Annotated in this window: 113 protein-coding genes and 2 tRNA genes (2 of these 115 only partly in view); 46 read left to right on the forward strand and 69 right to left on the reverse strand. The window is 65.1% G+C overall.

Annotated features, from left to right (window positions below; translation table 11 throughout):
* Positions 1 to 329, reverse strand: partial view of a hypothetical protein gene (locus tag B9Z03_RS18670; RefSeq protein WP_244561779.1) — the 5' portion only. 280 nt of this gene lie to the left of the window's left edge; 329 of the gene's 609 nt are visible here — the first part of the coding sequence; it begins with the start codon at positions 327 to 329; the stop codon falls past the left edge of the window.
* 83 nt (positions 330 to 412) lie between these two features.
* Here B9Z03_RS18670 and trmFO point away from each other — a divergent pair, with 83 nt between their 5' ends.
* The 3 genes from trmFO to B9Z03_RS18685 are packed head-to-tail and all read left to right on the forward strand — an operon-like array spanning position 413 to position 3,229.
* Positions 413 to 1,834, forward strand: coding sequence for a methylenetetrahydrofolate--tRNA-(uracil(54)-C(5))-methyltransferase (FADH(2)-oxidizing) TrmFO (trmFO, locus tag B9Z03_RS18675; RefSeq protein ID WP_085465585.1), 1,422 nt, complete (start codon positions 413 to 415; stop codon positions 1,832 to 1,834).
* A gap of 6 nt (positions 1,835 to 1,840) precedes the next feature.
* A complete protein-coding gene (locus tag B9Z03_RS18680) occupies positions 1,841 to 2,365 on the forward strand; it encodes a hypothetical protein (protein ID WP_139832326.1) in 525 nt (174 codons plus the stop codon).
* Between the two features lie 33 nt (positions 2,366 to 2,398).
* Positions 2,399 to 3,229: a crotonase/enoyl-CoA hydratase family protein gene (locus B9Z03_RS18685; RefSeq protein ID WP_085465587.1), complete on the forward strand. Its 831-nt coding sequence runs from the start codon at positions 2,399 to 2,401 to the stop codon at positions 3,227 to 3,229.
* Between the two features lie 4 nt (positions 3,230 to 3,233).
* Here the strand turns inward: B9Z03_RS18685 and B9Z03_RS18690 are convergent, their stop codons facing one another.
* From B9Z03_RS18690 to yajC, 6 genes are all read right to left on the reverse strand, one after another.
* Positions 3,234 to 4,193, reverse strand: coding sequence for a sterol desaturase family protein (locus tag B9Z03_RS18690; protein WP_176247556.1), 960 nt, complete (start codon positions 4,191 to 4,193; stop codon positions 3,234 to 3,236).
* Positions 4,193 to 4,621 (reverse strand): hypothetical protein, encoded by a 429-nt coding sequence (locus B9Z03_RS29885; RefSeq protein ID WP_176247557.1) that lies wholly within the window; start codon positions 4,619 to 4,621, stop codon positions 4,193 to 4,195. Before B9Z03_RS29885 ends, B9Z03_RS18690 begins: the two co-directional genes overlap by 1 nt.
* 76 nt (positions 4,622 to 4,697) lie before the next feature.
* The gene (locus B9Z03_RS18700) at positions 4,698 to 5,531 is read right to left on the reverse strand and encodes a phytoene/squalene synthase family protein (protein WP_085465589.1); all 834 of its coding nucleotides are present in this window, start codon (positions 5,529 to 5,531) and stop codon (positions 4,698 to 4,700) included.
* Entirely contained in the window at positions 5,532 to 5,936 is a 405-nt protein-coding gene (locus B9Z03_RS18705; RefSeq protein WP_085465590.1) for an Mth938-like domain-containing protein, read from the reverse strand. It lies immediately after the preceding gene.
* Between the two features lie 3 nt (positions 5,937 to 5,939).
* Positions 5,940 to 8,501, reverse strand: coding sequence for a protein translocase subunit SecDF (gene secDF, locus B9Z03_RS18710; RefSeq protein ID WP_085465591.1), 2,562 nt, complete (start codon positions 8,499 to 8,501; stop codon positions 5,940 to 5,942).
* 37 nt (positions 8,502 to 8,538) lie between these two features.
* A complete protein-coding gene (gene yajC / locus B9Z03_RS18715; RefSeq protein WP_085465592.1) occupies positions 8,539 to 8,883 on the reverse strand; it encodes a preprotein translocase subunit YajC in 345 nt (114 codons plus the stop codon).
* A gap of 187 nt (positions 8,884 to 9,070) precedes the next feature.
* Here yajC and B9Z03_RS18720 point away from each other — a divergent pair, with 187 nt between their 5' ends.
* A complete protein-coding gene (locus B9Z03_RS18720; RefSeq protein ID WP_139832327.1) occupies positions 9,071 to 9,937 on the forward strand; it encodes an ATP-binding protein in 867 nt (288 codons plus the stop codon).
* 118 nt (positions 9,938 to 10,055) lie between these two features.
* Here the strand turns inward: B9Z03_RS18720 and B9Z03_RS18725 are convergent, their stop codons facing one another.
* The 14 genes from B9Z03_RS18725 to B9Z03_RS18790 all read right to left on the reverse strand — a co-directional run bounded on the left by B9Z03_RS18725 (position 10,056) and on the right by B9Z03_RS18790 (position 26,854).
* Positions 10,056 to 11,552 carry a peptidoglycan DD-metalloendopeptidase family protein gene (locus tag B9Z03_RS18725; RefSeq protein WP_348529040.1) on the reverse strand — a complete coding sequence of 499 codons (1,497 nt, stop codon included), beginning with the start codon at positions 11,550 to 11,552 and terminating at the stop codon, positions 10,056 to 10,058.
* Between the two features lie 110 nt (positions 11,553 to 11,662).
* Positions 11,663 to 12,319, reverse strand: coding sequence for a protein-L-isoaspartate(D-aspartate) O-methyltransferase (locus tag B9Z03_RS18730; protein ID WP_085465595.1), 657 nt, complete (start codon positions 12,317 to 12,319; stop codon positions 11,663 to 11,665).
* Positions 12,316 to 13,074, reverse strand: a complete 759-nt coding sequence (surE, locus tag B9Z03_RS18735; RefSeq protein ID WP_085465596.1) for a 5'/3'-nucleotidase SurE — start codon at positions 13,072 to 13,074, stop codon at positions 12,316 to 12,318. Before surE ends, B9Z03_RS18730 begins: the two co-directional genes overlap by 4 nt.
* A 2-nt stretch (positions 13,075 to 13,076) precedes the next feature.
* Positions 13,077 to 14,399, reverse strand: a complete 1,323-nt coding sequence (serS, locus tag B9Z03_RS18740) for a serine--tRNA ligase (protein ID WP_085465597.1) — start codon at positions 14,397 to 14,399, stop codon at positions 13,077 to 13,079.
* Positions 14,400 to 14,537: 138 nt separating this feature from the next.
* On the reverse strand, positions 14,538 to 15,392 hold the full coding sequence (gene tatC, locus B9Z03_RS18745; RefSeq protein ID WP_085465598.1) for a twin-arginine translocase subunit TatC: 855 nt from the start codon (positions 15,390 to 15,392) through the stop codon (positions 14,538 to 14,540).
* A complete protein-coding gene (tatB, locus tag B9Z03_RS18750) occupies positions 15,389 to 15,928 on the reverse strand; it encodes a Sec-independent protein translocase protein TatB (RefSeq protein WP_085465599.1) in 540 nt (179 codons plus the stop codon). The genes tatC and tatB overlap by 4 nt, the downstream gene beginning before the upstream one ends.
* A gap of 48 nt (positions 15,929 to 15,976) precedes the next feature.
* Positions 15,977 to 16,195, reverse strand: coding sequence for a twin-arginine translocase TatA/TatE family subunit (locus B9Z03_RS18755; protein ID WP_085465600.1), 219 nt, complete (start codon positions 16,193 to 16,195; stop codon positions 15,977 to 15,979).
* Between the two features lie 35 nt (positions 16,196 to 16,230).
* The gene (locus B9Z03_RS18760) at positions 16,231 to 17,334 is read right to left on the reverse strand and encodes an ABC transporter ATP-binding protein (protein WP_085465601.1); all 1,104 of its coding nucleotides are present in this window, start codon (positions 17,332 to 17,334) and stop codon (positions 16,231 to 16,233) included.
* Between the two features lie 46 nt (positions 17,335 to 17,380).
* A complete protein-coding gene (scpB, locus tag B9Z03_RS18765) occupies positions 17,381 to 18,121 on the reverse strand; it encodes an SMC-Scp complex subunit ScpB (RefSeq protein WP_085465602.1) in 741 nt (246 codons plus the stop codon).
* Positions 18,114 to 18,917 carry a segregation and condensation protein A gene (locus tag B9Z03_RS18770; RefSeq protein WP_085465603.1) on the reverse strand — a complete coding sequence of 268 codons (804 nt, stop codon included), beginning with the start codon at positions 18,915 to 18,917 and terminating at the stop codon, positions 18,114 to 18,116. The genes scpB and B9Z03_RS18770 overlap by 8 nt, the downstream gene beginning before the upstream one ends.
* A 54-nt stretch (positions 18,918 to 18,971) precedes the next feature.
* On the reverse strand, positions 18,972 to 19,991 hold the full coding sequence (nagZ, locus tag B9Z03_RS18775) for a beta-N-acetylhexosaminidase (protein WP_085465604.1): 1,020 nt from the start codon (positions 19,989 to 19,991) through the stop codon (positions 18,972 to 18,974).
* Positions 19,992 to 20,154: 163 nt separating this feature from the next.
* The gene (locus B9Z03_RS18780; RefSeq protein ID WP_085465605.1) at positions 20,155 to 23,712 is read right to left on the reverse strand and encodes an SPOR domain-containing protein; all 3,558 of its coding nucleotides are present in this window, start codon (positions 23,710 to 23,712) and stop codon (positions 20,155 to 20,157) included.
* A 100-nt stretch (positions 23,713 to 23,812) separates the two neighbouring features.
* The gene (argS, locus tag B9Z03_RS18785; protein WP_085465606.1) at positions 23,813 to 25,570 is read right to left on the reverse strand and encodes an arginine--tRNA ligase; all 1,758 of its coding nucleotides are present in this window, start codon (positions 25,568 to 25,570) and stop codon (positions 23,813 to 23,815) included.
* Positions 25,571 to 25,630: 60 nt separating this feature from the next.
* Entirely contained in the window at positions 25,631 to 26,854 is a 1,224-nt protein-coding gene (locus tag B9Z03_RS18790; protein WP_085465607.1) for a deoxyguanosinetriphosphate triphosphohydrolase, read from the reverse strand.
* Positions 26,855 to 26,928: 74 nt separating this feature from the next.
* On the opposite strand from B9Z03_RS18790, the gene erpA reads away from it, so the two are divergent.
* Entirely contained in the window at positions 26,929 to 27,279 is a 351-nt protein-coding gene (gene erpA, locus B9Z03_RS18795; protein WP_085467746.1) for an iron-sulfur cluster insertion protein ErpA, read from the forward strand.
* A 6-nt stretch (positions 27,280 to 27,285) separates the two neighbouring features.
* Complete coding sequence (gene xth, locus B9Z03_RS18800) at positions 27,286 to 28,098, forward strand: exodeoxyribonuclease III (protein ID WP_085465608.1); 813 nt, start codon at positions 27,286 to 27,288, stop codon at positions 28,096 to 28,098.
* Positions 28,099 to 28,108: 10 nt separating this feature from the next.
* Here the strand turns inward: xth and B9Z03_RS18805 are convergent, their stop codons facing one another.
* From B9Z03_RS18805 to B9Z03_RS18850, 10 genes are all read right to left on the reverse strand, one after another.
* Positions 28,109 to 28,900 (reverse strand): tetratricopeptide repeat protein, encoded by a 792-nt coding sequence (locus tag B9Z03_RS18805; protein WP_085465609.1) that lies wholly within the window; start codon positions 28,898 to 28,900, stop codon positions 28,109 to 28,111.
* A 395-nt stretch (positions 28,901 to 29,295) separates the two neighbouring features.
* Positions 29,296 to 31,131 (reverse strand): dihydroxy-acid dehydratase, encoded by a 1,836-nt coding sequence (ilvD, locus tag B9Z03_RS18810; protein WP_085465610.1) that lies wholly within the window; start codon positions 31,129 to 31,131, stop codon positions 29,296 to 29,298.
* A 117-nt stretch (positions 31,132 to 31,248) separates the two neighbouring features.
* The gene (locus B9Z03_RS18815) at positions 31,249 to 31,554 is read right to left on the reverse strand and encodes a hypothetical protein (RefSeq protein WP_085465611.1); all 306 of its coding nucleotides are present in this window, start codon (positions 31,552 to 31,554) and stop codon (positions 31,249 to 31,251) included.
* Positions 31,555 to 31,601: 47 nt separating this feature from the next.
* Positions 31,602 to 34,376 (reverse strand): valine--tRNA ligase, encoded by a 2,775-nt coding sequence (locus B9Z03_RS18820; RefSeq protein ID WP_085465612.1) that lies wholly within the window; start codon positions 34,374 to 34,376, stop codon positions 31,602 to 31,604.
* Between the two features lie 138 nt (positions 34,377 to 34,514).
* Positions 34,515 to 34,898 carry a hypothetical protein gene (locus B9Z03_RS18825; protein ID WP_085465613.1) on the reverse strand — a complete coding sequence of 128 codons (384 nt, stop codon included), beginning with the start codon at positions 34,896 to 34,898 and terminating at the stop codon, positions 34,515 to 34,517.
* A gap of 38 nt (positions 34,899 to 34,936) precedes the next feature.
* Positions 34,937 to 35,560, reverse strand: coding sequence for a PopZ family protein (locus tag B9Z03_RS18830; protein ID WP_139832328.1), 624 nt, complete (start codon positions 35,558 to 35,560; stop codon positions 34,937 to 34,939).
* Between the two features lie 191 nt (positions 35,561 to 35,751).
* The gene (locus B9Z03_RS18835; protein ID WP_085467747.1) at positions 35,752 to 37,062 is read right to left on the reverse strand and encodes a TolC family outer membrane protein; all 1,311 of its coding nucleotides are present in this window, start codon (positions 37,060 to 37,062) and stop codon (positions 35,752 to 35,754) included.
* Positions 37,063 to 37,284: 222 nt separating this feature from the next.
* Entirely contained in the window at positions 37,285 to 37,941 is a 657-nt protein-coding gene (locus B9Z03_RS18840; RefSeq protein WP_085465615.1) for a protein-L-isoaspartate O-methyltransferase family protein, read from the reverse strand.
* Between the two features lie 81 nt (positions 37,942 to 38,022).
* Positions 38,023 to 38,096, reverse strand: a tRNA-Cys gene (locus tag B9Z03_RS18845).
* Positions 38,097 to 38,197: 101 nt separating this feature from the next.
* Positions 38,198 to 38,476, reverse strand: a complete 279-nt coding sequence (locus tag B9Z03_RS18850; RefSeq protein WP_176247558.1) for a hypothetical protein — start codon at positions 38,474 to 38,476, stop codon at positions 38,198 to 38,200.
* 171 nt (positions 38,477 to 38,647) lie between these two features.
* On the opposite strand from B9Z03_RS18850, the gene B9Z03_RS18855 reads away from it, so the two are divergent.
* Positions 38,648 to 38,722, forward strand: a tRNA-Asn gene (locus B9Z03_RS18855).
* 152 nt (positions 38,723 to 38,874) lie between these two features.
* A complete protein-coding gene (locus tag B9Z03_RS18860; RefSeq protein WP_085465616.1) occupies positions 38,875 to 39,717 on the forward strand; it encodes a YiiX/YebB-like N1pC/P60 family cysteine hydrolase in 843 nt (280 codons plus the stop codon).
* Between the two features lie 7 nt (positions 39,718 to 39,724).
* Here B9Z03_RS18860 and B9Z03_RS18865 read toward each other — a convergent pair whose 3' ends face one another.
* From B9Z03_RS18865 to B9Z03_RS18890, 6 genes are read right to left on the reverse strand one after another with little or no spacing between them, the layout of a single operon-like run.
* Positions 39,725 to 41,335 (reverse strand): NTP transferase domain-containing protein, encoded by a 1,611-nt coding sequence (locus B9Z03_RS18865; RefSeq protein ID WP_085465617.1) that lies wholly within the window; start codon positions 41,333 to 41,335, stop codon positions 39,725 to 39,727.
* Positions 41,332 to 42,033 (reverse strand): XdhC family protein, encoded by a 702-nt coding sequence (locus B9Z03_RS18870; protein WP_085465618.1) that lies wholly within the window; start codon positions 42,031 to 42,033, stop codon positions 41,332 to 41,334. Before B9Z03_RS18870 ends, B9Z03_RS18865 begins: the two co-directional genes overlap by 4 nt.
* A 3-nt stretch (positions 42,034 to 42,036) precedes the next feature.
* Positions 42,037 to 42,375: an XdhC family protein gene (locus B9Z03_RS18875; protein ID WP_085465619.1), complete on the reverse strand. Its 339-nt coding sequence runs from the start codon at positions 42,373 to 42,375 to the stop codon at positions 42,037 to 42,039.
* 23 nt (positions 42,376 to 42,398) lie between these two features.
* Positions 42,399 to 43,655 (reverse strand): vWA domain-containing protein, encoded by a 1,257-nt coding sequence (locus B9Z03_RS18880; RefSeq protein WP_085465620.1) that lies wholly within the window; start codon positions 43,653 to 43,655, stop codon positions 42,399 to 42,401.
* A gap of 11 nt (positions 43,656 to 43,666) precedes the next feature.
* Positions 43,667 to 44,599 (reverse strand): AAA family ATPase, encoded by a 933-nt coding sequence (locus B9Z03_RS18885; protein WP_085465621.1) that lies wholly within the window; start codon positions 44,597 to 44,599, stop codon positions 43,667 to 43,669.
* 38 nt (positions 44,600 to 44,637) lie between these two features.
* Positions 44,638 to 45,132: a flavin reductase gene (locus tag B9Z03_RS18890; protein WP_085465622.1), complete on the reverse strand. Its 495-nt coding sequence runs from the start codon at positions 45,130 to 45,132 to the stop codon at positions 44,638 to 44,640.
* 156 nt (positions 45,133 to 45,288) lie between these two features.
* Between B9Z03_RS18890 and B9Z03_RS18895 the strand changes: the two genes are divergently transcribed.
* The 5 genes from B9Z03_RS18895 to purB all read left to right on the forward strand — a co-directional run bounded on the left by B9Z03_RS18895 (position 45,289) and on the right by purB (position 50,082).
* Positions 45,289 to 46,356 carry an ABC transporter substrate-binding protein gene (locus B9Z03_RS18895; protein WP_085467749.1) on the forward strand — a complete coding sequence of 356 codons (1,068 nt, stop codon included), beginning with the start codon at positions 45,289 to 45,291 and terminating at the stop codon, positions 46,354 to 46,356.
* Complete coding sequence (locus B9Z03_RS18900) at positions 46,353 to 47,366, forward strand: P1 family peptidase (RefSeq protein WP_085465623.1); 1,014 nt, start codon at positions 46,353 to 46,355, stop codon at positions 47,364 to 47,366. Before B9Z03_RS18895 ends, B9Z03_RS18900 begins: the two co-directional genes overlap by 4 nt.
* 85 nt (positions 47,367 to 47,451) lie before the next feature.
* A complete protein-coding gene (locus tag B9Z03_RS18905; protein ID WP_244561780.1) occupies positions 47,452 to 48,168 on the forward strand; it encodes a DUF2259 domain-containing protein in 717 nt (238 codons plus the stop codon).
* Between the two features lie 2 nt (positions 48,169 to 48,170).
* Positions 48,171 to 48,713, forward strand: a complete 543-nt coding sequence (locus B9Z03_RS18910; protein ID WP_085465625.1) for a hypothetical protein — start codon at positions 48,171 to 48,173, stop codon at positions 48,711 to 48,713.
* Positions 48,714 to 48,774: 61 nt separating this feature from the next.
* Positions 48,775 to 50,082: an adenylosuccinate lyase gene (gene purB, locus B9Z03_RS18915; RefSeq protein WP_085465626.1), complete on the forward strand. Its 1,308-nt coding sequence runs from the start codon at positions 48,775 to 48,777 to the stop codon at positions 50,080 to 50,082.
* Between the two features lie 83 nt (positions 50,083 to 50,165).
* Here the strand turns inward: purB and B9Z03_RS18920 are convergent, their stop codons facing one another.
* The gene (locus B9Z03_RS18920) at positions 50,166 to 50,969 is read right to left on the reverse strand and encodes a VOC family protein (protein WP_085467750.1); all 804 of its coding nucleotides are present in this window, start codon (positions 50,967 to 50,969) and stop codon (positions 50,166 to 50,168) included.
* Positions 50,970 to 51,190: 221 nt separating this feature from the next.
* On the opposite strand from B9Z03_RS18920, the gene B9Z03_RS18925 reads away from it, so the two are divergent.
* Positions 51,191 to 51,751, forward strand: coding sequence for an RBBP9/YdeN family alpha/beta hydrolase (locus B9Z03_RS18925; protein ID WP_085467751.1), 561 nt, complete (start codon positions 51,191 to 51,193; stop codon positions 51,749 to 51,751).
* On the opposite strand, the gene B9Z03_RS18930 is transcribed toward B9Z03_RS18925, so the two are convergent.
* Positions 51,748 to 52,518, reverse strand: a complete 771-nt coding sequence (locus tag B9Z03_RS18930) for an HpcH/HpaI aldolase family protein (protein ID WP_085465627.1) — start codon at positions 52,516 to 52,518, stop codon at positions 51,748 to 51,750. The genes B9Z03_RS18925 and B9Z03_RS18930 overlap by 4 nt on opposite strands.
* Positions 52,519 to 52,630: 112 nt before the next feature.
* A complete protein-coding gene (locus B9Z03_RS18935) occupies positions 52,631 to 52,951 on the reverse strand; it encodes a DUF1476 domain-containing protein (protein ID WP_085465628.1) in 321 nt (106 codons plus the stop codon).
* A 267-nt stretch (positions 52,952 to 53,218) separates the two neighbouring features.
* On the opposite strand from B9Z03_RS18935, the gene purC reads away from it, so the two are divergent.
* The 7 genes from purC (at position 53,219) to B9Z03_RS18970 (ending at position 58,268) form a co-directional block, all read left to right on the forward strand.
* A complete protein-coding gene (gene purC / locus B9Z03_RS18940; RefSeq protein WP_085467752.1) occupies positions 53,219 to 54,013 on the forward strand; it encodes a phosphoribosylaminoimidazolesuccinocarboxamide synthase in 795 nt (264 codons plus the stop codon).
* 44 nt (positions 54,014 to 54,057) lie between these two features.
* On the forward strand, positions 54,058 to 54,300 hold the full coding sequence (gene purS, locus B9Z03_RS18945; protein ID WP_085465629.1) for a phosphoribosylformylglycinamidine synthase subunit PurS: 243 nt from the start codon (positions 54,058 to 54,060) through the stop codon (positions 54,298 to 54,300).
* Between the two features lie 17 nt (positions 54,301 to 54,317).
* Positions 54,318 to 54,578, forward strand: a complete 261-nt coding sequence (locus tag B9Z03_RS18950) for a hypothetical protein (protein ID WP_085465630.1) — start codon at positions 54,318 to 54,320, stop codon at positions 54,576 to 54,578.
* A complete protein-coding gene (gene purQ, locus B9Z03_RS18955) occupies positions 54,578 to 55,246 on the forward strand; it encodes a phosphoribosylformylglycinamidine synthase subunit PurQ (protein WP_085467753.1) in 669 nt (222 codons plus the stop codon). Before B9Z03_RS18950 ends, purQ begins: the two co-directional genes overlap by 1 nt.
* On the forward strand, positions 55,243 to 55,665 hold the full coding sequence (locus B9Z03_RS18960) for a hypothetical protein (RefSeq protein WP_244561781.1): 423 nt from the start codon (positions 55,243 to 55,245) through the stop codon (positions 55,663 to 55,665). The genes purQ and B9Z03_RS18960 overlap by 4 nt, the downstream gene beginning before the upstream one ends.
* A gap of 27 nt (positions 55,666 to 55,692) precedes the next feature.
* Positions 55,693 to 57,915, forward strand: coding sequence for a phosphoribosylformylglycinamidine synthase subunit PurL (purL, locus tag B9Z03_RS18965; RefSeq protein WP_085465631.1), 2,223 nt, complete (start codon positions 55,693 to 55,695; stop codon positions 57,913 to 57,915).
* Between the two features lie 119 nt (positions 57,916 to 58,034).
* Positions 58,035 to 58,268 (forward strand): BolA/IbaG family iron-sulfur metabolism protein, encoded by a 234-nt coding sequence (locus B9Z03_RS18970; protein WP_085465632.1) that lies wholly within the window; start codon positions 58,035 to 58,037, stop codon positions 58,266 to 58,268.
* Positions 58,269 to 58,438: 170 nt separating this feature from the next.
* Here B9Z03_RS18970 and B9Z03_RS18975 read toward each other — a convergent pair whose 3' ends face one another.
* The 4 genes from B9Z03_RS18975 to B9Z03_RS18990 form a co-directional block, all read right to left on the reverse strand.
* Positions 58,439 to 59,068: a sugar transferase gene (locus tag B9Z03_RS18975; RefSeq protein WP_085465633.1), complete on the reverse strand. Its 630-nt coding sequence runs from the start codon at positions 59,066 to 59,068 to the stop codon at positions 58,439 to 58,441.
* Positions 59,059 to 59,370: a PadR family transcriptional regulator gene (locus tag B9Z03_RS30665; protein ID WP_085465634.1), complete on the reverse strand. Its 312-nt coding sequence runs from the start codon at positions 59,368 to 59,370 to the stop codon at positions 59,059 to 59,061. Before B9Z03_RS30665 ends, B9Z03_RS18975 begins: the two co-directional genes overlap by 10 nt.
* A 97-nt stretch (positions 59,371 to 59,467) precedes the next feature.
* Entirely contained in the window at positions 59,468 to 61,399 is a 1,932-nt protein-coding gene (locus B9Z03_RS18985; protein ID WP_085465635.1) for a hypothetical protein, read from the reverse strand.
* Positions 61,396 to 62,913 carry an NAD(P)H-hydrate dehydratase gene (locus B9Z03_RS18990; RefSeq protein WP_348529042.1) on the reverse strand — a complete coding sequence of 506 codons (1,518 nt, stop codon included), beginning with the start codon at positions 62,911 to 62,913 and terminating at the stop codon, positions 61,396 to 61,398. Before B9Z03_RS18990 ends, B9Z03_RS18985 begins: the two co-directional genes overlap by 4 nt.
* A gap of 382 nt (positions 62,914 to 63,295) precedes the next feature.
* On the opposite strand from B9Z03_RS18990, the gene B9Z03_RS18995 reads away from it, so the two are divergent.
* The 3 genes from B9Z03_RS18995 (at position 63,296) to B9Z03_RS19005 (ending at position 67,079) form a co-directional block, all read left to right on the forward strand.
* Entirely contained in the window at positions 63,296 to 63,634 is a 339-nt protein-coding gene (locus tag B9Z03_RS18995; protein ID WP_085465636.1) for a P-II family nitrogen regulator, read from the forward strand.
* 56 nt (positions 63,635 to 63,690) lie between these two features.
* On the forward strand, positions 63,691 to 65,100 hold the full coding sequence (glnA, locus tag B9Z03_RS19000; protein WP_085465637.1) for a type I glutamate--ammonia ligase: 1,410 nt from the start codon (positions 63,691 to 63,693) through the stop codon (positions 65,098 to 65,100).
* A gap of 236 nt (positions 65,101 to 65,336) precedes the next feature.
* Positions 65,337 to 67,079 (forward strand): hypothetical protein, encoded by a 1,743-nt coding sequence (locus B9Z03_RS19005; protein WP_085465638.1) that lies wholly within the window; start codon positions 65,337 to 65,339, stop codon positions 67,077 to 67,079.
* Positions 67,080 to 67,142: 63 nt separating this feature from the next.
* Here the strand turns inward: B9Z03_RS19005 and B9Z03_RS19010 are convergent, their stop codons facing one another.
* Complete coding sequence (locus B9Z03_RS19010) at positions 67,143 to 67,769, reverse strand: hypothetical protein (RefSeq protein ID WP_085465639.1); 627 nt, start codon at positions 67,767 to 67,769, stop codon at positions 67,143 to 67,145.
* A gap of 255 nt (positions 67,770 to 68,024) precedes the next feature.
* On the opposite strand from B9Z03_RS19010, the gene B9Z03_RS19015 reads away from it, so the two are divergent.
* From B9Z03_RS19015 to B9Z03_RS19030, 4 genes are all read left to right on the forward strand, one after another.
* Positions 68,025 to 68,279, forward strand: coding sequence for a DUF4212 domain-containing protein (locus tag B9Z03_RS19015; protein ID WP_085465640.1), 255 nt, complete (start codon positions 68,025 to 68,027; stop codon positions 68,277 to 68,279).
* Between the two features lie 12 nt (positions 68,280 to 68,291).
* Entirely contained in the window at positions 68,292 to 70,271 is a 1,980-nt protein-coding gene (locus B9Z03_RS19020; protein ID WP_085465641.1) for a sodium:solute symporter family protein, read from the forward strand.
* Between the two features lie 97 nt (positions 70,272 to 70,368).
* Positions 70,369 to 70,677 carry a YggT family protein gene (locus B9Z03_RS19025; protein ID WP_085465642.1) on the forward strand — a complete coding sequence of 103 codons (309 nt, stop codon included), beginning with the start codon at positions 70,369 to 70,371 and terminating at the stop codon, positions 70,675 to 70,677.
* Between the two features lies 1 nt (position 70,678).
* Entirely contained in the window at positions 70,679 to 71,005 is a 327-nt protein-coding gene (locus B9Z03_RS19030; protein WP_085465643.1) for a hypothetical protein, read from the forward strand.
* Here B9Z03_RS19030 and B9Z03_RS19035 read toward each other — a convergent pair.
* The 4 genes from B9Z03_RS19035 to crcB are packed head-to-tail and all read right to left on the reverse strand — an operon-like array spanning position 70,997 to position 74,109.
* Positions 70,997 to 71,785 (reverse strand): ATP12 family chaperone protein, encoded by a 789-nt coding sequence (locus B9Z03_RS19035; protein ID WP_085465644.1) that lies wholly within the window; start codon positions 71,783 to 71,785, stop codon positions 70,997 to 70,999. The genes B9Z03_RS19030 and B9Z03_RS19035 overlap by 9 nt on opposite strands.
* Positions 71,786 to 71,799: 14 nt before the next feature.
* Positions 71,800 to 72,720, reverse strand: coding sequence for a DMT family transporter (locus B9Z03_RS19040; RefSeq protein WP_085465645.1), 921 nt, complete (start codon positions 72,718 to 72,720; stop codon positions 71,800 to 71,802).
* Positions 72,717 to 73,697 carry an RluA family pseudouridine synthase gene (locus B9Z03_RS19045; RefSeq protein ID WP_085465646.1) on the reverse strand — a complete coding sequence of 327 codons (981 nt, stop codon included), beginning with the start codon at positions 73,695 to 73,697 and terminating at the stop codon, positions 72,717 to 72,719. Before B9Z03_RS19045 ends, B9Z03_RS19040 begins: the two co-directional genes overlap by 4 nt.
* Before the next feature lie 34 nt (positions 73,698 to 73,731).
* Complete coding sequence (gene crcB / locus B9Z03_RS19050) at positions 73,732 to 74,109, reverse strand: fluoride efflux transporter CrcB (protein ID WP_085465647.1); 378 nt, start codon at positions 74,107 to 74,109, stop codon at positions 73,732 to 73,734.
* Between the two features lie 198 nt (positions 74,110 to 74,307).
* Here crcB and B9Z03_RS19055 point away from each other — a divergent pair, with 198 nt between their 5' ends.
* On the forward strand, positions 74,308 to 75,408 hold the full coding sequence (locus B9Z03_RS19055) for a hypothetical protein (RefSeq protein WP_139832329.1): 1,101 nt from the start codon (positions 74,308 to 74,310) through the stop codon (positions 75,406 to 75,408).
* A 3-nt stretch (positions 75,409 to 75,411) separates the two neighbouring features.
* On the opposite strand, the gene B9Z03_RS19060 is transcribed toward B9Z03_RS19055, so the two are convergent.
* From B9Z03_RS19060 to B9Z03_RS19070, 3 genes are all read right to left on the reverse strand, one after another.
* Complete coding sequence (locus B9Z03_RS19060) at positions 75,412 to 76,722, reverse strand: replication-associated recombination protein A (protein ID WP_085465649.1); 1,311 nt, start codon at positions 76,720 to 76,722, stop codon at positions 75,412 to 75,414.
* The gene (locus B9Z03_RS19065) at positions 76,723 to 78,213 is read right to left on the reverse strand and encodes a DegQ family serine endoprotease (RefSeq protein ID WP_085467756.1); all 1,491 of its coding nucleotides are present in this window, start codon (positions 78,211 to 78,213) and stop codon (positions 76,723 to 76,725) included. It abuts the gene before it with no gap.
* Between the two features lie 92 nt (positions 78,214 to 78,305).
* A complete protein-coding gene (locus tag B9Z03_RS19070) occupies positions 78,306 to 79,358 on the reverse strand; it encodes an aldo/keto reductase (RefSeq protein WP_085465650.1) in 1,053 nt (350 codons plus the stop codon).
* Between the two features lie 150 nt (positions 79,359 to 79,508).
* Here B9Z03_RS19070 and B9Z03_RS19075 point away from each other — a divergent pair, with 150 nt between their 5' ends.
* A complete protein-coding gene (locus B9Z03_RS19075) occupies positions 79,509 to 80,696 on the forward strand; it encodes an aromatic ring-hydroxylating oxygenase subunit alpha (RefSeq protein ID WP_085467757.1) in 1,188 nt (395 codons plus the stop codon).
* A gap of 47 nt (positions 80,697 to 80,743) precedes the next feature.
* Complete coding sequence (locus B9Z03_RS19080) at positions 80,744 to 82,054, forward strand: hemolysin family protein (protein WP_085465651.1); 1,311 nt, start codon at positions 80,744 to 80,746, stop codon at positions 82,052 to 82,054.
* Between the two features lie 46 nt (positions 82,055 to 82,100).
* Here B9Z03_RS19080 and B9Z03_RS19085 read toward each other — a convergent pair whose 3' ends face one another.
* Positions 82,101 to 82,889, reverse strand: coding sequence for a molybdopterin-binding protein (locus B9Z03_RS19085; protein ID WP_085465652.1), 789 nt, complete (start codon positions 82,887 to 82,889; stop codon positions 82,101 to 82,103).
* Between the two features lie 2 nt (positions 82,890 to 82,891).
* Positions 82,892 to 83,767 (reverse strand): cytochrome b/b6 domain-containing protein, encoded by an 876-nt coding sequence (locus B9Z03_RS19090; protein WP_085465653.1) that lies wholly within the window; start codon positions 83,765 to 83,767, stop codon positions 82,892 to 82,894.
* A 138-nt stretch (positions 83,768 to 83,905) separates the two neighbouring features.
* Between B9Z03_RS19090 and B9Z03_RS19095 the strand changes: the two genes are divergently transcribed.
* From B9Z03_RS19095 to B9Z03_RS19105, 3 genes are read left to right on the forward strand one after another with little or no spacing between them, the layout of a single operon-like run.
* Complete coding sequence (locus B9Z03_RS19095; protein WP_085465654.1) at positions 83,906 to 84,232, forward strand: YARHG domain-containing protein; 327 nt, start codon at positions 83,906 to 83,908, stop codon at positions 84,230 to 84,232.
* 45 nt (positions 84,233 to 84,277) lie between these two features.
* On the forward strand, positions 84,278 to 85,252 hold the full coding sequence (locus tag B9Z03_RS19100; RefSeq protein ID WP_085465655.1) for an acetyltransferase domain-containing protein: 975 nt from the start codon (positions 84,278 to 84,280) through the stop codon (positions 85,250 to 85,252).
* Positions 85,249 to 85,725 (forward strand): methyltransferase family protein, encoded by a 477-nt coding sequence (locus B9Z03_RS19105; RefSeq protein WP_085465656.1) that lies wholly within the window; start codon positions 85,249 to 85,251, stop codon positions 85,723 to 85,725. Before B9Z03_RS19100 ends, B9Z03_RS19105 begins: the two co-directional genes overlap by 4 nt.
* Positions 85,726 to 85,773: 48 nt before the next feature.
* Here the strand turns inward: B9Z03_RS19105 and B9Z03_RS19110 are convergent, their stop codons facing one another.
* Both B9Z03_RS19110 and cysE read right to left on the reverse strand, forming a co-directional pair.
* The gene (locus B9Z03_RS19110; protein WP_085465657.1) at positions 85,774 to 85,983 is read right to left on the reverse strand and encodes a DUF3126 family protein; all 210 of its coding nucleotides are present in this window, start codon (positions 85,981 to 85,983) and stop codon (positions 85,774 to 85,776) included.
* A gap of 117 nt (positions 85,984 to 86,100) precedes the next feature.
* Positions 86,101 to 86,943: a serine O-acetyltransferase gene (cysE, locus tag B9Z03_RS19115; RefSeq protein ID WP_085465658.1), complete on the reverse strand. Its 843-nt coding sequence runs from the start codon at positions 86,941 to 86,943 to the stop codon at positions 86,101 to 86,103.
* 97 nt (positions 86,944 to 87,040) lie between these two features.
* Between cysE and B9Z03_RS19120 the strand changes: the two genes are divergently transcribed.
* Positions 87,041 to 87,841, forward strand: a complete 801-nt coding sequence (locus B9Z03_RS19120) for an enoyl-CoA hydratase-related protein (RefSeq protein WP_085465659.1) — start codon at positions 87,041 to 87,043, stop codon at positions 87,839 to 87,841.
* On the opposite strand, the gene B9Z03_RS19125 is transcribed toward B9Z03_RS19120, so the two are convergent.
* From B9Z03_RS19125 to B9Z03_RS19135, 3 genes are read right to left on the reverse strand one after another with little or no spacing between them, the layout of a single operon-like run.
* Complete coding sequence (locus B9Z03_RS19125) at positions 87,842 to 88,609, reverse strand: alpha/beta fold hydrolase (protein ID WP_085465660.1); 768 nt, start codon at positions 88,607 to 88,609, stop codon at positions 87,842 to 87,844.
* A 21-nt stretch (positions 88,610 to 88,630) separates the two neighbouring features.
* Entirely contained in the window at positions 88,631 to 89,131 is a 501-nt protein-coding gene (locus B9Z03_RS19130; protein WP_085467758.1) for a DUF192 domain-containing protein, read from the reverse strand.
* Positions 89,132 to 89,144: 13 nt separating this feature from the next.
* Complete coding sequence (locus B9Z03_RS19135) at positions 89,145 to 89,732, reverse strand: cold-shock protein (RefSeq protein WP_085465661.1); 588 nt, start codon at positions 89,730 to 89,732, stop codon at positions 89,145 to 89,147.
* A 215-nt stretch (positions 89,733 to 89,947) separates the two neighbouring features.
* Between B9Z03_RS19135 and B9Z03_RS19140 the strand changes: the two genes are divergently transcribed.
* The gene (locus B9Z03_RS19140) at positions 89,948 to 90,388 is read left to right on the forward strand and encodes a VOC family protein (RefSeq protein ID WP_085465662.1); all 441 of its coding nucleotides are present in this window, start codon (positions 89,948 to 89,950) and stop codon (positions 90,386 to 90,388) included.
* A gap of 140 nt (positions 90,389 to 90,528) precedes the next feature.
* The gene (locus B9Z03_RS19145) at positions 90,529 to 92,061 is read left to right on the forward strand and encodes an acyl-CoA carboxylase subunit beta (protein ID WP_085465663.1); all 1,533 of its coding nucleotides are present in this window, start codon (positions 90,529 to 90,531) and stop codon (positions 92,059 to 92,061) included.
* A gap of 3 nt (positions 92,062 to 92,064) precedes the next feature.
* On the opposite strand, the gene B9Z03_RS19150 is transcribed toward B9Z03_RS19145, so the two are convergent.
* Together B9Z03_RS19150 and B9Z03_RS19155 are read right to left on the reverse strand one after the other, a co-directional pair.
* The gene (locus B9Z03_RS19150) at positions 92,065 to 93,066 is read right to left on the reverse strand and encodes an SGNH/GDSL hydrolase family protein (protein WP_085465664.1); all 1,002 of its coding nucleotides are present in this window, start codon (positions 93,064 to 93,066) and stop codon (positions 92,065 to 92,067) included.
* Between the two features lie 88 nt (positions 93,067 to 93,154).
* A complete protein-coding gene (locus B9Z03_RS19155) occupies positions 93,155 to 93,793 on the reverse strand; it encodes a CDGSH iron-sulfur domain-containing protein (protein ID WP_085465665.1) in 639 nt (212 codons plus the stop codon).
* A 172-nt stretch (positions 93,794 to 93,965) separates the two neighbouring features.
* On the opposite strand from B9Z03_RS19155, the gene B9Z03_RS19160 reads away from it, so the two are divergent.
* A complete protein-coding gene (locus tag B9Z03_RS19160) occupies positions 93,966 to 94,469 on the forward strand; it encodes a Gmad2 immunoglobulin-like domain-containing protein (RefSeq protein ID WP_244561784.1) in 504 nt (167 codons plus the stop codon).
* 3 nt (positions 94,470 to 94,472) lie between these two features.
* Here B9Z03_RS19160 and B9Z03_RS19165 read toward each other — a convergent pair whose 3' ends face one another.
* On the reverse strand, positions 94,473 to 94,925 hold the full coding sequence (locus tag B9Z03_RS19165) for a hypothetical protein (RefSeq protein WP_139832330.1): 453 nt from the start codon (positions 94,923 to 94,925) through the stop codon (positions 94,473 to 94,475).
* 217 nt (positions 94,926 to 95,142) lie between these two features.
* Between B9Z03_RS19165 and B9Z03_RS29480 the strand changes: the two genes are divergently transcribed.
* On the forward strand, positions 95,143 to 95,307 hold the full coding sequence (locus B9Z03_RS29480) for a DUF1127 domain-containing protein (protein WP_139832331.1): 165 nt from the start codon (positions 95,143 to 95,145) through the stop codon (positions 95,305 to 95,307).
* A 23-nt stretch (positions 95,308 to 95,330) separates the two neighbouring features.
* On the opposite strand, the gene B9Z03_RS19170 is transcribed toward B9Z03_RS29480, so the two are convergent.
* On the reverse strand, positions 95,331 to 95,837 hold the full coding sequence (locus tag B9Z03_RS19170; protein ID WP_085465667.1) for a DUF1993 domain-containing protein: 507 nt from the start codon (positions 95,835 to 95,837) through the stop codon (positions 95,331 to 95,333).
* A gap of 135 nt (positions 95,838 to 95,972) precedes the next feature.
* On the opposite strand from B9Z03_RS19170, the gene B9Z03_RS19175 reads away from it, so the two are divergent.
* Positions 95,973 to 96,995: a DUF1176 domain-containing protein gene (locus tag B9Z03_RS19175; RefSeq protein WP_085465668.1), complete on the forward strand. Its 1,023-nt coding sequence runs from the start codon at positions 95,973 to 95,975 to the stop codon at positions 96,993 to 96,995.
* Here the strand turns inward: B9Z03_RS19175 and B9Z03_RS19180 are convergent, their stop codons facing one another.
* Together B9Z03_RS19180 and B9Z03_RS19185 are read right to left on the reverse strand one after the other, a co-directional pair.
* Positions 96,996 to 97,415: a DUF1330 domain-containing protein gene (locus B9Z03_RS19180; protein ID WP_085465669.1), complete on the reverse strand. Its 420-nt coding sequence runs from the start codon at positions 97,413 to 97,415 to the stop codon at positions 96,996 to 96,998.
* Between the two features lie 8 nt (positions 97,416 to 97,423).
* A complete protein-coding gene (locus B9Z03_RS19185) occupies positions 97,424 to 98,293 on the reverse strand; it encodes an alpha/beta hydrolase family protein (protein ID WP_085465670.1) in 870 nt (289 codons plus the stop codon).
* A 147-nt stretch (positions 98,294 to 98,440) separates the two neighbouring features.
* On the opposite strand from B9Z03_RS19185, the gene B9Z03_RS19190 reads away from it, so the two are divergent.
* The 3 genes from B9Z03_RS19190 (at position 98,441) to B9Z03_RS19200 (ending at position 100,763) form a co-directional block, all read left to right on the forward strand.
* Positions 98,441 to 98,695, forward strand: a complete 255-nt coding sequence (locus B9Z03_RS19190; RefSeq protein ID WP_085465671.1) for a GlsB/YeaQ/YmgE family stress response membrane protein — start codon at positions 98,441 to 98,443, stop codon at positions 98,693 to 98,695.
* A gap of 163 nt (positions 98,696 to 98,858) precedes the next feature.
* A complete protein-coding gene (locus B9Z03_RS19195; protein ID WP_085467760.1) occupies positions 98,859 to 100,124 on the forward strand; it encodes an SAM-dependent methyltransferase in 1,266 nt (421 codons plus the stop codon).
* Positions 100,125 to 100,310: 186 nt separating this feature from the next.
* On the forward strand, positions 100,311 to 100,763 hold the full coding sequence (locus B9Z03_RS19200; protein WP_085465672.1) for a hypothetical protein: 453 nt from the start codon (positions 100,311 to 100,313) through the stop codon (positions 100,761 to 100,763).
* A gap of 189 nt (positions 100,764 to 100,952) precedes the next feature.
* Here B9Z03_RS19200 and B9Z03_RS19205 read toward each other — a convergent pair whose 3' ends face one another.
* Complete coding sequence (locus B9Z03_RS19205) at positions 100,953 to 102,932, reverse strand: bifunctional 2',3'-cyclic-nucleotide 2'-phosphodiesterase/3'-nucleotidase (protein WP_085465673.1); 1,980 nt, start codon at positions 102,930 to 102,932, stop codon at positions 100,953 to 100,955.
* 336 nt (positions 102,933 to 103,268) lie between these two features.
* On the opposite strand from B9Z03_RS19205, the gene amt reads away from it, so the two are divergent.
* The gene (gene amt, locus B9Z03_RS19210; protein WP_085465674.1) at positions 103,269 to 106,448 is read left to right on the forward strand and encodes an ammonium transporter; all 3,180 of its coding nucleotides are present in this window, start codon (positions 103,269 to 103,271) and stop codon (positions 106,446 to 106,448) included.
* Positions 106,449 to 106,460: 12 nt separating this feature from the next.
* Here the strand turns inward: amt and B9Z03_RS19215 are convergent, their stop codons facing one another.
* Entirely contained in the window at positions 106,461 to 106,934 is a 474-nt protein-coding gene (locus B9Z03_RS19215; protein ID WP_085465675.1) for an Lrp/AsnC family transcriptional regulator, read from the reverse strand.
* A gap of 161 nt (positions 106,935 to 107,095) precedes the next feature.
* On the opposite strand from B9Z03_RS19215, the gene ald reads away from it, so the two are divergent.
* Entirely contained in the window at positions 107,096 to 108,211 is a 1,116-nt protein-coding gene (gene ald, locus B9Z03_RS19220) for an alanine dehydrogenase (protein ID WP_085465676.1), read from the forward strand.
* 251 nt (positions 108,212 to 108,462) lie between these two features.
* On the forward strand, positions 108,463 to 109,218 hold the full coding sequence (locus tag B9Z03_RS19225) for a spherulation-specific family 4 protein (protein WP_176247560.1): 756 nt from the start codon (positions 108,463 to 108,465) through the stop codon (positions 109,216 to 109,218).
* A gap of 198 nt (positions 109,219 to 109,416) precedes the next feature.
* Here the strand turns inward: B9Z03_RS19225 and B9Z03_RS19230 are convergent, their stop codons facing one another.
* Together B9Z03_RS19230 and B9Z03_RS19235 are read right to left on the reverse strand one after the other, a co-directional pair.
* On the reverse strand, positions 109,417 to 109,995 hold the full coding sequence (locus tag B9Z03_RS19230; protein WP_085465678.1) for an OmpA family protein: 579 nt from the start codon (positions 109,993 to 109,995) through the stop codon (positions 109,417 to 109,419).
* A gap of 90 nt (positions 109,996 to 110,085) precedes the next feature.
* Positions 110,086 to 110,375: the 3' portion of a GNAT family N-acetyltransferase gene (locus B9Z03_RS19235; RefSeq protein ID WP_085465679.1), read on the reverse strand. It continues 277 nt past the right edge of the window; only the last 290 of its 567 coding nucleotides appear in the window; its start codon lies beyond the right edge, outside the window; it ends in the stop codon at positions 110,086 to 110,088.

A 110,375-nucleotide genomic window follows, 5' to 3' on the forward strand; every position in this document is an offset into this window, starting at 1 on the left:
GACTGGGCGATGGTGGACTTGGCCGTGTCGCGCACGCCAATCGCCTGGCCCGCGCGGGTCTCGAAATAGGCGACCGCCGAGCCGATTGCCTGGCGCTCCGCGTTCGCAGAGCCTTTCCCGCTGGCCATGATCGACGCGAAGCGGCTCGCGTCCGCCGAGGTCAGGGCGAGCGTCGTGCGGTTGCGGCAATCGAAGCCGTGGCAGACGGAAAGCTTCGAGACCGTGGTCTCCTTCTTCACCGCCGAATAGTTCGACGAGGTCGAGACACATCCCGCCGCCAGTGGCATTGTGAGAGCGAAGACGGCAAACAAACTGAATCTGTGCTGCATGGCGCGCAGACTATTCGGCCCTCTCGACACACGCAATCCGCGAGACGTTGTGTTTTGCGCCCTCCGCGACTATTCCACTCTCCATGAGCGACAGATCCATTCATGTCATAGGCGGCGGCCTCGCCGGCTCGGAAGCTGCGTGGCAGATCGCCAGCGCCGGCGTGCCGGTGATCCTGCACGAGATGCGCGGCGTGCGCGGCACCGAGGCGCATAAGACCGACGGACTCGCCGAGCTCGTCTGCTCCAATTCCTTCCGCTCCGACGACGCCGAGACCAACGCCGTCGGCCTGCTGCATGCCGAGATGCGGCTTGCCGGCTCGCTGATCATGGCCTGCGGCGACGCGCATCAGGTGCCGGCCGGCGGGGCGCTCGCCGTCGACCGTGACGGCTTCTCCGACGCGGTAACCGCGAAGCTCGCCGCGCACCCGCTGGTGACGATCGTGCGTGAAGAGATCGTCGGCCTGCCGCCGGTCGAATGGGACCAGGCGATCATCGCCACCGGCCCCCTCACCGCGCCCTCGCTTGCCGAAGCGATCCGCGCCGAGACCGGGGCAGATGCGCTCGCCTTCTTCGACGCCATCGCGCCGATCGTCCATTTCGATACGATCGACATGACGAAGGCCTGGTTCCAGTCGCGCTACGACAAGGTCGGTCCTGGCGGCACCGGCAAGGATTATGTCAACTGCCCGATGGACAAGGCTGAATACGAGGCCTTCGTTCAGGCGCTCCGCGACGGGCTCAAGACCGAATTCAAGGAGTGGGAAGGCACGCCCTATTTCGACGGCTGTTTGCCGATCGAAGTAATGGCCGAGCGCGGCGTCGAGACGCTCAGGCACGGGCCGATGAAGCCGATGGGGCTCACCAACGCGCACAATCCGACAGTCAAGGCCTATGCCGTCGTCCAGCTTCGCCAGGACAATGCGTTGGGCACCCTCTACAACATGGTCGGATTCCAGACGAAGCTGAAGCATGGCGAACAGACGCGCATCTTCCGCATGATCCCCGGCCTGGAAAACGCAGAATTCGCGCGGCTCGGCGGGTTGCACCGCAACACCTACATCAACTCGCCGACGCTTCTTGCGCATGACCTGCAGCTCAAAGGACGTCCCGGCCTGCGCTTCGCCGGCCAGATCACCGGCTGCGAAGGCTATGTCGAGAGCGCCTCGATCGGCCTGCTCGCCGGCCGCTTTGCCGCAGCCGAGCGACTCGGCCGCGCCCCGTCGCTGCCTCCCGCAACGACCGCCTTTGGCGCCCTGCTCGGCCATATCACCGGCGGGCATCTGGTGTCCGACGACGAGCCGGGAAAGCGCTCCTTCCAGCCCATGAACATCAACTTTGGCCTTTTCCCGCCGCTCGCCGCCGGGACGAAGCTCAAGCCTGACGATTTCGAAGGCCGCTTCCGCGGCAAGGACAAGACGATCGCGAAGAAGAAAGCGATCACGGCCCGAGCGCTGGCGGACTGCCGGACGTGGTTAGAAATGACCCCCGGCGCGAAGGCGGCATGAACAGCGATGGCGGGGGATGTTCCACAGCTTCTGCCGCCCGGCCTGCCAGAATCCGAAACGCCGTTTTGGGGTGACTATGACGTATGCTGGAGCGTCTACATTCGATGTTCCAACAGGCGAAAATTGCGCGAGGTCCACATACTGGCGCTGGACAGAGCTATCAAGGAACCGCATGGGCCACGAAAGTGGACCTATGAGCGTGAGGAGCCTATCGAGCCGGCGGAGCGCAATCCGAACGAGCACCGGATCGTTGCTCTCGAGAAGATCAGCGGCCCCTATCGGGATAGCCTCCTATCGGACCTGATGCGGCGACTCTATAATCTGGCGCCCAATTGGAACATCACGGCGCGCCTCGATGAGGACGATCCCCGCGGGATCTATGTGATGGCCCGCCATGTAAAGCAGGATCCGGGCAACAAAACTCCTGCGGTCGTCGACGTTCTTGTGGAACTTGAGCCCGATTGGTCCTCCATCGATCCGTCAGTTGGCCGCTATCTTGGCAGCGGTCAACCAATCAGGATCGCGAAGTAAACCGCAACAAGCTGATCCTCCAAGGAGCTCTCTATGCCGAATCTGACCAGCACCTTCTTCCGCGTCGAGCGCGACGGGCCGGTCGCAATCCTCTCCATGAACCGACCGGACAAGGCCAACGGTATGACGCCGGACTTCTGGACTGACCTGCCGCGGCTGATGACTGAGCTCGACCGCGACGAGACAGTCCGCGTCGCGATCCTGCGTGGCGAAGGCAAACATTTCAGCGGAGGCATGGACCTCGCCGCGTTCGCGGAGATCGCCGCGCTGCTCCAGAAAGAGCCCGGGCGTGCTGCCTATGCGCTGCGCGACATGATCCTGCGGCTGCAGGGCGCCTTCACCGCCATCGAGCGCGCCCGCTTCCCGGTCATCGCCGAGATCCACGGCGCCTGCATCGGCGGCGGCATCGACATGATCACAGCCTGCGACCTGCGCATCGCGTCGGAGGAGGCATACTTCTCGATCGAAGAGATCCATATCGGCATGGCAGCCGATGTCGGCACGCTGCAGCGCTTGCCAAAGCTGATTTCACCGTCGATCGCCGCCGAGCTTGCCTATACCGGCCGGCGCTTCCTGGCCGACGAGGCGAAGGCGATCGGGCTGCTGTCCAGCGTCCTTCCCGACCGCGAGGCGCTCCAGTCGGCCTCCCGCGAGATCGCGCGCGACATCGCCGAAAAATCACCGCTCGCGATCGCCGGCATCAAGCGCAACCTCGCTTACGCCCGCGACCATTCGGTTGCCGACGGGCTCGACTATATCGCGACCTGGAACGCCGGCATGCTGCGGCCGGCCGACCTGATGTCGGCGGTGCAGGCGAAGATGGCGAAGACAAAGGCGACGTTCGCGGACCTGTTGAAGGCCTAGGTCATCACTCCGCCGGCTTGAGCCCCTGCTCCGCCGCGCCGGGCAGCCCCGGTTTGCCGGCTTCCGAAGGGTTTCTCCGCACATAGTCGGCCTTCAGGCTTTCCGAGGTCTCGCGCGAGCCGTCGTGGCTCCAGCCGGGCGGCATGAACACGTAGCCGAGCCGCTGTCGCAGCGTCAGTCCCGGCGCGAAGGCGTCCTTGAACAGGCCGACATATTCGTGGAACGCGACCTTCACAGGATTGAAGGTCCCGATGTTCTTGACGATGCCGTAGCGCGGCCGGTCCTCCTCCAGTTCCTCGACGAAAGTGCCGAACATCCGGTCCCAGATGATCAGCGTGCCGGCGTAGTTCGCGTCCAGGTAACGCGGATTCGTCGCGTGATGGACGCGGTGATGCGACGGCGTGTTAAACACCGCCTCGAACCAGCGCGGTAGCTTGCCGATCGTCTCGGTATGGATCCAGAACTGCCAGACGAGATTGAAGCCGAACACGAAGGCGATGACCGCCGGATGGAAGCCGAGCAGCACCAGCGGCGCCTGCAGCACGAACATGCCGGTGAACAGGCCCGTCCAGCTCTGACGGAGCGCCGTCGAGAGATTGTAGTGCTGGCTCGAATGGTGGTTGACGTGCTCGGCCCAGACCCAGCGCACCCGGTGCGCGATGCGATGGTACCAGTAGTAGCGCAGGTCATCGAGCAGAAAGGCCACGACAAAAACCCACGCCGACAGGCCGAGGTCGAAGAGGCGGTATTGCCACAGCCAGGCGAGCGCGCTGAACGAAACGAAACCGAGCAGCAATCCGGCGACAACGTTCCCGGTGCCCATCAGGAGGCTCGTCAGCGCGTCGCGGGTCTCGAATTCGCCCTTGGCGCGGCCGGTGCGCACGAGCCAGAGTTCGAGCAGGATCGCGACGACGAAGAAGGGAATCGCGATCTCGGTCACGTTGGGAAAGGAATATTGTTCCATCAGGCGGCCCTCCTGTCGACGGTGCGGCGTGTCAGCGCTGCAGCGACCCGGTCCGCAACCTCGGCGCTCTCGAATTCGAACACCGCACCCGGAAAGGTGAAGTCGGAAAAGCGCACCAGAAGCGAGGCTTCGCCGCTCCGCCGCAGCGACGCCACGTCTTCCGGCGCGACCAGACGAGTCAGGAACTTTGCGCCCATCGCGTGGACCAGCCCGATGCGGCCGTCCGCGGTTTCGAGGAATGCAGAGCATCGATCCGTGGTCAGATGGACGGCGCGGACCTCGACATTCGGATAGTCGAGCGCGAACCGCGCACGCGCGGCGTCTGCGCTCACGAGCGAGGCCTTTCTGCTGCCGCCGGTCAGATGGATCAGCGTCACGATCAGGCCGACGCCGACCACCACCAAGGCGGCGAGGACGGGCAAACTCATCAAGCTCCTCCGGCGCGGCGGGTCTCGTTCCGCGTCTTCAACGAAGCATAGCAGCCTTGACGTTTACGTCAAAGTATCACCAGCCGCGTGAGGCGCGGCGGAACAGCAGCCAGTGACGGCGCAGCGCCGAAATATCGGGCGACGGCTCCTGGTAGCCGGAGGACGGATCGATCCTGCCGAGACGCGCGGGCAAAGTCGCCATCGGTAGGAAGGCGGGACGCAGCGAGGTCGGCAAGGCTGAGACCCCGGCTTCGAACGCGCGCAAGTGCTCGCTGGCGAGCGAAACCATCGCGCTCGCGGCCGCCGTCATGGCGGCGGCGTTTTCTCCGGCGACGAAAGCGTCGCGATCGAGCCCCGCGGCGGCGAGAATATCGAGCGGCACGAAGCACTGCCCTCGGGAGCGGTGATACGGCATCAGCCGGATCAGCCGTACAATGCCGGCCGCACATCCCGCGTGACCCGACGCCTCGCCCGCATTCGCCGCCGCTGCGGGATCGAGCACCAGCGCGGCGAGCTGGAAAATCGCCGACACGGTCTCCCCGCAATAGCCTTCGAGATCCGTCCGGCTGGGCATCGGGTCGTCGTAGAGGTCGAACACGCGCGCTTCGAGATAGTCGAGGAAGGTCTGCCTGGGCAGCCGATGGTCGGCAATTGCCTTGAGAAGGGCGATTGCGATCGGATGTCCGCCCCCCGGTTCGTCCGCGGAGATCACGTCGCGCCACCATTGCAACCTGATCTCGCCGGGCATCGGATCCGAGATCAGGTCCCGCACCCTCGCGACTTCCGCATCGAACGCATAGAGTGCGAGCAGTGCGTCACGCCTGTCCTCCGGCGCGTAAAGCACGCTGAGATACCGGTCCTGGTCGGCCTTGCGCACCAGGTCGGCAAGATATGGATCGAGAGATGGCATTCACTCGACCGCAATCAGCGCGGCGGCAACCGCGCGCCCATCTGCGAGCAGCACGTTGAATGTGCGCAGCGCCGCACCCGTCGACATCGGGTCGGAAGAGATGCCGGCGGCCCGTAGGGCTTCCCTCACCGGCTTGGGGATAGGCCGCAGGTCGCGTCCCATACCTACGAGCAGAATCTCGATGTCATCGCTTTCCGCGAACACCTTCGCCAGGTCGTCGATGTCGATCGCCGCGGGATCCTTCGGCTCCCAGCCATAGATGCCGGACGGCAGGCACAGGATCGAGCCGCGATGCGACATGTCCGCGAAGCGGAATCCGCCATTGCCGTAGGCATCGATCGGCGCGCGCCCGGGAAAGTGCGCCTGGCGGATCACGATACCCGGGCCTGTGGGGGCCTGAGCCATGGCTCAGGCCTTGGCCGGGGTCGCCTTGGCGCCTTCCTTCGGCGCGCCCGGCTCGTCGCGGTCGAACATGCCCGGGCGGAGCTTGAACAGGATAAGCAGCGGGCTGGCGATGAAGATCGACGAATATGTGCCGAAGGCGATGCCGAAGATCATGGCCAGCGTGAACGATCGGATGACCTCGCCCCCGAATAGGTAGAGTGCCAGGAGTGCGATCAGCGTGGTCAAGCTGGTCAGAAACGTGCGCGACAGCGTCTGGTTCATCGACAGGTCGAGCAGTTGGTCGAGCGGCATCTTCTTGTAGCGTCTCAGATTTTCCCGGACGCGATCATAGACGACCACTGTGTCGTTGACCGAATAGCCGACAACGGTGAGTACGGCCGCGATGCTCGACAAATTGAACTCGAGACCTAATAGGACGTAGAGCCCGATCACCATGATGACATCGTGCAGCGTCGAGATTACCGCTCCAACGCCGAACTGCCATTCGAAGCGGAACCAGATATAGACGAGCATCGCGATCAGGGCGAGGACAACGGCAATCGTGCCCGCCCGCGCCAGTTCAGACGACACGGTGGGCCCGACCGACTCTACGCGCCTAAACTCATAATCGTTCGCCAGCTCCCCCTGAACTTTGGCGACGACACTCTGCTCGGCATTGTCACCCAGATTCTGGCCGCCGACGCGAACCAGATAATCGCCAATCGCTCCGATCTGCTGCACCTGCACATCGCCGAGGTTTAGATCGGACAAGCGAGATCTAATGTCGCCGGCGTCGCCGGACCCGCTTTTGGCACGGACTTCAATACTGGTGCCACCTTGGAAGTCGATGCCGTAATTCATCGACTTTGTCATGAACAGCGTGACGGATGCGATCGACAGGAAGATCGACAATGCGAACGTGTAGCGCCGCCATGACATGAACGGAATCTTGGTATTGTCAGGAACGATGTTGACGAACCCGCGCGGCAGTTCGGTCGGCCGCTGACGGCGCAGCCAGAACGCAATCATCCAGCGCGTCAGGGTGAAGGCCGTAAACACGGTCGTGGCAATGCCTATGGCAAGCGTCACCGCGAAGCCGCGCACCGGGCCAGAGCCCATGTAGAACAGGATCATGGCCGCGATCAGCGTGGTCAGGTTGGCGTCAACGATCGTCGCGAGCGCGCGCGCGAACCCCGCGTCCAGAGACTGCACGATCGATCGCCCCGCGCGCCGCTCTTCCTTGACGCGTTCATAGATGAGAACGTTGGAATCGACCGCCATGCCCATGGTCAGAACGATACCGGCGATGCCGGGAAGCGTTAGCGTCGCGCCCAGTAGGGATAATGCGGCGACAATCAGGGCAATGTTCGCCGCCAGTGCAATATTGGCGATGAGGCCGAGCGAACCGTAGGCCAATATCATGAAGCCGAGCACCAGCACGGCCCCGATGATCGACGCGACCTTACCCGCCGAGATCGAGTCTGCACCGAGGCTAGGGCCCACCGTGCGCTCCTCGATGATCGTCAGCGTCGCCGGAAGCGCGCCGGCCCTAAGCAGGACGGCAAGGTCGTTCGCGCCTTCCACGGTGAAATTGCCGGAGATCTGGCCGGTGCCGCCGAGGATCGGCTCACGGATCTGCGGCGCGGAGATGACTTGGTTGTCGAGGATGATCGCAAACAGCTTGCCGACATTCTGCTGCGTCGCCTGGCCGAACAGCGTGGCGCCGCGATTGTCGAATCGGAACGAGACGACCGGCTCGCTGGTGCGCTGGTCGAACGTAGCCTGCGCATCGACGAGATTCTCGCCGGAGACGATCACGCGGGTCTCGATGAGATAGGCCTCGGGCGGATCGTCGGTCGAATACATGACGACCGATCCTGCCGGCGGGCGGCCCTCGATAGCATCCTGCACCGGCATGGTCGAATCGACCATCTGGAACGTCAGCTTCGCGGTCTGGCCGAGGATGTCCTTCAGCCTGTCGGGATCCTGCAGGCCGGGCACCTGCACGAGGATACGGTCGTCACCCTGGCGCTGGATGAGAGGTTCCGTCGTGCCGAGCTCGTTGACGCGCCGGCCGACGACCTCGATCGACTGCGACAGCGCGGAGTTCATCCGGTAGTTGATGCCCGCTTCCGTGAGGGTATAGCGCAACAGGCCGGGCTCCGGCTCGTCGAAGTCGAGTTCGCTGATCGAGCCGCCGGTGAAGAGGCCGGACGCGACCGGCGCCGTCATGTTGGTGAGCGCGTCCTTGGCCTTCTGGACATCGGCCGCGTCGCGGATCCTCACCTGCACCGAATTGGCGGTGCCCGACAGGCCGGTGTAGCCGATCCGCGCGTCACGCAGCGAGGCACGGATGTCGTTGCGGGCGGTTTCAAGCCGCTCTTCGATCAGATCCTTGCGATCAAGCTGCAGGAGGATGTGCGAACCGCCCTGCAGGTCGAGGCCGAGCGTCATCTGCCGCTTCGGCATCCAGTCGGGCAGCGCATCGAGGAACGACTTTGAAAACAGGTTCGGGGCGGCAATCACCACGCCGACGGCCACCGTCAACCAGATGAGGATGGTCTTCCAGCGCGTGAAATGAAGCATTTCCGTTCCTCTCGACCGGCCTTCTGCGGGCCGTATCTCAGCCCTTGGCGTTCTGGTTGGCGACCGGCTCGCCCTTGGCCCGCACTTCCGCGATCGTCGCGCGCACGGCCGTGACCTTCACATTGTTGCCGAGGTCGATCTCGACCTCGCCGCGCTCGTCGATCACCTTGGCTACCTTGCCGACCAGTCCGCCTCCGGTGACGACCTGATCGCCACGACGGATGTTCTTCAGCATCTCCTCACGCTTCTTCAACTGCGCACGCTGCGGACGGATAATCAGGAAATACATGATCACGAAGATCAGCACGAACGGCAGGATGCTGATCAGCATCTCGGATCCGCCGGCGACGCCGGTCTGCGCGTATGCAGGGGTGACGAACATCAAGAACTCCCGAAAAGACAAAGGGCCGGTCCGTGCGGGCCAGCCGAGGTGGGCGGAATATAGTCGGTCAAGGCGTCAATGCAACCGCGCGCGGCCGCCGCAGGCGCGCTTTTCCCGCCCGAATCCGCGTGTTATGCCGCCTGCCCGGCCCGGGATCGTGCCGGCGGATGCAGACATGGGAAGAGAAATGACGCAGGAATCGATCGAAGCCAAGCTGGACAAGCTCATCCAGGCTGTTGCGCGCCTTGCGCCGCCGACGCCTCCGCAGCCCGAATTCGCCGCGGCCGAGGGTTTCGTATGGGATGCTGAGCGCGGCTATCCGGCGCCGGTGCCGCGGGTGAGCCGCGTCGACATCGGTCTGATCAAGGGCGTGGACCGGGTGCGCGATATCCTCGTCGACAACACGATGCGCTTCGCCTCCGGACTGCCCGCCAACAACGTGCTTCTCTGGGGCGCTCGGGGCATGGGCAAGTCCTCGCTGGTGAAGGCCGCGCACGCGCTCGCCAACCGCGAAGGCCCCTCGGCAGGCAGGCTGAAGCTGATCGAGATCCACCGCGAGGACATCTCGACGCTGCCGCGGCTGCTCAACCTCCTCAAGACCGAGCCTTACCGCTTCATCCTGTTCTGCGACGACCTGTCCTTCGACAGCGACGACACGTCCTACAAGTCGCTGAAGGCCGCGCTCGACGGCGGCGTCGAGGGGCGGCCGGAAAACGTCATCTTCTACGCAACGTCCAACCGGCGCCACCTCCTGCCGCGCGACATGATCGAGAACGAGCGCTCGACCGCGATCAACCCGCACGAGGCGGTCGAGGAGAAGGTTTCCCTGTCCGACCGCTTCGGCCTGTGGCTCGGCTTCCACAAATGCAGCCAGGACGAGTATCTCGCGATGATCGACGGATACGTCGCGCATTACGGGCTCAAGGTCACACCAGAGACGCTGCGCCACGAGGCGCTCGAGTGGGCGACGACGCGCGGCAGCCGGTCGGGACGCGTCGCCTGGCAGTTCATCCAGGATCTCGCCGGCAGGCTCGGCCAGCGCATCTCCGAATGAAAATCCGCCCTGCCTTTGGCGCCGCCCCGAACGTGTCGGAGCGAGATCAAAGGCAGGGCGGGACCGGAGTTGGCGCGGCGGGCTGGAGGTCCGGACGTCGCGCTAAGGCTCTTCCTGGCTATTCGAGATATTGCTGCGGGTCGACGGGATTAGAATTCTCGCGAACCTCGAAGTGCAGCTTCGGCGTATCGGTGCTGCCGGTCATGCCCGAGGTGGCGATCTCCTGGCCGCGCTTGACCGTATCGCCGCGGCTGACTTTGATCTCGCCGGTATGGCCGTAGACGGTCACCTTGCCGTCGGCATGGCGCACCAGCACGGTCTTGCCAAAATCCTTCAGCCCCTCGCCGGCAAAGATCACGACGCCGTTCTCGGCCGCCTTGACCGGCGTGCCTTCCGGCACCGCGATATCGATGCCGTCGTTGAACGAGGCGCCGTTCGAGTTGCCGTAGGTGCCGACGACGCGGCCGCGCACCGGCCAGCGCATCTTGCCGATGCCGGTCGAATCGGGTGCCGCCTCTTTGCTCGCGGCCTCGGCGTCCTTGATCACCTTGTTGTCGGCCTTGGGCGGCGTGTAGGTGGCGAGTTTCGCCGCTTCCGGCTTCGCCTCCTTCTTGGCGGGGCCGGCGGTTCCGGTGATCACTGGGTCGACCTTCGGCGCTTGTGCGACCTGCTGGCCGGCCGCGGGAATAACCAGCTTCTGGCCGATCTTGAGATTGGCCGTCTCGCCGAGATTGTTGGCCTTGCGGATGTCGGCCGCCTTTGCGCCGGTCTTTTTGGCAATTCCATAGAGCGAATCGCCGGCGACGACCGTGTAGCCGCCGCCAGTCTGTGCGGTGGGTTTCGGCGCGGCGGGAGCCGCACTGTTGTCTGCCGTCTTCGTCTCGGCTTCCGCTTCCTTAACCTTGGGCTGCTGCGGCAGGACGGCCAGGTTGTCCGGCCGCTTGCCTGGGCGCGGCACATCAGCCGGCGCATCGGTCTTCACGCCGCGCGACGACTTGGCTTCGGCCACCTCCCGCGTGTTGTCCGGTGCGGAGACGGGAGCCTTGCTGGAATAGACATAGGTCGGGATCACCACCTTCTGGCCGACGGTCACCGTGTCGGCGCTGGCGATCCCGTTGGCCTTCATGATCTCCTTGACCGGCACGCCAAACCGCTTCGACAGGTTATAAAGGGTCTCGCCCTCCTTGAGCGTGACCTGCGTGCCGCCGGCGCGCGACCAGCCCTGATGCACCTCCTCGACCTGCGCAACAGGCGTCCTGGCGACCGAACCGGTCGGTGTGGTGTCCACCCTCGGAGCTTCGGCGACGACCGTCGGAGCGGGCGTGGATACGGGCGCGGAGGCGACCGGAGGAAGAGAGGAGCGCGTCACGGGCTGCGGCGCGACCGCCGTTCGGGCTGCCGATTCTGCATAGGTTCCGTTCGCGGGAGCAGGCCTGGCGGCGACATCGCCGGGGAAAGGCTGGCTGTCCTTCCTGACGATCGAGCGCTGGTTGGCGGTTGAGCCGGTGAGGATGTCGTCGGTGAACCGGCTGACACCGGAGCTGCACCCGGCGGCCACACCGCCGACCAGGACAAGCGCTGCGCCACGCGCCAGAATGCGCTGACTCTTCTGCAACGACCCGAACCGCATGACTACACCCGCACACCAGTTACCGAACTGGCATGATTAAAGCGCGTTAATCTTACTTGTCGGTTAAGTCTTGGCGGGGCTTGAAGAAAATTCGACTAAATTGCGGCCGCGACCCCTGAGGCCAGCGGCTGCAGGCGCGTCGTCGCAATGTCTTCGCGATCGAAGCGGCTGCCTACCTTGGTCAGCCGCGCCATATGCTGCAGGCCCTCCGGCGGACCGATCGGCGCGATCAGCACGCCGCCGCTTGCCAACTGGTCCACGAAGGTACGCGGAAGTCCTTCGAACGCCGCCCAGACCACGATGCGGTCGAACGGCCCCTCGGATTGCACCCCGTTGACCCCGTCCATGTGGCGTACCGAGACATTGGTGATGCCGAGCGCCTCGAGTCTCTGCCGGGCGTTCGTCGCCAGCGTCCTGTAGCGCTCGACAGTGAGCACGCGCGCCGCAAGCCGCCCTATCACGGCCGCGCTAAAGCCGGAGCCGGTGCCGATCTCCAGCACGCGGTGGGACGGCTCGAGGGCGAGCGATGCAAGAATCTTGGCCTGGAAGTCGGCCCCTTCGATTGCCTCGCCGCATTCGATGGGCAGCATCCGGTCGGACCAGGCGTGCGCCTGCCACTGGCCCGGAATGAAGCCGCGTCGGGGCGTGGCCTCCATCGCGGCGATCAGCGCCTTGTCTTCCAGCCCCCGGCCGCGCATGCGCAGAAGAAACGCCGCGAAGGACTCGCGGTCCGCCTGTGTCTCGCTGCTCATCCGAGCACCGCCGCCAGCGCATCCCGCGTCTCATGCGCGGTAAGGTCGAGCTTCATCGGCGTCACGGAGATCTTCCGCGCATCCAGCGCGTGGATGTCGGTGCCCTTCACCGGGTTGTTCATCTGCTTGCCGAAGCGCAGCCAGTAATAGGGCAGGCCGCGCCCGTCCTGGCGTTCGTCGACCCACAGTCCGTGGACGTATTTCCCCTGCGACGTCACTTCGACGCCCTCGACCTCCTCAGCCTCGCAGTTGGGGAAATTGACATTCAGGAACACCCCCTTGGGCAGATCCGCCGCGATCAGCTTGTGAAGCAGGTCGGGTGCCAGCGATTCCGCCGTGCCCCAAGGCACGATGCGGCCGTCGTCGTGGAACTGGTAGCTCTGGCTGAGCGCGATCGAGCGGATGCCGATCAGGGTCCCCTCCATGGCGCCGGCGACAGTGCCCGAATACGTCACGTCGTCGGCGATGTTGGAGCCGGAATTCACGCCGGAGAGAACGAGGTCCGGCGGCTCGGGCATCAGGTTGCGCACGCCCATGATGACACAGTCCGTCGGCGTGCCACGCAGCGCATAGTGCTTGTCGGCGACCTTGCGCACGCGCAACGGCTCGGACAGCGACAATGAGTGCGCGAAGCCCGACTGGTCGTTCTCCGGCGCGACCACCCAAACGTCGTCGGAGAGCTGCCGGGCGATACGCTCGAGCACCATCAGCCCTTCGGCATGGATGCCGTCGTCATTCGTGAGCAGGATGCGCATGGTCAGGCTCGCCCGATCTTTTCCATACCGCCCATATAGGGCCGCAGAACTTCAGGAATCGTCACCGAGCCGTCCTCGTTCTGGTAATTCTCGATGATCGCGATCAGCGCACGGCCGACGGCGACGCCCGATCCGTTGAGCGTATGGACGAAGCGCGTCTGCTTCTCGCCCTCCGGCCGGTAGCGCGCCTCCATGCGGCGAGCCTGGAAATCACCGCAGACCGAGCAGGACGAGATCTCTCGATAGGCATTCTGCCCCGGCAGCCAGACCTCGATGTCGTAGGTCTTGCGCGAACCAAACCCCATGTCGCCGGTGCACAGAAGCATGGTGCGGAACGGCAGGCCGAGGCGCTTCAACACCTCCTCGGCGCAGCCTGTCATCCGCTCGTGCTCGGCGTCCGCGGTCTCGGCATCGGTGATCGACACCAGCTCGACCTTGTCGAACTGGTGCTGGCGCAGCATGCCGCGCGTGTCGCGCCCTGCCGATCCAGCCTCCGAGCGGAAGCAAGGCGTCAGCGCCGTCATGCGGCGCGGCAGCGTCTTGGCGTCGAGAATTTCCTCGCGGACAAGGTTGGTGAGGGGGACCTCGGCGGTGGGGATCAGCCCCACCCGCCCGGACGTGTGCGGCGCGAAGAACAGATCCTCCTCGAACTTCGGCAACTGGCCCGTGCCGAAAAACGCCTCGTCTCGCACCAGGAGCGGCGGCTGAATCTCCTCATAGCCGTGCTCGTTTGTATGCACGTCGAGCATGAACTGGCCGAGTGCGCGTTCCAGCCGCGCAAGCTTGCCCTTAAGCACTGTGAAGCGGCTGCCGGAGAGCTTTGCCGCGCGCTCGAAGTCCATCATGCCGAGCGCCTCGCCGATCTCGAAATGCTCCTTCGGCTTGTTGCCCATGCGCGGCTGGCGCTCGGTGATCAGCTCCGTGCCCCATTCGCGCACCTTGACGTTGTCGTGCTCGTCCTTGCCGATCGGCACGTCGTCCATGGGGATGTTGGGAATCACGGCCAGTGCGTCGTTCAGAGCCTTATCCAGCTCGCGCTCGCGCGCCTCGCCGTTCTGGATGAATTCCTTGATACCCTTGACCTCGGCCTGCAGTTCCTCGGCGCGGGCGGAATCCCCTGCCCGCATCGCATTGCCGATTTCCTTCGAGGCGGCGTTGCGCCGCTCCTGCTTGACCTGGAGCTCGCCGAGATGGGCGCGCCGGTCCTCGTCCTTCTGGATCAGGTCGGACACCGTCGATTCCGCGGACGCCTGCGACTGGCCGCGCTTCATCAGCGCCTTGGCCAGGATGTCGGGGTTTTCGCGGATCCATCTGATGTCGAGCATGATTTGTTCCGTTGACGCAATTTCGGTGAGATCGCCCCCCACCCGAACGGTCAGGGGGTTAAACCGTGCAACGGACCGACGCAATACGGATGCGCATCGTGTCGAGGCTCGAAACGAGAATTGTACGCGCGTCGATGCCTATTCGGCGGGCTTGGCCTCGGCCTGAGCCTTCGTCGCCTCGGCAGCCTCACCAGCTTCCCGTGCCAGCCTTTGCTTCTCGCGATCACGCTCGACCCAGCGGGCCAGAATGATCGAAAGCTCGTAGAGCAGGATCGTCGGCACGGCGAGGCCGATCTGGCTGACCGGATCCGGCGGCGTCAGCACCGCGGCGACGATGAAGGCAATGACGATCGCCCATTTGCGCTTGTCCGCCAGCCCGGCGGCCGAGAGCAGCCCGACGCGGGCCATGAGCGTCGTCACCACCGGCAGCTGGAACACCAGGCCGAAGGAGAAGATCAGCGTCATGATCAGCCCGAGATATTCGGACACCTTCGGCAGCAACGAGATCTCGACTTGGCCGTCGCCACCGGTCTGCTGCATGGCGAGGAAGAACCACATCACCATCGGGGTGAAGAAGAAGTAGACCAGCGCGCCGCCGATCAGGAACAGCACGAACGAAGCAATGAGGAAAGGCGCAAAGGCCTGGCGCTCGTTCTTGTAGAGACCGGGCGCGACGAATTTGTAAATCTGCGCTGCGATCAACGGGAAAGCGATCAGCAGGCCGCCGAACATGGCGATCTTGATCTGCGTGAAGAAGAATTCCTGAGGCGCGGTGTAGATCAGCTCGACCTTGCTCGAATCGAGCCCCGCCCACTGTGTTGCCCACTGGAACGGGATGACCAGCAGGTTGAAGATCTGCTTGGCGAAGAAAAAGCAGCCCAGGAATGCGATGAAAAAGCCGCCGATCGACCAGATGAGGCGGGTGCGCAGTTCGATGAGATGCTCGATCAGCGGTGCTGACGATTTCTCGATTTCGTCGTCTTCGGTGCTCACGCCTTGGTTCCGGCTTTCTTGCGGGTTGCCTTGGGCTTCGCCGCAGCTGCAACGGCAGGCTGGGCGGCGACCGGTGCGGCAGGCGGCGCGTCGGCGGTGGTAGACGCGACCGGAGGAGCCGACGGCTCTGCGACGGCGGCCGGCGCGGCTGTTTCACCAGGCATCGCCGCGGTCCCCGCCTTCAGCGGCTCGGCAGGCTGTGCGTCCGGCGAAGTCGTGGGCTTGGGCGCCGGCTTCAGCGCAGCCTGCAGCCCAGCGCGAACGTCGGCGGCCGCCTTTTCCATCGGGTTGAGGACCTTCTTGATGTCGCTCGCCGGGTTGAGGCCCTTGAGCTGGTCGATCGACGACTTCACGTCGTCGAGTTCGGCCTCCTTCAGCGCCTCATCAAACTGCTTGCGGAAATCGTTCGCCATCGATCGCATCTTGGCCGTCGTGCGGCCGAAGCTGCGCAACATGCGCGGCAAGTCCTTTGGCCCGACGACCACGATCATCACGATCGCGATCACGAGCATTTCCGTCCAGCCGACATCCAGCATGGCGATTACTCCGGCCAGTCAGATCGAACGACGCCCAGCGGGCGCCGCTCAGGTCTTGCTGACGTTCTCCTTGGCCGGCGTCACGGTCTCGTCGGAACGGTGGTCGACTGTTTTCGGAGCATCGGCATCGTCCTCGGACATGCCCTTCTTGAAGCTCTTGATGCCCTTGGCCATGTCGCCCATGAGCTCCGGGATCTTGCCCCGGCCGAACAGGAGAAGCACGACGACCAGCACGATGAGCCAGTGCCAAATCGAGAAGGAACCCATGACTATCCTCTTTCGAACAAGTTCGTTGGCATGATCTAAGCGTTTTTGCCGGCTCTTTCAAACACAAGCACGTCGCTTTCACGAATCGTGAGCGTTATGTCGCGCCGGCCGGCCGGTACCTGGCCGCATTTCATACGAGCGCGTACAGGCTGATCGGCGCCCGCGACCCGGATTTCGAACAGTTCGGCGTCGCCCAGGAAGCGCCGCGAGATGATCCGGCCGGGCATTCCGGAGCCGTTCTCGCCCGCCGAAATGCCGCCGAGCCGCACCGCGACCTGTGCCGCCGCGCCATCGGCCAAGCCGGCGGTCGCGAAACTCCCGACCGGCGTCGCCACGCGCCCGTCGGCGACCTCGCATTCGAAGACATTGATTTCCGAAAAGAATCCGGCGGCAAAAAGGCTGTTCGGGCGATTGTAGAGTTCTTCCGCCGTCCCGGTCTGCACCAGCTTGCCGTCGCGCAGCAACGCGATGCGGTCGCCCATGCGCATCGCTTCCTCCGCGTCATGCGTCACCACGATCGCCGTCGCACGGCTTTCCCGCAGGATGGCGAGCGTCTCGGCGCGGACGGAGTCCTTCAAACGCGAATCGAGGCCCGAGAACGGCTCGTCCATCAGGAGCACCGTCGGTCGCGGAGCAAGCGCGCGAGCAAGTGCCACACGCTGCTGCTCGCCGCCGGACAGGAGATGCGGATAGGCCTGCGCATATTGCTGCAGGCCGACGCGCGACAGCGCGATCTCGGCCTCCCGGTCCGCCTCGGCGCGCGACATCGCCGTGAGGCCGAAGCGGACGTTCTCCAGGATCGTGAGATGCGGAAACAGCGCGAAATCCTGGAAGACGAGGCCGATCGACCGCTTCTCCGGCGGCAGGAACACCGACGGCCCGGCGATCTCGCGCTCGTTCATCAGCACCCGCCCGGACGTCTGCGGCTCTATGCCGGCAGCGATCCTGAGCAGTGTCGTCTTGCCGGAACCGGACGGGCCAAGCAGGCAGAGCACCTCGCCAGGCTCCGCGGTCAGCGACACGTCGGACAGTGTCTCGCCATTGCCGGCGAAGGAATGCGAGATGTTCTCGAAGGACAGCCGCGCCGCGAATGTCACCCCGGCCGGCACCCGGGCTGCGGACTGCGCAGCGTTTGTCATCTATCCTAGCACCTCGACCGGTCGGGCCGCGAAACGGCCGGTCCGGTCAATCATCCCCGCCCTTGGGTGTCAACAGGCCGAGTTCCTCCAGGTCGATGTCGGTCAGTTCGTCCTCGTCGTCGGCGAGCAGGCCGGGATCGGCCATCGGCGTCGGGACCTGGAAGTTCGACGGCATCCGCGCCGAAAGCAGCCCCGCCCCCTTCAGCTCGTCCATGCCCGGCAGGTCGCGGATCTCGGCGAGGCCGAAATGATCGAGGAATGCATCGGTCGTGCCGTAGGTCACCGGGCGGCCGGGCGTGCGCCGGCGGCCGCGCATCCGCACCCAGCCCGTCTCCATCAACAGGTCGAGCGTGCCCTTGGAAGTCTCGACGCCGCGGATCTCCTCGATCTCGGCCCGCGTCACCGGCTGGTGGTAGGCCACGATCGACAGCACCTCCAGCGCGGCGCGCGACAGCTTCTTCTGCTGCACCGCGTCGCGGTTCATCAGGAAGGCGAGGTCGCCGGCCGTGCGGAAGGCCCAGCCGTCGCCGATGCGCATCAGGTTGACGCCGCGCTTCTCGTAGATGCGCTGCAACTCGGACATCACATAGGGCACGTTGCTGCCCTGCGGCAGGCGCGCGGCGAGCGCCTTCTCCGACACGGGCTCCGCCGAGGCGAACACGATCGCCTCCGCCATCCGCACCGTCTCGGCCAGATGCAGCCGCGTGGCGGGATTGTCGAACACGTCGTGCGTGTCCGGTTCTTCGTCGTCCATGACGGACATGACCGCGTTCCCACCTTCAGTCATAGGCAACCTCCGCCAGCCTGTCGGCCTTCGGACCACCGCGCAGGTAGATCGGCGCGAACGCGCCTTCCTGGCGGACTTCGAGCTTACCCTCGCGCACCAGTTCGAGGCTTGCCGCGAAGGAACTCGCGATCGCCGTCGCACGCTCCTGCGGCGCCGCGATGTATTCGATCAGGAACTGGTCGAGCGCCGTCCAGTCCTTCATCCGACCGACAAGACGGATCAGGATGTCGCGTGCCTCTTTGAGCGACCAGACGGCCCGCTTGGCGATCCTGACATTTGTGATCGCCTGGCGCTGGCGCTGCGCCGCATAGGCGGTGAGCAGGTCGTAGAGCGAGGCGGAATAGGTGCTCGTCGTCTCCACCACCACCGTCTCCGGCATGCCGCGTGCGAAGATGTCCCGGCCGAGCCGGTTCCGGTTCACCAGCCGCGCGGCCATGTCGCGCATCGCTTCCAGGCGCTTCAGGCGGAATTGCAGGATCGCGGCCATCTCCTCGCCGCTCTCCTCTTCGTCACCCGCCTGCTTCGGGATCAGCAGCTTCGACTTGAGGAAGGCGAGCCAGGCCGCCATGACGAGATAGTCGGCCGCGACCTCGAGCTTCAACTTCCGCACACGGTCGATGAAGACAAGATACTGCTCGACCAGCGCCAGGATCGATATGCGCGCGAGATCGACCTTCTGGGTTCTGGCAAGATGCAGGAGCAGATCGAGCGGGCCTTCGAAGCCGGACACATCGACGACAAGAGCCTCGTCCGGGTCCGGACGCGGATCGTCGTTGTCCGCCCAAAGGCGGTCCATCGGCGTGGGCTTAGCCCTGTTGTCGCTCCGCTCGTTCACGCGAAGACCCGTTCCTCATGCGACGGCCTCGAAATAGGCCGCGAATTCGTCGCGCACGGCGCTTTCGTCCGCCCCGTCCGTCCTGCCGAGCGGCGCCATTGCACGCTTCGCCCGCTCCAGCGCCCTGCCCTGCAACGCCGGAACGGCCGAGGCGACCGGCGCCATCTCGTCCATCAAGCCGTTGCAGTGAAGAACCACATCGCATCCGGCCGCAAGGCTCGCGGCTGCACGGGCGGCGAAATCCCCAGAAAGCGCCTTCATCGACAGGTCGTCGCTCATCAGCAGCCCATCGAAGCCGATCTCGCCGCGGATATAGTCCGAGATGACCTTGGGCGAGGTCGTCGCCGGCCGCTCGGGATCGATGGCCGAATAGATGACATGCGCCGTCATCGCCATGCCGAAGCCGGCATTGGCCTTGAACGGCGCGAAATCGTGCCGGCGGAGTTCCTCCAGCGGCGTGTCCACCACCGGCAGCGCATGGTGGGAATCCGAGAACGCCCGGCCATGCCCCGGAATGTGCTTGATCACCGGCAGTACGCCGCCAGCAAGCAGACCTTCCGCCGCCGCCCTGCCCATCGCAGCCACAGTATCTGGGTCCTTCCCGTAGGCGCGGTTGCCGATCACGTCGTGCGCGCCCTCCACCGGCACGTCGAGGACCGGCAGGCAATCCGCGGTGATGCCGAGCGCCGACAGGTCGAAGGCGTGCAGGCGCGACAACAGCCATGCCGCCCGCAGGCCGGCCTGTGAGTCATGCCGGTAGAGCGCGCCGAGCGGGGAGCCCGCCGGATAGTTCGGTGCGAGCGGCGGCCGCAGCCGCTGCACGCGCCCGCCCTCCTGGTCGATGAAGACAAGGGCATCGTTGCGGCCGCTGCAGTCGCGCAACGCGCCGACGAGGTCGCGGATCTGGCCGGGCTCCGAGACGTTGCGCGCGAACAGGATGAATGCCCAGGGCCGCTCGTCACGGAAGAACGCCGCCTCGTCGGGAGTAAGCGACAGGCCGGAACAGCCCAAGATCATGGCTTTTGATTCGGTCATGTGGCGAGTCTAGAGCAAAGCGGCGCACGCTGCACATGGCACTCGCGTCCGCGAAAGGCCGCCGGCAGGTTCGAGTCTTCTCGACCGCACCATCTGGCACCGTCGGTCCATACGAAGACGGGCGCCACGAGGGCGCCCGTCGAAACCCATGACTGCCCGCAGGTCACTGCGTGACGAAGCAGCTTCCGCCCGCCGTCTTGAGCTTGGCGCAGAGAATGTTGGCGTCGTTCTTGGACGCTGCCGGCACGCGCACACGCCACATCGTCCCCTTACCCGACACTTCGGCCTGGATGATGTTTACCCCCTTGCCGCCCAGCACTCCGCCATAGCGGCGTGCGAGGTCCTCGTAAGAGGCTTGGGCGCCCTCGCGGGTCGGCTGCGACGCGATCTGCACCGTCCAGAGGCCGGCCACGGGCGCGGTCGCCGCGGGTGCGCTCGCTTCCTGGGCTGCCGGGGCAGCGGGCTGCGGAGCCGGCTCGGCACGAACCGGTGCGGGCGTGACGGCCGCCTGGCGGACGGGCTCCTCGGCTGCCGGCTGGGCCGTCCGGCTCGGACGCGGCAACGGCACGATCACGTCGGACGCCGCCGGTGTCTGGAGGCCGGCTGCACTGTCGTCGGCAGCGGCGTCCGGAGGCAGGATCGACACGTCGTCCCGCGCGCCCGGCACGGCCGACGGCACCTGAGCGCCTGGCTGCGCCGCAGCCATCGTCGCAGGATCGGCATTGGTCGGCACGGTCGCCATCGCCGTACCGGTCGTCTCGCCGGACGCCACCGCCGGCGGATCCTCGCGCGGCACCAGCGTTCCGTCCGGACGCACGATCATGGTGCGGACCTTCTTCGGCGCAATCGCCGCAACTTCCTGCGACGGTTCGGAGCCCTGCGCCGTTTCCTCCGGCGTCACGCGCTCCTCGGACTTCACGGTAGGCGTCTCGACGCCGGGCAGAGCGGCCGTCGGCTGTTCGGCGGCTGCCGGCGGGTTGGCAGCACTATTCGCCGCGGGCGCCGCGGGACGGGCGGCAGGAGGCGGTGCCATTGGCTCTTCCGCACCCGACACGAGCTTGTCCTGCGACGTGGCGGCAGCCGGCTGGCCGCGCACCTGCTCGTAGACCTTGCCGTCCTGGTTCGGGACGATCGCCCCACCCGGATTCTCCGGCTTGACCTTGATCGGTGACGGATCGGCCTTGACGAGCGCCGGCGCGCCATCTCCACCCGAGCCGCCGGTGAAGGCATAGGCGCCGATGCCGCCGATCACCGCGACGCCAGCAAGCATGGCGGCGATCAGCAGGCCACGGCTCCGCTTCGGCTGTTCCTTCTCGATCTCCTCGCCGTAGAAATCGCCGGCAAAGGCATCGTCGTCCTCGCCATAGGGCGGCTCGCCGCCCTGGTCGAGCTGGAAGCCGGCAAGCTGGTCGTCATAGTCCGTCACCGGCGCGTATTGCGTCGACTGCGCCGCATGCTGGCTGGGATAGGTCGCACGAGCCGGCTCGGCGGCACGCTCGACATAGTAACCGGCACCGGGATCTGGCTGCGCGACAGACCTCGCGGCAGGCGGAGTGGCCTTCGGCTCGGGAACCCGGGACAGCTGCTGGAACGCCGTCGCGAAATCAGCATCGAGATCGTCGAACCCGGCCGGCGTGACGTTGGGCTCGTCGAAGGCGAGATCGGGAATGTCCAGCTCGTCGGCAAGTGCCACGGCCTGGTCGGAGATCTCGACCGTTTCGATGTCGGGCGCAAAGTTGGCGTCGTCGAGCAGGTCGGCGAGATCGGGAAACTCGTCCTCGATCTGCGGCTGCGGAGCAGGCTTCGCTGCGGCCGGAGCCGGCGCGAAGGCCGACGCAGCCACCGAGCCGGCGGCAGAAGCCGCCAGACCGGCACGCGGCGCAAACGGCATATCGCTCTTCGGTGCGGCATATGGAGAGGCGGGACGCGGTGCTTCAGCACGCGGCGGTTCCATCGGAACAGGTGCGGGCCTCGCCACAGGTACTGCGGCGACCTCGCGCTGCGGCGCAGCCTGCGTCCGCCACGACGAGAAGTCCGGCCGCGCCGCGGCTGCCGGCTCGGCGGCGATCGGGGCGGCGGACGGCGCCGGCGCGACCGGGCGCAGGTTCTCCCTGCCCGTCGCATTCGGATTGGCGACCGGATTGCTGCGGCTGAGGCTGCGGACGATGGGCGGCTGAGCCGCGAGCGCGGCGAGTGCCGCAAACGGATCCGCGTCGTCCAGCTCCGGCGCTACCGGCGCCGGTGCGGCGCGTTCCGCGACCGGCTCGGGGCGGCCCGCTTCGGCCGACTTCATTTCGGCATAGCGCTGGCGCCAGTCGAAGACCGGTGCCGCCGGACGCTCCTCTTCCACTGCACGCCGCTCTTCCGTGAAGGCGAGCGGACGCAGCGTCGCGGGCTTTGCTGCCGTCGACGGTCCGGCGTTTTCACGCGTCATCGGCTGGGGCTCGACATGGGGTGCCAGTTCAGCCTCGAGATCAATGACCGGATCATCCTCCACCTCGGCGGCTGCTTCAAGCTGCTCGGCCGGATCGAACGCCATTTCGGCGGCGTCGAGTTGCTGCTCTTCGTCGGCCTCTGCCACCACTTCAGCTGCCGCCTCGCCCCCGGCGAGTGTCCGCTCGAGTTCGGCGGCGAGATCGTCATGATCAAGATCGGCCTGGTCGAAGGTAAAATCGTCAAACGCCGGCATCTCCGCCGTCACGTCTTCCTGCGCGACCGCGACGACTTCCTCTGCGACGGTCTCCTCGACCGTGACCAGATCGGCGGGCTCCTCATATGCGGGCTCCTGATAGTGCGCCGTCGCGTCATGAGCCACAGGATCGGCGGAAGCGACCGCCTCGACGACGGAAACCTCGGGCTCGGTCACCTCCTCGGAGATCGCGGACACCGTGTCCGGCTGCGGCAGCACATGCGCATTGCCGGTGCGGCCGAGAAGCTGGCGCAGTTCGTCCTCGATCGACAGGGATTTGGTAGGCGCGGGAACGACCGCTGCCGGCTCCGCCACCGCCTGGGGCTCGGCGGCGCGCAGTTCCACGTCCTCTGCTACGGCAGCCTGCGCCTCGGGAACGACGGCGTCTTCCTCAACGAACGCCGCGATATCCTCGATCAGATCGTCTGCCGCGAAATCGTCTTCCACCGCCAGACGCTCGTCCGCGACGTATTCCTGTTCGACCAAGTGGTCGACATCGGCGATATGATCCTCAACGGCCATGCCTTCAAGGGTCTGCCCGACGGTGTCGTCCACCTCGACATCAACGGCATCCTGCTCAATGTGAGCCGAGACCTCTTGGTCCATCCCGGCAGCAAGGTCGAAATCCTCGAACGCCGCGTCCAGATCGGCAAGATCGTTTCCGAGCGCGGCTTCCATCGCCTGGAGGTCGACATCCGTCTCAACGGTCGCAGCGACCGGCTCGGGCGCCTGCTCCTCCGCTGTCTCGGCCAGCATGTCCGCGAACGCGTCGTCGAAATCGGCCTGTAGAGTCTCGAACTCGGCAACACCTTCCTCGGGCTGCGGAGCGCGCGCCTCGACGTCGGCGGCCGGCTCCTCGCCGAAGAGCTCGCCCATCAATTCCTGTTCGAGATCGATCTCGAAATCCGCCTCGGACGAATTGGCCGCAGCCTCTTCCTTCGCCAGACCCATGATGCGGCTGAGTTCAGCCAGCGGGTCGGTCTCCGGGAACTCGGAGGGATGCGCTGCCTTCAAGACGGTCTTGCTTGCCATCGTTTTTTCCCACACTCAAAACCCGTCCCGACGTGGCGCCAGGAACAAGTGGCCGTACCAGCGCAATGTGGGCAAAAGGTGACAGGTTTTCCGGGGGAAACTAGCGCATTTCCCGGGGCGCTTCGGCTCCGATCAACGCCAGTCCGGACGATAGAACGCCGGAAACAGCCTGCACCAGCCCAAGTCTGGCATAGGTCAATTCTGGGTCGTTAACCTTAACAAACCGTAAGCCGGGGTTGTCATTGCCGCGGTTCCACTGCGCATGGAACGCGGTCGCCACTTCGTAGAGGTAGAAAGCCAGGCGGTGCGGCTCCTTGGCGAGTGCGGCGCCCTCGATTAGGCGCGGATATTCGGCGAGCTTCTTGACCAGCGCTATCTCGCTCTCATCCACGAGCAGATGCGCCCTCGCTGCCAGGTCGCCGACGGCCGGCAGCGCAACTCCAAGCTGCTCCTCGGCCTGCCGCATCGCTGAGTGGCACCGCGCCGAGGCGTACTGGACGTAGAACACCGGATTGTCCTTCGACTGCTCCGTCACCTTGGCGAAGTCGAAGTCGAGCGGCGCGTCGTTCTTGCGGTAGACCATCATGAAGCGGATCGGGTCGCGCCCGACCTCGTCGACCACGTCGCGCAGCGTGACGAAGTCGCCGGAGCGCTTCGACATGCGCACCGGCTCGCCGTCGCGGAACAGCTTCACGAGCTGGCAGAGCAGGACGGTGAGTTCGATCTCGTCCCCGCCGACGGCGCGCGCCAGCGCCTGCATACGCTTCACATAGCCGCCGTGATCGGCGCCCAGAATGAAGATCATCTCTTTGAAGCCGCGTGCATATTTGTCGTAGAGATAGGCGACGTCGGCCGCGAAGTAGGTGTAGGAGCCGTCCGACTTCACCAGCGGCCGGTCGATGTCGTCGCCGATCTCGGTCGAGCGGAACAGAGTCTGCTCGCGGTCCTCCCAGTCCTCGGGCAGCTGTCCTTTTGGCGGCGGCAGCTTGCCCTTGTAGACATGGCCCTTCATCGTCAACTCGTTCAGCGCCGTGCGGATCTTGCGGCCGCCATCGGCGTGAAGCGTGCGCTCCGAGAAGAACACTTCGTGATGGACGTTGAGCGCGGCGAGGTCTTCCCGGATCATCACCATCATGGCGTCGATCGTACGGTCCTTGACGATCGCCAGCGCCTCGTCTTCCGGCATCTGGTTGAGGCCCCGGCCGAACTCCTTAGCCAGTGCCTCGCCGACCGGCACGAGATAGTCGCCCGGATAGAGGCCCGGCGGAATTTCGCCAATCTCCTCGCCCAGCGCCTGCCGGTAGCGCAGCATCACCGAGCGGCCGAGTACGTCGATCTGCACGCCAGCGTCGTTGATGTAATATTCCTTCGTCACATCGTAGCCCGCGAAGGCGAGCAGATTGGCGAGCACGTCGCCCACCACCGCGCCGCGGCAATGGCCGACATGCATCGGGCCGGTCGGATTGGCCGAGACGTATTCGACATTGGTCTTGCGCCCGGCGCCGAGCTGCGAGCGGCCATAGTCGGGGCCAGCCGCCAGCATCGCCTTCAGCGTCCCATGCCAGAAGCCATCCGAAAGCCTCAGGTTGATGAAGCCCGGCCCGGCAACCTCGACCGAGGCGATGTCGGCATCGCCCCGCAACGCGCCTGCGATCTTCTCCGCCAGCGCGCGCGGATTCTCGCCGACGCTCTTGGCAAGCACCATCGCCGCGTTCGTGGCGAGGTCGCCGTGCGAAGGATCTCGCGGCGGCTCGACCGTGACGCGGCTGGTGTCCAGCGCCCCACCGTCCCTGGGCGTGAGCGCGAGCGCGTCCACCACCGTCCTGATCCGCGCGTTGAAGTCGGCGAAAATGTTCATCGCATCGTCCGTATCGAAGAATTCCGGAGCCTGCGCCGCCGGCGCAAGCCGCGGCTGCGCCTATCCCAAATCGGGAGTATGGTCAAACAGGCGCCGGTGCTCCTTGAGCGCATAGGTGTCGGTCATGCCGGCCAGGAAATCCGCCACATGCCGCGCCTTGACCGTTTCGGTGGCATTGGCGAGCACGCCGCGCCAGCCTTCCGGCATCTCGCCGGGATCGGCCAAGTATCGCGCGAAGAGCTCGCGCAGCACCCGGTCCGCCTCCGCGCGCACCGCCATCACGGTCGGATTGCGGTAGAGATTGCGATAGAGGAACGCCTTCAGCTCCGCCTCCTGCGCGGTCATGTCCGGCGAGAACACCACCATGGCCCTCCCTGCCCTGCGGACGTCGTCGGCACTGCCGGGCTTCGTCTCGGCGAGCCTTGCCTGCGCCATCACGATCACATCCTCCACCATGCGCGTGATCTGGCGCCGCACGAGTTCGTGTCCCGTCCGCACCGGGTCGAGCGCCGGATAGAGACGGTGGACCTCGGCGAGAATTCCGGCCGGCAAGCTCACCTCTTCGAGCGCGTCGAGCTTCAGGAGGCCCGACCTCAGCCCGTCGTCAATGTCATGCGCATTGTAGGCGATGTCGTCGGCGATCGCCGCGCACTGCGCCTCAAGCCCCGCATGTTCCCCAAGATGAAGGTCGTAGAGTGTGTTGAAGTCGCGGATCGAGCGCGGCACAGGCCCCTTCAGACCTTTGCCCGCCGCGTCGACCAGCGGCCCGTTGTGTTTGACGAGCCCTTCCAGCGTCTCCCAGGTCAAGTTGAGGCCGTCGAATTCGGCATAGCGGCGCTCCAGCTTGGTCACGACCCGCAGCGCCTGCGCATTGTGGTCGAAGCCGCCGAACTGGGCCATGCACTCGTTCAGCGTGTCCTCCCCCGTATGTCCGAACGGCGTGTGGCCGAAATCGTGGACCAGCGCCACCGCTTCGGCGAGGTCCTCGTCGGCCCGCAGCGCACGGGCGAGCGCACGGGCGATCTGCGCCACCTCGATCGAGTGCGTCAGGCGGGTGCGATAGTGGTCTCCCTCATGCGCGATGAACACCTGCGTCTTGTGCTTGAGCCGCCGGAAGGCGGTCGAGTGGATGATCCTGTCGCGGTCGCGCTGGAAAGGCGAACGCGTCGGGCTTTCCATCTCATCATAGAAGCGCCCCCGCGACCGCGCCGGGTCGCTGGCATAGGCGGCCCTCGGGCGATAGCCGAAGCCGATGCCCTCGAAGGCGCTGTTCTCCCCGGACATGGCAAACCGCCGCTGGTTGACTTGGATAGTCGCGCTTCATACCTATTGCTGAGAGACGAATGCAAGGTGACGCCATGGGCACGGACGCCAAGACTGCCATGAAGGGCATCGACGTGACGGACGCAGCGGCGTCCCGCGTCGCCAAGATCGTCGCGAAGGAGCCGGGCAAGTCGGCACTGCGCGTTTCCGTCGAGGGCGGCGGCTGCTCGGGCTTCTCTTACAAGTTCGACCTGGTCGACAGCCGCAACGACGACGACCTCGCCATCGAGAAGAACGGCGCGACGATCCTGATCGACGAGCTGTCGCTCATCTACATGGGCGGTTCGGTAATCGACTTCGTCGACGACCTGATGGGCCAGTCTTTCCAGATCAGGAACCCGAACGCGGTCGCCTCCTGCGGCTGCGGCACCAGCTTCTCGATCTGAACCGCGATGAAGATCGCCACCTGGAACATCAATGGTGTCAAGGCGCGCATCGAGAATCTCGTCGCCTGGCTCAAGGAGAGCCAGCCCGACATCGTCTGCCTCCAGGAGATCAAGACGGTCGATGAAGGGTTCCCCCGCGCCGACGTCGAGGCGCTCGGCTACAATATCGAGACGCATGGCCAGAAGGGCTTCAACGGCGTCGCGATCCTGTCGAAGCTACCGTTCGACGAAGTGATCCGCGGCCTTCCCGGTGACGACGAAGACGACCAGGCGCGCTTCATCGAGGGCGTGTTCTCTGTCGTGGACGCCAAGGGTCGCAAGACGGCGCTGCGCGTCGTCTCGCTCTACCTGCCGAACGGTAATCCGATCTCGGAAGACCGCAAGTTCGGCTACAAGCTGCGCTGGATGGCCCGGCTCGAACGCTGGGCGGCCGAACGCCTTCGCCTGGAGGAACCGCTGGTGCTCGCTGGCGACTACAACGTCATCCCCGAGAAGGAAGACGCCAGGCGCTGGCAGGACTGGGTGAACGACGCCCTGTTCCAGCCCGAATCGCGGCAGGCCTTCCGCCGGCTGTTGTCGCTGGGCTTTACGGAATCGATCCGCTCCGTGACCGATTCGCCCGAGGTCTACACGTTCTGGGACTATCAGGCCGGCGCCTGGCAAAAGAACAACGGCATCCGCATCGACCATCTGCTCCTGTCGCCTGAAGCGTCGAACACGCTGCGTGGTGCGGTCGTCGAGAAACACGTGCGGTCCTGGGAAAAGCCCTCGGACCACGTGCCGGTCGCCATAGATCTGGAAATCACCGTCCCCGTCTGAGAGGCCGGGCCTATTTGGCGCCGCCGAGCATGTCCTGCGCGAGCGCGATCGCCGTGCGGCGGTCGGCCTCGGTCGCCAGCGCAAAGGCCTCTTCCTGCATGCCGCCGATCCACTGGCGGTCGCGCGGATCGGCGCGCTCCATGGCCGCCGTCAACATCGCCAGGCCGCGCACCACCTTGCCCCGCTGGTAGAGGAGGTTGCCGAGGGTGGCCTGCGCGCCGGCATGGCCCTTCTCCGCCGCAAGCTGCAGCCAACGGCCGGCCTGCTTGACGGATGCCTTCACGCCCTCGCCGTTGAGGAACATGCGGCCGAGCTCGAACTGTGCCGTCGGGTTGCGGTAGTTGGTGGCGGCGTCGCGATAGTATTCCTGCGCAAGCACAGGATCGGCCTTGACCGGGCTTCCCGGAATGCCCTTGCGCACATAGCCGCCGATTGCCACCAGCGCGTCGGAGACGTAGGCCGCCTCGACACTGCCGTGCTCGACGCCCTGGTTCACGATCTGGGAATAGAACTTGAAGGCCTCGTAGTCGTTCTGCGTGACGCCGTCGCCGTCGGCATACATACGCGCGAGCTTCCACTGTGCACCGAGCTGGCCCTTCTCGGCCGCATAGCGATAGGCTTCCATCGCCTCGCCCTTGTGGCCACTGCGATATTTGTCGAAGCCGTCGCGCAGCGCCTCCCAGGGGTTAGACAACGGTGCGCCACCCGTCGAAGCCGGGTCCAGCGCCAAGGCCGAGCCCATGCCTGCCAGCAGCAGGCCGGCCGCGACAGCGCCGACTCGTATGGATCCCTGTATCCGCATCTCAGTCAAAATCACTCACGCTCTACGCATCGCCCGGACGCTGCCCTGCGCCCACGCCGCATCCACGGACACAGTCATGAAAACGGAAAGGCTTCCTTCGCCAATGCGGAGGAGACTGTTTCCAGCCTTCATGCCAATGCTGTTGGTCACGGCGTCCCTTTTGGTTGCGGCCGCTTGGCTGCGGCGCTGCCTTGTCCTGCGGCCCGGTGGGCTGCGCTCGAAGTCGCCTTCGGGGTGCTCCGGGTTTATGGCGGGAAGTAGGCAATTCGTCCCCTCCGCTCTATAGCGCAAGGGATGTTGAAAGAGTGTTGCCGAATCGTCACAAAGCCCGGCGACGCAGAAACGCAAACGGCCCCCGGAGGGGCCGCGGCGCTGCGGAAAGGCTGAAAATCCGCTTATTCGGGCAGGATGCGCACCGCGCCCCGGTCGGCGCTGGCGGCAAAGGCCGCATAGGCCTTCAGCGCCGTGGTGACATTGCGCTTGCGCGCTGCCGCCGGCTTCCAGCCGAGCTTCTCCTGCTCGGCGCGGCGGCGGGCGAGCTCTTCCTCGCCGACCTTGAGATTGACCGCACGGTTGGGGATGTCGATCTCGATGATGTCGCCCGCACGCACCAACCCGATCGCCCCGCCGCTCGCCGCTTCCGGCGAGACGTGGCCGATCGAGAGCCCCGACGTGCCGCCGGAGAAACGTCCGTCGGTCAGCAGCGCACAGGCCTTTCCGAGGCCCTTCGACTTCAGGTAGCTGGTCGGATAGAGCATCTCCTGCATGCCCGGGCCGCCGCGCGGACCCTCGTAGCGGATGACGACGACGTCGCCGGCCTTGACCTCATTGGCGAGAATGCCTTTCACCGCCGCGTCCTGGCTCTCGTAGACCACGGCCGGGCCGGTGAACTTGAGGATGGATTCATCCACCCCCGCCGTCTTCACCACGCAGCCGTCGAGCGCGATGTTGCCCTTGAGCACCGCCAGACCGCCATCCTTGGAGAACGGCGTCTCGGCGGAGCGGATGACGCCCTTCTCGCGGTCGAGGTCGAGCTCGTCCCAGCGCCGATCCTGGCTGAACGCCGTCTGCGTCGGCACACCGCCGGGGGCGGCCATGAAGAATTCGCGGACGGAAGCGCTGTTCGTGCGTGAGATATCCCAGCGGTCGATCGCATCGCCCATGGTCGTGGTATGAACGGTCGGTCGGTCGCGGTGCAAAAGGCCGGCGCGGTCCAGCTGGCCGAGGATGGCGAAGATACCGCCTGCCCTATGCACGTCCTCCATGTGGACGTCGTTCTTGGCCGGCGCGACCTTGCACAACACCGGCACGCGGCGCGACAGCGCGTCGATGTCATCCATGGTGAAATCGACCTCGCCTTCGTAAGCCGCGGCAAGGATGTGCAGCACGGTGTTTGTGGAGCCGCCCATGGCGATGTCGAGCGCCATGGCGTTCTCGAAAGCTTCCTTCGTGACGATCGAGCGCGGCAGCACGCTGTCGTCGTCCTGCTCATAGTAGCGCTGGCACAGATCGACAACCAGATGGCCGGCTTCGACGAACAGACGCTTGCGATCGGCATGCGTTGCGAGTGTCGAGCCGTTGCCCGGCAGCGACAGGCCGAGCGCCTCGGTCAGGCAGTTCATCGAGTTTGCGGTGAACATGCCCGAGCACGAGCCGCAGGTCGGACAGGCCGAGCGCTCGATCGTCTTCACGTCCTCGTCGGACACCTTGTCATCGGCTGCGGCCACCATCGCGTCGACCAGGTCGAGCGCGACCTTCTTGCCCTGCAGCACGACCTTGCCTGCCTCCATCGGGCCGCCCGAGACGAAGACGGCCGGGATGTTGAGTCGCATCGCCGCCATCAGCATGCCGGGCGTGATCTTGTCGCAGTTGGAGATGCACACCATCGCGTCGGCGCAGTGCGCATTGACCATGTATTCGACGCTGTCGGCGATGAGCTCGCGCGACGGCAGCGAATAGAGCATGCCGTCATGACCCATGGCGATGCCGTCATCGACTGCGATCGTGTTGAATTCCTTGGCAACGCCACCCGCCGCCTCGATCTCGCGCGCCACGAGTTGGCCGAGATCCTTGAGGTGGACGTGGCCGGGCACGAACTGCGTGAACGAGTTCACCACCGCGATAATCGGCTTGCCGAAGTCGGAGTCCTTCATGCCGGTGGCGCGCCAGAGGCCGCGCGCGCCGGCCATGTTGCGGCCGTGGGTAGTGGTGCGGGAACGATAAGCGGGCATTTCCGATCCTGATTGTTCGTTGCCTCTTTGGCTCGCTACTCCTTTAGGCTCAATCGCGACGCGTTTCCAGAGCGGGAAGGTCTCTCATTCAGAGCCAGCCGGGCAGTCTGCCGGACGTTAATTTTCGACCACATAGCCATATTTGTCGTGATAGACGAAGAATTCGACCACGTCGGAAAAACGCTGGCGGTCGGTAGATATCGTGACGTGATCATCGCCACTTAGGTACAAAGTCACTTTTTCATCAGAATTTACAACACGCTCGATGGTCTGATCATTGGCGCAGGTCTGCATAAAAATGACCTCGGTGTAGACCGTAAATACACTCTCGTCCGATAGGATAACAAAAATACTACCACGCGAGTCGGAAACTTCGACTTTCTTAATCGACTTGCCAATCAGCCTCTCCGCGAAGCTTTTCATTCTGACCAATTCTCGGTTGCGTCTAAAGACGAAATTGATGCTCTTGATCAGCTCACCCGCGCCAGCGCCGTCTTCAGCCGTCCAAGCTGTTCATTGAACTCGGCAAGCTTTTCGCGCTCCGCCTCCACCACCTCGTCCGCCGCCTTGGCGACGAACTGAGGGTTGTCGAGCTTCTTTTCGACGCGGGAGATCTCCCCCTCCACCTTGGTGACCTCCTTGGCCAGCCGCGCGGCTTCCGCTTTGACGTCGATCAGGTCGCCGAGCGGCAGCGCGAAGGTCGCCTCCCCGAGCACCATCTGCGCCGAGGCCTTCGGCGCGGCTGTCGATTGACCGACGTTGTCGACGCGTGCGAGACGCGCGATCGCCGCCGCATGGCGCTCCAGCCGCGCTTCGGTTTCCTTGCCCGCTCCGATCACGCAGAGCGGCGCCACCGCAGACGGCGGCACGTTCATCTCGGCGCGCACGGAGCGGATGCCGGAGACGAGGTCCACCAGCCAGTTGATCTCGGCGGCCGCGTCGGCGTCCTCGAAATCCGGCTTCGGCCACGCCGCATGACAGAGCAGCGTGTTGCGCGTCTGCCCCTCGCTCGCCGTGTGGGCCCACAGCTCCTCCGTCATGAACGGCATCATCGGGTGCAGCAGCTTGTAGATCTCGTCCAGCACGAAGGCCGCGACCGCCTGGGATTCGGTCTTGGCCGACACGTCCTCGCCGTTGAAGACCGGTTTCAGCAGTTCGAGATACCAGTCGCAGAACGTGTTCCAGACGAAGCGGTAGGCCGCACCCGCCGCGTCGTTGAAACGGAAGGTCTCGATCGCTGTGGTGATTTCGCGCGCGGCGCGCGTGAGTTCGGTCAGGATCCAGCGGTTGACGGTCAGCTTCGCATCGGCAAGCCAGAATTCGTCGTTGCGCGCCACCCCGTTCATCTCGGCGAAGCGCGTCGCGTTCCACAGCTTGGTGCCGAAGTTGCGGTAGCCGGCGATGCGCGCCGGATCGAGCTTCACGTCGCGCCCCTGCGCGGCCATGATCGTCAGCGTAAAGCGCAGCGCGTCGGCGCCGTATTCGTCGATCAGTTCCAGCGGATCGATGACGTTGCCCTTCGACTTCGACATCTTGGCGCCGTTCTTGTCGCGCACCAGCGCGTGGACGTAGACCGTGTGGAACGGCTCCTCGTCCATGAAGTGCAGGCCCATCATCATCATCCGGGCGACCCAGAAGAAGATGATGTCGAAGCCGGTCACCAGCACATCGGTCTGGTAATAGGTCTTCAGCTCCTGCGTCTGGTTCGGCCAGCCGAGCGTCGAGAACGGCCACAGCGCCGACGAGAACCAGGTGTCGAGCACGTCCTCGTCACGGGTCAGGATCGCGCCCGGCTCGAAATTGTCGAGCTTTTCCTGCACGAATGCCTTCCACGGACCTTCGAGCGCCAGATAATATTCGACGGCGTCATCCAGCGCCTCCTTTTCCGTCTTGGCGACGAAGACATGCCCGTCTGGCCCGTACCAGGCCGGGATCTGGTGGCCCCACCACAGCTGGCGCGAGATGCACCAGGGCTGGATATTCTCCATCCACTCGAAATAGGTCTTTTCCCAGTTCTTCGGCACGAATTTCGTCCTGCCCTCGCGAACGGACGCGATCGCCGGCTTCGCGAGTTCGGCAGCGTTGACGTACCACTGGTCGGTGAGAAACGGCTCGATCGGCACGCCGCCGCGGTCGCCATGCGGCACCATGTGCTTGTGCGGTTCGATCTTCGCCAGGAAGCCGCCTTCCTCCATGATCTTCACGATCAGCTTGCGCGCCTCGAACCGGTCTAGGCCATGCAGTTGGTCCCACACGCCCTGGCGCAGCGCCGTCACTTCAACGCCTTCGAGGAAATCCTCGTTATCGTTGATATTTATCGCGCCCTCGACCGTCAGGACGTTGATGGCGGGCAGATCGTGCCGCTTGCCGACCTCGAAGTCGTTGAAGTCGTGCGCTGGCGTGATCTTCACCGCGCCGGTGCCCTTCTCCGGATCGGAATACTCGTCCGCCACCACCGGAATCCTTCGCCCGACGATCGGCAACACGACGTTCTTGCCGACGAGATCGCGATATCGCTCGTCGTCCGGATGCACCGCGACCGCAGTGTCTCCCAGCATCGTCTCGGGCCGCGTCGTCGCGACGGTGATGTAGGTCGAGGCATCCTCCGGATCGTAGACCTTGCCCTCGACCGGATAGCGGAAATGCCAGAGATGGCCGTTGATCTCGACCTGCTCGACCTCGAGGTCGGAGATGGCGGTCAGCAGCTTCGGGTCCCAATTGACCAGCCGCTTGTCCTTGTAGATCAGCCCCTGCCGGTAGAGCGTGACGAACACTTCGAGCACGGCCTCGGACAGGCCCTCGTCCATGGTGAAGCGTTCGCGCGACCAGTCGCAGGACGCACCGAGCCGCTTGAGCTGGTTGACGATGATGCCACCGGACTCGGCCTTCCATTCCCAGACCTTGTCGATGAACTCGTCGCGCGTCAGCGAGCGGCGGTGGATCTGCTTCTCCATCAGCCTGCGCTCGACGACCATTTGGGTGGCGATGCCGGCGTGATCGGTGCCCGGCTGCCACAGCACGTTCTTGCCGCGCATGCGCTCGAACCGGACGAGGATGTCCTGCAGCGTATTGTTGAGCGCATGGCCCATGTGCAGCGAGCCCGTCACATTGGGCGGCGGGATCACGATCGCGAAGGGCTCGGCCCCCTCCTCCGCTCCAGCGCCGGCGCGGAACGCGCCTTCGTCTTCCCAGGTCTTCGCGATCCGGGGCTCGATCGCCTTTGAATCATATGTCTTGTCGAGCATTGGGACGGACCGTGCGGCTGGGGGAGGATGGTGTCGCTGTAAACCGAAAGCCCGGATGGGAGTCAACTGCCACGCGCCGCGACGCTTTCCCGCTCTCTGCCCGAAAATCCTACGGACGGATAGCGTGGACCGTAGCGCCTACCACCCGGGATAGTAGACGCTGTCGCTGCGGCTTGCGAGCACCTTGCCCTGCGTGTCGCGCGCCATGATCCGGATCTCGACGAAACTGCCCTTGCCGCCAGCGTCGCAGCCGATGAAATGGCGCACCGCTCCCGGAGCGAGCCGGTTGCCCGCGTAGGGCAGGACTTTCACAGTCGGAATCTCGGAGATTCCGCCCAGCGTGCGGATACGAAGCTTGAGCGAGCTTGTGCCCTTTGGCACGTTCGACAGAAGGATCGTCGGACTGCGATTGTCGTCGCAGCTCCGCCCTGGCTCGGCCGGTATCTCCATGCGCATCGCCGCAGCAGGCAGCGCACCGGCAGCAAGCACGGATATCAGGAGAACGACGCGCAACGACTTCATGCGCCAAATTTAGGCCCGGTCGGGCCGCGCGGCAAGGCTCAGCGCGCCGCGCCCCGTGCCACGCGCTCGATCTCCTCGCGCACGAGGCGCTCAACCAGCGTCGGCAGGTTGTTGTCCAGCCATTCCTGCAGCATTGGACGGATCATCTCTTCCGCGATCTCGTCGAAGGAACGGCGTCGGCTCGCCGCGAAGGCGTCCGACAGTTCCCCGAAGGCGGCGGCGACCTGACGGCCGGCCACGTCCGAAATGATCGACGTCCGCGCCGCTTCCGACGCAGCCCCCTGCGTAACGGGTGCCGGCTCCACGCCGGCGGGCGTCGCAAGGCGCTGCTTCCAGTCTGGCTGCGTCGCTGGACTGGAGACCGGTTCGACATGCGCGGTCTGCAGCGGACGCTCGGTCCGGGTCGCAGCGGGAACGGGACGATCGACGGCGGCAGGTGCAGGCTGCGCCGGGACGGCCGGGCGCGGTGCCTGCGCCGCCGGCTCTACGATCTCGGCCGGGCGGCCCGCGCCACGGAATTCCTCCCGGAACGCGTCGATGTCACCGCGCTCCGCGCCGGGAGACGAGGTGTTGGCAGCCGGCGGAATGATGTTGTCCTCGGCGGAACGTCCGGAATCGCTGTCTTCGATGATGCGCCGGATCGAAGCGAGGATCTCTTCCATTGAAGGCTCGCGTTGCGCGCCTCCCAACTGCTGGACCACTGCCTCCGCTGCCTGTGACGGCATATCCCTTTACCCCGCAACTGAGGATTCGCTTTTCGAATCAGGTCTTCAGGGTAACTCACACGGCGCGAACGGTGAATCCCCGCCGCGGCTTATTCGGATTTGCGCACAGGATTAGTGGTCCGGCCCGGTCAGCGCCCGTCAGGCGTGCGCGTCCCGATCCACTTGTCCTTGACCGCGTTGTAATGCTCCTGCGGCTTGTATTCAGCGACGTTGAGGCCGAGCTGGCGGACGCTGAGGCGCCCGATCGCCGACATGATCGCATAGCTCGCCACGACCAGATTTCGCTCCGAACTGATCTGGTTGATCTGCGCGGTGATCACATCGGCCTGTGCATTCAGCACGTCGAGCGTCGTTCGCTGGCCGACATTGCGCTCCTCGATCACGCCGTTCAGCGCAAGCTGAGCCGCCGAGACGAGGTCGCGGTTGGCCACGACGCTCTCTTTCGCGGCCTGGTACTGCGTCCAGGCGGACGCCACGGCCTGGCGGACCTGATCGTGGGCGACATCAACCTCGATACGCGCCTGGCCGAGCGACTCCTTGCGCTGCCGGACCGTCGCGGACGTGCGACCGCCCGAATAGATCGGCACCGTCAGCGTCGCACCGATATTGGCGCGATCGCTCCACCGATCGCTGCCGCCGACGCCTGGAAGCGACTCCGAATAGTTTTGCGACACACCTGCGGACGCAGTGATCTGGGGCAGCAGCGCCCCCTCGGCAGCCTTCACTGAATAGTCGGAAGCGTCGACCAGGTGCTTGTTGGCGACGATCGCCGGATGTTCCGCCGCCGCGACCACGAACGCCTTGTCGATCCCGCTGGGCAGGCCCTTGGCCGGTCCCGCGCCGCTCAGCTTACCGGGCGCCTCACCGATAATTTGCCGATAGAGCGCCTCGCTGGCTGCCGCTGTCGCGCGCGCCGCGGCGAGCTGGGCGACAGCCGCCGAGCGGCTCGCATCCGCCTGGGCCACGTCGGTGCGTGTGCCCTCGCCCACTTCGAAGCGCGACCGCGCCGCGCGCACCTGCTCGACCAGGAACTGCAGGTTCCGCTCGGTGAGCACCGCGATCTGCCGATCGCGGATCACGTCCATATAGGCGCTGGCCGCATTGAACAGGATGTTCTGTTCCGTGTTGCGCAGCCCCTCGTTGGAAGCGCGGACCTGCGCTTCCGCTGCGCGCACATTGTTGCGCGTCTGGAAGCCGTCGAACAGCGACTGCGAAATCGCTACGCCGAAGGAACCGGTGGTCAGCCTCACGCCAGCCTGCGAGGCATAGTTGATGCTGCCCGAACCGGTGATTTGCGGTCGGTATCCGGACTTGGCGATCGCTACGCCTTCGTCGGTGACCCGCACACCCGCCCGCGCCGAATTCAGTTCGGAGTTGAATTGATAAGCCTTTGAAAGCGCGCCGAAAATTGTTTCGGCGAAAGCGGGAGATGCTCCCATCAACAGCGTTGATGAGATGCCCAAAACGAACAGTTTGCGCACGACGGACACGACTGACCTCGATTCCTGGCCAGTCGGACGACCGGCTTCAGTTCAACCACGCGTGGCGGCCTCGGAAGGTCAGCGCACACCCCGTTGCGCAAACGCTCCCGCCTTGTCGATCGGCGGATTCGTCGCTCGCGCTTGGCCAACATGGTTGCATGCGCGATTCAAATCAAGCGGTCAGAATTCGAAAACCGGGGCATTGTTGAAACCGGGCAACGCTTTAACCGCCGCGTTGAACGCCCGGCGCGCGGATACCGACGATCCGTGCTTCACATAAATGTGCACGACGCCCGAATTGCCGAGGCCTTCGACCGCCACCAGGCGCCCGCCATCCTTCAGCTGGTCGAACAGGGCTTGGGGAATCTGCTCCACCGCGCCCTCGATCACGATAACGTCATAGGGAGCCTGCGCAGGATAGCCGGCCGTCAGCGGTCCCTCGACCACCGCCACAGTGTCGTAGCCAAGCGCCGACAGAACCGACTGCGCCTTCTCGGCGAGCGCGGGATCCTGCTCGAGCGCCACGACCGAACCGGCGATCTTGGACAGCACGGCCGAGGAGTAGCCGGTGCCCGCCCCTACATCGAGGACGAAGTCGCCGGGCTGGATCTCGGCGAGCTGTGCGATGCGCGCGAAGGGCGATGGCTCCATCAGATAGCGCCCAGGCGCGATCTCCAGGTCTTCATCGATATAAGCGAGGCTTTTCTTTGCGGCCGGAACGAATTCCTCGCGCGGAACCGACAGCAGCGCGTCGAGCAGAGGCAGCGACGTGACGTCGGTGGTCCGCACCTGTCCGTCGACCATCTTGGTCCGCAATCCGGAGAAATCTGCCATCATTTTCGGCCGCCCAGTCCCGCGCAAATGGTCAGGCCGCCGGGCTCGCTATGCTCAGGCTGGCCCATGATGTTGCGCACCCACTGGAGGCCTCGCCCGGAATCGAACCGGGGTGCAAGGATTTGCAGTCCTCTGCGTAACCACTCCGCCACGAGGCCTCGCGGGTGCGAACGGCGCTCTGTTAACAGAGGGAATCCTGGCCCACAAGCCGTCCGCATGCGCTTGCGTTTCTTTTCCCTTGCCAGGCGCCCGCGACCTTTCAGCCCTTCTTCTGCAGCTTGCGCCGCAGCCACACCCCGGAGCGCCGGTTGAAGCGCCGTATCGACGGCGAATCGTGCGCCAGCACGAAAAGCCCGAGCGGAATCATCCAGAATCCCAGCACCGGCAGGAAGCCCACCGTGCCGCCGAGCACCAGGCCTCCACCGAGCAGCAGCCGCGGAAGGCGCGACCTCGGCAGCGCGATCTCGCGCCCGAAAAGCCTGATCTTCGGCGCCGGACGCTCCTCGTTCGGCCGGCTGTCCGTCTCGCCCTCGGTCATCGATCGGTCTCGGATAGATGCATGCGCGGTCCGTTCCATGCCCCGCATATCGGCGCACCGCGCCCGGATTGCGACCGGCCTGCGGCAAATCGCCGAAAAAATCGCCGCTGCCCTGTTGGCAAATCTGAATCGGGTTTGCTATAGGCACCGCACTTTGATGAGCACCAGTGTTCCCCGGTAGCTCAGCGGTAGAGCAACCGGCTGTTAACCGGTTGGTCGCTGGTTCGAATCCGGCCCGGGGAGCCAATCTTTCAGATCTCGCCATATCCAGTCACTTCGCGCGCAGCTCGCGCGCCGATTTCCCTCCGACCGACTTCTTGTCATCTGTCCGTTGACGCGGATCAAGGCGCCTGCCCGTCCAGTGCATATCAGGACCATGACGGGCGGGGTTTGGATCTATGAAACGGAACGGCATCGCGGCAGGCAAGCCGGCGCTTGGGCTGAGGGTATTCGCGCTGTTCTTACTCGTTGGGCTGGGGGCCTGCACGACCACGGCCCGGCACAAGAATGAGGTCGGCGCCTATCCGCCGTGGCTGATCAGCATCGCGGAGCCGGCGGCTCCGGCGATCGGCATGGCGATCTCCGCGGTGCAGTGGCGGCATGGCCGCCTCAACTCGGGCAGCAGCGCGCTTGACTATTTGCGTGCGCGCATGCGGCCGCTCGACGTGTTCCTCTTCAGCAACAAACATCGCCTCTCCGGGCACACCGGGGCAGGACTCTTCGGCCATTCGGCCGTCTACTTGGGCTCGGAGCGTGACTTGAAAGCCCTGGGTCTCTGGAATCATCCGGCGATCGTTCCTCACCATCAGGCGATCCGCGAAGGCCGGTCGGTGATCGAATCGGCACAGGCCCACAGCACAGCACTGGCGCCGGTTGCCCATCTCGCAGACACCGACCGAGTGGTGCTGTTGCGGCCACAACTCGCCAGGGAGCGGAAGGAAGCCGCCATCGCCAGGCTTTTCGCGCTCGTTGGCACACGATTCGACCATCACTACCGGCTCGACGAGAGTGGGCGCCTGTTCTGCACCGAACTGATCGAGTTGGGGATTCCCGAACTGAGACTGCCGCGCCGCGAGACCTATGGCCGCGAGGTGATCCTTCCCGACGACGTGGCCCTGCGGGCCATTTCCGGCGGTGGGAACCTCCGCTTCGTCGCCTATCTGCGCGCCGACCGCGAAGGTTGGGAAAGTGCCGGGCCCGCTGACCTCGGCGAAGACATCAAGCACAGCGCGGCGAAATGATCCGCGGTCAGTCCTGCAGCGCTCCGCCCGCCGCCATCAACGCCTCTGGCGTGTCCACGTCGAGGCTCGCCGAACGGCCGAGTTCCACGTCCAGCACCTCCGCCACGCCCGCCTCGATGACGTGACGCGCACCGGTATCGCCCTCGATGCGCGCGACCTCCGCGAATACGGCGCGCGGCAGGATCACGGGATTGCCGCGCTTGCCCTCATGCGTCGCGCGCACGATCGCGCGGCCGCCGGAGCGGCGGAAGGCGTCGATCAGTCGGTCAAGGTCGCCCGCCTCGATCTCGGGCATGTCGGCGAGCAGGATCAGCGCGCCGGCGGCTTCGTCAGGCAGCGCGCCGATGCCCGCCTTGAGCGAACTCGCCAGGCCAGTGGCAAAATCCGGATTCGCCGCGAAGGAGACACCGAGCCCGTCAAGCGCGGCGCGCACGCGTTCGGCCTGGTGTCCGGTCACGACGGTGACGCCGGCGACCTCGCTCGCCAGCGCGCCCTCGGCAACGCGTCGCACCAGCGGCTCGCCGTGAAAAAGGGCGAGCAGCTTGTTCGGCCCGCCCATGCGGCTCGACCGCCCCGCCGCGAGCACGACCGCATGCACGGCCGTTCGCGCCGCCGGCACCGGGCGCTCGCGCGGTTCGGGCCGGGTGGCGATTTCCATCAGCAGCCCCCCCACCCCCATGCCGGCGATCTCGTCCGCCGTCACGTCGAGGCCGGCCATCAGTCGGTCGAGCACCCAGTCGAAGCCGTTTTCCTTCGGGCTGCGCGCACAGCCGGGCGCGCCAAGCACCGGCCTGCCGCCGAGGCGTCCGAGCACCAGCAGATTGCCCGGATCGACCGGCATGCCGGCGGCCAGAACCTCGCCGCCCGCCGCGCGGATCGCCGCGGGAATCACGTCGTTTGGATCGCACATCGCCGACGCGCCGAAGATCAGCAGCATGTCGGCCCGTGCGGCCATGGCTTCTATCGCCGGCGCGAGAGCGTCTTCGCGATGCGCCACGCGTTCCTCGCCGACGATGCTGCTGCCCGACCGCCTGAGCCGCCCGGCGGTGATGCGCCCTGTCTTGTCCATGACGCTGGCCTTCAGCGAGGGCAGCACCGTCTGGATCAGGCCGACGCGGCGCGCGGCGAAGGGATGGACGTCGAAGGCGGATCCGCCTTGGGCCAGCCGCTCCACCGTCGCGAGCACCTTCTCCGAAACGGCGAAGGGGATGATCTTCACCGTTGCGACCATCTGGCCCGCTGCGACCGCGGCGTGATCGGGCACCGTCGCGATCGTCACCGCCGGATCGACGCGGTTGATCGCGTCGATCAACGTCTTGTCGGCCGTGAACACACCGGCCGCCTGCGCGTGCAGGTTCACCCGTCCGGTGGCGGGAGCCCTCGCGACGATACCCGAAAAGGTCAGCGCGGCTGAAACGCGGCGCGCTGCCTCGTCCTCCGCCACGTCGTCGGCATCGAGTACGGCGGCGATTACTTCGCTCATGCCCGCCGCGCGCAACGCCGCGACGTCTGCGCCCGTAAGGCGATGGCTCTTGCGCAGCCTGACGTCGCCGACGCTGGTCGAATGCGCCAGGATGGCGCCTTCCGCCTCGCCGAGCGCGATCGGCCCGAACCTCACGCGGCACCTCTTCCCGCTAGGCCGCGCGAGCGGAACGCGCCGATGATCTGCGCCAGCACCGCGACCGCGATCTCGGCCGGGCTCGCCGCACCGATGTCGAGGCCGATCGGTGCGGCGATGCGGGCGATCTGCGCCTGGCTCGCGCCGAGTGCGGCAAGCCGCTCGACCCGCTTCGCATGCGTCTTGCGGCTGCCGAGCGCCCCGACATAGAAGCAGCCCGCGTCGAGCGCGGCCTTCAGCGCGAAATCGTCGATCTTGGGATCGTGCGTCACCGCCGCGAGCGCGCAATAGGCGTCGAGCGGCCTTTCCTGCAGCACCGTCTCCGGCCAGTCGGCGAAGAGCGAGACACCCTCGAACCGCTCGGGCGTCGCAAACGCCGTGCGTGGATCGATCACCTCCAGGTCATAACCGGCGAGGCGCGCCATCGGCGCCAGCGCCTGGCTTATATGCACGGCGCCGATGACGACGATGCGCGGCGGCGGCAGGTGTGCGTTCAGGAACCAGCTCCTGCCGTCGGCCTCGACGGTCCCGGAAACGCCGGACCGGAAGGTCTTGGCAACCGCCGCCGAGAGGTCGCCCACCACCTCGTCCCCCTCATGGATCACACGAGCGGAGCCATCGGCGAGATCGGTGAGCAGGATCGCAGCGCGCCGCGCCGTGCGAGCCTCGTTCAACTCGCGGAGGGTCTTGAGGTCCATCGCTCAGGCCAGCCGCTCGACATAAACCTTGATCCGGCCGCCGCAGGAGAGCCCGACCCGCCAGGCGGTCTCGTCCGCAACGCCGAATTCGAGCATTCTTGGGCTCCCCGAACCAATCACGTCCACCGCCTCGGCCACAACCGCGCCCTCGACGCAGCCGCCCGAGACCGAGCCGTGGAAATTTCCATCGGCGTCGATGACGAGGTGGCTGCCGACCGGGCGCGGGGCCGAGCCCCAGGTCTCCACGACGGTGGCGAGCGCCACGTCGCGGCCCGCTGCCTTCCAGCTTTCCGCTATCGCCAGAGGATCGAGGCTGGCTTCAGGGGTCGATGCGATCTCCATGGCGTGCTCCTCCCGTTGTTCGTTCACGCCGCCTGCCTGTTGGCGGCGGCGAGCCATCGTTTCGGATCGGCCTCGCGCGGCCGGCTGTCCGACAGCGAGGCGCACAGGTCGGACAATGCATTCAGCGTATGGACGGCGCGGAACTCGTCGACATGCGGCAGCATGGCCCTCACGCCCCTTGCGCGGGCCTCGAATCCGTCAAAACGCAGCAGCGGATTCAGCCAGATCAGCCGGCGGCAACTCTTGTGCAGCCGGTCCATCTCGATTTCCAGCGTCTCGACATCGTCGCGCTCGAGCCCGTCGGTGATGAGCATCACCACCGCGCCCTGCGACAGCACGCGCCGCGACCACAGCCGGTTGAACTCCGCGAGCGTCTCGCCGATGCGCGTTCCGCCCGACCAGTCGCGCACGCTCGCGGCGGCATCCGCCAATGCCTGGTCCGGGTCGCGGTTGCGCAATTGCCTGGTCAGGTTCGTCAGCCGCGTGCCGAATGCAAACGTGTGGACGCGTCGCCGCTTCTCCAGCAGCGCATGAAGAAAATGCAGGAATATCCTGGAATATTGACTCATCGAGCCGGAAATGTCCGCCAGCACCACCAGCGGCGGGTGGATCTCGCGCGCTTCGCGGAACTTCGGCAGGATCAGATCACCGCCGGTGCGCAGCGCCGACCGCATGGTGGCGCGCGGATCGACCCGGCTACCGCGTGGATCGGGCCGGAAACGCCGCGTCTTCACCAGATCGAAGGGCAGCCTGAGATTGGCGATGGCGCGCTTGGCCGCCTCCAGTTCCTGCGCGTTCATCTGGGCGAAGTCCTTGGCGCGCAGGATCTCATTGCCCGACACGGTCAGCCGCGCATCGATCTCCACTTCCGGCACCTCTTCCGGCTGCTGCCGCTTGCGATGTCCCTCGAACATCGCGTCGCCGACCCTCGTCTCGGCCGCGCGCGGCTTCTCCTTCTCGCGCGTATCGGGCGCCACCGGCGAGAACATGGCGAGCATCTTCTCGATCAGCTCGCGCGACTTCCAGAACAGCCGGAACGCCTCGTCGAAGACCGGGTGGTCCTCATGGCGGGTGACGAGCACGGCGTGCAGCGTCCAGTAGAAGTCGTCGCGGGTGCCGATGCCGGTGGTGATCACCGCGTCGATCGCGTCGACCACCGACGCAGGTCCGACGCGCATGCCGGCCTTGCGCAGCGCCCGGGCGAAATAGACGATGTTGTCGGCGATGCGGCCGTCCGCCACCGCTTCCTTCGGCGTTTTCGACGAGGAGAAGGTGCCCATCGCCACGACGGCTACTCCGCCGCCGCCGAAAGCTCCGCCTTGACCTCCTTGAGGATGCGGCGGCCTTCGCCCTGCTCGATGCGTGCGATGTCGTCCTGGTATTTGAGCAGCACGCCGATCGTGTCCGACACCGTTTCGGGATCGAGCGCGACCTTGTCGAGTTCGTTGAGCGCGCCGGCCCAGTCGATCGTCTCGGCCACACCGGGCGCCTTGAACAGGTCGATCTCGCGCAGCTTCTGGATGAAGCGGACGACCTCCTCGGAGAGCCTCCGGTTCGCCTGCGGCACCTTGCGGCGCACGATTTCCAGCTCGCGCTCGGCATTCGGATAGTCGACCCAGTGATACAGGCAGCGGCGTTTCAGCGCGTCGTGGATCTCGCGGGTGCGGTTGGTGGTGATGATGACGATCGGCGGCTCCTCCGCCCTGATCGTGCCGAGTTCGGGCACCGTCACCTGGAAGTCCGACAGGATTTCGAGCAGAAAGGCCTCGAAGGCCTCGTCGGTACGATCGAGCTCGTCGATCAGGAAAACAGGGGCCGCCCCCTTGGTGCCGCTCAGCGCGTCGAGCACCGGCCGGCGGATGAGATATTTGTCCGAGAAGACGTTGCGCTCGATCAGATCCCGGTCGGTCTGACCGGCCGCCTCGTCCATGCGGATCTCGATCATCTGCGCGGCATAGTTCCACTCGTAGACCGCCGAGGAGACGTCCAGGCCCTCGTAGCACTGCAACCGGATCAGCCGGCGGCCGAGCGAGGCGGCGAGCACTTTCGCGATCTCGGTCTTGCCGACGCCCGCCTCGCCCTCAAGGAACAGCGGCCGCTTCATGCGCAGGCTGAGGAACAGCACGGTTGCCAGCGCACGGTCGGCGACGTAGTCGGCCGTGCGCAGCATCTCCAGCGTCTCGTCGATGGACTGGGGAACGCCCCGGGGAGTGAGGTCTGCCATGGTGCGTTTTCCGTCCGGCCGGCCCGGCGCGATATTCCCTAGAGGACGCGGTAGGCGCGATTGAAATAGGTCAGCGGGTCGAGGCTATCGCCGATGCGCACCCCTGTCACCTTGCCATAAAGCACACGATGGGTCGCCATATCGGTCGTCTCGATGATCTCGCAGTCGAGGCTCATCATCGAATCGACAAGCACCGGCGCGCCGGTCGACAGCCTGGTCCACTCGCCTTTAGCGAATCGCTCGTCCTGCGTGAGCCCGGTGAGACCGGAAAACGCATTCGCCAGGTCCTGGTGCTGGCCCCCCAGCGTGTTGAGCGCGAAGACGCCATTATCCCAGAACACGGCGTTCGACACGTTTTCGCGATTGATGCAGGCGAGGATCGTCGGCGGATGATCGGAAACCGAGCAGGTCGCGATGATCGTGGTGCCGCGCCGTCCCGCCGGACCGTCAGTGGTCAGCACATGCACGGCGCCAGCAAAGCGCGCCATGGCATCGCGATAGGTCTGCGGATCGATGTCGCTTTTCTTCAGCACGGCGGGATATCCAGTTTCGCCATGAATATAAGCTCGGGCGTGCGTCCCACAAGCGGCCGGCACAGCGCCTACCATGTTGCCTAGTCCAGGCTGTGCCGCTACGAGATTGCGCGTCACGTGCCGGGCGATGCCGCCGCGGCCATAATCCCGGGATCGATGCGCCCTGCCCTGATCATCGCCGCCAGCCTAGCCGCAACGCTTATCCAGGCGTCTGCGGCCGAGGTCGTGATCGGTGTGGCGGCGCCTTTGTCCGGCCCGTCCGCCATGCTCGGCGAACAGGTCCGGCAGGGGGCCGAAGCCGCGGCGCAGGCCGTGGGCGCGAAAATCGAGATCGCCGACGACGCCTGCACCTCCGAAGGCGGCAAGGCGGCGGCGCAGGCGTTCGTGGCCGCGAAGGCGGTCATCGTCACCGGCTTCCTCTGCACCGAGGCGATCGAGGCTGCGCTGCCGATCCTCAAGCAGGCCGGCATCGCCGTCGTCGCCACTGGCGTGCGCACCAATTCGCTGACTGATCGCAGGGCAAAGACCGGCTGGCCCGTGGTGCGGTTCGCTCCGCGCGCCGACGACGAGGTCGAGGCGGCCGCCTCCATCCTGGGCCGCGCCTGGCGCGGCGAGCTCTTCGCCATTGTCGACGACGGCACCATCTATTCGCGCGAACTTGCCGAGGGCCTGCGCCTCTCGTTCGAGCAGTCCGGCCTCAAGGCGGCCTTCATCGACACGCTGCGTCCGCAGCTCGACAATCAGATCGGCCTCGCCGGACGGCTGCGGAAATCGGGCGCCACGCATGTCTTCGTCGCCGGCGACCGGCCGGACGTCGCCATCCTCGGCCGCGACGCGGCCCAGATCGGCTATCAGGTCACCATCGCCGGCGGCGAGGTGCTGCGCGCAGCGTCGGAGGGCGTCGACCTCGCTCCTGGCACGCTGATGATCGGCCTGCCGGAGTGGTCGGAGATCGCCGATCCCGCCGTGGTCGCGCGCCTGCGCGACGGCAAGGTCGAGCCCGACGGCTATGTCCTGCCCGCCTATGCCAGCGTCGAGATCGCCGCACAGGCGACGAAAGCCGCTGCGGCGAGCGGCTCCGACATCCTTTCGGCGCTCGGGGGTCAGGAGTTCTCGACGGTCCTCGGTCCCGTCGGCTTCAACGATCAGGGCGATCGGACCGACAATCCCTACCGCCTCTACAGGTATGAGGGCGGCGCATTCATCGAAGTGGACCAGCAATGACCTTCCGCACCGGACCGGCCAATCTCCTCACCGACGTCGCGGGCTTGCGCGTCGGCAATGCCTCCGATGCGAAGCTCAAATCCGGCGTGACGGCGATCATCTGCGACGAGCCGGCCGTTGCCTCGGTACAGGTTCTGGGCGGTGCGCCCGGTACCCGCGAGACCGATCTGCTGGAGCCGCACAATTCGGTCGAGGCGATCAATGCGCTGGTCCTGTCCGGCGGCTCGGCCTTCGGCCTCGACGCGGCGTCCGGCGTGCAGGCGGCCCTCCGCGAGCAGGGCATCGGCTTCCAGGTGCGCGACAACCGCATCCCCATCGTTCCCGCCGCGATCCTGTTCGACCTGCAGAATGGCGGCGACAAGCGCTGGGGCCGCTATCCGCCCTATCGCGAGCTCGGCTACGAAGCCGCCATGTCGGCGGCGACCAGCTTCGACCTGGGCACGGCCGGCGCCGGTGCAGGCGCCCTGTCGGCCGGTCTGAAGGGCGGGTTGGGCTCGGCCTCCACGGTACTGCCGAACGGTGTGACCGTCGCAGCCCTCGTCGGCGCGAATCCGACCGGTTCCGTGACGGTCGGCGAGAAGAAGCACTTCTGGGCCGCGCCCTTCGAGATCGGCGACGAGTTCGGCGGGCTCGGCTATCCCCATCCGCTGCCGGTGGACGCGTCCGACATGCGGATCAAGTTCCGCGAGATGGCCAAGGCCGGGGCCAACACCACCATCGCCGTCATCGCGACCGACGCGGTTCTCTCCAAGGCGGCCGCCAAGCGGCTGGCGATCGCCGCGCATGACGGCTTCGCACGCGCCATCTGGCCAGTGCACACGCCGGTCGACGGCGACCTGATCTTCTCGCTGGCGACCGGCCGCAGCAAGGTGCCGCTCGACCATGACGGGGCGATCGACCTTTACGCCGCCGCCGGCGCGACGATGGCCCGCGCGATCGCCCGCGCCGTCTACCTTGCGACGCCCGCCGAGAACGACCTTCTGCCGACCTGGCGGAACAAGTTCGCGTGAGGGGCGGCTTTCGTTGACGCTGGCGCAAGCCGCGCTGCGCTAGCATCGGCTACGTGAAAAATCGTCGAGGAGGAGTCCGATGCAGATGAACCGCCCTGTCCTTCTAGCCACCTCTCTGCTTTCCTCGGCATCGGCCTTCGCAGGCGACACCGCGACGCCGCAGGTGCTCGGCTTCTCCCCGGACGGCAAGGTGTTCGCCTTCGAGGAATACGGCATTCAGGACGGTTCCGGCTTCCCCTATGCCAACCGCTTCTACATCGACACCGCGACCGACAGCTTCGTTTCCGGCAGTCCGATCCGTGTCCGGATCGACGACGAGGCGGCCGGCGTTTCCATGGCGCGCGCGCAGGCCAGGGAAAAGGGCGAGGCGATCGTGCCCGAACCGACGCTTGTCGCAAATCCCGGCGTCACTGCCGGCTGGAACGCGGTCACCGAGTTCTCCGCCGATCCGTTCCGCATGGCTGTCTATCCGCGCCCGATCTTCCCGCCGATCGATTCGCCGGTGGAGTTCCGGCTGGAGGAGATCCCGATGGCCGCGTCGGGAAGTTGCGAAGGGTTGGTTGACGTGGCGGGCTTCCGCCTCGTCACGATCGATCCGACGCCCGGCGGACAGACGACGCTCGTCCACGAGGACGCCTCTCTCCCCGCCAGCCGCAATTGCCCGCAAGGCTACCGCATCGGCGGTATCCAGACCTTCCATCCGCAAGGCGGCGATCCCGTCTTCGCGGTGATCATTGCCGTGCGCTCGGTCGGCTTTGAAGGCCCCGACCATCGCTGGATCGCCGTGACGGGCCGGCTCTAAGCATGAATTCCACACGCCAGGCAGGCATCGCGGCCGACCAGACGGGCCTGCTCGGCCGGACCGGTCGGGCACTGGCCGGTGCGATGCCCGCTTGGCGCACGATCCTCGCTGGAAGTGCAATCTGGGCCGTCGCGATGGGCCTGACGGCGGCCGCGAAGCTTGCCTGGATGCGCTGGTATGAGCCCGAGCGCATCGCCCTCCTCGCCTCTTTCTTCGCTGCGGGCGGCCTCGTCGCCTTCCTGCCCGGCATCTATCTCGGACGTCTCCTCTCGCGCGGCCGTCGCGACGCCGGCTTCGCCGCGACCTTCCTCGCCCTCGGCATCGGCACGATCGCGTTCACCGCCTTCCTCTTCGGCCTGCAATACCGGCAATATTACGCCGCCTGGCATGATGAGCCCCTGTCGGTGGTATGGGTCTTCCAGTTCATCTTCACGGTCGGCGCGGCCGTCTACCAGTTCCTCGTGCTCGGCACGCGCGTCTATTTTCCGCTCGGCTTCCTCTTTCTGGTAGCTGCTTGCCTCTGGAACGTGCGCCGTATGCGTTGAGCATCGGGCCCGCCTCTGTTAGGAGGCGGCGGTTCCGAGACAGCCAAGGCAAGGCCCGCCGATGATCCCCCGCTATTCGCGACCGGAAATGGTCGCCATCTGGTCGCCCGAGACCCGTTTCCGCATCTGGTTCGAGATCGAGGCACATGCCTGCGACGCTCTTGCCGAGATCGGCGTCATTCCGAAGGAAGCTGCCAGGAATATCTGGGAAAAGGGCGGCGCAGCGACCTTCGACGTCGCCCGCATCGACGAAATCGAGCGCGTCACCAAGCATGACGTGATCGCCTTTCTCACCCATCTCGCCGAGTTCATCGGCCCGGATTCGCGTTTCGTCCACCAGGGCATGACCTCGTCCGACGTGCTCGACACCTGCCTCGCCGTGCAGCTGAAGCGCGCGGCCGACATCCTGATCGCCGATGTCGACGCGCTGCTTGCCGCGCTGAAGACCCGCGCCTTCGAGCACAGGGACACGGTCACCATTGGCCGTTCGCACGGCATCCACGCCGAGCCAACCACCTTCGGAGTCAAGCTGGCACAGGCCTATGCGGAGTTCTCGCGCTGCCGCGAACGCCTCTTCGCCGCGCGCGAAGAAATAGCCACCTGCGCCATATCGGGCGCCGTCGGCACCTTCGCCAACATCGACCCACGCGTCGAGGAACATGTCGCCGAAAAGCTCGGCCTGAAGCCGGAGCCGGTCTCGACCCAGGTCATTCCGCGCGACAGGCATGCGATGTTCTTCGCCACGCTCGGCGTCGTCGCATCCTCGGTCGAGCGACTTGCCACAGAGATCCGCCACCTTCAGCGCACCGAGGTTCTGGAAGCGGAGGAGTATTTCTCGCCCGGCCAGAAGGGGTCGTCGGCGATGCCGCACAAGCGTAACCCGGTGCTGACTGAAAATCTCACCGGTCTCGCCCGCCTCGTGCGCGGCATGGTCACGCCGGCGCTGGAGAATGTCGCGCTCTGGCACGAGCGCGATATCTCCCATTCCTCGGTCGAGCGCATGATCGGTCCGGACGCGACAATCACGCTCGATTTCGCGCTGGCCCGGCTCACCGGCGTCATCGAGAAGCTGGTCGTCTATCCCGCCAACATGCTGAAGAACCTCAACAAGTTCTCCGGCTTGGTACATTCGCAGCGCGTTCTGCTCGCCCTCACCCAGGCCGGAGTCTCCCGCGAGGACGCCTATCGTCTCGTCCAGCGCAACGCGATGAAGGTCTGGGAGGAAGGTAAGGACTTCCTTACCGAACTGCTCGCCGACGAAGAGGTGATGGCCGCGTTGTCCGAGGAGGAGCTGCGCGAGAAGTTCGACCTCGGCTACCACACCAAGCACGTCGACACGATCTTCAGCCGGGTGTTCGGCTCCGCCTGAAGAACCCGCTTCAGAATCTCATTCACAGCAAAAGCCCCGCGGCGTCCCTGCCGCGGAGCTTCTCATATGTCCTGCATGTGCGTTCAGGCCGCGCGAACGTGGATCTCGGTGCCCCACGGATCGACGAGGTTGCGCTCCGAGACGGGTCCCCTGCTCAGCAGTTCGACCCACTGCAGTCCGGTGCGATCCTTGTCGCGCGCCCCGGCGCCCCGGCTCTGCCAGGAATTCGCGCCGATATGGTGATGGTAGCCGCCCGTGGACAGGAACACCGCCTGCCCGCCATAGTTCAGCACCGTGTCGAAGCCGACATCCTTGTTCCAGAAGCCTTCCGCAGCGCGCGCGTCGCCCACGCGCAGGTGTACATGGCCGATGATGCTGTTGCCGGGCGCTCCGTCCCAGGCCGGCGCGCCTGTCGCGGAGGCGAGAATCCCTTCAGCGTCCAGCGGATCGGTGGCCATGCGAACGGATCGACCTTCCCAGTTCCAGCCCTCGGCCGGACGGTCGGCATAAATCTCGATGCCGTTGCCCTCCGGATCGGTAAGGTAGAGCGCTTCCGAAACCAGATGGTCGGCCGCGCCGTCGATCCGGAAGCGGTTCTCGATCGCATGGCGAATCCACCTGCCAAGATCCTGGCGCGACGGCAGCAGGAAGGCCGTGTGGTAGAGGCCAGCCGACCGCGGATCGTCGGGACGCACCGCGCTCGATTGCTCGATCTCCATCAACGGGCGGTCGCCGGCTCCAAGCGTGATGTGTCCGCCGCTGTTGGCAAGCTCCCTCAGGCCGACGACCTGCTGGTAGTACTGCGACATCGCGGCCGCATCGCGCGCAACGATGCCGATGCGGCCGATATGGGTCGGCGCGTCGGCGGCGAAGGGAAGGTCTGACATTGTGGTCTCCGATCGGGCGGCAATCGTTCCGCCCGCTAGCGCGGCTCCGGCGCCGAGCACGGTTCTGCGGTTGATGGTCACGGCGCGATCCTCCGGCAAGATGCGATATTCTGCTGAAGATCGTATGGCTGATTGTTCACCGCAAGCGTGCAAATCCCGAACACGCTGTTCAACCGCGCGACCTCATTGCGCCGACAGCCCCCCTCGCCTACATGCGCCGCATGAAAGCCAAAGACGCAGACATCATCATCGTTCCCGGCCTGGGCGGCTCGGGGCCCATGCATTGGCAGACCCGCTGGCAAAAGCGCCTGTCGACGGCGAAGCGCGTGCACCAGAAGGACTGGGACGCGCCTGCGCGGGAGGCCTGGGCCAGCAACGTCGCCGACGTGGTCAATGCCGCCGAACGGCCTGTCGTACTGATCGCGCATTCGCTCGGTATTGCCAGCGTAATCAACGCCCTTGACCTTATGACCAAGCGGCCGCACGGCGCCTTCCTCGTCGCCCCTCCGGATCTCGATGATCCGGAGATCGGCTCGCCGCAGCTCCTCGGCTTCGGACCCTATCCGCGCACGCGCCTTCCGTTCCCGTCGATGCTGATCGGCAGCCGGAACGACCCGTACTGCAAGCCGGAGATCGCGGAAGAGCTGGCAAACGCCTGGGGCTCGCTCTTTCTCGACGCCGGCGAAGCCGGGCACCTGAACACCGAGGCCGGCTATGGCCCCTGGCCCGAGGGCTCGATGGCCTTCGCGCAGTTCCTGTCGAATCTGCCCGACCAGGTCTAGCTGATCGCCGCCCGCGCGGCGGCGATCAGGTTCTCCGCGCCAACACGCATGTAGGTCTGCTCGTTGCCCATGGCGATCATCTGGTAGCCCATCGAGGCATAGCGGCCGCAGATCTTCGGATCTGTCGCGAAGATCGCGGCGAACTTGCCGGCCTTTCGCGCCCGCGTGCCGATGTCGGCGATCGCGCCCATCATGTCTTCCAGATTGGGATTGAGCGCGGCCCCGCTTGTCCATGCGATCGAGAAATCGGACGGACCAACGAAGATGCCGTCTATGCCCGCAACGTCGAGGATCTCGTCGAGCAGCCCGTAGGCGGCACGCGTCTCGATCATCGCAAACGAGATCGTGCGTGAGTTCTGCGTCGCCAGCCATTCGGCGTGGTCCTTCACGCTTGAACGCGGAAAGCCGAAGGTCGGCCCCCAGGAGCGCTCGCCGACCGGCGGATACTTCATCGCTGCGGCAAAGCGGCGGGCATCCTCGACCGAGTTGATCATCGGCGCGATCACCGCCTCCGCGCCGAGATCGAGCGCCCGGCTCGCCATGTCGAAGCGGCCGACGGGGATGCGGATGACGGGATGCTTGCCAGGACCAGTGATCGCCGGCACGCAGCGGGCGACGCTGTCTTCGTGATGCGCGCCGTGCTGCATGTCGAGCGTGACGACCTCGAAGCCGAGCCGCGAGACGCTTTCGACAGTGAGCGTGTCCGGAATGCCAGACCAGGCGGTAAACGAGACGGTTCCGGAATTGAGGCGGTCGGCGAGGGTCATCACGGCTCCATGCGGCTTCGCGGCGCAATCTGCCGTGACTCTCTCGCCTGCGCAAAAGAAAACCGCCCGGCGAGCCGGGCGGTCGGTTGGTCCAGTGGAGATCGCCGGGAGATCAGGCGCCGGCGATCTGCTTCGCGGCGGTCTCGAGCAGTTCCGCCATCGCGTGGCGGATCTGGTGGTCGGACACGGCCACGCCGGCCTTGTCGAAGTCGCCCCGAAGCTTGCGGAACACGTCCTCGTCGCCGGCTTCCTCGAAGTCGGCCACCACGACCTCCTTGGCGTAGGCCTCCGCGTCCGCGCCCGACTTGCCGAGCTTCTCGGCCGCCCACGCGCCTAGAAGCTTGTTACGACGCGCGGTCGCCTTGAACTTAAGCTCCTCGTCATGGGCGAACTTCTTCTCGAAGCCCTCTTCCCGGTCCTTCATGCTGGTCATCGAAATGCTCCCCGAACTAGGCGTCCAACTAGGCTTATGTCGTCGCCTCCATATGGGGCATCGGCCTTCAATTCAACAGGTATCGGCGTCGCGGCGCCATCCCGGCGCCCCGCCCGCGCCTCAAAGCCGTTGAAGGTGAGGATTGTAGATTGAGGAAAGCAGTCGAGTAGGATAGAGCACGCCGTGAAAACCACGGGTGCGGCGCGCCCCGCCGCCGATTCGGACCTGCCGCATCACATCGGCCGTCCAGAACAGAGACAAGCGCACATGAATCGTCGCCGACGCATCTACGAAGGCAAGGCCAAGATCCTCTATGAAGGGCCTGAGCCGGGCACGCTCATCCAGTTCTTCAAGGACGACGCCACCGCCTTCAACAAGAAGAAGCACGAGGTGGTCGACGGCAAGGGTGTGCTCAACAACCGCATCTCCGAGCACATCTTCACCCATCTGAACCGGATGGGCATCCCAACCCACTTCATTCGCCGCCTCAACATGCGCGAGCAGCTGATCAAGGAAGTCGAGATCATTCCGCTCGAAGTCGTGGTGCGCAACATCGCGGCCGGGTCGCTCGCCAAGCGCCTCGGCATCGAGGAAGGCACCGTCCTGCCGCGCTCGATCATCGAGTTCTACTACAAGGCCGACGCGCTCGACGACCCGATGGTCTCCGAAGAGCACATCACAGCCTTCGGATGGGCCTCCCCGCAGGAGATCGACGACATCATGGCGCTCGCCATCCGTGTCAACGACTTCCTGTCCGGCCTCTTCCTCGGCGTCGGCATCCAGCTCGTCGACTTCAAGATCGAATGCGGCCGCCTCTACGAGGGCGACATGATGCGCATCGTCGTCGCCGACGAGATCTCGCCGGACTCGTGCCGCCTGTGGGACGTCGCCACCCAGGACAAGCTCGACAAGGACCGTTTCCGCCGCGACATGGGCGGTCTGGTCGAGGCCTATCAGGAAGTGGCCCGCCGCCTCGGCATCATGAACGAGAACGAGCCGCCGCGTCCCGCCGGACCGGTGCTCGTCGCCTCGACCGACACGCCCAAGGGCACCAAACACTGACGGCGCGCCGTCAGCCAGTAACAGCAGACCGGAGCGACATCGGCGTGATCAAGGCTCGCGTGACCGTCACCCTCAAGAACGGCGTGCTCGACCCGCAAGGCAAGGCGATCGAGGGTGCGCTCGGCACCCTCGGCTTCGGCGGCGTCGGCCATGTCCGGCAGGGCAAGGTGTTCGACATCGAGCTGGACGGCTCGGACAAGGCGAAGGCCGAGGCCGATCTCAAGGCGATGTGCGAGAAGCTGTTGGCCAATACCGTGATTGAGAACTATGCTATTTCGCTAACCTGAGGTTGCAGGAGCAACGCATGGCCGAAGTCAGCTATCAGTTCCTGGAAGAGCTTCTGAGACGGCTCCACGAACGCATGGATCGCTTTGAGCATTCGCTCGGTGAGATCAAGCACGAGATTGTTGCCATGCGTCTACAGAACATGGGCATGCAAACCGACATCAACAATATCTACGGCGTCACGGGGCGGATTGATCAGCGTCTGGACCGTATCGAGAATCGCCTGGAACTGCGCGAACTCGCTGAGAAACCACAATCGCCGTACGAACCGCAAAAATGATAAAATCCGCCGTCGTCCTGCTCCCCGGCCTCAACCGCGACCGCGACATGATCGCGGCGCTGACCAAGATCTCCGGCAAAGCGCCCGTCACCGCTTGGCAGACCGACACGGACATCCCCGACGTGGACCTGATCGTCATCCCCGGCGGCTTCTCCTACGGCGACTATCTGCGCTGCGGCGCCATCGCGGCGCGCATGCCGGTCATGCGCGCGGTGGCCGAGAAGGCGGCGAAGGGCGTCACGGTCATGGGTGTCTGCAACGGCTTCCAGATCCTGCTCGAAACCGGTCTCCTGCCCGGCGCGCTGATGCGCAATGCCTCGCTGAAGTTCGTCTGCCGCGAGGTGAAGCTCGAGATCGCCAACGCCAACACCACCTTCACCCGCGCCTATCGGCCCGGCCAGGTGATCCGCTGCCCGGTGGCGCACCACGACGGCAACTACTTCGCCGATCCCGAGACGCTCGCCCGCATCGAAGGCAATGGCCAGGTTGTCTTCCGCTATGCCGAAGGCACCAATCCGAACGGCTCGCTTAACGACATCGCCGGCGTGATGAACGAGGCCGGCAACGTGCTCGGCCTCATGCCGCATCCCGAAAACCTGATCGAGGCAGCGCATGGCGGCTCTGACGGCCGCGCCCTCTTCGAGGGCGTGCTCGGGATCGCCGCGTGAGTACGGCGAACGGACTGCGTCCGGCCGCCCTCCTCGCCATCGCGGCCGCGCTCTCTGCCGCCGGCTGCCAGTCGAACAAGCCGGAGGCTGTCCTCACACCGCCCGGCAAGAGTGCCGCGCTGCGCAAGATGGAGAAGGTGGCGCTCGCTGCGCATACCTGCTGGTTCGCCTCGAAGGACAAGGCGTTCCGCGCCTACGGCTTTGCCAACGAGCTCAACTCGATGAGCGGTCAGCCGCGTTTCCTGCTGGTGCCAAAGGGCAACTTCGGAGGCCGGCCGCTTCTGGTGGTCGAGGCGAAGGGCGGGGCGGCAACCGTCGACGCCTACGGCCCCCTGCTCGACGGCGAGCATGGCAAGCGTATCTCCGCCGATCTCAACCGCTGGGCTTCCGGCGACCCGTCCTGCGTGGCGAGGGCCTGAGGCCGCGCCCCCGATTTTCGAGCTGACATGACGATCCCGAATTCGATCCCGATCACCCCCGAGCTGGTCGCCTCGCACGGCCTCAAGCCCGATGAATACCAGCGCATCCTCGACCTGATCGGCCGCGAGCCGAGCTATACCGAGCTCGGCATCTTCTCGGCGATGTGGAACGAGCACTGCTCCTACAAGAGCTCGAAGAAATGGCTGCGTACGCTGCCGACCAAGGGACCGCGCGTGCTGGTCGGTCCCGGCGAAAATGCCGGCGTGGTCGACATTGGCGACGGCGATGTAGTGGTCTTCAAGATGGAGAGCCACAACCACCCGTCCTATATCGAGCCCTACCAGGGCGCGGGCACCGGCGTCGGCGGCATCCTGCGCGACGTCTTCACCATGGGCGCGCGCCCGATCGCGGCGATGAATGCGCTGCGCTTCGGCGCGCCGGACCACCCGAAGACCAGGCACCTCGTCTCCGGCGTCGTCGCCGGCATCGGCGGCTACGGCAACGCATTCGGCGTGCCGACCGTCGGCGGCGAGGTCAATTTCGACGAGCGCTACAACGGCAACTGCCTTGTCAACGCCTTCGCCGCTGGCCTCGCCAAGGCGGACGGCATTTTCCTGTCGCAGGCCAAGGGCGTCGGCCTGCCGGTCGTCTACCTCGGTGCCAAGACCGGTCGCGATGGCGTCGGTGGCGCGACCATGGCCTCGGCCGAGTTCGACGACAAGATCGAGGAGAAACGCCCGACCGTGCAGGTCGGCGACCCCTTCACCGAAAAGTGCCTGCTGGAGGCTTGCCTCGAACTGATGGCATCAGGCGCCGTCATCGCCATCCAGGATATGGGTGCGGCCGGCCTCACCTGTTCGGCCGTCGAAATGGGCGCCAAGGGCGACCTCGGCATCAGGCTCGAGCTCGACAAGGTGCCGGTGCGCGAAGAGCGCATGTCGGCCTACGAGATGATGCTCTCCGAAAGCCAGGAGCGCATGCTGATGGTGCTGCGTCCGGAAAAGGAGGAGGAAGCCGAGGCCATCTTCCGCAAGTGGGGCCTCGACTTCGCCATCGTCGGCTGGACGACGGACGACCTCCGATTCCGAGTCATCCACCAGGGCGAGGAAGTCGCCAACCTGCCGATCAAGGAACTCGGCGACGAAGCGCCTGAATACGACCGCCCCTGGATCGAACTGCCGAAGCCCGCCCCGCTCGCCAGCACCGACGTGCCGCAGGCCGACATCGCCGACGCGCTGCTCAAAATGCTCGGCTCCGCCGACCTGTCCTCCCGCCGCTGGGTCTGGGAGCAGTACGACACGCTGATCCAGGGCAACTCCTTGCAGATCCCGGGCGGCGACGCTGGCGTCGTGCGCGTCGAGGGCCATCCGACCAAGGCGCTTGCCTTCTCCGCCGACGTCACGCCGCGCTACTGCGAGGCCGACCCGTTCGAAGGCGGCAAGCAGGCGATCGCCGAATGCTGGCGCAATCTTACCGCGACGGGCGCCCTGCCGCTCGCGGCCACCGATAACCTCAATTTCGGCAATCCCGAGCGCCCCGAGATCATGGGCCAGCTCGTCGGCGCCATCAAAGGCATCGGCGAGGCCTGCCGCGCGCTCGACTTCCCGATCGTCTCCGGCAATGTCTCGCTCTACAACGAGACCAACGGCCGTGGCATCCTGCCCACGCCCGCGATCGGCGGCGTCGGCCTCATCGACAACTGGTCGAGGATGGCCCGGATCCGCTTCGCTGGCTCCGGCGAGCGCATCCTGCTCCTCGGCGCACCCGAGACGCTCGGCATGCATCTCGGCCAGTCGATCTACCTGCGCGACATCCACGCCCGCAAGGACGGCCCGCCGCCGCCGGTCGACCTGGCGAAGGAGCGCCTCGTCGGCGACTTCGTGCGCGAGATGATCCGCGACGGCGTCTTCACGGCCGTGCATGACGTGTCCGACGGCGGCCTCGCCGTGGCGCTTGCCGAGATGGCGATCGCCTCCGGCATCGGCGCAGAGGTGCAATTGCCTGGTGGCGCTGACCCGATCCGCGCCTGGTTCGGCGAAGACCAGAGCCGCTACGTCGTCACCGTCTCCCATGCCGATCCGGGCCTCGTGCGCGACGTGCAGGACCAGGCGGCCGCCCGCGGCGTGCCGGCCCTCTGGATCGGCGAGACCGGGGGCACGGACCTGAAGCTCGCAGGCGCCCGCGCCGTTCCCGTCGCCGACCTCAAGGCGGCGCACGAAGGCTGGTTCCCGCGCTTCATGGGCGACTGACGGCTTGCCGGCAGGGCGCTCGCCAACGGATTTCCTCCACCTGGCTGGTTGGGGAAGTCCGATTGACCTCCCCTGCCCCGGCAGGCCATTCTGCCCCTCGACGAATAAGGAGAATCCCCGTGGCGATGGATGCGCACGAGATCGAACGCCTGATCAAGGAAGGCATTCCCGACGCGAAGGTGTCGATCCGCGATCTTGCCGGCGACGGGGACCACTACGCCGCCGAAGTCGTCTCCGCGAGCTTTAAAGGCAAGACCCGCGTCCAGCAGCACCAGATGGTCTACAAGGCCCTGCAGGGCAACATGGGCGGCGTCCTGCACGCACTCGCACTCCAGACCAGTGCGCCGGAGTGAGGCCGTGAGCATCGGCGACTTCGTCAAGGGCGTCGTCTCGGACGTGCGTGAGGACATGCTAAAGAAGGACCTCGAAACGTCGCCGCCGTCGCAAGACGTCGCGAACCTGACGCTGGCGACGGCGAGGCGGCAAGGCTTGACGAAGATAAGTAAGCCAAACAAAGCGACGGCTATCTGCCGGACCCGATATATTTTTTCCACCAATTACGGGGAAGCTTCTCTTGGCCCAAGAACACTGAATAGAGGATAGGCAATTCTGCAATGCCAGCGCGTCCTAGAAATCGGCCAATGCGCGTTTCCGAACCGCGCTTGGGCCCAGCGTGCTCTTTCGTCCGAAATCTCAAGGTTCTCGTTTTCTTTCCAGACTCTGAAATGCGTACTCGGCTTACAAAAACGGGGCCCGCGCTTTCAGCCTTTATCGCGATGGCGCTCCCTAGTAAGAGCGGCGCGACCAAAACAAACCAGCAAAGTGCGATAGCTCTCTCCGCAAAGCTAGGTCTATCTGCATTCCCTTCGATCGGGTCTGATGCGGCAATCTTCGACGCCCCCCTAATAAGACCCAAAGCAACGACAAATTTACTGAAATCGCCAGGCGTATCGTTGACGTGGCTCGACCATTCTTCTCGATAGCGATCCCGACTGTTGACCGGTAGTCTTGACGCAGCCCGCTCAACGAGGCGACTAGTCAACAACGGCAGCCAAGCCTTTGCGTCATCTGCCAAGACGCGCGAAAATGTTGCAACCAATACCGCAACAAGGACACCCAAAATACCAATCAAGAACTGAAAGGCTAGGTCCACGCCAGCCTCCCCATCGCAGGATGTATATCGGCAAGCAAATTGCGGGCTTTCACGGCCCCGAGCGCGGTGACTTTATAGTAGCGACGACGAGGTCGCCCAAGTGACACTGGTTCCTCTGATTCCCAGCGGCTCTCCAACCATCCCGCCTTCTCAAGGCGAAACAGTATTGGGTAGAGAGTGCCAGAGGCGATCTTGGTCGACGCGCTAACCTCCGATCCAGAAAGCTCCCTTCTCGGCGCAGAGAGAAGCTCCACCAGAACTTTCAGAGTCTGAGCCGACATGCGGGGGTCAGGAGAGTCCATGTAGTTAGTCTACATAGGGTGGCTCCGCCAGTCAACGCCGCCTTGTGCGGTTAATTTCACACCAGCAAATGTCAATTGGAGAGCCTTCTCCATCCCCTCACCACGGCGTCGGGTGATTGTCGATCCGCATCTGGAAGATGAAATAGGTCGGCGAGCAGAACCCCTTTCGCTTGACCTTCGCGACGCCCGGCGTGTCGGCCGGAAAGGCTTGGCACATATAGTCCTCGCGGCAGAACGTATCGGCCGAGCAGGTCGGCCGGTTGCCGCGCACGACCGCCGCGCCGAGGCAGGACTCGAAATCGTTGGTCGCCACGCACAGGTCGAAAGCCTTGCCGCCGGCCAGCCCGCAGATCTCGCGCGGCTCGGGTTTTCCGGGCCGGAAGTCGGCAAAGGTCCGGTCGCGGTCGGTGCAGGCGCGGTAGGCGATGCCGGCCGGCACGCCGATCTTCGGCGGGCGGCAATTGTAGGTCTCGCGGTTGATCGCCGCCGCCTTCGCGGTGAACGGCGCGGAAACCTTCATCCGATCGTTGAACGGCTGAGAGGCGTTGGTCGCGATCTCGCCGGTCACGCAAGGATGGCCGGAGAACATGTTCGGCGAATCCGCCGGCAACAGGCACTGGCCGAGCTTTGCGGGCACGCCGGAGGCGCTCGCGAGCGCCGTGCAGGCCAGCCCCGCCTCGCAGTCCCAGCCGGATGCAAACCCGTTCGCTTCCTCCGGCAGCAGGCATGACATGCCGGCCTTGGCCGGCCTGTAGGCGACCGTATCCGCGGTCCATTCCGCGGGTGGCGCAGACGACAGCTGGCGGAACCGGTCCGGCGTGTTTCCCGCCACCACCGCGGCGAGCCACGCTTCGCGGCGCGGCAGTTCCGCCGCGACATGAGGCGAGAGGCCGACCTCGATCCGGTTGAGCGGCGAGGAATCGGCGTCGTCCTTGCCAATGAAATGGAAGCCCGCCGTCGAACCCGCCTGGTGGCAACCCTGGCATGAACCATTCTCCAGCCGCGCGATCAGCGCCTGCGGCGTCTTGAGCAGACGCATCCCGTCGAACGCGACATCCGCGAAGTCTGCCGGGTCGAACAGCGGCTCGAACGGCCGGTTAGCCAGCCGCACGCTGCCGAAGGTCGAGTAGGACACCACCTTCCGCGCCAGGAATTTCTCCGGGATCTCGTAAACGCCGACATCGACCGCCGCGACATTGTCGCGAACATAGGCGGCAAGCTCGGCCTTCAGGGCGGCGTCGGACGACAGCAGCCCCGTATCCGGCGTGTTCTCAAGCGGCTTTTCCGTCACTGTGTCGCCGTCGATACCGAAGATGCGCATCAGATAGGCCGCCTGCCCGCCGAACTCGGTCTCTTGGCCGGAGGGAAAGCGCACCACCTGCGCGTTGAGCTCGATCTGCTTCAGGCGCAGCTCCGCCTTGTCCAGCGCTCCGCCGGCGAGCCAGCCAGCATCGAGCGCCTCGTCCAGCCCCGGCGTCCAGCGCGCCGCGGCCGCCTCGCACCCGCCGTCCTCGTCCGGCAGCACGGAATAGACGGCGTTGAAGTTGAACGGCATGCGCGAGGCCATCGTCCGCTTCTTTGCCTTGAACCTGTACGCGAGCCGGTAGATCAGCCGCACCTCGCCGCAGCCAGTCTCACCGCGCAGGTCGGCGAAGTCGCGGCGGTCCATCCGGTTGACCAGCCCGACAAGCCGGAAACGCGCCGCGTCCGTCGCAAGCCAGCGCATGTCCATGACCCGGCCGACATTGCCGTCCGTCACCTCGAACAGCGCCCGCCCGCCGGCCTTCATCTCGGCGCGAAGCTCAGCCACGTCCTTAGAGATGATCGAAACGATCGACCGATATGCCGGCGACGCCGCTTGCAGTGCCGCAAGTCCGGCGCCCGCCTCCACGCCGAACACATCCTCGAAGGCGTAGCCCCTGCTCTCCAGTTCCGTAAGCAGCGCGCGGTCGTCGATATAGAGAACCGGCGATGCGTGGGCCGGCAAGGCCATGAGCAGTGCGAGAACGAAAAAGACGAAGCGGATCATCGAACGGCGGCCCCGGCGAACAACTCCTTCAAAACCCCCGGTACAATCCCGGGCAGATCCTCCGCGATCAGTCCCGGCCCGAAGCGGCGGCCGGCCTCGGCGTGGATCCAGACCGCCGCGCAGGCCGCGTCGAACGGGTTCATCTGCTGGGCGGCGAGCCCGGCGACGATCCCCGCCAGCACGTCGCCGGAGCCCGCGGTCGCGAGCCATGGCGAGCCGTTCGAGTTGATCACGGCGTGCCCGTCTGGATCCGCGACCACCGTGTCCGGTCCCTTCAGCACCACCACCGCATGCGCGCGGACGGCAGCCTTACGTGCCTTCTCGACCTTCGAAAGCGTGCCGTCGCGCGCAATGTCGGAAAACAGCCGCGCGAATTCTCCCTCATGCGGCGTGAGCACGAGGCGCGCCTTCGACGCACCGGCCGAGATGAACAGCGAAGCCGGCGCATCCTTGAAGGCGGAGAACGCGTCGGCGTCGAGGACCAGGGTGAACGGAGCGGCCGCAGTGTCGAGCAGCGCCAGCGCCGTCTCTCTCAGCCTGTCGAAATCACCAAAGCCGGGCCCGAGCACCGCCGCGCGGACCTTCCGCTCGCTGACGAAATCCGCAACGTCGGAGACGCTCTCGACCCGCCGCACCATAATGGAAGTGAGATGCGCGGCATTCACCTGCAGCGCCGACGGCGGCGACAGCACCGTCACCGCCCCTGCCCCCGCCCGCGCGGCCGCGAGCGCCGAGAGCCGCGCCGCCCCGGTCGCGGTCGGCGGCCCCGAAAACACGGCGACATGGCCGCGCGCATATTTGTGCGTGTCGGTCGACGGCGCGGGCAGTGCCGCGGCCCACAGCGCGGGCAGGTTTTCGTTCAGCGCGCGCGAGCCGATGACGCGTTGCGGAATGCCGATGTCGGCGACGACGAGTTCGCCGCAGAGCGATCGGCCGGGCTCGAGCAGATGTCCCGGCTTCTTGCGCGCGAAGGTGATGGTGAGATCCGCCTTCGGGCATGGCCCGTCGGCGCGGCCCGTCAGCCCGGAAAGCCCGGAAGGAAGGTCGACCGCCACCACGGGCACGCCTGCCCCCTCGATTGCCCGGAAAACCGGCCGGAAAGCCTGGTCGAGCGGCCGCGCGAGACCCGCGCCATAGAGCGCATCGACCACGACGCTCTCCGAATCAGGACGGTAATCACCGAAGGGTTTCGCCGCGACCGGACAGTCTGCCGCGGCCTTCGCCGCGTCGCTTCCGGCCCGCGGCGCGCCTTGCGCCCACAGCCCGACTAGGCACCCCGCCTCCGCCAGGAGTCGCGCCACGACATAGCCGTCGCCGCCATTGTTGCCGGGGCCGGCGAGCACGTCGAATCGCGCCGCGCCGGCATATCTCCGCAGCAGCTCGGCTGCGATCGCAGCACCTGCGTTGCGCATCAGCCCGTAGCCGTCGAACGGGCCCGCTTCGATCGCGGCGCGGTCGACGGCGCCCATTTCGTCCGGCGTCAGGATTTCATGCGGCATGGCGGCGCGGAGCATCCCCTTATGTCCGGCAGGCTACTGCATCGGCCCGCAAACCGGAATCGGTTTCGGGCGGCACGATACGACAAAAACAACCTGGAGCGTCCGATAGCACGCCTGGCGCTCTAGCGTGCTTGCGCCGGTTCTGGCAAAGCGGCAATGTGCTTATGTTTTAGGCGTCCTGCATCGCGTTTGATCAACCTGGAGTGAAATGGTCGTGAATCGCTCCGTGTCGGATGCGCGGGAGGTGCGACGCCGCCAACCCAAACTGCGGCGCCTGCCTGTGCGGGCGTCGTTTTTGCGCAGTTGCATAGAGCGGGCCGGGACTGGCATGCTTCGTGCTTAACGTCGTCCGGGACGGGCCGATTGCCCGTTTTCCCCATGCGGAGGCTATGTCCAGATGAAGAAGATCGAAGCGATCATTAAGCCGTTCAAGCTCGATGAGGTGAAAGAGGCGCTGCAGGAAGTCGGCCTGCAGGGCATCACCGTCACCGAGGCGAAGGGTTTCGGTCGCCAGAAGGGTCACACCGAACTCTACCGCGGCGCCGAATACGTGGTGGACTTCCTGCCGAAAGTGAAGGTCGAGATCGTCCTCGGCGACGATGCGGTCGAGGCGGCCATTGACGCCATCCGAAAGGCGGCGCAAACGGGTCGCATCGGCGATGGAAAGATCTTCGTGTCGAACATCGAGGAAGTCATCCGCATCCGCACGGGCGAAACCGGCCTCGACGCCGTCTGATCGACACAACGTCGACGTATATAACAGCCGTCATCCACACTAGGGAAAAACGACCTATGACGACAGCCAAAGACATCATGAAGCAGATCAAGGACAACGACGTGAAATTCGTCGACCTCCGCTTCACCGATCCCAAGGGCAAGATGCAGCACGTGACGATGGACGTCGTCGAGGTGGACGAGGACATGTTCGCCGACGGCGTCATGTTCGACGGCTCCTCCATCGCCGGCTGGAAAGCCATCAACGAATCCGACATGGTGCTGATGCCCGACACGGACACGGTCCACATGGACCCGTTCTTTGCGCAGTCGACCATGGTCGTCATGTGCGACATCCTCGACCCGATCTCCGGCGAGGCCTACAACCGCGATCCGCGCGGCACGGCCAAGAAGGCCGAGGCCTACATGAAGTCGGAAGGCATCGGCGACACGATCTATGTCGGCCCGGAAGCCGAGTTCTTCGTCTTCGACGACGTCAAGTACAAGGCCGATCCCTACAATACCGGCTTCAAGCTGGACTCGACCGAACTGCCGTCGAACGACGACACCGACTACGAGACCGGCAATCTCGGCCACCGTCCGCGCGTCAAGGGCGGCTACTTCCCCGTGCCGCCGGTCGATTCGCTGCAGGACATGCGTTCCGAAATGCTCACCGTCATGTCCGAGATGGGCGTGCGCACAGAAAAGCACCACCATGAGGTGGCTGCCGCGCAGCACGAACTCGGCCTGAAGTTCGACACGCTGGTCCGCAACTCCGACAAGATGCAGATCTACAAATATGTCGTGCACCAGGTGGCCAACGCCTACGGCAAGACGGCCACCTTCATGCCGAAGCCGGTCTTCGGCGACAACGGCTCGGGCATGCACGTCCACATGTCGATCTGGAAGGGCGGCAAGCCGACCTTCGCCGGCAATGAATATGCCGGCCTGTCGGAGAACTGCCTCTATTTCATCGGCGGCGTCATCAAGCACGCCAAGGCGGTCAACGCCTTCACCAACCCGCTGACCAACTCTTACAAGCGGCTGGTCCCGGGCTATGAGGCGCCGGTGTTGCTCGCCTATTCGGCGCGCAACCGCTCGGCCTCGTGCCGCATCCCCTTCGGTTCGTCGCCGAAGTCGAAGCGCGTCGAGGTCCGCTTCCCCGATCCGGGCGCGAACGCCTATCTCGGCTTCTCCGCGCTGCTGATGGCCGGCCTCGACGGCATCAAGAACAAGATCCATCCCGGCCAGCCGATGGACAAGGATCTCTACGACCTGCCGCCGAAGGAGCTGAAGAAGATCCCGACCGTCTGCGGCTCGTTGCGCGAAGCACTCCAGTCGCTCGACAAGGACCGCGGCTTCCTCAAGGCCGGCGGCGTCTTCGACGACGACCAGATCGACGCCTACATCGAGCTCAAGATGGCCGAGGTCATGCGTTTCGAGATGACCCCGCATCCGGTCGAGTTCGACATGTATTACTCGGTCTGATTACTCGTTGATCTCACATGCAAGCCCTTGGAAACAGAAACAAATTGCCATTCCAAGGGCTTGCCGACCTATCTATCCTTCGCTCTTGCAATAATAGGCAGTAGAGCGTAAACAAGAGCAGTGACAACTTCAAAGGTTTGCGGGCTTTGAAGGCGTGTCCCATCATTCAGAATTGCAGTTAGCCAGGCACCTTTCTTGAAGTCTGCGCCGGTTGGTCGCGGAGCGAGGGGTTCGTCATGCATCTGTTCTCAATGTGCCGGCGCGTCGCCGCGGTTGTATTTGTCCTGGGCGCGCTTGCGTGGCCGCAGCATGCAGATGCTGGGGTGCTCGAGAGGAACTACCTCCCCCAGTGGATGCCGATGCCGAGGTTCATACCTGGCCCGCCACTGTGGCTGCCGCCTGTCCCGCCACCTGCCGGGGGCGGCGAGATTTATTCGCCATCGCAGACCGCCACCTACGAGATGTCCAACATCGGCGGCTACAGCTTCCCGCCCTGCGAGCGCAATCCGGGCGGGCTGATGACGAAGACACAATGGGGTTCCGCCGCGTTCCGGCAGGCGGGGCGTATAGTCGTTCATACATTCGGCAGTGATTTCGATACCGTGCTTGCGGCCTACCGCGGATCTTCCTGCGGAGCGCTCACCCTCCTTGGCTTCAACGACAACCGCATCGTTTCGGGAATCAGCACCAGCCAGAGCCTTCTGCAGTTTGATGTCGCGGCCAACACCCAGTATCGGCTGCAGATCGGAGGTCGGAACGGGGCGGAGGGTGACATCTATGCCAACGTCTTCCGTCTGCCTTCAGGCGGCGGCCTGTCCGTTTTCCTGGCAAAATATGGCGGCGCGTCCTTTGAGGGACGGGACTATGTCTGCGAACTCGGCTACACCCATGCGCCGACATGCCCCGCTGCGACATTCGTCGTCCACAACAGCACCGGCCACACCCTGAACGTCACTCCCTCATCCAGCCTTGGCGGGGCCTTCGGTGTCCCGGCCGCATTCTCGCTCTCGCCCGGGCAGGCGAAAGCAGTGACCTTCAACTACAATACGGTGTTCAACAGAACGACGCTCCGCACCGTGGTCGGCTATTTCACGTTCAGTGGGCGCGTCGGAACAACGCTCGTCAGTCGCGCCTACTCTCGCGGTCTGGTCAGCGTGAAGTCCCAGACGGGCTATGGTGCGAATGTCTTGCGTGCCGCCGTGGCAAATCAGGTGCGCACAGCCTACGTCAATGAGGGCGTCTATTTCGACGTGAAGATATCGAACATCGGAACCCAGGCTGCGACCGGCTGCCATGCACGTTCCAAGGTCTTTTCCCGCCTCAAGACGTACTGGCAGCTATTCACGCCCCCCTCCACGACGGGAACCCCGAGTGTGCCGGTCACGATTCCCGCCGGTGGCTACAAATGGCTCCGCGTCTGGATGGCGAGCCAGTCTGCCCGAGATGGCGACCCGCTCTCGCTCGGCGACATCATCATAGATTGCGCGAACACGGCCGAACTCGCCTTAAACGCGGCTAATCGCTTCGACCTGACGTCGTTCGGCTCTTTCCCGCTTCGGAACGTCGTCGTTGCTGCGGTTTCGCCGACGACCGGCGTGCTGAATGTACCGCCGACGGGCATCGCCAAGTTCCGCGTATCGGTCAAGAATACCGGCCCGGCCGTTCAAATGCGGGTCAACGGCTTTTACGAGAGCCCTTTCGACGACCCCGCAAATTCACGTTTCACCGTCACCGGCATTTGCGCCGCCAACGCCGCTGGCGCCTGCACCGGCCCAAGCGGGAGCACCGTCCTCATCTATAGTTCCGCCCAGAACGTCACCAATTACTTCAACGTCTTCGTGAGGGCACCGGCCGTCAATCCCGGCTACGACCCCTCCAGGCGCCGCATTTTCCTGAACGTCAAGCAGGACACACCTGCCAACGTCTCCACCGACTATGTCCTCGTTGGCACGCGCGGCATCGCCGTCAGGAAGAATTGAACGTCCAGCCAGCATGACGCCTGGCGTCGGTGAGAAACCCACTTGCCGGAGACTCGCTCAACGTCAATTCCTGCCGAGCAGGTCGTCGGCCAACGCGGCAAGATCCGCCGCCTTGAGGAAATCCTCATGCGCGCGCAAAAGGTTCATCCGCAGATTGTTGCGGATGTAGTCGTAGTCATGCCCGACGAGGCTCTGGTGGATCGGCAGCGCCTTGTGGATCAGCCGCGCCATCGGCTCCGCCATCAGCCGCACCGGCCGTGGCGCATCCAGCTGTGTCGCCTGCAGCCGTTCGCGCACGAGATCGCGCGCCTTCGACCAGAAATCGTCGGGCTCCCCCGCCGGAAGCGGGTGGCGTTCGAACACCGTCGCGGCGATCGCCTCGATCGCCTCCGGTAGGCGGCGCTGGCGTAGTCCCGCGGCCGGGCGGATGGTCCCCTCCAGCATCTCGGCGAGCATCGCGACCGCCGGCGGGAAGCTCTGCCAGCACGACGCGGTCAGCTTCTGGCGGAATTCCTCTTCGGAAAACAGCTTCTGCCAGTAGACCCCTGCCCTCACGCGGCAGAACTCAACGACGCATTTCTGCGCGAGAAATGCCGCCCGCGCATCGAGAAAGTCCTCCAGGGCCGCGGCCGTCGCGACCGGCGGGTCCTTGTGGAATACCGTTGAAACGAGGTTGTCGATCAGGCCCATGATGTGTCCACCCGCTGTTCAGGCACCGTATCCGTGTCCATCGGGCTGCGCCAGCCTCACGACGTCGGCACCCGTCGACCGATTCTAAAGTTGAATGCGCAACGACCTCTTACAAATGTTACCAAATTGGCAACGTCGTACGAATCCGCAGGAGGTGGGATTCGCTGCGGGGTGTGCGAGGTGGAGCCTCGCAGGGGTGGAGAATTAAGACGGCGGCTCGCGAGATGCCGCGACAAGAGGAGGAGGGAATGCGAAATGGCCACGCCTGATCGCGTAAGTTACTGGAACAAGACCAGGAACCTCATGATCGTCATGATGGCTCTGTGGGTCTTCTTCGGCTACGTCGTCCACATGTTCGTGGGCTCGCTGAACAACATCGTCATCCTCGGCTTCCCGCTCGGCTATTACATGGCCGCGCAAGGGTCGCTGATTGCCTTCGTCATTATGCTCTTCGTCTTCGCTGGCCGGCAGAACGCCATCGACGAAGAGCATGGCGTCGCTGAAGAATAAGCGGAGGCGACCATGGCAAACACAACTGTCTCGGGAGGTGACTTCACCTCCAATCTCGGCCGCATCTACGGAATCTATACCGGCGGCTTCATCGCCTTCATCATCCTGATGGCGATCCTCAGCGCGATGGGCGTGCCCAACCGCATCATCGGCTACATGTTCGTGGGCTTCACGATCGCCATCTATGCCGTCATCGGCATCCTCTCCCGCACCATGCAGGTCGGCGAGTACTACGTCGCTGGCCGCCGCGTGCCTGCGATCTACAACGGCATGGCGACGGGCGCGGACTGGATGTCCGGCGCCTCCTTCGTCGGCATGGCCGGCACGCTCTACGCGCTTGGCTATGATGGCCTCGCCTTCGTGCTCGGCTGGACGGGCGGCTATGTGCTGGTCGCGGTGCTGGTCGCGCCGTTCTTGCGCAAGTTCGGCGCCTATACGGTCCCGGACTTCCTGTCGGCCCGCTACGGCGGCAACTTCGCCCGCCTGATCGGCGTGATCGTGCTGTTCTCCTGCTCGTTCACCTATGTCGTCGCGCAGATCTACGCCACCGGCATTATCTCGGCCCGCTTCCTCGGCCTCGACTTCAACGTCGCGGTCTATGTGGGTCTCGCCGGCATCTTGGTCTGCTCGATGCTCGGCGGCATGCGCGCCGTCACTTGGACGCAGGTCGCCCAGTATATCGTGCTCATCATCGCTTACCTGATCCCGGCGATCTGGATGTCGACGGTCAAGACCGGCGTGCCGATCCCGCAGATCATGCAGGGTCAGGCACTTCAGGGCATCGCAGCGCTGGAACAGGCACAGGGCATCGCTGTCGGCCATGCGACTCCGTTCGCACATGGCGGCTACAACGCCCTGAACTACTTCCTGCTCATCCTCTGCCTGATGGTCGGAACGGCCTCGCTGCCGCACGTCCTGATGCGCTACTTCACGACGCCGTCGGTGCGTGAGGCGCGTGTTTCGGTCGCGTGGTCGCTGCTGTTCATCTTCATCCTCTACTTCACGGCGCCGGCTTACGCGGCGTTCGCCAAGTGGACGATGCTCGACCTCGTTGCCTCGGGCCTTACACCGGACAATATTGCGGAAAAGGCCTCGTGGATGTTCCGTTGGGCAGCAGCCGACAACGCGCTGGTGCAAATCTGCGGCAAGGCGGCGGTTGACGCGGCAGCCGTGGCAGCGGCCTGTGCCGAGCAGGGCGTGACCAACATCGCCTTCTCCAACATCAACCTCAACGCCGACATGATCGTGCTGGCGACCCCGGAAATGGCAGGCATGCCCTATGTCATCTCCGGTCTCGTCGCTGCGGGTGGTCTCGCCGCTGCTCTGTCCACCGCGGACGGACTGCTTCTGGCCATCGCCAACGCGCTCAGCCACGACATCTACTACAAGATGATCGACCAGAACGCGCCGACCGCCCGTCGGTTGGTGGTGTCGCGCATCCTGCTCGTGGTCGTGGCGATCCTGGCGGCCTATGTGGCCTCGACCAAGCCGGCGGACATCCTGGCGATGGTCTCCTGGGCCTTCTCGCTGGCTGCCGCGGGGCTCTTCCCGGCGCTGGTTCTGGGCGTCTGGTGGAAGCGCAACAACTCGGCAGGCGCGGTCGCCGGCATGATCGCGGGCTTCGCGGTCTGCATGTATTACCTGCTCGGCACCCGCTATGGCGCCGTCGGGTTCTACGAGATGTGGAGCGGGCTCTCGACGGCTTCGGCCGAGGCGGTTCAGAAGTTCGCCGATCTGAAGGCGGCTTGGGAAGCCGCGGCTCCCGACGCCAAGGCAGCTGCCTGGACGGCGCTCGACAAGCATGCGCAGACGATCGCGAGCTGGTGGGGCGTGAAGAACCTGTCGGCGGCCGCTTTCGGTCTGCCGGTGGGCTTCGCGGTCATGATCGTCGTCAGCCTGCTGACGAAGGCCCCGTCGCAGGCGATGCAGGATTTCATCGAGGAAATCCGCATCCCGCGCGGCAAGACCGTGATGGAAGAAAAGACGGCCTGATCCCGGCCGTCGCGACTGAAGGCGGGGTCCAGCCATGGGCCCCGCCTTCTTGTCGCCGGTTGCTTTGCCGCCGAATGTCCGCTTCAAGTAGCCGAGCATGAGCGATTTCTGGACTTATTGGTATATCCACATTCCGAACTTCGTGCTGGCGGCGATTGCCTACACGCTGGCGGGACGTTTCCTCCTCGGTCTTTTCGTGCCGCGGGACTGGGACAACTACATCTGGCGCTTTTTTCGCCTGATCACGGATCCGGTCGTGAATGTTGTGAGGAGGATCACGCCGAGCGCGGTCGCCGACCCGGCGGTGGTGCCGCTCGCCTTCTTCTGGATCATGGCCTTGAGGTTCGTCTTCCTCGCTACCATGATTCATCTCGGCATCGCGCCGGCCGCGTCATCGGGAGCCTGAGATGGATCGAAACGTGCTTGTTCCTGTGATGGGACTGTCGATCCTCAACGGCATCTTCTCGCCCTATATGCTGATCGTCTACCTGGCGAACTGGTTCTGGTACCCGTCCACAATCCTGCCCGCCTCGCCCCAGATCGTCGTCATGCTGAGCGCGATCATTTTCGCCACGTTGACGCTGATGGTCGCCGGAGTCCCTGCCGCACTCTACGAGCGTGCAAGAGGCCCACAGGGCGGCGCGGTCGCCGGCATTATCTGGATCGTCGCCGCCGCCGTTCTGACCCTGCCGGCAGTCCCGAATGCCCTTCGGGTGCTCGGCGTCTCAGCCTAGCGCAGCGATCAGCCGCGCGGCGGCAAGCATGTCCGCCTTGCGGAAGGCGCGGCGATGCTCGGCCTCGGCGTCGGTGCCCCACTGCTCGATGTTCCAGTCCTCGTCGACATGGGCCGCCATCCAGGCTGTCTCCACGTCCCAGGCGCCGGCTTCTACCGCCAACGCCAGCAGCGCCGACCCGGTCAGCGTTGTCATGACATGCATGGCCGCGAGCCGGAGCGGCTCGAACCGCGCCGCGACGTGGCGGCGCACCGCCTCGATCGCCTCTTTTGGCTGCTCGATATGCATGACGCCCTCAGCGAGGAAGAACCGAGCGCCCAGGTCCTTGCGGAACCAGTCGAGCACCGGGTCCCACGCAGCCGCCTGCCGCTCGACGAGTGCTTGCGGCGCGGCGGCGCGATAGAAAAGCAGGTCCGTGCCGGCATATTTGACGATCTCGTCGGCCACCGGCTGCGGTTCCTTCGAGACGCCGTCCACCGTCGAGTTGGCGATGCGCGTCACCGGCATCGTCACGGGATTGATCTCTTCGCCCTGCGCGGCGAACTCGTCGGCGACAAGCGTCGTCGCCTGCCGCGTCGGCAGGGTCAGGATCGCGCGCCCGGGCGTGCGCACCGGTTTGCCGTCGAGCAGCACCGCAAAGCCCCCGTCGCGCTCGCCGACCGACACCTCGGCATAGAAGCGCTTCGGCAGCGGTATCTTCGACTGGATCTGCGCCCGACGCACCGGATCGGGATCCGAGAAGTGCTTTCCGGCTTCGAGATCTTCGAGAAGGTCGCGCATGAGATACTCTTCCGTCAGGCTGTGGGTGGAACGGCCTGGCGCGGCCGATTGACGATGAGGAGCCCGGCCGCGATCAGGCCCAGCGACAACAAAAGCCACCACGACAGGGGTTCGTCCAGAAGGACGCCGCCCTGTATCACTCCAAACGCCGGTGTCAGAAATATGAAGCTGGAGAGCGACGACGCCGGATAGCGCCTTATCATCCAGAACCACGCGATGAAGGCGACCGTGGTGATGAAGCAGGCCTGGAACAGGATCGCGCCGATCGGCAGCAGGCCAGGATCGCGCAGGATGGGACCGGCGAAGGGCAGGAGCAGCGCCGAAAACGGGATCGACACACCGAGCTGGTACGACAGAACCTTTTCCGCGCTGGCGTCGGACAGTCTCGACTTCTTGATGACCAGAATGATCGCCGCCCAGATCGCGCTGGCCGCCAGGTTCATGAGATCGCCGATCCACGCGTCCGGACCTGGCAGGCTCAGACGATCGCCGAAGATCACCGCCACGCCTGCGAACGCCAGGACGAGCCCGAGCACCTTTGTCGTGTCCATGCGTTCGCCAAGCAGATAATGCGCCCCGATCAACATGAAGAACGGCATCATGTTGGCGAGCAGCACCGCGCGCGCCACGCTGGTGAATTCCAGCCCGACGAACATCAGGACGAACTGGAGGCCGAAGAGAACGCCGACGAGCAGGCCGGCCCTCAGTGTGCCGTCGCTGTGGAAGAGCGGGATCTGCCGCCAGCGGCACCAGAGCAATATGAGAACGATGGCGATTGTCGAGCGCGCTGTGACGACGAAGATCGGGTTGAAGCCCATGTTCGCGACCTTGGTCGCGATGTTGCTGAGGCCAAAAGTGAAGGTGAGCCCCACCATCGTCACGACGGCAAAGGTGTCGAGGGCGTCGCGCCGCTCGAAGGTGAGCGTCGCGGTCATCCTTCGGCGCTTGCCTCGTCGAAGCCGAGCAGGTTCCAGGCCTGCACCATATGTGGCGGCATCGGCGCGGAGACGTCGATCGTGCCGCGTTCCGGGTGCGGGATCACGATCCGCCGCGCATGCAGGTGCAACCGGTTCTGCAGGCCGCCGGGAAACTCCCAGTTGGTGTCCGCCTCGAAATATTTCGGATCGCCGATGATCGGGCAACCGATCGCCGCCGCATGGACGCGAAGCTGGTGGGTGCGGCCCGTATAGGGCTCCATCTCCAGCCAGGTCAGCGCCTGCGCCGCCTGTTCGACGATGCGATAGTAGGAGACCGCATGGTCGGCGCCCTTTTCCCCATGCTTGGCCACGCGCATGCGGTCGCCGTCCGGCGTCTGCTCCTTCACCAGCCAGGACGAGATCTTGTCCTCGCGCTTCGGCGGCACACCCTTCACCAACGCCCAGTAGGTCTTCTTCGTCTCGCGGGCACGGAAGGCCTCGGCGAGCTTCATCGCCGCCAGCCGCGTCCGCGCCACGACGAGCACGCCGGACGTGTCGCGGTCGAGCCGGTGGACCAGCCGCGGCTTCTCGCCCTTCTTGCTGCGCCAGGCTTCCAGCATGGAATCGACGTGCCGGTTGACACCCGATCCGCCCTGTACCGCCAGCCCCGCCGGCTTGTTGAAGACGAACACCTTGTCGTCCTCGTAGAGCAGCATCTTGGCGAGCACGTCGCCGTCGTGCTGGTCGCGGATGGTGCGGGCGGTCAGTGCGCTCTCGCCCTTCTTGTCGATGTCGAGCGGCGGCACGCGGACCAACTGGCCCGGCTCCACCCGCGTATCTGTCTTGGCGCGGCCGCCGTCGACCCGGATCTGGCCCGAACGCAGCAGCTTCTGGAGATGGCCGAAGCCGAGTCCCGGATAATGGCTCTTGAACCAGCGGTCGAGCCGCATGCCCGCTTCGCCGGCCTCCACCGTGATCTGTTCGACGCCTGCCATGGATTTCACTTCCTTCAGAGGCGGCGCAATAGCATCAGGCAAGGCTTCTTGCGAGCCACAATCCGGCGAAGATAGCGGCGAGCGTCCCGGCCAGCGTCACGCCGACATAAAGTGCGGCGAGCGAATGCGCCCCGCGCTCCCATAGCACGGCCGCGTCCAGCGAAAAGGCCGAGAAGGTGGTGAAACCGCCGAGGACGCCGGTCGCGACGAACAGGCGCACGTCCTGTGTCGCACCGAACTTCCGCGCGATCAGCTCGATCAGCACGCCCATGGCGAAGCAGCCGGCAAGATTGACCAACAGCGTGCCCCACGGAAAGCCGGCGCCGAACCAGCGCAACGACGCCACGTTGACGAGATGCCGCAGCGACGACCCGATCGCGCCGCCGGCTGCGACGAGGAGGAGATGTTTCATGCAGGTGTTTTCAGATGGACACGGCGCAAGGTCAATCTCCCGCTGAGCAGACTGCTCGAGGACGCATCTGTCCCGCACAAATCGCGACCTCGAGTTGATCCTGGCCGGAACCGAGATGCTCCTATTTCGCGCATCGGCATCTTCCATTTCGCGCTAAAATTGCATACTCTTGATACATGCCTGCATTGGGGGTGCGATATGCGCAGTCAGCCGCTCTTATTCATCTGCTTTCCCGCCATTCTTGCAGCAATTCTCTACATTGGCTTGCACTATCCGACGGAAGCACTCGTGACCGAAGTGATGGCGAAGGCGGAGACCACCCGCGAACGCGTGTTGCGCCTTGACGAGGCGGTGAAGCGAGCGGAGGCGAAGGCAAAGATCGATTGTGACGGAACCTCTGCCGAATCGGTCCGCTGCATCAAGAGTTCGAGCGCCAAGGCGACGGCTATCGCTGCCGCCACCTCGGCGCGGACTGAGCAGGTCGGCCTGCGCGCGGCACTTCAGGCCGAAGCCAATCAGATTCTTGCCCTCCTAGCGGCGCAACTCGCGCTCGTCGCTGCAATCGCATGGGCAATCACTCGATACCTCGCCGGAAAACCGAATCCCAAAGCTCCCTTCTACGTATTGCGGCGCTCCGCGCTCGCTGTCATCGGCCTGTTGGTGGTCATCGCAGGACTGTCTGCCCTCGCTGGCCTCGACCCTTGGTCGCAAGCGCTGGTCACCGCCGCCACGACGCGCCTGTCGGCTGAGGGTATCGCTGAGCCTACGCTTCGTTATCTGCTCACCGGGGCCTCGTTCGGGTTTTCACTGTTCGCCGGCGTGCTGGCCGCAGTATCGGTCGCGGCGGCGCTGCTTGCCGTCACCTACGATCCTGATGTCAAGTCGGCCGCCATGATCGACGACGACCTGCTGCGTGCGACCTTACCTCGCCGAAAGGCGCTCCTGCAGGGACTTCTCGGTCTCGCGACGTTGTGCTTCCTCGTGACGATGGGCCTGGTGGCCCGTCTCGGAGATTTTTCTCTCGCGGTCATTCCCGCGACAGGCTCGGACGCGACACGCAAGATCCTGGACAGCCTGTCGAACTCGGTCGAGATGTATTGGGGAATCGGTCTGTCGCTGCTGCTTGCGGCCATCTTCATCCCGCCGGCCGCCTATCTTCTCGAAAAGGACCCGGAGTCGACCCGCACCAATATGGGCTTCATCGACATCCTTGGCGACGACACGTTCAAGAAGGTCCTGGCGGTGTTGTTCATCGCCGCGCCGGCCACGTTCCCGTTGTTGGCGAAGTGGATCGGTTGACCGTCAGGTTCTCCGTTCCGCGCGCAGCTTCGCCCAGAACTCCAGCCACTTCCTGATCTCGCGCTCGAAGCCGCGCTCAGGCGGATCGTAGAATGTCTGCCGGCCCATCTTCTCCGGGAAATAGTCCTGCCCCGAGAATGCGTCCGGTTCGTCATGGTCGTAGCGATAGCCGGCGCCGTAGCTCTCGTCCTTCATCAGCTTGGTCGGCGCGTTGAGGATGTGCTTGGGCGGCAGCAGCGACCCGTACTGCTTCGCCGCCGCCGTGGCGCCCTTGAAGGCCGTGTAGACGGCGTTCGATTTCGGTGCGGTGGCGAGATAGACGCAGGCCTGTGCGAAGGCGAGTTCGCCCTCCGGCGAACCGAGATAATCGTAAGCGTCCTTCGCGGCCAGCGCCACCTGCAGCGCCTGCGGGTCGGCAAGTCCGATGTCCTCCACCGCCATGCGCACCAGGCGCCGGCCCAGATAGAGCGGGTCCTCGCCGGCGTCGAACATGCGCGAGAGATAGTAGAGCGCAGCGTCCGGGTCAGAGCCGCGCACCGATTTGTGCAGAGCCGAGATCAGGTTGTAGTGCCCGTCCTGCCCCTTGTCGTAGATCGGCGCGCGGCGCTGGACGATGCGCTGCAGCCCGGCGGAATCGAACACCTCGCCGGGCTTCGCCGCCCGCCAGACTTCCTCGGCCAGCGTCAGCGCCGCGCGGCCGTCGCCGTCCGCCATGCCCACCAGCATCTCGCGCGCCTGGGCGTCGAGCGGCAGCGCCTTTCCCTCCTCGGCTTCCGCCTTCATGAGCAGCTTGCCGATGCTTTCCGCGGAATGCGACTGGAACGTCAGCACCCGCGCGCGGGAGAGAAGAGCAGCGTTGAGCTCGAACGACGGGTTCTCCGTCGTCGCGCCGACCAGCACCACCGTGCCGTCCTCCATCACCGGCAGGAAGGAATCCTGCTGCGCCCGGTTGAAGCGGTGGATCTCGTCGACGAACAGCAGCGTCTGTCGCCCGTTCGCGCGCCTCAGTCGCGCGGCGTCGAACACCTTCTTCAGTTCCGCCACCCCGGAGAACACCGCCGAGATCTGCTCGAAGGCGAGCTTCGTCTCGCCCGCGAGCAGACGCGCCACTGTCGTCTTGCCGGTACCCGGCGGACCCCAGAAGATCATCGAGCCCAGCGTGCCGGAGCGGATCATCCGCGTCAGCACGCCGTCCTCGCCGGTCAGGTGCTCCTGCCCCACCACCTCGTCGAGCTTCGTCGGCCGCAGCCGGTCGGCCAGCGGCCGACCGGGCTCGGGCGGTCTCGATGTCGGATCGTCGAACAGATCGGCCATTCAGTACCTGAGCACCTGGGTCATCAGCCGGCCGTCGCGCTCGATGGTGAAGCGCCACAGTCGCGTCTCCTGCGATGCGGCGACCTGCATCTGCTCGGCCGTGTCGATCTGACGGCCGTTCACGGCGCGGATGATGTCGCGCGGCTGCAGCCCGACGCGCTCCGCCGTGGAGTTGCGCGGCGTCTCAACGATCACCACGCCGCGCAGGTTGGTCGGCAGGCCGAGCCGGTCCGCGCTGCGCGGCGACAGGTCAGTCACCTTCGCCCCGCCGAACGGACTGTTGCCGTCGATCGTGATCTCGCGGTTGGACTTGCCCTCCGGCGCGCGCTCGAGCTTGACCTTGACCTCGGTCTCCTTGCCCTGCCGCAGCACTGTCAGCGCAATCTCGGCATCGATGTTCTGCACGGCGAGCCGATAGCCCAGCGCGTCGACATGCTCGATCGCCGAGCCGTTCATCGCCAGCACCACGTCGCCGGGCTTGAGGCCGGCGCGGCTCGCAGGGCTGTCCTCGTCGACGGAGGAGATCAGCGCGCCCGAAGGCCTCGGCAGGCCGAGCGCCTCGGCCACCTGCGGCGTAACCGCCTCGAAGCCGGCGCCGACATAGGGCCGCTCGAACACGTCGCTGCCGTTTTCGGCCGCGTTGACCACAGCGCGCACCATGTTGGACGGAATGGCGAAGCCAATGCCGTTCGAGCCGCCGCCGCGCGAATAGATCGCGGTGTTGATGCCGATCAGCCGGCCCGACATGTCGAGCAGCGCCCCGCCCGAATTGCCGGGATTGATCGCCGCGTCCGTCTGGATGAAGAAGCCGAAGTCGGAAATGCCGACCCGGTTGCGCGCCAGCGCCGAGACGATACCGCTCGTCGTCGTCTGGCCAACGCCGAACGGATTGCCCATCGCCAGCACCAGGTCGCCGACTTCGAGCGCGTCGCTGTCGCCGATCGGAATCGTCGGGAACGGCTGGTCGGACGTAATCCTGAGCACCGCGAGATCGACACGCTCATCCTTCAGGATTACTGTGCTCTCGAACTCGCGCCCGTCCGACAGCGCCACCTTCACTTCGTCCGCGTCGCGGATCACGTGGTAGTTGGTGACGACGATGCCCGACTTGTCGACGATGACGCCGGAGCCAAGCGAGGACTGCTCGCGCGGCGGCAGCCCGCCGCCGCCGAAGAAGCGCTCGAAGAACGGATCGCCCATGAAAGGCGAATTCTGCCGCACCACCTGCGAGGCATAGACGTTCACGACGGCGGGCGCGGTCTGCTTGACCAGCGGCGCGAAGGAAAGCTGCATCTCCTCACGCCCGAACGGTACCCGCTTGTCGACGACGCCCGGCTGGGCGCTTTCCGTGCCCCGCAGCATATTGCCGAACAGGTCACGGATCGATCCGTTCTCCTGCGCCAGCGTTGGCCCCGCCGCGAGCGAAGTGCAGAGTGCGAGCGTCGTGATCAGCAGACGTGTGTTCAAACCGAATCTCCCTTTCCGGGCCATGTGCGGACGCGCGCCATTGTCACCGCGATTGTGCAGATTGAAAGGCTGACTTTCGCGCGACTTTGCGATTCGGCCATGGCTCGCAACGCCCCTCAGGGGCATGGGTTTCCCGTGCGCTGGTGGATCGCGTCGACCGCCTCCTGCATCTCCGTCGTCCATGTGACGCTGGCCGACGACAGCGCCATGTCGAGCTGGGCGATCGATGTCGCACCGATGATGTTCGACATCACGAAGGGCCGGCTGCACACGAAGGCGTTGGCGAACAGCGCCGGCTCCATGCCGAAGGAGCGCGCGAGTTCATTGTATTCGAGCTGCACCTCGGCGGCGTTCGGCGTCTCGTAGCGCTGGCCGCGGTTGAAAAGCTGCGAGCGGGAGCCCTGTGGCCGCGCGCCATGATCATACTTGCCCGTGAGATAACCTTGCGCCAGCGGCGAATAGGCGAGCAGGCTCACCTCCTCGCGGTCGGACACTTCGGTAAGGTTCACCTCGAAGGTGCGGTTGACGAGATTGTAGGCGTTCTGCAGCGAGGCCGGCCGCGGCCCGTTGCCCTTCTCGCTTTCGAAGATGAAGCGCATCACGCCCCACGAGCTTTCATTGGACAGGCCAAGATGCCGGATCTTGCCTGCCTTCACCAGTTCTTCGAATACGGCGATCGTCTCGGCGATCGGCGTCTCGTCCGCGTCGCGCTTCGCCGGCCAGTTGCCGACGCGGTTCGGGTTCGAGCCCCACGGCACCCGCCGCTCGGGGAAGTGGATCTGGTAGAGGTCGATGTAGTCGGTCTGCAGCTTCTGCAGCGAGCCTTCGACCGCGTGCATAATGTCCTCGCGTACCAGCTTCGACGGACGGCCGCCGCGGAACCAGTCGTTCGTCGTGCGGCCGACGACCTTGCTCGCCAGCACCACCTTGTCGCGGTTGCCGCGCGCCTTCATCCAGTTGCCGATGTAGCGCTCGGTACGCCCTTGCGTCTCCGCCTTGGGCGGGATCGGGTAGAGTTCGGCCGTGTCGAGGAAATTCACGCCCCGCTCGAAGGCGTAGTCCATCTGCGCATGCCCCTCGGCTTCGGTGTTCTGCTGGCCCCAGGTCATGGTGCCGAGGCAGATTTTCGAGACGACGAGATCGGTGCGACCGATGCGGCGCATGTCCATGGATGTCACTCCGGTAGTTTGGCCGGCGGATCGCCGGAGGCGGGATCGACGGCTTATACTCAAACGGCCCCGCGCATCCAAGACTCGCGGGACGATTGACAGCATGGCCCGTTCGGGTGTCCGCTGGTCATGTTCCCCGGCGAGGCGCCCATGACGCTCATCCAGAAGCAGACGGCCGATCCCTACAACGGGCTCCGCAGCGCGGAGCCGACCCTTCCCTCCGCGGACTACCACGACCCCGAGCGGTTCCGCGCCGAGATGGACGCGATCTGGAGCCGCAACTGGATCAATGTCTGCCGCTCGAGCGACCTCGACGGACCGCGAACGTTCCGCACCGTGCGCATCGGCACGCAGGAGATCGTCCTCCTGCGGGACGAGGCCGGCGTCCTGCGCGGCTTCCACAACACCTGCCGCCACCGCGGCTCCGCGCTGTGCACCGAAAACGAGGGCAGGCTGAAGGGCAGGCTCCTCGTCTGTCCCTATCATTCGTGGTCCTACGCCACGGACGGACGGCTGATCGGCGTGCCGTCGAAATTGCTTCCGCCCGGCTTTGACAAGGCGGATCATGGCCTCTACCGGGTCGCCGTCGAAGAATGGCGCGGCTTCGTCTTCGTGAACCTCGACGAGCGACCGGCGCGATCCGCCGCCGAGACCTTCGACGCCGGCACGGTCAGCCTCGCCAACTGGCCGCTGGAGGACCTCACTGTCGGCCATCGCTACGTCAAGCGCATGCAGTGCAACTGGAAGATCTTCTGGGAAAACTTCAACGAATGCCTGCACTGCCCCAACGTCCATCCCGAACTGTCGAACCTGGTGCCGATCTACGGCCGCGGCTTGATGGCCCGGCACGACGATCCGCACTGGGAAAAACACGCCGACGATCATTCGCCTGAATATTCCGGTGGGCTGCGCCAGGGCGCCGAGACCTGGTCGATCGACGGCAAGACCCACGGCCCGGTCTTCCCCCGCCTCTCGGAGGCCGAACGCGAGGCGGGGCAGAGCTACGCAACACACCTGCCGTCGATGTTCGTCGTCGGACATGTCGACTATGTCCGCAGCGTCCGCCTGATGCCGGTCGGTCCCGAGGAAACGGAGCTGACCGCGGAATGGCTCTTCCCTGCCGAGCCGCTCGCTGCGGGAAACATCGACGTCGATAGCATCGTCGCCTTCGGCCGCCTGGTGCTGGATCAGGACGCCGCCATCTGCGAGATCAACCAGCGCGGCCTGCGCTCCAGGCGTCACCGCGAGGGCGTGCTCATGCCAGAAGAATATGACGTGCACCGCTTCCAGCAATGGGTGCGCGGCGAGATGCGGGCCGCTGACATATCGAAGGCGTGATTGCGGCGGTATTGGGTTTCCCGACATTGCCGTGCTAGGGGAAGCCCATGCTTTACGTCGAATTGCTGCTCGTCCTCGTTCTGACCTTGCTGAACGGGTTGCTGGCGATGTCCGAACTGGCAGTGGTTTCCTCCCGCCCTGCCCGCCTCAAGGGAATGGCCGACCGTGGCGTCAGTGGCGCCAGACGCGCGCTGACGCTCGCTGCCGATCCCGGAAAATTCCTCTCCTCCGTCCAGATCGGCATCACGCTGGTCGGCATCCTGTCGGGCGCGATCTCCGGCGCAACGCTCGGCGACCGGCTGAGTGAGTGGCTGATCACGCAGGGCGTTCCCGCGCGCTGGGCCTATGTCGCCGGCGTCGGCCTGGTCGTGACCGGAATCACCTATCTGTCGCTGATCGTTGGCGAGCTCGTCCCCAAGCAGCTCGCCCTCAAGAATCCCGAGCGCATCGCCTCGGCGGTCGCGCCGCTGATGTCGTTCATCGCCACCGTCGCCGCTCCCGTCGTCTGGGTGCTCGACAAGTCGGGCAAGCTCGTGCTCACGCTGCTCGGCCAGGCGAGCGAGAGCGAACAGCGTGTCACCGACGAGGAAATCCGAACGATCGTGGCGGAGGCCGAAAGCGCGGGTGTGCTGGAACCCGGCGAGCGCGAGATGATCGCCGGCGTCATGCGTCTCGGCGACCGGCCGGTGCGGCAGGTGATGACGCCGCGCTTCGAGGTCGACGAGATCGACCTGTCCGACAGCCCCAGCGAAATCATCGCCAAGATGAAGGAAAGCCAGCATTCGCGCTTTCCCGTGCACGAAGGCAATCCCGACGAGGTGATCGGCATACTCTGGGTCAAGGACGTGCTCGACGCGGGGCGCAGCCTCAAGACTGCTGATCTCAGGGCGCTGGTGCGCGAAGCTGCGATCATCCCAGAAACGATGGACGCGCTCGACGTGGTCGAGGTCCTGAAGAAGTCGGCCGTCCACATGGGTCTCGTCCACGACGAATACGGCCACTTCCAGGGCGTCGTCACCTCGTCCGACATCCTCGAGGCGATCGTCGGCAGCTTCGCGACCGACGAAGGCGCGCCTGAGCCGGCCATCGTCAAGCGCGACGACGGATCGCTCCTCGTCGCCGGCTGGATGCAGGCCGATGAGTTCGCCGAGGAGCTCGGCCTCGTCATTCCCGAGAACCGCGGCTACGACACAGTCGCCGGCTTCCTCATCGAATCCTTCGGTCGCCTGCCCGCGGTCGGCGACCATGTCCTCGTCCAGAACTGGAAATTCGAGGTCATGGACTTGGACGGCCGCCGCATCGACAAGGTTCTCGCTTGCCGCCCGCCGGTCACCGCGCGCGGCAAGAAAACGGCCTGAGCCTGTTCATAAGAGCTCCAGAATGGGCTGTAGACAGGTTCAGTAGTCAGATCCCGGCGAACCAGTCGTAGCCGTTGTCCTCCCAGTAGCCGCCTTTGCCGTCGCCATAGCCGTCCAGCCGATCCGTCAGCTCGATCGTATGGACGTATTTCGCCATCTTGTAGCCGAGCTGCCGCTCGACGCGCAGGCGCAGCGGCGCACCGTTGGCGACCGGCAGCGCCTGCCCGTTGAGTCCGTAGGCGAGGATCGTCTGGGGGTGCCGCGCGTCGATCAGGTCGATCGATTCGTAGTATTTGATGTCGCCCGCCAGACTGCGATCGATCGTATCGAAGCACTGGAAAACCGCGAACCGCGCATTCTCCTTCGGCCTCGCCTGATCAAGCACTTGGCTCAGCGGCACGCCCGTCCATTTGGCGATGCAGCTCCATCCCTCGACGCAGTCGTGCCGGGTGATCTGCGTGCGCGCCGGCATCGACTGCAACTCGGCGAGGCTAAGCGAGAGCGGCCTGTCGACCAGCCCCTTCACCGTCAGCCTGTAGCCGGCGAAGCCGCCCTCTTCCATCGAGCGGTAGAGCGCGTCGTCCGGCTGCGTCACGCCGTTCGGCCGCTGCGGCTGGCGGATCTCGCTTTCTGAAAACTCCTGGGCGAGCGCGTCGCTGGACAGAAGCATGCGTTGCACGCGGTAAGTCAGGCTGTTCGCCTGTTCGAGCACCGAACGCACGTTGCTGCCGTTGCGAGTGAGGTTGTCGAAGGCATCGCAGCCGGACAGCGCCAGCGACGAGCCGGCCGCCGTTGCACCGGTGAGAAAGCCGCGACGGGAAAGCCTCAGCGCCATGGTCATTCCTCCCCTTCGCTGTGGCCAGGCGCGGGGCCAGTCCTGTACCAGCCGGTGACGATGGAGCGCATCTCGTTCAGCGGCCCGGCGGCCAGGATCATCAGAATGTGGACGACAAAGAAGCCGACCAGCAGCACCATGACGGCGAAATGAATGGTGCGCGCCGTCTGCCGCCCGCCGAGCAATTCGGGAAGCCAGGGCAGCGCCGCGTTCATGCCTGGCGACATCCCCAGCCCGGTCAGGATCATCAGCGGCAGCATGATCACCAGCACCGACGCATAGGCGAGTTTCTGTAGCACGCTGTAGTCGCGCATGTGATGGAAGCGCAGGCGTATGTGGTCGGCGATGTCCCTGCCGAGATTGCGCATATCGCGTCCGTTCGGCACGATGTCGCGCCTGAAATGCCCGTTGGCCAGGCTGGCGATCAGCCACACCAGCAACGTGCCGACCAAAAGCCAGGCGAAGAAGAAATGGATGACACGTCCGGTCGCGAGATCGCCGTAGGAAGGGATCGTCGCCCACTCGGGAAAGCCGCGCTGGTAGAGCTGTCCGTTCCACTCACTCAACCCGAAGACACCCGTAGTGTCGAATCGGTGGCCGAATATGGTCGTGTACCCGGCCGGGCCGTCGGGCGTATTCTCCGCGCGCATCGACAGCACGGCATTGTCGAACGAGAAGCCAGACTGATCGCCGATATAGAGCGTCGGATGCGCGTTGAAGATCTGCAGGCCGGTCAGAAGCAGGAAGAACAGGCTGATCGCCCACAGCCAGTGGGTCAGCCGGGTCCATGCCGACTGCCGGTAGACGAGCGCACCCCGTAGGGGTCCCCTGTCGTCGCTGGTCGCTGCCACGTGCTCCTCCTCTTGCCTCTGCGTCATCTGCCACAAACTACGGCGATCCGCCCGTCAAGGCTTCACACGTCCGCGCACGTCTTGGCGAAACCTCCGTGTACGGCGATTTACGATAGCCGGCAGCGATGTTAGCGTTCGCGAAACTGCGACGTTTGAGGGGCATCGATGCGCGCGGTACTGGTGATTTTGGCAGCGCTCTTCGCGGGCGCGGCGCATGCGGCCTGTTTCGAGGATCTCGGCGAAACCGGCTGCACCGACGAAGAGACGTTTCCTCTCTCGGACCTGCGGCATCTGTCGTGCGAGAATCTCTGGCTTGTCCGCAACGCGATCTACCACGACAACGGCTTGTGCTTCCGCACCGCCCGCGGCCAGGACTATTTCGACAATTCCGACTGCTATGTCGACGATCCCCGCGCGGTCCGCCTGAATTCCCACGAGCGCGGTAACGTCAACCGCATCGTCCAGGTAGAGAGCGAGAACGGCTGCCGCTGACCCGGCGGGGCTTGCCCTTCGCCGCGCCTCGGCTCACATGGTCGCATGAGTTTCGCTTCGCCCCGCTCCCGCATCGAATGGATCGACCTCGCCCGCGGCGTCGCGCTGGTCGCGATGGCGATCTACCACTTCACCTGGGATCTCGAATTCTTCGGCTACACCGAGCCGGGGATGACGGCGGTCGGCGGCTGGAAGCTCTTCGCCCGCGGCATTGCCTCCACCTTCCTCGTCCTCGTCGGCGTCAGCCTCTATCTCGCCCACGCCAGGGGCATCCGCTGGCAGGGCTTCTGGCGCCGTCTCGCCGTGATCGTCGCCTCCGCCCTCGCCATCACGGTCGCCACCTGGTTCGCAACGCCGGATTTCTTCATCTTCTTCGGCATCCTGCACCAGATCGCCTTCGCCAGCGTCGCCGGCCTGCTCTTCCTCCGGCTTCCCGCGATCGTGACGCTCGTCGTCGCCGTTCTGGTGATCGCGGTGCCGAATCTCTATTCGACCACGCTCCTCGACGGTGCCTGGGGCTGGTGGACCGGCCTGTCGGAATCGCGGCCGCGATCGAGCGACTTCGTGCCCGTCTTCCCATGGTTCGGCGCGGTGCTGATCGGCCTGGCATTGGCGAAACTCGCCTCCGCCGCCGGCCTGTTCGAACGTTTGGCCGCCGTAAACCCCGGCGCATGGTCGCGGCCGCTGCGCTTCATCGGCCGGCACAGCCTCGCCTTCTACCTGATCCACCAGCCGGTACTGATCTCCTGCGTCTGGCTGTTCTCGCAGGTCATGCCGCCGATCATCGACCACGCCGCCCGATTCCGTCCCGCCTGCGAGCGCAGCTGCGCCGAAAGCCGATCTGCAACCTTCTGCGTCGCCTACTGCGCCTGCATGCTTGACGGGCTTCGCGCCGACAATCTGCTCGATCAGGCGTTTTCGCGCACGCCGTCAGACGAATTCCGTGGCAGACTGCGCGACATGGCCGAGATGTGCACGGCGGTGACCGAAGGCTCGGTTCAAGGGGAGGACGAGCAATGAGCGAAACGAGCGATCGCCCGAACAGCATTCCCTGGCCGCCGCTGATCTATTGCGCAGCAATCGCGGTCGCGATCATCCTCGGCTATCTGGTGCCGTTGCCCTGGCTGCCGCCTCCGACCTCCGACATCCTGTTCGCGATCGGCTGGCTCCTGGTCGCCGGAGCGATCGCGATCGATGTCGCCGCCATGCGCACGATGGCGAGGCACCGCACCACGATCATGCCGCACCGCCGGTCGGACCATCTCGTGACGGACGGTCCGTTCTCATTCACCCGCAACCCGATCTATCTCGGCAACACGATGCTGACCGTGGGCATCGGCCTGATCAGTGGCATCGTCTGGTTCCTGCCGCTGGCGCTGGTCGCGGCCTTCGCGACGCAGAAGCTCGCCATCGAGCGGGAGGAGAAGCACCTCTACGTGCGCTTCGGCAAGCGTTTCCGCGACTATGCCAAGCGGGTCAGGCGCTGGATCTGAAAGCAATATCTCGATCAGGCCGTTCCGGCCCGATCTTCAAGTGGCATCTCAGCCCAGGTCGACGTCGAGGATCGCCATCGAGAAATTGTACGACTGGTCGCCGTCGTCGTCATCCTTGTAGATGATGCCGAGGAACTCGTCGTCGAGGTAGAGCTCGCACGAATCGTCCTTGCGGGGCCGTGCCTTCACCTGGAGGCTCGGATTGCGGAACGTCTTCTTGAAATAAGCGTCCAGCTTGCGGATTTCTTCGGGCTTCACAGACTAACTCCTCGTCGCGGAACGCAGCAGTGCCGCGCAGTGGTTCGCGCTTCTGCCATGTCCGCGAAGCTGATGTAAAGGCTGCGGGGAAGAGATTGGCCCTACCCCGCGTCAGCTTCAGATGTCGAACGTGACGACGTGGTCCATCGACTGCGACGGCAGCAACTGGTCCATCTGCCGCGCCGGCTGCTCGCAGCCGCTCTCGCCGACGACGCGGGCCGGCACGCCGGCGACCGTCTTGTTGTTGGGCACCGAACTCAGCACCACCGAGCCGGCCGCCACCTTGGTGCAATGGCCAATCTCGATATTGCCAAGAATCTTGGCGCCGGCGCCGATCAGCACGCCGTAGCGGATCTTCGGATGGCGGTCGCCGCCGGCCTTGCCGGTGCCGCCCAGCGTCACACCGTGCAGGATCGAGACGTTGTCCTCGATCACCGCCGTCTCGCCGACGACCAGGCCGGTCGCATGGTCGATGAAGATGCCCTTGCCCATCTTCGCAGCCGGGTTGATGTCGGTCTGGAACACGGCCGAGGAACGGCTCTGCAGGTAGAGCGCGAAGTCGCGCCGGCCACTGTTCCACAGCCAGTGCGCCAGCCTGTGCGTCTGGATGGCGTGAAAGCCCTTGAAGTAGAGCACCGGCATGATGAAGCGGTCGCAGGCCGGGTCGCGGTCGTAATAGGCCTGGATGTCGGTCCGCACCACGTTCGACCAGTCCGGCTGGTCGTCATGCATCGCCTTGAAGCTCTGCACAATCATCGTGGACGAGATGTCGGCATGGTCCAGACGCGAGGCGATGCGATGGATGACCGCGTCCTCGAGCGTCCGGTGGTTCAGAACCGTCGAATAGAGGAAGGCCGCGAGCAGCGGATCACGCTCGACCGCCTCGTGGGCCTCGTCGCGGACGGCTGTCCAGATCGGATCGACCGGCTGGAGGTGCGAACGGGCAACCTTCGTGGTCATGTCTTTCCCCTTGTCGGAAACGGATGCGCATCCTATGCGATCCGATAACGCGAAGGAATTCAATTTTCCTTAGCGCAGAGTCAATTGGACTTTCAGCATGACGTTTCAAGCCCCCTCGGGCACCAATTCCCTCAATGTCGCGATCTCGGAGCACGTCGCCCGCATCGTGATCGACAATCATCAGCGAAAGAACGCCGTCGACCTCGCCGGCTGGCGCGCGCTCGCAGCGCTGATCCCCGAACTCGCGGCACGGCCCGACGTGCGGGTGATCGTGCTCTCGGGCGCCGGCTCCGATTTCTGCGCCGGTGCGGACATCTCCGAATTCGACACCGTGCGAAGGGATGCGGCCACCGCGCGCATCTACGAAGCGGCCAATTCGGCGGCCTTCGCGGCGATCCGCACCAGCGCCGTGCCGGTTGTCGCGGCGATCCGCGGCATCTGCTTCGGCGGCGGCTTCGGGCTCGCAGCCTCCTGCGATCTCAGGATCGCCACCGAGGATGCCCGATTCGCGGTGCCAGCCGCACGGCTCGGCCTCGCCTATCCGCTCGATGCGATGATCGACATCGTCACCGCGGCGGGGGCGCAGATGGCCCGCTATCTCACGCTCACCGCACAGCCGATCGACGCGAGGCAGGCGCTGGCTGGCGGCTTCCTGCTGGAGATCGTCGCACCCGAGAGTTTCGAGGAGCGCATCGGCAAGATCGCCGCCGCGATCGCGGCGAGTGCGCCGCTCTCCGTCAAGGCGTCGCGCCTGTCGATCATGTCCGTCGTGACGAAGGATCCGCTGGTCGCCCGCATGGCGCAAGAGGCCGGCGATGCGACCTTCGACAGCGCCGACTACGCCGAGGGCCGCGCCGCCTTCAAGGAACGGCGCAAGCCCGACTTCCAGGGCAGATAGCTACAGCGGGTGCTCGCGCAGGAACTCGATCGCCTTCTTCTTGAAGGTGCGGTCGCCGACGGCCAGCATATGGTCGCGCCCCTCGACGTCGAACGCCTCCGCGTCGGGCATCAGGTCGGCGAGTTCATGCGGCGAGCCCGCGATATCGTCCTTCGTGCCCACGGCCACGAGCGTCGGCTGCGTCACGCGCGCCATCTCGGCCGCGCCCACCAGCTCGCGCGAGGTCTCGATGCAGGCGGCGAGCGCCAGCCGGTCGCTCCTCGTCTGGTCGGCGAAGCTGCGGAACATCTTTCCGCGCGGGTGGGTAATGGTCGCGGCGTCCTCGACCCTGAGCGCGATCGCGATCGGGTCCCAGTCGCCGACACCCTCGATCATGCCGATACCGAGCCCACCGAGAATGAGCGTCGCGACACGCTCGGGATGCTCCAGCGCCATGAAGGTCGAGACCCGCGCCCCCATCGAATAGCCCATCACATGCGCGCGCCGGATACCCAGATGATCGAGCAGCGCCGCCGCGTCGCCGGCCATCAGCGACGGCGTATAGTCCGCTGGATCGTAGCTCGACGACGACTTGCCGTGGCCGCGATGGTCGAACGCGACGACGCGGTAGCCGGCACGGCGCAGGTCGTGCACCCAGCCGGGATTGACCCAGTTCACCGTCACGTTCGAGGCAAAGCCATGGATGAGCAGGATCGGCTCGCCGCTCCCCTCCTCCGGCTGCTGGTCGATATAGGCGAGGCGGAAACCCTGATGTTCGAAATAATGCATGATCTGACTGTGCCTGCCGGACTAGTTCGATCCCGCCACGGCGTCGATCACCGGATGGCGGAGCCGGTCGCCGGGCGCGATCCCGTTCTTGGCCGACGTGCCTTCCTTGAGCTCCAGCACGAAGCGCACGGGAACGCCGGGCGAGATCGGCGCACGTGAATAGGGTTGCCCCGGCAGGATGGCGCGCACGCGCCCGTCCTCGCCGATGAACAGCAGGTCGAGCGGCATCGGCGTGTTCTCCATCCAGAACGACGCCTGCCGCGTCCGCCCCAGGTCGAACAGCATGCCGCGGTCGTCCGGCATCTCCTCGCGGAACATCAAGCCCCGCTCCTGCTCGGACGCCTCGTCGGCGACTTCGATCGAGAAGAATTTCTGCCCGGTGGCCGTGTCGGCGGCGAGCTTGACCATGTGCACCGGCAGCCGCATCGCGCGTGAATCCGCCCCAGCGGGAGCAAGTGCTGCCGCAAACGCGATCAGGGCGAGCGACAACGCGGCGAGCGCGGCCCGGACGTGAAGACCCATCATTCCCTGCCTTTCAGTGCGAAGAGGGCAAGGTTCCCTTGTCCGGGTGAATTTCGGCGGCCATAAGGCCCTTGTCGCCGTGGCCGTAGCGCACCAGCACCACCTGGCCCGGCCGCAGCTCCGTCACGCCGAAGCGGCGCAGCGTCTCCATGTGGATGAAGATGTCCTCGGTCCCCTCGCCCCGCGTCAGGAAGCCGAAGCCCTTGGTGCGGTTGAACCACTTCACCAGCGCGCGCTCGATGCCGCTCTCGGGAACCACATGCACATGCGTGCGGTCGCCCGGCTGTTCCAGCGGGTGCACGGCCGTCGACGTGTCCATCGACAGGATGCGGAAGGCCTGCATGCCGCGATCGCCGCGCTTGACGAGGCAGACCACGCGGGCGCCCTCGAGTGCCGTCTGGAAGCCGTCGCGGCGCAGGCAGGTCACATGGATGAGCACGTCGCCCAGAGCAGACTCGTCCGGCAGTATGAAGCCGTAGCCCTTGGCGACATCGAACCACTTGATGGCCCCCGAAACCTCGATGAGGCCTTCGTTCTCGCCCATCCCGCCCGAGCCGCCCCAGCCAGCCTCCCGGCCTTCCGAAGAGGTTTTATCCCCCATCCGAACGCACCCTTCTTTCGAGCCAACGCAACTGATTCTTGTTGCAGGATAACATGTCACTTCTTCCTGTCAGCATGAGCCAGATTGGATTTCGCCACATTTCAACCAAATATTAACTTCTCGGCTTTCGCGAGGCTGGAGCCGCGAAACGGCTTGCCCGGGCGCGGTCCCTGCCCCATATCGGCGTCGACCGCCCCCACACAGGATCTCTGCCGATGCGCTATCTCCACACCATGATCCGCGTCTCCGACGTCGAGAAATCGCTCGATTTCTTCTGCAACAAACTCGGCATGGTCGAGGTTCGCCGGACCGAAAGCGAGCAGGGCCGCTTCACGCTGATCTTCCTCGCGGCCGGCGAGGACAAGCAGTCGGGCATCGACCTGAAGGCGCCGCTGGTGGAACTGACCTACAATTGGGATCCGGAGGAATACACGGGCGGGCGCAATTTCGGCCACCTCGCCTACGAGGTCGACGACATCTACGAAACCTGCCGGTCACTGATGGACAAGGGCGTGACCATCAACCGCCCGCCCCGCGACGGCTACATGGCCTTCATCCGCACGCCCGACGGCATCTCGATCGAGCTGCTGCAGAAGGGCGCAGCACTTCCCAGGGCCGAGCCTTGGGCGTCGATGCAGAACACCGGAAGCTGGTAGCCGGCTCCCTCCGCCGGGGCCCGACTCACTCGGCGCGAAACCGCGCGTCGTCCCCGGCAGAGCCGCTTTGTGCGAACGCCGCACTTGCGCCCGCGCGTCGGCATGGTAACAGCGGGGCCGTCACCAGCGGAGGGGTCCCCATGAAGGATGTGCTCGTCGAACTCGAACGCCGGCGCGAGACTGCCCGCCAGGGCGGCGGCAAGGCGCGCATCGAGGCGCAGCATGCCCGCGGCAAGCTGACGGCCCGCGAAAGGCTCGAGATCTTCCTCGACGAAGGCTCCTTCGAGGAGTTCGACATGTTCGTCGAACATCGCTCGACCGATTTCGGCATGGAGAAGACCAAGATCGCCGGCGACGGCGTCGTCACCGGCTGGGGCACGGTCAACGGCCGCACCGTCTTCGTCTTCGCCAAGGATTTTACCGTCTTCGGCGGCTCGCTCTCCGAGGCGCATGCCGAGAAGGTGGTAAAGATCCAGGACATGGCGCTGCGCAACCGCGCCCCGATCATCGGCTTCTACGACGCCGGCGGCGCGCGCATCCAGGAAGGCGTGGCGGCCCTCGGCGGCTATGCCGAGATCTTCCAGCGCAACGTGCTCTCCTCCGGCGTCATCCCGCAGATTTCCGTCATCATGGGCCCCTGCGCCGGCGGCGACGTCTATTCGCCGGCCATGACCGACTTCATCTTCATGGTGCGCGACACGTCCTACATGTTCGTCACCGGCCCCGATGTGGTGAAGACGGTCACCAACGAAGTGGTGACGTCCGAACAGCTCGGCGGCGCCTCGATCCACACGACGAAATCCTCCATCGCCGACGGCGCCTACGACAACGACGTCGAGGCGCTTTTGCAGATGCGCCGGCTGATCGACTACCTGCCGCAGTCCAACACCTCCGAGATCCCGGAGATCGAGTGCTACCAGTCGGTCACCGATTCCGACATGTCGCTCGACCGTCTGGTGCCGGACAACGCCAACAAGCCCTACGACATCAAGGAGTTGATCCTGAAGACCGCCGACGAGGGCGAGTTCTTCGAGATCCAGGCGTCCTTCGCCAAGAACATCGTCACCGGCTTCGGCCGCGTCGACGGCCGCACCGTCGGCTTTGTTGCCAACCAGCCGATGGTGCTGGCCGGCGTGCTCGACTCTGATGCCTCCCGCAAGGCCGCCCGCTTCATCCGCTTCTGCGACTGCTTCAACATTCCGATCGTCACCTTCGTCGACGTGCCCGGCTTCCTGCCAGGCACCGCGCAGGAATATGGCGGCCTCATCAAGCACGGCGCCAAGCTGCTCTTCGCCTATGCGGAGGCCACTGTGCCGAAGATCACCATCATCACGCGCAAGGCCTATGGCGGCGCCTATGACGTCATGGCGTCGAAGCACCTGCGCGGCGACATCAACTACGCCTGGCCGTCGGCGCAGATCGCGGTGATGGGCGCCAAGGGCGCGGTCGAGATCATCTACCGCAAGGATATCGGCGACGCCGACAAGATCGCCGCCCACACCAAGGCCTACGAGGACCGCTTCCTGTCGCCCTTCGTCGCCGCCGAGCGCGGCTATGTCGACGAAGTGATCATGCCGCACTCCACCCGCCGCCGCATCGCCCGCGGATTGAAGATGCTGCGCAACAAGGACCTCCAGAACCCCTGGAAGAAGCACGACAACATTCCGCTCTGAGGCTCACGCCACCGGAACGTTTTCGGCAATCCTGTCGCCCATCAGCGCGGCGGCCTTCGCAGCACCCGCGCTGCTCGGATGGATTTCGTCCGTGTTCCAGTCCGCCGCTGCCGTGAAGGCCGGCCGCAGGTTGACGTAGACGACCTTGTAGTCCGGGTGCGCGGCGTTCTGCGCGCTCGCAAACGCCTTCAGCCTGACATTGAACCGGTCGACCATCGCCGCCACGATCTTCCGCGCCAGGCTGCCCGCGGCGTCGAAGCCCAGCACCTCGAACTTCGATCCGAGATAGCCTCCACCCGGACGCGGCCGCGCATGCGCGTAGCCGTGCACATAGAGCACCGGCTTCGGATTGCTCACCGAGCGCACATGCCCCGCCAGTGTGCTGTAATGGCCGATCACCGTATCGAGCGCAGTCCCGAACGACGTCTTGATATAGCTCTCCGCATCCGCCGGATCGGTCCCCGCCGCCCCGAACGCCTTCACATGCGTCCCGACCGAGGCGAGCACATCGTTGCCGCCACCCGAGAACATGAAATGCCGGTAGAGGCCGGAGCGCAGCGGCACGAGATAGTTGTTCTTCTTCGTCGTCACCATGACGCCGATCTCGTCGCCCCACATGGCGAGTTTCGGGATGTCGTAGGTCTTGCGCAGCACGTCGACCATGTCGTCGGGATAGAACAAGTTGGGCAGGCGGAACCAGGAATCGCCCTCGGCGAGCACCTTCATCTTCGCCGCCGCGATCGTTGTGCGTGCGCGGCCCGAGCGCGGGACATCCGTTCCGGCCAGCTTCGCCTCGGCATCGAAGTAGAGAGTCGTGACGCTGCGCGCGCTGGGCCGCCTGCCCTCTTTGTCGACGCGCTTCGTCAGCTTCAGCGCCGGCGCGAACAGTTTCGACTTCTTCTCGTCGGGTTCGAAGTAGAGCGGGATTTCCTCCCGCGTCAGCGCGCCCGCCTCGATGCGGCGGCGCAGTTCGGACAGAGTGATGCTTTCCCCGCGCGGCGGCATGGCGAGCCCTCCCCTCAGCGATCGGCGCGCCAATCTGCCACGATCCGCGCCCGCACGCTGTGAAATCGCTCACCCTGCCGGCAGATGCCTACGGCGCCTCGAAGCCGACAGCCTTGTGCGTGCCGTCGCAATAGGGCTTCTTCGACGACTGGCCGCAGCGGCAGAACCAGGCCTTCTCCACCCGGTCGACATTGCGGCCCGTGCCCGACTCCACCTCAAGCTTGCCCGTCATCATCAGCGGGCCGTTCACCACCGGCTTGACCGTCACCTTTCCGGTGAGCTCCGTGATCTTCAGCTCGCTCTCGCGTGACATGGGTTCGCCCGTCGCCACGAAGCCGCCGGCGATGTGGGAGTTGTCGCAGAACGGCTTGTTGCGCGACAGGCCGCAACGGCAGAGCGTGGCGCGCAGCATCTCGCCATGCCCCTCGATCTCCATGTCGGCATTGACCGCGAGCGGCCCGTTCTCGCGCACCACCACGATGTTCGCGCGCGGCGGATGCTCGCCCTGCCCGCCATCCTTGCGCGTGACGGAAATCGCTCCCGAAGGACAGGCATAGGCAATGCGCAGTATGTCGTCCGGCGCCGCATCGTCGGGATGGATCCAGGCCCCTTCGACATTCGCCCGGAACACGCCGGGCTCGCCCATCACGCAGCGCCTGGCATGGATGCATCGCTTTCCGTCGAAACGGATCGTGACATCCCGGCCTTCGGCGATCTCGACACTCATGGCTGGCTCCTCTGGCTGGCTGGTGGTGTGAGCAAAGGCTACACGGAGGGTGCGTATCGTCAAAGCACGCGATGGTGATCGGTCCGTTCAACGGCAATCGCCATGTGAGCCTCCCCACAGACAGAACCCCGTGCCGGTGATCGGATAGGCGCCTGACCGTCAGGAGGCACCCATGCCCACGATCATTCACAATCAGGTCCAGCAGCCGCAGCCCTTCGACCTCGTCGGCGATCCCGTCCGCATCTCCGGCCTCGGCCAGGGCTTCGAGGCGGTGCTTAATTGGCGCGTCCACGACGGCCATGACGAGCGCACCGGCTTCTTCAATGTCGGCGGCGGCACCGGCGAGCACGGCCAGTTCCAGGTCGCGGCCGCGATCGGCGCCGCCGCCTTCCAGCTCGACCGGCTGTTCGTCGAGGTCTACGAGGAGAGCGCGGCCGACGGATCAGAGGTCAACAAGGTCATCGTGCCGGTGATCTACGGCCCGCGCATCGTCGCCAACTATGTCGGTTTCCGCCTCCACCGCGTCGTCGCCGGCGACACGCTCTCGAAAATCGCCCAGGAGAACTACGGCGATCCCGGCCTGTTCGGCCTGATCCAGCGGGCGAACCCGCACGTCATCACCAACCCGAACCAGATTTTCGTCGGCCAGGAGCTGAAGGTGCCGATCGGGGTATGACGCCTACCGCGCCGCGGCGATCTTGGCGCGGCGCTCCTTGGCGTCGTCGATCATCCGATTGGCGATCTGCATCCGCACGATCGCCCGGTCGCGCAGATCCTCGGACACCCGGTCGGGATGGTTCGCAAAGGCGAATTCGCGCCGGATCCGGTCCAGCGCGTCGGGCGTCTCCCGTCCCGTCAGCCGCAGTTCCTGCGCGATGTCGAACGGATCGATCGACGGCGATGCGAGAATCTGCGGCAGTTCCGGCTCGATGCTGAAATTGTCCGCGGCCGCGAAGAGATATTCCGCCGCCGCCTCCGGGTCGCTCACGGTCGCCGCGCGATCCGCCTCGCGCCGGCCGAGGATCTCGAACGGTATCGTCGGGCGCATGGCGGCCTTCGGCTCCTCCGTCGCGTCGGAGGCGAGCACTTCGTCCAGCAGCGACGCGAAATCCCTCGTCGTGAACCCAGCCAACACAGCCTCCTCGCCGATACTCGCGAGCCGTCGAACCGGGGCCATACTAGTTGGCCGGCGTTAACAAGATCGGTTCAAATTCCGGCGGATTTTCTTCAACCTCCCGCGGCGGCTCCGTCCCGGAAACGCATGGCAGCCATGAATTATGCTGCACTGCAACATAGGCGTCATCGAGTTATCTTAGGCGCATCGGGAGGAACAACACGGAGCCGAATCGATGGCGTTCTTTACCGAACTGTTTTCGCGACCCCGCCCGCAGGAAACGGCGCGCTACCGCGCCGCGCTCGCGGTCCTCAATGCGATGAACAATGCCGACAGGGCCGACATCGGCATCAAGCCGGCCGATTTCCCGCGCATCGCGCGCGAGATGTCGATGCGCTGACGGACAGACTTTCGGGCCGCGGATCAGCCGCGGCCGAAGAAATCCGCCTTGCCGAGCACCACGCCCTTGTGCCGCAGGATGTCGTAGGCGGTGACGACGTGGAAATAGAAATTCCCCATCGCGTAGGCGAGCAGATATTGCTGGCCCGTGAAGGGCAGTTCCGCCTTGCCCACCTTGATCGCGACCGGACGGTCTTCCGAACCGTCGATCTCCTCGGGCCTGTAGGTCTTGAGATGGTCGCGCACTCTGTCGATCCGCGCCTTGAGGTCGGCGAAGCTCTTTTCCGTGTCCTCGATCCTCAGGATCTCCCGCCCGGCCAGCCGCGCCGATGCACCCTTGGCATGGTCGGTCGCGATCTGCACCTGCGCCGTCAGCGGCAGCATGTCGGGCGCCAGCCGCGCGGTGAGCAGATCGGCGGGGTCGATGCCGTTTGCCGCTGCATGCGCCTCGCCCTTGGCGAGCACATGCGACAGATTCTTCAACACGCCGGAAAAGACAGGCACCGACGCCTGGTACATCGAAATGGTCATGGAAACTCCGCCTCTCACGCCCGCGCAGCAGGGCGTGGGCCGCGGCAGCGATAGACGCTGGCCAAGACCGGCGCAAGCGTCGCGAGGCGGTCGCAATCGGTGGTATCATGTCGACACGTGGGATGGAGAAGACAGATGCGATTCGTTGCCGCGACCCTGGCCCTTGCCGCCTGCAGCTTGAGCGCAGGTGTGTCGTTCGCCCAGCAGGAACCCTACCTCGACGACCGTTCGACCCCGCAGGCGCTGGTGAAGTCGCTCTACAACGCGATCGGCCGCAAGGAATATGCCCGCGCCTACGGCTATTTCGCCAACCCGCCCGCGCCGACGCTGAACGACTATGCCAAGGGCTTTGACGAAACCGAGGGCGTGACGCTCATCGTCGGCACGCCGGCCGAAGAGGGAGCCGCCGGCAGCACCTTCTACTCCCTGCCCGTCGCGATCTCGGCCACCGGCGCCAACGAACAGGTGTTCGCGGGCTGCTACACGCTCAGGCTTGCCAACCCGCAGATCCAGGGCGATCCCTACAAGCCGCTGGAAATCGAGAAGGGCGCGCTCGCGCCGGTCTCCGGCCCGATCGAGACCGCGCTGCCGACATCCTGTCCCGACGCTCCCGCCCTGCCCGCCCAGAACGCCGCGCTGGAGCGCGCCAAGGCCAAATTCACGGCCTCGCGCCTGGACAGTTGCCAGATCGAGGAGGGCAACGAGCCGCAGGCCTGGGACATCGAGTTCCACTACACCTATGACAGTCAGGACGAGCCCGCGCGGACGTTCAAGCTGATCCGCTTCTACTGCGCGCGCGGCGCCTACAACGAGGTTCACGTCTACTACCTCGCCGACGACATGGGCGAACTGAACGAGTTGCACTTTGCCCAGCCCGAGCTCGACATCCGCTACGAGAATGACGATCACGAAGGCAAGGTGGAGAGCGTCAACGTCATCGGCTTCACCTCGGCCGACCGCCTCGTCAACTCGGAGTTCGATCCGGACACGAAGACCATTTCCTCCTGGGCGAAATGGCGCGGCGTGGGCGACGCCTCTTCCGTCGGCAAGTGGATCTTCCGCAATGGCACTTTCACTCTGGTGCGGTTCGAGGTCGACGCCTCCTACGATGGCGAGATCGAGCACCAGACGGTCGTCGACTACGACTCTGGCCCCTGATTACTCGCCAAATCCCGCACCCGTGAGTTTCGGCGCCGTGCGGATCAGCCGCGAATCCTCCACCGCCGCCTGACGGTGGATCACCGCCTTCTGGTAGTCCGGATCCTTGATCATCTCCACGAAGGCCGCCGCCGACGGATATTCCGCGATGAAGCAGATGTCCCAGCGCTCCTCGCTCGGCCCGATCAGCATCAGCCGGAAATCGCCGCTCCAGGCGATACGGCCACCGACACGGCGGAAGATTGGCCCACTCTCGCGCCCATAGGCGGCATAGGCCTCGCGGCCGCTCGCCTCGCGCCCGTCCGGATAGGCAGCACGGTCGCGCAGCCGCACCAGATTCAGCATATGCACCGGGCCGTCATCCGGCAGCCGGCGGAATTCGCCGAACCTCTCGCGCGTCGGGTCTATATGGCCGCTCATCTTTCCTCCTATCGCGCCAGCATCCAGTTGAGCACGTCGCGCCAGTCCGTCATCCGGATCGGCGTGCCGTGGGTGCCCGTCTCGAAGCGCACGAGACGGACGGGATAATTCGCGCCTTTGAGGCGCTTGTACATCGCCTCCTGCGTGTCCACCGGAAACACGGCGTCCTTGCTGCCTTGCCCGAGATAGAGCGGTACCTTGCGCTTGTAGGCGGCACTCTTAGCGAAATCGTCGGAGGTGAACGAGCCCAGCATCATCAAACCGGCAAGCCTGCCGGCGACCGCTGGACTATCCGCAAGCCCCCAGCAGATCGCACCGCCCATCGACCCGCAAGCGACGACGATCGGCGCCTTGGGTGAGCGGTCCGCATAATGGTCGAGCAGGGCCGCGATCTCCTTCACCCCCTTCGGTCCGAACTCGGAGAAATCGGGCGAAAGATAGAGACCGCCATTCTCCCACATCAGGTTCTTGATGCGGTTGAAGTTGCCGCCGAAGGTGAAGTCGTCCACGCCCTGCTTTCGGCTGCCGCCCTGCCCGTGGATGTAGACGACGATCGCCGACGCTCCTTCCGGCTTGCCGACCGCGACATGACGGATGTCGCCCTGCGCCGTCTTCAGCGACAGGTCCTTCTGCGCGCTGCGCACCGACAGCCGCACATAGTCGCCCTTCACCCGCCGTTCGGGCACCTCGTCGCGCTGGTTGATGTCGCGCAGCTCGCGATAGTCGACCACCAGCCGGCTGCCGCCATCCTCCCGCGCGATCAGTCCGGGATACGCGAACAGCTCGTCCTTGAACGGCTTCAGCGTCAGGGCCGCGGCACCTGAAACGAACGAAACGACGAGGGATGCGGCCAGCGCCGCGACGAAGAGAATCCGCATGGGACGAACCTAAAGCCTTTCCCCATTGGAAGAAATCGTCTTCGCGTCGGAAAGGACGGACCGGCTTTCCCCAGGACAAGTCCGGCCCTCTCTCGACTCGGCCGCGCCTTTCTGTTTCGCTCCCGACTCCCATTGGAGGGAAATGACATGGGTATTGAAAGTCTTCTCGTCTTCATCATCGTGGGTGCGATCGCAGGCTGGCTCGCCGGCCTGATCGTCAAGGGTTACGGCTTCGGCCTGCTCGGCAACATCGTGGTCGGCATCGTCGGCGCGCTGGTCGCCGGCTTCATCCTGCCGCGCCTCGGGCTTGCCGTCGGCGGGGGTATCCTTGCCGCCATCATCAACGCCACCATCGGCGCGGTGATCCTCCTCGTCCTCATCAGGCTCGTCAAAAGCGCCTGACCGGGATCCATGCGGGAGCCAGCCCACGCGCCGGCTCCCGCTCTCGGGTCGCTAGCCCGACGACCCGCCTGTTGTTGCCTCTTGAACATTCCCGTCATGCCATGGAAGATTGCAGTTGTATGGCATGACAGCCGCGACCGCAGTCGCGCAAAGGGCATCGGCAATGACGCACGGGGGAAACACGGCAGCGGATGAACTCTCGGCGGAGCGCGCCGTGCGGCTCGACCCCGGCAATTTCGCCGAGTTCGCGCGCGGCCTGCCCGCAAAGGCGCGCATGGTGCTTCAGGCCGCCATGTCGTTGCCCTTCGGCTCGCTGGTCGCTCGCCTTCCCGACGGGCGTACTGTCAGCGTCGGCGGCAATGCGCCGGGGCCGGACGCGAAGGTGATCCTAAAGAACTGGCGGCTGCCGTCGCGCGCCCTCTCAGGCGGCACGATCGGCGTGGCAGAATCCTATATGGACGGCGACTGGGAGAGCCCGGACGTCACCACCTTCCTCGAACTCTTCGTGGTCAACCAGGAGGCGGGCGAGAAGGTCGCCGGCGGCGCCAACTGGCTCATCATGACGATCCAGCGCATCCGCCACTGGTTCAACGACAACACCAGGTCCGGCTCAAAGCGCAACATCTCGGCCCATTACGATCTCGGCAACGAGTTCTACTCGAAATGGCTCGATCCGAGCATGACCTACTCCTCGGCCCTCTACGACACTGGCGCCAACGACCTCGAATCCGCCCAAGCCGCTAAATACCGCGCGCTCGCCCGCGATACCGGCATCGGGCCCGACGACCACGTGCTGGAGATCGGCTGTGGCTGGGGCGGCTTCGCCGAGTTTGCTGCGCGTGAGATCGGCTGCAAGGTCACCGGCCTGACGATCAGCCGCGAGCAGCTCGACTTCGCCCGCGCCCGCATCCAGAAAGCCGGTCTTGCCGACAAGGTCGAGTTCAAGTTCCAGGACTATCGCGAGGAGACCGGCCGCTACGACCGCATCGCCTCGATCGAGATGTTCGAGGCGGTCGGCGAGAAATACTGGCCTGTCTTCTTCGGCAAGGTGAAGGAGTGCCTGAAGCCCGGCGGCACCGCCGGGATGCAGATCATCACCATCAACGAAGACGCCTTCAAGCTCTACCGCAAGCGACCGGACTTCATCCAGCGCTACGTCTTCCCGGGCGGCATGCTGCCGACGCCGGCGATCCTGAAATCGTTGGGCGCGCAGCACGGCCTGTCCTTCTTCCGCGAGCGCGTCTTCCCGCAGGACTATGCCCGCACGCTGGCCGAGTGGCGCGAACGCTTCTGGCACTCCTGGGATCGCATCGTCCCGCTCGGCTTCGACGACCGCTTCAAGAAGCTCTGGGAGTTCTACCTGCACTATTGCGAGGCGGGCTTCCGCGCCGAATACATCGATGTAAGGCAGGTCGTCTACAAGGCCTGACCTGCTTCGGCAGAAGACCCGCAGGCGAAAACAGCGGACCTCCGGTCCCCTCCTTGGCGTTTTACCGGCCTGTAAAGCGGTTCACATACATTTCCCTGTCCATGTCAGACATTTGGCTTGCCGTTACGTCAGCCTCGGTTCCGAAGCGACGGGCGACGGTGTTTCCTGAACTGAAAGGACAGGACAATGACCAAGACACCCTTGATGAAAATGCTCGCGGGCGCAGCCGCGCTCATGATGGTGCTGGGTTCGGTGACGACCTCCTCCGCACAGCTTGGCGCGGGCAAAAACCCGCAGAATATCGGGTCCGGAGTCGCTCCGCAGGGAGCTGGCGGCGCCGCCTGGGGGTCGGCTCAACTGTTCGCCGTGGTCAACTCCAACGGCACGCGGATGAGAGGAAAGGGAGATGCCTCGTCGACGAAGCTCGGCACGGGCATTTACGAAATACGCTTCTATCGCAACATCGTGCAGTGCTCCTGGCAGGGCACCATCGGGCTCGGCACCATGTCAGGCTCCACCGCGCCGAGCTTCATCAGCGTGACCGGCCGCGCAGGCACGAACAACGGCGTATTCGTTCAGACCTGGAATCAGAGCGGAACTCCCACCGACCTTCCGTTCGGCGTCTACATCGACTGCTGAACAGTCGGTTCCGTGTCTAACGGCCCTCGACGCGGCACTCGCGCCGAGGGCTGTCACATTTCGCCGACAAGTGCTTCAGCCTGAGCGTTTCCTGCCACCAGCACGCGCAGACGCCACGGGCCTGTCAGCCCGCGGGATGGCGAGAGCCACGCCGACCGGTGTCGGAGTCCAAACCGAAGCGGTCTCGTCCTACAGCGTGATGCGATACTTCCCGAAGCCGCCCTCACCTTCGCCGGCGTCCTCGATCTTCACGCCCTTCACTTCGGCAAGGAACTGCTTCGCCTTCGGCCCGGTCTCGAACAGCACCGTCGCGCCCTCGACCGGCGCGAAGCTCCAGTTGGCGTCGGCCGACGGGTTGATGGTGCCCTGGTCGATGATGTAGCGCACGATCACGTCGCGATTGGTGTCCGGCGCCTCGAAGATGATCTTCGATGCATTGATCTCCGGGAAGTTGCCGCCGCCGCCGGCGCGGTAATTGTTCGTCGCCACGACGAACTTCGCCGCTGGATCGATGGGTTTGCCGTCGAACATCAGGTCGACGATACGGCTCGACTGCGCGTTCAGCACCGCCCCCTTCGGATCGTATTTCGGCGGCTGCGACAGATCGATCTTGTAGGTGACCCCGTCGATGACATCGAAATTGAAGGCCGGGAAATCCGGATTGATCAGCTTCTGATCCGCCTTGCCCTTTTCGACCTGGTTGAAGATGCCGGCCGACATTTCCAGCCATTCCTTCACCTGCGCCCCGGTGATCTCCACCGCCCGCACCGTGTTCGGATAGAGGTAGAGGTCGGCGACGTTCTTGATCGCAATGTCGCCTGCCGGCACGTCCGTATAGTAGTCCGGGCCACCGCGCCCGCCCGACTTGAAGGGGGCCGCAGCAGACAGCACCGGCAGGTCCTTCCACTGCGAGGTTTTCAGCAGGTCCTTGATGTACCAGGTCTGTGCCTGGGAGACGATCTGCACCGACGGATCGTCGGCCACCAGCGCGAAATAGGAGTAGAGCGGCGCCGAGGTCTTGCCCACCGGCCGGCGCACATAGGCGAGCGTCGCCTCGTGGTCCTCCTTCACGGCGTCGACGATCTTCTGCACGTCGCCGACGATCGCCTTGTTCTTGTTGTCGACGCGCTCGAAGATCGGCCGCGCCTCGGACGTCGCCGAGACAACCTTCCACTTCGAGCCGTCGCGTTCGAGCAGCAGGTCGATCAGGCCCATATGCGAGCCCCAGAATCCGGCCTGCACCGCAGGCTTGCCCTGCAGCGTGCCCTTCTCGGTGTCGACGCCTTCGAGGCCCTGGAAATCCTTCTTGCCGGGGAAGACGAGATGCTGGTGACCCGTGAACACCGCATCGATCCCGTCGACGCCCGCCACGTGGAAGGCCGCGTTCTCCATCATGTCGCCGGTGCCGGTGTCGATGCCGGAGTGCGACAGCGCGATGACGATGTCGGCGCCCTCCTCCTTGATCTGCGGCACCCAGGCCTTTGCCGCCTGGACAATGTCGCGCACCGCGACGTTGCCCTCCAGGTTCTTGGAGTCCCAGATCATGATCTGAGGCGGCACGAAGCCGATGACGCCGATCTTGATCGGATGCTCGGCGCCGGAGCCGTCCTTCACCTTCTTGTCGAGGATCACATAGGGCTTGAGGTAGAGCTTGTCGTCGCGTGCATTGGCGGCAAGCTCCGTGCCACGCACGAGGTTGGCGCAGACGAACGGGAAGTTGGCGCCGGCCAGCACCTTGTCCATGAAGGACAGGCCGTAGTTGAACTCGTGGTTGCCGAGCGTCGACACCGAATAGCCGAGCAGGTTCATGCCCTTCATCACCGGGTGGATGTCGCCGTCCTTCATCCCGCGCTCATAGGCGATGTAGTCGCCCATCGGGTTGCCCTGCAGAAGGTCGCCGTTGTCGACCAGCAGCGAATTGGTCGCCTCGGCCCTCACCGCGTCGATCAGCGAGGCTGTTCGCGCGAGCCCCATCGTGTCGTTGGGCTTGTCGCCGTAATAGTCGTAGGGCAGCACGTTCACATGGATGTCGGTCGTCTCCATGATGCGCAGATGCGCCTGGTTGGCCTGCGCATTGGCGGAGAACGGGTGGAGTATCACCAGGCCGCCGAAGGCGGCGCTGCCGGCCAGGAAGGCGCGGCGCGAAAGCGGAAGCAGCATCTCGGACATTTCTCTCTCCTGTAAACGTCGAGGAAGGCGCGGCGGAAGATCAAGGATCTGAGTGTCGCGCCGCCGCTCGCCTCTGTCCAGCATCAAGGTGACAGGGCGATGAACATTCGCCGGCAAAGGTTCTGGCCGCACCGGCGGCGCTTTCACTGTCAGAAGCTACGTGAATCGGCTCTCGGCGCCCCAGACCTGCAAACCAGACCATTTGACTAAACTTTAGGCAATTGCACAAAATAACCCATTGTTTTCAAACGAAATTCAGCGCTCGAAGCGAGTCTCGGTACACGCAAGTTTAATCAACTTCTGTTGAAGTCCCCCACAAGGGCATAAGGGGGCAGCATGACGCGCATCTTGCGACAGCGCGGCGTTTGGATCCTGATCGCCGCCGGTCTGGCGGCGGGCAGCGCTCCGCCGCAAGCGGCGGCCGCCGAGTTGTCGGTAGAAACCTTGAAACGCGATCTCGACATGAGTTGGACGCTGCTCGCGGCCGGGCTCGTGCTGATGATGCAGGTCGGGTTTCTGTTGCTCGAAGCCGGCATGGTCCGTTCCAAGAATTCGATCAACGTCGCGCAGAAGAACCTCCTCGACATGGTGTTCGCCATCGTGGCCTTTGGCGCGGTCGGCTTCATGCTGGCCTTCGCGCCGAGCCGCGGCCTGCTTTTCGGCTTCGACACCGACTACCTGATGGTGTCCAATCTCGACTCCTGGCAGATGGCCTTCTTCGTTTTCCAGGTCATGTTCTGCGGCACCGCGGCGACCATCGTGTCCGGCGCCGTCGCCGAGCGGATGCGGCTTTTCGCCTATGTTCTCGGCTCGATATTCATCGCGCTCGTGATCTATCCGGTCTTCGTCCACTGGGCCTGGGGCGCCGCCCTGCAGCCGAACGAAAGCGCGTTCCTCGGCAATATGGGCTTCATCGATTTCGCCGGTTCGACTGTCGTTCATTCGACTGGAGCCTGGGTGTCGTTGGCCGCGTGCTGGATCATGGGTGCGCGCGAAGGCCGCTATGATGTGAACGGAGATCCGGTCCGCATCGCCGGCCACAATCCGGTGCTGACGACGGCCGGCGCGATCATCCTCTTCGTCGGCTGGATCGGTTTCAACGGCGGCTCGACGGTTGGAGCGAATCCCGACATCGCCCACATCATAGCCAACACGGTTATCGCGGCGGGCACCGGCGGCGTCGCCGGCTATCTTCTTGGCTGGCACCAGGATGGGGTGGTGTATCCCGAGAAAGCGGTCTGCGGCATGCTCGGCGGGCTGGTGGCGATCACCGCCGGCTGCATGGCGCTTGGCCCGATCGGCGCCTTCCTCGTCGGAATTGTCGGCGGCCTCGTCGCGATCTGGGGAAACGATGTCGTCGAGCGCGATTTAAAGATCGACGATGCGGTCGGCGCGATTGGCGTGCACGGCTTCTCCGGCGTTGCCGGCACACTCGCCGTGGCGCTCTTGGCGCCGGTCGAGAATCTCCCCGCCGGCAGCCGCTTCGCGCAGCTCGAAGTTCAGGCGACCGGTGTCGTCGTTAATTTCATCTGGAGCTTCGGCGTCGCCGTCGCCTTCTTCTGGGCGCTCTCCCGCATCACCCGGCTGCGCGTCACCAGCGAGGAGGAGCAGATCGGCCTGAACGAGGCAGAGCACGGCACCCGCATGGGGATCGGCCATGTCGAGCAGGCGCTCGAAAAACTGGTGCACGGCAAGGCCGATCTCACCATGCGCATCCCTTCAGTCCAGGGCGACGAATCCGAGACGCTGACGCGCCTGTTCAACGGGCTGATGGACAGCATCCAGCGCGAGGAGCATGCGCGCGCCGAAACCAGGCGCATCGCGCGGGACGCGATCGAAGCCGAGCGCCTGTCTGCGCTTGCCAACGCGACCTTCGAAGCAATCGTCATTCTGCAGGACGGCAGGATCGTCGACGGCAACGACAAGCTCGCGGAACTCTTCGGAACCAGCCTGGCGCAGCTGAAAGGCCGCCAGCTCCTCGACCTGATCGCGCCCGACCGCGTCGAAGAGGTTCGCGAGGCCATGACGCTGTCGGTCGTCGACCCGTACGAATGCGCAATCGTGGACATGGCGGGAACACGCATCCCCGTCGAAATGCGCGGCCGCGAAGTGACCTATCATGGCGCGAAGTCGCGCGTCGGCTGCATCGTCGACCTGCGCGAGCGCAAGAACGCCGAGGATCGTATCCGGCACCTCGCGCTACACGACACGCTGACCGGCCTGCCGAACCGCGCGCTCTTCAACGAGAAACTGGCGGCAGTCACCCGTTCCGGCAGAACAGACCGAGGCAAGACGGCGCTTCTTCTGATCGACCTCGATCGGTTCAAGAACATCAACGACATCCACGGTCACCCCGCCGGCGACCGCGTCATCGAGATTTCGGCGCAGCGCCTTGCCGAATTGTCGCCCGACGGCTGCCTCGCGGCCCGCCTGGGCGGCGACGAGTTCGCGATCCTGTTCCCGGGTCTCGCCTTCGCCGCCCAGGCGGCCGATCTTGCCTTCCGGATCGTCTCGAGCCTCATCCTGCCGATCACATTGGACGACGGCACCCAGGTCCGCGTCGGCGCCAGCGTCGGCGTGTCCGTCGCCGACAGTCCGAACGAGCTGGAACGGCTGGTCTCGCGCGCCGACACCGCGCTCTACCATGCCAAGCACATGGGCCGGAACACCTATTGCCTCTACGAGCCTGGAATGGACGCGCAACTGGAGAAGCGCCGCGCAATCGAAGGGGACCTCGCCGAAGCCCTCGAACGTGGCCAGTTCGACCTGCACTTCCAGCCACGTGTCTCCATCGCCACCCGTCGGATCGTCTCCTATGAGGCGTTGGTGCGCTGGCACCATCCTGAAAAAGGCATGATCAGTCCGGCGGACTTCATCCCGATCGCCGAGCAGAACGGCAAGATCATCGCGATCGGCGAGTGGATATTGCGCGAGGCCTGCCGCCGCGCCCGTTCCGAACTCGGCGGCGCGCGGGTGAGCGTGAACGTCAGCCCGGTCCAGTTTCGCCAGCGCAACTTCGTTGAGGCGGTTGGCGCGGCCATCGCCGACACCGGCATCGATCCGACCATGCTCGAGCTGGAGATCACCGAGGGCGTGCTGATCGACGACGACAGGCGCGCGCATCGCCTCCTGAGCGAGCTCAAGCGTCTGGGCGTCACCATCGCACTCGACGATTTCGGGACGGGTTACTCGTCTCTGGGTTATCTCGGCCGCTTTCCCGTCGACACGATCAAGATCGATCGTTCCTTCATCCGTGACATGGCGAAGTCGGACACCGCGATGACGATCGTCCGCACGATCGCCGGCCTAGGCAACGGGCTCGGCATGACGATCGTCGCCGAGGGGGTCGAAACGATGGACGAAGCGAGGCTGCTTGCGAATATTGGCTGCAGCGAATTCCAGGGCTACCTCCTGGGCCGTCCTGTGCCGGTGTCGGCAATCCCCGATATCGATCACGCGGCAATCGCGCAGACCGTCGAGCAATGTCTCGCGATGCCCCTCGAAGAGGCTGCCTGACGCCAGGCGCGGCTACGCCATCTCCGGCCTGAGCCCGAGCGCCACGCGGTCAATGATCTCCCTGAGCGCGAAGCTCGAATTGATCTTGGTTACATGCGGCAGCGCGGTCAGCCACTCCTTGTGGATGCGCTCGTAGTCGGCGAGGTCCTTCGCCGCGATCCGCAGGATGTAGTCGTATTCCCCCGACATCAGGTGGCACGACAGGATGTTGGGACACCGCTTCACCGCGCTCTCGAAGTCGGACAGCGTCTTCTCGAACTGGCCGGACAGGGAGATGTGCACGATCGCCGTCATCTGGTGGCCGAGCGCCGTGTTGGAGATGCGCGCATGATAGCCGCGGATGATCCCGGCCTTTTCGAGCGCATCGAGACGCCGCGAGCAGGCCGATTGCGACAGGCCTGCCCGTTCTGCAAGCGCCGCATTGGAGATGCGTCCGTCGGTCTGAAGCGTGTCCAAAATGGTGATATCGATCCGGTCTAGCCGCATTGGTCGAAGATCCTTCGCAAGATCGGCACCCCCACGCAAGAATACGCGAATATGGCATCGTCCCACAACTGCATTCGCAAGGACGTTCGACCCGTTTCGTGATTACATTCGTTAACGCATGGGGAACATGGGCCACTGGCCCTTAAAACGGAGAACAGAAGATGCGCGTCGGCTGCCCGAAGGAAATCAAGAATCACGAGTATCGCGTCGGCCTCACCCCCGGCGCGGTTCGCGAATATGTGGCGCACGGCCACGACGTTCTGGTCGAGACCGGCGCGGGTGCCGGCATCGGCGCCGACGACAACGCCTACCGCGCCGCCGGCGCGAAGATCGCGAAGACGGCCGCCGAGGTGTTCGAGCGCTCCGACATGATCGTCAAGGTCAAGGAGCCGCAGCCGGGCGAATGGGTGCAGCTCCGCGAAGGCCAGATCCTCTACACCTATCTGCACCTCGCGCCCGATCCGGAGCAGACCGCTGGCCTGATCGCCTCCGGCGTCACCGCCGTCGCCTACGAAACCGTCACCGACGACCGCGGCGGCCTGCCGCTGCTCGCTCCGATGTCGGAGGTCGCCGGCCGCCTCGCCATCCAGGCCGGCGCAACCGCGCTGCAGAAGGCCAATGGCGGCCGCGGCGTGCTGCTCGGCGGCGTTCCGGGCGTGCTGCCGGGCAAGGTCACAGTGATCGGCGGCGGCGTCGTCGGCCTGCATGCGGCCCGCATGGCGGTCGGCCTCGGCGCCGACGTCACGATCCTCGACCGTTCCATCCCGCGCCTGCGCCAGCTCGACGACCTCTTCGCCGGCCGCATCCACACCCGCTACTCTACCGTGGAGGCGCTCGAGGAGGAATGCTTCTCGGCAGACGTCGTCGTCGGCGCCGTGCTGATCCCGGGTGCCGCCGCGCCCAAGCTCGTAACCCGCGAGATGCTGTCGGGCATGAAGAAGGGCTCGGTCCTCGTCGACGTCGCGATCGACCAGGGCGGCTGCTTCGAGACCTCGCACGCCACCACCCATGCCGAGCCGACCTACGAGGTCGACGGCGTGATCCACTACTGCGTCGCCAACATGCCGGGCGCCGTGCCGGTCACCTCGGCGCATGCGCTCAACAATGCGACGCTGCACTATGGCCTGCAGCTCGCCGACAAGGGCCTGAAGGCGCTCGCGGACGACCACCACCTGCGCAACGGCCTCAACGTCCACCGCGGCAAGATCACCAACCGCGCCGTCGCCGAGGCGCTCGGCTTCGAGATGGTCGAGCCCCGCCAGGTGCTTGCCGCCTGATCAGCCGCGACGCATCCTCCCAGTCGCGCCAAGGCCCGCCGGCGAACCCGGCGGGCTTTTTGCATCACCGGGAAAGGCAACTCCGCAAGATACGTTTCGCCACCAGTAATTTGATTGAGAACACTCTGGACCGCCCGCATGAGTTGTGATTCTCTGGTGGCGGAGTTCGATGGTCGAACTCCTCGTGAGGCGAGACAGCACCTATGCGTCGACTCTGCAAAACGCTCGTAGCGGCATCCATTGTGTTAGGCATGAACATGACCGCCGCGCTTGCGGTGACCGGGTGTCAGTCCATTGCCATCCCCGCCTATTTCTGGCGCACCGACAACGCTTGGAACAGAATCCTTGGCAATGCGGCGGCGCGGGCACGCGTGTCCGTCATCGTGATCCCGCCATGTTCCGATACCGGAGGTGAGATAACGCCCTGCGTCAAGCCGGGCGACAAACCAATTGCCGAATACACGGACATTATCCGGCGGGCAAAGACCGCCGGCATCAAGGTATTGAGCTACGTCTGGACCGACTATGGTCGACGAACCTACGCTTCGATTGCCGCCGAGATCAGTCGAACCAAGACAAACTACAACGTAGACGGCATATTCCTCGACGGCGTTTCCACCGCTTCGAACCACTTCACGCTTTACGCGAATCTCTCCAACTATATTCGATCGGCGCGTGGCGGATTTGTCGCGATGAATCCTGGTGTCGTGCCGAATTCGGCGATGTTGATGGCCTATGCCGACCTGCTTGTGACGTTCGAAGGCACCTACAGCACTTACGTGAACAGCTACACTGCCCAGGGATGGACGACGGCCTACCCGGCATCGAGATTCTGGCACCTCGTCCACGCGACACCGGCCACGGCGACCAGCAACGCAGTGCGGCTGTCGGAGTTGCGCAATGCGGGCGCAATTTATGTCACCGATGCCGTTCTTCCCAATCCTTGGAACAGATTGCCAAGTTACTTCTCTGCCGAGATGACCATTCTGCGCTCACGCTGCGGCTGACCTGCTGCGCGCCGAGACACGATCAGGGGAAGCACCAGACGCAGTCGGCTCCTTTGGCCCCAAGTCTGCCTCGAAGACCAAAAAAGCCGGGCTCTTGCCCGGCTTCCTCGACATCGAGATCCGCCGCCGGTTCATCCGCGGTCGTCAGATCGATCGACACTCGTCTTCTAGCTGTCGAATGTAACAGCTATGCGACGCCTAGAACGGCCGCACGACGTCCGTCACGCGCCGCAGCGTGACGCGGCGGTTGCGCCATTCCTCACGCTGCGTCGGCACCAGCAGGAACTCCTCGCCGTAGCCAACCGTTTCCAGCGCGCGGCGCGGAATGCCAAACTCGCGCACCAGCACCCGCTTCAGCGAGTCCGCCCGACGCTCGGACAGGACCTGGTTGGACGAGAACGAGCCGACCGCGTCCGTATGGCCTTCGATCAGGAACACCTCGCCCCGGTTGCGGCGCAGGATGCGCTCCATGGCGGTCGCGATATTGTCGACCTTGCCGTATTGCGACCGTGGGATCTCGGCCGAGGCGAACTCGAAATTGATCGACTGGATGTCGATCGACGGCGCGATGCGGCGGATTTCGGGGCGGCGGCGCAGCTCCTGCACGGTCACGCGCTCCTGCGGGGCGAGGCGCTTGCGGGGAGCGGCCTGCAGCTGCTGCTCGATGCGCGCCGCACTCGGCGTGGTGGCCTGGGCGAACGCCTCTCCGGTCCCGCCGATGGCGGCGGACCCCGCCAGCGCGACGGCGGCGGTGAGGAAATTGCGGCGGTTCAGCATGGTCGTCTCCTTTGCATGTCGATGCGCGACCATTGCAGCGCAAGCCTGAAAGGAAGCTGAACGATAGGTTCAGGAATCGTGCGGAAACCTTTACGGCCGCACGAGGATGTCCGCCCGTTCCGGCATGGTCAGTGGGAAGACAGTTTCCTTGACCTGCGCCACCGGCCTGAAGCCCATCTTCTGGTAGAGCGGCAGGGCCGCCGGGTGGTCCAGCGTGCAGGTCTGCACCACCACGCGTTGCGGCGACCTCGCCCAGGCCGCCTCGATCGCGGCGCCCAGGAACCACCGGCCGATGCCTTGGCCGGTCGCATTCTCCATCAGGCCGAAATAGACCAGCTCGATCATGTCGTCCCCCTCCGGGGCGAGCTCGAACATGCCGG

The organism is Mesorhizobium australicum (assembly GCF_900177325.1).
In the GTDB taxonomy this organism is placed as follows: Bacteria; Pseudomonadota; Alphaproteobacteria; order Rhizobiales; family Rhizobiaceae; genus Mesorhizobium_A; species Mesorhizobium_A australicum_A.

Bases quoted from the DNA above. Each gene is read 5' to 3' on its own strand.
- secDF (WP_085465591.1), bottom strand. From the start codon at position 8,501: ATGCTTCATTTCACGCGCTGGAAGACCATCCTCATCTGGTTGACGGTG.
- B9Z03_RS18895 (WP_085467749.1), top strand. From the start codon at position 45,289: ATGCGCCCTGCCCTGATCATCGCCGCCAGCCTAGCCGCAACGCTTATC.
- B9Z03_RS18780 (WP_085465605.1), bottom strand. From the start codon at position 23,712: ATGGCAAGCAAGACCGTCTTGAAGGCAGCGCATCCCTCCGAGTTCCCG.
- B9Z03_RS19105 (WP_085465656.1), top strand. From the start codon at position 85,249: ATGAGCGAAACGAGCGATCGCCCGAACAGCATTCCCTGGCCGCCGCTG.
- B9Z03_RS18790 (WP_085465607.1), bottom strand. From the start codon at position 26,854: ATGTCCGGGGAGAACAGCGCCTTCGAGGGCATCGGCTTCGGCTATCGC.
- B9Z03_RS19155 (WP_085465665.1), bottom strand. From the start codon at position 93,793: ATGAGTGTCGAGATCGCCGAAGGCCGGGATGTCACGATCCGTTTCGAC.
- B9Z03_RS18730 (WP_085465595.1), bottom strand. From the start codon at position 12,319: ATGAGCAGCGAGACACAGGCGGACCGCGAGTCCTTCGCGGCGTTTCTT.
- B9Z03_RS19190 (WP_085465671.1), top strand. From the start codon at position 98,441: ATGGGTATTGAAAGTCTTCTCGTCTTCATCATCGTGGGTGCGATCGCA.
- B9Z03_RS19060 (WP_085465649.1), bottom strand. From the start codon at position 76,722: ATGGCCGATCTGTTCGACGATCCGACATCGAGACCGCCCGAGCCCGGT.
- B9Z03_RS19230 (WP_085465678.1), bottom strand. From the start codon at position 109,995: ATGCTGAACCGCCGCAATTTCCTCACCGCCGCCGTCGCGCTGGCGGGG.
- B9Z03_RS19100 (WP_085465655.1), top strand. From the start codon at position 84,278: ATGAGTTTCGCTTCGCCCCGCTCCCGCATCGAATGGATCGACCTCGCC.
- cysE (WP_085465658.1), bottom strand. From the start codon at position 86,943: ATGACCACGAAGGTTGCCCGTTCGCACCTCCAGCCGGTCGATCCGATC.
- crcB (WP_085465647.1), bottom strand. From the start codon at position 74,109: ATGAAACATCTCCTCCTCGTCGCAGCCGGCGGCGCGATCGGGTCGTCG.
- B9Z03_RS18880 (WP_085465620.1), bottom strand. From the start codon at position 43,655: ATGGGCACCTTCTCCTCGTCGAAAACGCCGAAGGAAGCGGTGGCGGAC.
- purC (WP_085467752.1), top strand. From the start codon at position 53,219: ATGAATCGTCGCCGACGCATCTACGAAGGCAAGGCCAAGATCCTCTAT.
- B9Z03_RS18885 (WP_085465621.1), bottom strand. From the start codon at position 44,599: ATGGCAGACCTCACTCCCCGGGGCGTTCCCCAGTCCATCGACGAGACG.
- purB (WP_085465626.1), top strand. From the start codon at position 48,775: ATGATCCCCCGCTATTCGCGACCGGAAATGGTCGCCATCTGGTCGCCC.
- B9Z03_RS19125 (WP_085465660.1), bottom strand. From the start codon at position 88,609: ATGCATTATTTCGAACATCAGGGTTTCCGCCTCGCCTATATCGACCAG.
- B9Z03_RS19090 (WP_085465653.1), bottom strand. From the start codon at position 83,767: ATGACGCAGAGGCAAGAGGAGGAGCACGTGGCAGCGACCAGCGACGAC.
- B9Z03_RS18910 (WP_085465625.1), top strand. From the start codon at position 48,171: ATGAATTCCACACGCCAGGCAGGCATCGCGGCCGACCAGACGGGCCTG.
- nagZ (WP_085465604.1), bottom strand. From the start codon at position 19,991: ATGACCGAATCAAAAGCCATGATCTTGGGCTGTTCCGGCCTGTCGCTT.
- B9Z03_RS18690 (WP_176247556.1), bottom strand. From the start codon at position 4,193: ATGGAACAATATTCCTTTCCCAACGTGACCGAGATCGCGATTCCCTTC.
- erpA (WP_085467746.1), top strand. From the start codon at position 26,929: ATGGGCACGGACGCCAAGACTGCCATGAAGGGCATCGACGTGACGGAC.
- amt (WP_085465674.1), top strand. From the start codon at position 103,269: ATGACGCGCATCTTGCGACAGCGCGGCGTTTGGATCCTGATCGCCGCC.
- B9Z03_RS19010 (WP_085465639.1), bottom strand. From the start codon at position 67,769: ATGGGCCTGATCGACAACCTCGTTTCAACGGTATTCCACAAGGACCCG.
- B9Z03_RS19095 (WP_085465654.1), top strand. From the start codon at position 83,906: ATGCGCGCGGTACTGGTGATTTTGGCAGCGCTCTTCGCGGGCGCGGCG.
- B9Z03_RS18850 (WP_176247558.1), bottom strand. From the start codon at position 38,476: ATGACCGAGGGCGAGACGGACAGCCGGCCGAACGAGGAGCGTCCGGCG.
- B9Z03_RS18870 (WP_085465618.1), bottom strand. From the start codon at position 42,033: ATGGACCTCAAGACCCTCCGCGAGTTGAACGAGGCTCGCACGGCGCGG.
- B9Z03_RS19170 (WP_085465667.1), bottom strand. From the start codon at position 95,837: ATGACCATTTCGATGTACCAGGCGTCGGTGCCTGTCTTTTCCGGCGTG.
- B9Z03_RS19150 (WP_085465664.1), bottom strand. From the start codon at position 93,066: ATGCCGCCGCGCGGGGAAAGCATCACTCTGTCCGAACTGCGCCGCCGC.
- B9Z03_RS29480 (WP_139832331.1), top strand. From the start codon at position 95,143: ATGGCGTTCTTTACCGAACTGTTTTCGCGACCCCGCCCGCAGGAAACG.
- B9Z03_RS18830 (WP_139832328.1), bottom strand. From the start codon at position 35,560: ATGGAAGAGATCCTCGCTTCGATCCGGCGCATCATCGAAGACAGCGAT.
- B9Z03_RS19205 (WP_085465673.1), bottom strand. From the start codon at position 102,932: ATGTCCGAGATGCTGCTTCCGCTTTCGCGCCGCGCCTTCCTGGCCGGC.
- ilvD (WP_085465610.1), bottom strand. From the start codon at position 31,131: ATGCCCGCTTATCGTTCCCGCACCACTACCCACGGCCGCAACATGGCC.
- B9Z03_RS18820 (WP_085465612.1), bottom strand. From the start codon at position 34,376: ATGCTCGACAAGACATATGATTCAAAGGCGATCGAGCCCCGGATCGCG.
- B9Z03_RS19085 (WP_085465652.1), bottom strand. From the start codon at position 82,889: ATGGCGCTGAGGCTTTCCCGTCGCGGCTTTCTCACCGGTGCAACGGCG.
- B9Z03_RS19025 (WP_085465642.1), top strand. From the start codon at position 70,369: ATGAGCGATTTCTGGACTTATTGGTATATCCACATTCCGAACTTCGTG.
- B9Z03_RS19175 (WP_085465668.1), top strand. From the start codon at position 95,973: ATGCGATTCGTTGCCGCGACCCTGGCCCTTGCCGCCTGCAGCTTGAGC.
- B9Z03_RS19145 (WP_085465663.1), top strand. From the start codon at position 90,529: ATGAAGGATGTGCTCGTCGAACTCGAACGCCGGCGCGAGACTGCCCGC.
- B9Z03_RS19130 (WP_085467758.1), bottom strand. From the start codon at position 89,131: ATGGGTCTTCACGTCCGGGCCGCGCTCGCCGCGTTGTCGCTCGCCCTG.
- B9Z03_RS18840 (WP_085465615.1), bottom strand. From the start codon at position 37,941: ATGATGGCAGATTTCTCCGGATTGCGGACCAAGATGGTCGACGGACAG.
- B9Z03_RS18860 (WP_085465616.1), top strand. From the start codon at position 38,875: ATGAAACGGAACGGCATCGCGGCAGGCAAGCCGGCGCTTGGGCTGAGG.
- B9Z03_RS19225 (WP_176247560.1), top strand. From the start codon at position 108,463: ATGAACATGACCGCCGCGCTTGCGGTGACCGGGTGTCAGTCCATTGCC.
- B9Z03_RS19070 (WP_085465650.1), bottom strand. From the start codon at position 79,358: ATGGACATGCGCCGCATCGGTCGCACCGATCTCGTCGTCTCGAAAATC.
- xth (WP_085465608.1), top strand. From the start codon at position 27,286: ATGAAGATCGCCACCTGGAACATCAATGGTGTCAAGGCGCGCATCGAG.
- B9Z03_RS18835 (WP_085467747.1), bottom strand. From the start codon at position 37,062: ATGGGAGCATCTCCCGCTTTCGCCGAAACAATTTTCGGCGCGCTTTCA.
- ald (WP_085465676.1), top strand. From the start codon at position 107,096: ATGCGCGTCGGCTGCCCGAAGGAAATCAAGAATCACGAGTATCGCGTC.
- trmFO (WP_085465585.1), top strand. From the start codon at position 413: ATGAGCGACAGATCCATTCATGTCATAGGCGGCGGCCTCGCCGGCTCG.
- B9Z03_RS18720 (WP_139832327.1), top strand. From the start codon at position 9,071: ATGACGCAGGAATCGATCGAAGCCAAGCTGGACAAGCTCATCCAGGCT.
- B9Z03_RS19035 (WP_085465644.1), bottom strand. From the start codon at position 71,785: ATGCGCGACCTTCTCGAAGATCTCGAAGCCGGAAAGCACTTCTCGGAT.
- B9Z03_RS18700 (WP_085465589.1), bottom strand. From the start codon at position 5,531: ATGCCATCTCTCGATCCATATCTTGCCGACCTGGTGCGCAAGGCCGAC.
- serS (WP_085465597.1), bottom strand. From the start codon at position 14,399: ATGCTCGACATCAGATGGATCCGCGAAAACCCCGACATCCTGGCCAAG.
- B9Z03_RS19195 (WP_085467760.1), top strand. From the start codon at position 98,859: ATGACGCACGGGGGAAACACGGCAGCGGATGAACTCTCGGCGGAGCGC.
- B9Z03_RS19180 (WP_085465669.1), bottom strand. From the start codon at position 97,415: ATGAGCGGCCATATAGACCCGACGCGCGAGAGGTTCGGCGAATTCCGC.
- B9Z03_RS30665 (WP_085465634.1), bottom strand. From the start codon at position 59,370: ATGGACTCTCCTGACCCCCGCATGTCGGCTCAGACTCTGAAAGTTCTG.
- B9Z03_RS18705 (WP_085465590.1), bottom strand. From the start codon at position 5,936: ATGGCTCAGGCCCCCACAGGCCCGGGTATCGTGATCCGCCAGGCGCAC.
- B9Z03_RS19075 (WP_085467757.1), top strand. From the start codon at position 79,509: ATGACGCTCATCCAGAAGCAGACGGCCGATCCCTACAACGGGCTCCGC.
- yajC (WP_085465592.1), bottom strand. From the start codon at position 8,883: ATGTTCGTCACCCCTGCATACGCGCAGACCGGCGTCGCCGGCGGATCC.
- B9Z03_RS18685 (WP_085465587.1), top strand. From the start codon at position 2,399: ATGCCGAATCTGACCAGCACCTTCTTCCGCGTCGAGCGCGACGGGCCG.
- B9Z03_RS19120 (WP_085465659.1), top strand. From the start codon at position 87,041: ATGACGTTTCAAGCCCCCTCGGGCACCAATTCCCTCAATGTCGCGATC.
- B9Z03_RS18825 (WP_085465613.1), bottom strand. From the start codon at position 34,898: ATGAAGTCGTTGCGCGTCGTTCTCCTGATATCCGTGCTTGCTGCCGGT.
- B9Z03_RS19030 (WP_085465643.1), top strand. From the start codon at position 70,679: ATGGATCGAAACGTGCTTGTTCCTGTGATGGGACTGTCGATCCTCAAC.
- B9Z03_RS19040 (WP_085465645.1), bottom strand. From the start codon at position 72,720: ATGACCGCGACGCTCACCTTCGAGCGGCGCGACGCCCTCGACACCTTT.
- B9Z03_RS18755 (WP_085465600.1), bottom strand. From the start codon at position 16,195: ATGGGTTCCTTCTCGATTTGGCACTGGCTCATCGTGCTGGTCGTCGTG.
- B9Z03_RS29885 (WP_176247557.1), bottom strand. From the start codon at position 4,621: ATGAGTTTGCCCGTCCTCGCCGCCTTGGTGGTGGTCGGCGTCGGCCTG.
- B9Z03_RS18900 (WP_085465623.1), top strand. From the start codon at position 46,353: ATGACCTTCCGCACCGGACCGGCCAATCTCCTCACCGACGTCGCGGGC.
- purL (WP_085465631.1), top strand. From the start codon at position 55,693: ATGACGATCCCGAATTCGATCCCGATCACCCCCGAGCTGGTCGCCTCG.
- B9Z03_RS19160 (WP_244561784.1), top strand. From the start codon at position 93,966: ATGCCCACGATCATTCACAATCAGGTCCAGCAGCCGCAGCCCTTCGAC.
- B9Z03_RS18985 (WP_085465635.1), bottom strand. From the start codon at position 61,399: ATGATCCGCTTCGTCTTTTTCGTTCTCGCACTGCTCATGGCCTTGCCG.
- B9Z03_RS19215 (WP_085465675.1), bottom strand. From the start codon at position 106,934: ATGCGGCTAGACCGGATCGATATCACCATTTTGGACACGCTTCAGACC.
- glnA (WP_085465637.1), top strand. From the start codon at position 63,691: ATGACGACAGCCAAAGACATCATGAAGCAGATCAAGGACAACGACGTG.
- argS (WP_085465606.1), bottom strand. From the start codon at position 25,570: ATGAACATTTTCGCCGACTTCAACGCGCGGATCAGGACGGTGGTGGAC.
- B9Z03_RS19185 (WP_085465670.1), bottom strand. From the start codon at position 98,293: ATGCGGATTCTCTTCGTCGCGGCGCTGGCCGCATCCCTCGTCGTTTCG.
- B9Z03_RS18925 (WP_085467751.1), top strand. From the start codon at position 51,191: ATGAAAGCCAAAGACGCAGACATCATCATCGTTCCCGGCCTGGGCGGC.
- B9Z03_RS19045 (WP_085465646.1), bottom strand. From the start codon at position 73,697: ATGGCAGGCGTCGAACAGATCACGGTGGAGGCCGGCGAAGCGGGCATG.
- B9Z03_RS19135 (WP_085465661.1), bottom strand. From the start codon at position 89,732: ATGGGGGATAAAACCTCTTCGGAAGGCCGGGAGGCTGGCTGGGGCGGC.
- B9Z03_RS18995 (WP_085465636.1), top strand. From the start codon at position 63,296: ATGAAGAAGATCGAAGCGATCATTAAGCCGTTCAAGCTCGATGAGGTG.
- B9Z03_RS18990 (WP_348529042.1), bottom strand. From the start codon at position 62,913: ATGCTCCGCGCCGCCATGCCGCATGAAATCCTGACGCCGGACGAAATG.
- B9Z03_RS19005 (WP_085465638.1), top strand. From the start codon at position 65,337: ATGCATCTGTTCTCAATGTGCCGGCGCGTCGCCGCGGTTGTATTTGTC.
- B9Z03_RS18760 (WP_085465601.1), bottom strand. From the start codon at position 17,334: ATGACAAACGCTGCGCAGTCCGCAGCCCGGGTGCCGGCCGGGGTGACA.
- B9Z03_RS18770 (WP_085465603.1), bottom strand. From the start codon at position 18,917: ATGGACCGCCTTTGGGCGGACAACGACGATCCGCGTCCGGACCCGGAC.
- B9Z03_RS19020 (WP_085465641.1), top strand. From the start codon at position 68,292: ATGGCAAACACAACTGTCTCGGGAGGTGACTTCACCTCCAATCTCGGC.
- B9Z03_RS18905 (WP_244561780.1), top strand. From the start codon at position 47,452: ATGAACCGCCCTGTCCTTCTAGCCACCTCTCTGCTTTCCTCGGCATCG.
- B9Z03_RS18950 (WP_085465630.1), top strand. From the start codon at position 54,318: ATGGCCGAAGTCAGCTATCAGTTCCTGGAAGAGCTTCTGAGACGGCTC.
- B9Z03_RS18875 (WP_085465619.1), bottom strand. From the start codon at position 42,375: ATGGAGATCGCATCGACCCCTGAAGCCAGCCTCGATCCTCTGGCGATA.
- B9Z03_RS18920 (WP_085467750.1), bottom strand. From the start codon at position 50,969: ATGTCAGACCTTCCCTTCGCCGCCGACGCGCCGACCCATATCGGCCGC.
- surE (WP_085465596.1), bottom strand. From the start codon at position 13,074: ATGCGCATCCTGCTCACGAATGACGACGGCATCCATGCCGAAGGGCTG.
- B9Z03_RS19200 (WP_085465672.1), top strand. From the start codon at position 100,311: ATGACCAAGACACCCTTGATGAAAATGCTCGCGGGCGCAGCCGCGCTC.
- B9Z03_RS18805 (WP_085465609.1), bottom strand. From the start codon at position 28,900: ATGCGGATACAGGGATCCATACGAGTCGGCGCTGTCGCGGCCGGCCTG.
- B9Z03_RS19140 (WP_085465662.1), top strand. From the start codon at position 89,948: ATGCGCTATCTCCACACCATGATCCGCGTCTCCGACGTCGAGAAATCG.
- tatB (WP_085465599.1), bottom strand. From the start codon at position 15,928: ATGCTGGATGTCGGCTGGACGGAAATGCTCGTGATCGCGATCGTGATG.
- B9Z03_RS18680 (WP_139832326.1), top strand. From the start codon at position 1,841: ATGGCGGGGGATGTTCCACAGCTTCTGCCGCCCGGCCTGCCAGAATCC.
- B9Z03_RS19065 (WP_085467756.1), bottom strand. From the start codon at position 78,213: ATGGCCCGGAAAGGGAGATTCGGTTTGAACACACGTCTGCTGATCACG.
- scpB (WP_085465602.1), bottom strand. From the start codon at position 18,121: ATGACTGAAGGTGGGAACGCGGTCATGTCCGTCATGGACGACGAAGAA.
- B9Z03_RS19055 (WP_139832329.1), top strand. From the start codon at position 74,308: ATGCGCAGTCAGCCGCTCTTATTCATCTGCTTTCCCGCCATTCTTGCA.
- B9Z03_RS18935 (WP_085465628.1), bottom strand. From the start codon at position 52,951: ATGACCAGCATGAAGGACCGGGAAGAGGGCTTCGAGAAGAAGTTCGCC.
- B9Z03_RS18815 (WP_085465611.1), bottom strand. From the start codon at position 31,554: ATGAAAAGCTTCGCGGAGAGGCTGATTGGCAAGTCGATTAAGAAAGTC.
- B9Z03_RS19015 (WP_085465640.1), top strand. From the start codon at position 68,025: ATGGCCACGCCTGATCGCGTAAGTTACTGGAACAAGACCAGGAACCTC.
- B9Z03_RS19080 (WP_085465651.1), top strand. From the start codon at position 80,744: ATGCTTTACGTCGAATTGCTGCTCGTCCTCGTTCTGACCTTGCTGAAC.
- B9Z03_RS18930 (WP_085465627.1), bottom strand. From the start codon at position 52,518: ATGACCCTCGCCGACCGCCTCAATTCCGGAACCGTCTCGTTTACCGCC.